The following is a 115,343-nucleotide window of genomic DNA, read 5'->3' as shown; positions in this document are numbered from 1 at the left end:
CACTGGCAAGCGTCGTTTCATTGAGCTGGTCATGTATTGAAATTTCTCTCATTACGTTCGTCATTAGATGTTCTTCCAGTGTTTTTTCGAGCAGATCGTATTTATCCATAAAATGATAGTAAAAGGTGGCACGGTTGATCGTTGCTTCTGATGTAATGTCTTTAATACTGATATTCTTAAAATCCTTTTTCGTTGAGAGGAGAAGAAATGCATCCATAATTAATCTGCGTGTACGTACAAAACGTGGATCGAGCCTGTTTTCCGTCATCTCACCTCCACTTTTTAGACATTTCACTGCATATGTCGTATATCCGATAAAAACGTAATTTTATCGGTTGAACAGTAGCTACCAGTACTTACAATATAACTATACAACAAGTGTTGTAGAAATAATAGATGTATGAAAGACGAGGCTACGTTATGATAATTACAATTTTTGGCGCCAGCGGCGCTATAGGAAAGTTGGTCGTAAAAGAAGCTTTAACACACGGCGACCAGGTAGTGGCTTATGTAAGAAGAGCGGATGCTCTGCCTGAAAATCACCCGAATTTACAAGTGGTTGTCGGTAGCCTGGATGACCACCGCAAAATGAAAGATGCGTTTACAAATTCAGACGCCGTGATCAGCGCGCTTGGACCGGCGCAGGATAAATCCAGAAAAGTGAAGGATTTGTCGATCCCCGGGCTCATGAAACCATCATTCAAACCATGCAGGCTTTAAATAAAAAACGTTTTGTCACACTGGGGACGCCTACCGTGAAAGCAAAAGAAGACCGTTCACAAATCAAACATAGAATGGACTGTCGTACGCATTATCAATCCGAATATCAAACAAGACGGCAAGAGCTATAGAATTTCGTTCGGTGATACGAAGTCAGGCATGAATGTATCTCGGGAAAACGTTGCGAAATGCTTGTACGATTTTGTTTGTAAATCTGCCTATATACAAAAAAATGCCGATTGTTTTTAATAAATAAGGAGAAAAATGACAATTACAATATGGATTATACAAGGATTATTGGCAGCCATGTTTCTGTAGAATTAACAGACGCGGGATTCTGGAAAAGCGGCTTTGCCGCAGCCGGCGCACTCCTTTTGGGTATTACAGTATCATGACTCATATTCGGGTAAAAGACGGCCTTAGAAACGACGACGATTATTATTCTCGGTATCCTGCCTTTCGTACCGCTGTTCCTGCTCTATTAATTAACTAAAAGAAAGGCTGCCCAAAATGTCAAATATGGATGGAAAACATTTATTCGCTGGGCGAATTGATTGCGGAACAGCACAAGCGAAGGATCGAAGCGGCTGAACGGGTTACAGCTATTTTGCAAATGGCCAAAATGCCGGATGAAGCGGGACTCAATTATTATTTAGAAGGTCACAACAACTTTGCCTTGGGAGTGACCCGTCGACACTTTAATCAACGCTTTGTTAATGTCCCCAAACGCATAAGTTGAATCTAAAGAGGGCTTGATATTTTCTTTTTCAACAAGTTTAGTGATATCTTGTAATTGACTTCCATTGGATTGCACAAATAAAAAGCGATATTCATTTTGATTCTTACGTGCTAAAGAATTGTACATTGACAACAAGTTTATCCCCTATTTCACTCAATGACAGCTGGTACTAAGTCGCTATAGAGAAGCTTTGTGTCATTCCCCCTTGAACAGGGTAAACTTTGTGTCATTACATGACTAAGCTTTATTACTTATCCATATTATTAACTGCTTTCCTCATTTCTTCATCAGTTAAATGAGTATAAATCATAGTCGTTTGTATAGAGGAATGTCCTAATTGGTTTTTCAATCTAGGCACATCATTGTTCTCCAAGTGATAACGGATTGCAAATGAATGTCTCAGAGAATGCACGGTTAAAGCCAGCTTTCCAAAAGCTATAGTGTATTTTTCAATCAGTTTTTCAATGGATCTCTGCGTTAAACGTCGGCTTTTTCCTTTGCAACCAACAGGAGCTGCTATAAACAAAAAGCTTTCGTTTCTTTCTGGAATATATCTGGATTCTCTGATCTGAAGATAATTTTCTAAATCCAGTAAAGCTTGCTTGCTGAAATACACATATTGTTCTTTATTACCTTTACGGATAACACTTACTAAAGCTTTATTCATATCCAGATCTTCAAGGTTAATGCCTGCAACCTCAGAGAGCCTAAGACCGGATCCTAAAATGAGGGAAACAATGGCTGTATCTCGTTCACGATTAAATTGATGGAAATTGAAAATATGTTTATTCTCTTTATTAATCTTTCCGTAATCATGGGCTACAAATAACCTAAACGACTCAAAATCGTCTTCTCTGAGAATTTTCCCATCAATACGATTGGCAATCGTCTCTTGGCTTTCTTTAACTACATTTAAATCCATTTTGGCCATAACATTGCGCTGGATATATGGCTCTAGGTCACTTATTTCAGCTTTATTCTGTAAGTAATCAAATAAGGATTTTAGTGAGGACAATTTACGGTTAATGGTTAGCTTAGTATTGTCGAGTTGATACTCCAAAAAAGATAAAAAATTCTCCACTTCACGAATGGTTAGTTTCTCTAAAGTAGCTAAATTCTACCCTGGAACGATTCGAGATTTCGCTTGAATATTTGCTCTCTGGTATAACAGGCATTATTCATTACTGGGTTCAAAAACAGGACCGTTTATCCATAGAAAAAATATCGAGCGTTCTTAGCGATATTCACTTCAAGAACGTTCAAGACTTATTTGCCGACGAACAAAACAGGGCTTAAATCGTCCAAGAACGATTTAAGCCCTACCCCATATCTAATTTACACCGATGACTGGCAGCTTGCCATCTCTCAACGATGCCAATGCTAAACTCGATTCTTGATCAGGTAAGTGTATGTTCTCTTAATCTTACGGCTGGGCCTTCATCCAGCGGCTACTCAAGGCAACAAACAAGGCAACGCAGAGAGAAACGCTGGCAGAAATCCAGAAGATGGCTCTGTAACCGGCGGAGTCTGCCACCAGGCCTAGAACGAGACTACCAATCACGGTTCCAAAATCGGACATGGAGATAAATAACCCCATCCATACTTTTCGACGTTCTTTTCCGAGTGTGATGCTCAGGTAAGCGGCAAGCACAGGATACACATTAGCTATGCCATAGCCGATCATCGCACCGCCCCCGTACAGCATCCATGCATTACCTGTTACTGGGGCAAAAGCTACAAGTGCCAGACCTATCGTGAGCGAAACCAACAGCATGCCGACATATACGGAATGCCAGTTCCCGTCCGAAGGCAGATTCTTACGGAAAGCAAATCTTGCTGTCACGATCACGCCCGATTGAATAGCAAAAAACACCCCCGCATTGCCGATTCCGGTCTGTATCACATACAAGGCAAGAAACGCCGTTACCGCGCCAAACCCAATCGTTGCGCTCATCATCACGATGCTGCTTAGCATGAAGTGACGGTTCCAGAGCGTGGATCGTGCGCTTCTATCTATTTCATGCTTGGTTGTCGTTTGCTCCGCGGGACGCTTTGCCGCTTTGATGTGCTGCGTGGCTCTTCCTGTTCCATAGCCCGAGATGAGCGTCAATGCGCCCAAAACCAAAAGGCCTGCGTAAAATCCGTTCAGTCCAGCTTTTTCCCAGGCGATCCATCCCAGTGCAGGCATCATAACCGAGGGTAGCAAACCAAACAACAAGTATAGAGATAATCCCTGAGCACGGTCACGCTCGGGCAACAGGTCCATAACAGCCATTTGCACGGTCAACGAAAAGAATGCGGCGACAGCGCCTTGCAAACCCCGGACAATAATGTAAGAAACGTTGCCTTGCCATACAAACAATAGCAAAACTAACAGATGCCCCGCCAGAATAAAACGTAGAATGCGGGCAATCCCGAATCGTTCAACGACGATTCCCGCCCATGGTCGCAGCAGCATGCTAACTAGCAAATACATCCCCACGATCATACCGATCTTGTCGTTTCCATAGCCAATGCTTTGCGTATATAGAGGCAATATCATCTGAACGAAGGCGTTAGCACTATAAAACAAAAAAGTGAGGGTATATAGGCGTAGCAACACGGGGGAAAATGCACCGTTGCGAGCGTATGGAAAATCTTTGCTTCGATTCATGCCCAGGCGCCTTTACGCTGCCCTGCGTCAACATAGAAAGGCCTGTCCTCCCGAATTGTACCCAACTCCGGACGTCCGGATAATAAGGCGTCTAACAACTGCTTAACTGCTGGTTCCCTGGATACCTTCATCTCGGCTATCGTCGAGAAGCTACCGCATAAGCTACCCTGAGCTAATACAGTCCATCGGTCACATAGCGCAAAAGCAGCCTTCAGGTTGTGCGTGATGAATACGTAGGACATATCCCGTTGTTCCTTTAAATCGCGTAAAACGTCGATAATATGTACCTGGTTGGCAATATCCAAGCTGCTGACAGCTTCATCGAGCACGATAAAGCTGGGTCTGGAGATCATGGCGCGTGCAATGTTAATGCGTTGTAGTTGTCCACCGCTGAATTGTCTTGGCAGCTTGTTCATGGCACTTACAGGTAGTCCCACGATGTCCAAAGCTTCGCCGATGCGGTAATCCTTTTCCCCATTCGTTAGTCGCTCGAAATTGTCCAGGGGCTCCCCGATGATTTGTGCTGCCGTCATCTTGGGATTTACCGAAGAATAACAATCCTGAAATACGGCCTGTACATGCTTCCGTAATTGTTTTTTCGTTCGATTGTCGCAAGCATACATATCCTTACCATCAATAAGTACTGAGCCCCGTTGAGGGCGCTGCAAGCCAAGCATGATTTTGCCGAGTGTACTCTTGCCTGCACCGCTCCCCCCCAACAAACCGATGCATTGTCCTGCCTCCAGCGTCATGGAGATATCCTTCACGACAGCTCCCTGCAACTTCTGTTTCGATTTCCACCAAGAGTTGTTCGCAGAATCATACGTGTGAGTGACGCCGGAAAGTTCTAGCAGTGCCATTATTCTTCCCTCCGTTCATTCATTCAACCGACTGCGTAGCAATTCTTGTGTATAGGAATGTTGTGGTCGATTGAATATGGATAATACGTCGTTATGTTCCACGATCCGTCCTTCATGCATCACGATGACCTCGTCTGCCATCTCTGCGATGACGTCAAGATCATGCGTAATAAGCAGGATGGCAACGTCCTGGTTCACCCGCAGTCTCTCTAGTTCCTCCAATACATGGTATTGATTAATGGTATCGAGGGCTGTGGTGGGCTCGTCCGCAATGACGATGGAGGGTGACAGACACATCGTTAGCGCAATCAACACGCGTTGCAGCATGCCTCCGCTAAGCTCGAACGGATATCGTTTGAGAAGTTCCGGCGGATCAGGCAGCCTTACACTTTCAAGTGCCTGCACAGCCAGTGTCAACGCATCCTTTTTACTACACCGGGCATGTGTGCGGATCGTTTCGACAAACTGGCTTCCGATGGTATGAACAGAAACCAGTGCATTCATTGGATTTTGAACAATATATCCAATATCATTTCCGCGAATGGTGCGTAACTGCTCTTCAGTCATGCCGTTCAGTTCATCACCTCTCAGTCTGATGCTGCCGTTTATGCGGATGGCAGGATCGAGTAGCTGAAGAATCGATCGACAGGTTAACGTTTTGCCGCTGCCACTCTGTCCTGCAAGACCTACGACGCGTCCAGGCTGCAACGAAAACGAAACATCATCCAGCAATCGTTGAGAAGCGCCGTCTTCGATCACATCGGCACAGACATTATGAAGTGCAAGCAATGGTTCAGGAGTTGCCGATCTGACGTGATGTTCTTCGAACATTGCGGGTGCTCCTCTCCTTCACTTTCTTTACGCCGAGCAGTTGGGAGAGCGACTCCCCCAGTACATTGAACGCGGTGACTACAAGTAAAATACACAATCCCGGATATAGCATTAGGGAAGGGTGTTCGCGCAAATAGCCGCGTCCTTCATTAATCATCGCTCCCCATTCCGCGGTAGGCGGCTGAATGCCGAGTCCCAGGAAGGAAAGAGCTGAAATATCCATGATGGCCCACCCCATCTCTAGCGTACCGATCACCACAATTTGCGGGAAAATATGCGGAAAAACGTGTCTTCTCAGGATCGCTAATCGGCTGGAACCGCAAATGAGGGCAGCCAGCAAATACGGCTCGGAACGCAGATGCAACACCAGACCCCGAGTCATACGTGCATAGTACACCCACTGTACCAGCAGCAGTGCAATAATGACCTGATATATCCCTGGTCCAAGCATACCAACGATGCCAAGCACAAGGACGAGGTTCGGAAATGCAAGCATGCCGTCGCAAATCCGCATTAATAGCTGATCCAGCCAACCGCCTACGTAACCGGATAACATGCCAATCGATACACCAACCAGCACAGATATGGAAAAGACACCCAACACCAGTCCAAACGTAATCCGGACACCATAGATGAGTCTGGACAACACATCCCTGCCCAAATGGTCGGTACCCAGTAAATGCTCAGCCGAGGATGGAACGAGCTTGTCAGCCATTCGTATCTGATTCGGATCATGGGGAGCTATCCATGGAGCAAAGATAGCTGTTACTGCGCAAACACACAAAAAGAACAGGCACAAGCCTACGACCAGCCGCTTGCCAAAAAACAAACTTTTCAATTTCATATTCCTACCTGCTCCTTTCTTGCAAGGAAAGCCTCGGATCAGCAGCCATGTGCAGAAGATCGGTTAGGAGACTTGTACATAAATAAAGACAGGCAGCAAAAAAAACATAGCCCTGAATGACTGGTAAATCGCGGTTGAAAATGGATTCCACGAAAAACCGCCCCAAACCGGGCCAGGAGAATACTCGTTCTACCACAATCGTTCCCGTGATAAGCCTACCTAGATTCATACCGAATCCGGTAATGATGGGGAGGATGGCCAGTCGAACCACATGTCTGAGCATGATGCTGCGCGGCTTTAATCCTCGTGTATGCGCATAGTCCACGTAAGCCTGCTTCATCTGCTCCAGAATACTCTCGCGAAACAGTCGGGCATAGGTTGCCACAAGTGCCAAAGAGAGAGTCAATGATGGTAAAATCAAATGCTGCCATGTGCCCTTTCCTTCCACGGGAAGCAAGTCCCCGTGGAGGGCAAACAGATAGATCAGTAAGTAACCCAGCATGAATTGCGGTAAGGATGCGCCGATGTAGGAAAGAATGCGCACCGCATAATCTACCCACCGCCCGGCGTGTACGGCCGAGAGATACCCTAGTGTGACAACAGTTACGAAAGCGATCAACATACTGCTCCCCGTCAACTGCAACGTTGCGGGCAACCGTTGCCAAATCTCTCCCCAGACAGACTTGGAGGACAGGTACGACGTCCCGAGGTCTAGCTGTAGCATGCGAACAGCAGATTGAACGTACTGAGACATAAAGGGATCGTCCAGCCCCAGTTCTCCCCTCTTCTCCTGTAGCATTTGCTCGTTAGGCTTGATATGAGCTACCGAGAAGTACGCCTCGGCCGGATCAACCGGAGAGAGCCTCATTAGCACAAAAGCTACGAAGGTGGCGAACAGCACGAGTGGAACCAGCGTCAGTGCTCTTCTAAAAATATAACCTGCCATGAGTGGCCCTTCCTTTTCTTTATTTTAGGTGAATGCTATTAAATGGATGATCCCATCTGCTCTCAGGAAATGAAACGTTATCCAGTGTTTTCTGGTATACGTTATATTGACGAATATAGGACAGGGGTATAATAACCGATTCTTCCTGAACTTTTTGTAAAATCTGATCATAAAGCTCTTGTCTCTGTTTCTCGTCAACGGAAGCCAGTACTTGCCTGATCTGTTCGTCAAGCTCTGCCTTGCCTTCAATATTGAGATGTGCCTCTGCAACGCCAAAGGTAGGCTCCGCTACCGCATTGACCAATGTATGTGGATCGTAAGGCACTCCGGAGTTGAACCAGAAGTTCATGTCATAGTCTCCCTCACGGAAACGTTTGGTCTGTTCGGTCAGCTCAAGTCCCGTCAACTGAAGTTTAACGCCAAGTCCAGCCCATTCGGCCTGAAGTGTCTCGCCCATCGCTTTCTGGATGCGGTCAGTTGTATCGTACATCAGCTCAAACGACAGCTTCTCGCCATCCTTTTCCCTGGTACCGCCCGATGCCGGAACCTTCCATCCTGCCTCGTCCAGATAAGCTGCTGCTTTGGAGGCATCGTATGCAAATCCAGGGAACGTCTGACTAACGTAAGGATAATCGGTCGTTAGCACCTGCGTCGCAGGCTGTTCCACGTCAGACGTGATGCCTTTGACCATCGCAGCCTTGTCAAATCCGTGATGCAATGCAAGCCTTACTCGCATATCCGTCAGCTTTTCATTCTGCGTATTCAGGATTAAGTTTCGCGTGCCCAACGGGCCCGATACTTCCGTTTCGAATGCATCGTTCTTTTGCAGGCGCGTGAATTCGTCAAGGCTAATGGAACCCTCTCCGAAAATGAGATCAAGATCGCCTTTCTCGAAGGCTAGTACCCGAGTTTCGGCATCCGGTATGATGCGGACCGTGATCTTGTCCAGTTCAGGCTGTTCGCCCCAATAGTTCGGGTTTTTCACGAATACGCTGTATTCATCCTGCTTGTATTCTTCAAGCATCCATGGCCCCGTGCCGATGGGAGACTGAATGCTTTCCAGCGTATTGTCCCCTTCCGGGAAGCCTGCATCGGCCAAGAAGCGGAATGGACGCACGGTCGTTAAGTCCTGCAAAACCGGATAGTACGGCTCTGACATGACAAGCTTGACGGTGTACTCGTCAACAAGCTCGAGGTGATCCAGCAATTTGGCCGTTCCCAGCCAGCTATGCGTCGTCTTGTTTTGCAGGATCGCGTCTATGTTACGCTTGACGCTAGCGGCGTTGAACGGTGTTCCGTCCGAGTATTGGACGTCCTCCCGAAGATGGAAAGTATATTCTTTGCCGTCCTCGCTAATCTCCCAACTGGTGGCCAAATGAGGCTTGATTTTTCCCCCTTCGCCGTACTCAACCAGCGGTTCGTAAATCATGGATTGTGAGAACAGCTGTGATGGATAGTACGCGTGCGGATTAGATGGACCCAAATCCCTCATCCATGAAACCGTTATTTCTTTAGCTCTTTCCTGTTCCCCGTTAGCTGACGCAGATGGTGCTGCCTCCTCTTTTTTGGAACATGCCGCTGTCACAGCAAGCAGAAGCATAAATAGCATGACAAGTATGCCTTGGAACATTTTTCTCTTTCGCATGGTAAAGCCCCCTAAAACATTAATGAGAATGAAAATCATCTTCAATTTATGTTAAGGAGTTTGGTATGATTGAACAATGGATATATTTCTGATTTTTTATAGCACAAAAAACAGAACCGGGCTTGCGACAATTGACTTGTCTATGCATGTCTTGCTTGGAACCGCGGTTCAAAATACATTTGGTTAAGGAGCACAACATGGAACGTTCAACAATTGACGGAAAAGAAATTTCCTTTTTGCCGAATGAAGGATACGACATATACATCCCTCAAAGCGTGAGCCTTTTCCGCAGGCTGTCCTGCAAACAGCTTATCCCGAGCTCGCCTGGGGCGCATCGCCTCGTCGTGTTTAAGTCGACATCCGGTGTGTTACACTTGAGGAAGCATTTCGTGCAGACCGAAAAAAACGATGTCTTACTGCTTGCACCTGATGCGCAGGCCAGCATTCAATTCGTCGATCCGCACGAAGAAACATTGGGGGCTTCATCGTCCGCCACGCAGCTGAATACCGCGGCGGCCATCGTCATCGTGTTCAGTGTATACCGGCTTGGAGAGTCGAAACCAGCCAATGAATTACTGTCCATGATTCCGTACGAGACGCGCATGAACATTACTGACGAATCAAGGTTACTTGATTTGGCAGGAACGCTCGACCTCTCATTGAAGCGCCCCACTCCCGTCCCCGAAGAGTCGAGATTGAAACAGCAGATTGCGTTGCAGGAACTACTCCTGTTCCTGATGGAAAACATTCGACGGAATACGGAAATATCCGATAACATTCAAGCGGTGAAGCATACAGTCACTTATATCGAATCTCACTATCAGCAAAACATTACGGCCCGCCAGTTGTACAGCATCGCAGGTGTGGCTAAATGGCAATACAGTACCTTATTCAAGTCCATTACAGGAAAAAAACCGTTGGACTACGTGTTGGATATTCGTATGAAACACGCCAAGCGGCTGTTGTTACAGACCGAGGACACGATTGCACAGATTGCCCAAGCCGTGGGATTCAAGGATGAGAGTTACTTTTCGCGCAAGTTTAGACAAACGGAAGGGATCACTCCCCGCCAGTACGAGGAGGCTGCTTCAGTCAGCTCATCTCCCGTGCTCATGCCCGAGGTTCCTTACAAACGGATCGTTGCCGTTGGTTATTCGCTGGGCGATCTATTGTCCTTGGGTATCACGCCGATAGGCGCAGATGTGGAGATCATAGGTAAAAGAGGTCTGTACTGGGATTCCATCAATGGTATTGAGGATATTGGATTACTGGGTGAACCGGGCAAAATACGTAAGCTTCTTCCTGACCTGATCATTCATTCTGGTTTCCGTCAAGATTGGATCGAAGAATTGGCATCCATTGCCCCAACCGTGCTCATCGATCGCTATGAACACGTCTATTCAAGAATCATGCAAACAGCAGAGCTAATGAATCGGCAGAAGCTTGCACAACAATGGATTTATCGGCATCGCGCTGCAAGTAAACAAATGTGGATAGGCCTGGCGAAGCATATGGATGTTAAGCAAACAGCAGCTGTGTTTTCCATCGTTGAGGGCAATCTCTACATCATGAGCATGAAAGGCTTTGCAGTTACTGTATACCACCCTGACGGCATGCAGCCTCCTCCGAAGGTGAAGGAACTAATCCGGGCAGGCATTCCTTTTCAACTGACGCGACCGGAACATGCCTGTAGCTATGAAGCCGATACCCATTTTATTCTCATGGATAACGATCCCCGTACGATCCGGTTATACAGAAGACTGATGCAGTTACCATACTGGAACTCGAAAAGCATCGACCGTATTATTCTTACCGAGAACAAGTACAATTTCGATGATCCGCTCACGATGGACAGATTGTTGCTAGAGCTTCCTCAGATGATTCTGAAGAAAAGTCACTAATGACCACATTGATTTCTCCACGCCAAAAATAGGGATGTAATCAATCGCCTCTTACTACGATTGGTTACATCCCTATCCCCTACAGCGTCATATCCTGCAGCCACTGCAAAACAAGCAATCATACTTCCAATATTACCGACTCCAATAAATCCAATGGTTTTTTTCATATGTCAATGTTCCTCGTCTGATGTTTGTTCACTGTAAGTTTTTTATTGATTATCTTGGCTTGGGACAAGAACTGTACCGATAAAATAAAAAAGCCGATAAAATAGCGACTTTCAATGGGACCTTGTTCTTGTCCCTCGACATCCTTGTAGTATGTATTCAGATAATATTCGCGCAAATCTCGGGGATCTGCGGTGACTAGTGTTTCCTTATTCGATCGCAAAAAACGAGAAAAACGATATGCAGCTCACATTCATGATAATGATATCTAAATATAACTAAAAAATGACGGGATCGTGTGTCAACGCTCCTGTCATTTTATAACATTATTTTTGACATTACATCTCTTTCAATTGAATATTACTTTAACCTTGCAAGGATCTTACTTCGATGATTATATATTTTGAAGCATGTGTGCTCGTTAAACAGTGGATTAGAAGCCTGCCGTCCAACCCGCGTCTGCAGCTATAACAGCCCCGTTCACAAAGCTCGATTCGTCTGATGCCAGGAAAAGGGCTACTTTTGCGATTTCTTCCGCCTGCCCTACGCGAGGAATTACGCCTTGTGTAACCTTCGTTCGGGACGCGCCAAACTCATTTAAGTTATGAATCGTTGAAGTAATGTTTGTGGCTGTCGCTCCTGGCGCAATGGCATTGCATCGGATACCTTTTTGAGCATACATGAACCCCGTGTTTTTCGTAATACCGATTACCGCATGCTTTGAGGCAGTGTAAGCAGCGCCCGCATGCGCGCCGCTGAAGCCGCCCGTAGATGCCGTATTTATAATCACTCCATTCCCTTTATCCAGGAAGATCGGGATAACTTTTCGAATCGAACGCATAACGCTTTTTGTGTTAACATCGAATATAAAATCCCATGTCTCGTCGTCCACATCTCCTACAGGCGCCATGTTATCCATAACGCCCGCATTGTTAACTAAAATATCGAGAGTTCCGAATTCATTAACAGCAGTATCGATCATAGCATGAATATCATTTAAATCAGCAACATTGGTTTTTACTGCGACGGCGGTTCCGCCAGCTGATTTAATTCCTGCTGCAACCGATTCAGCTCCTTCAATGTTCAGGTCTGAAACAATAACACTTGCGCCTTCTTTTGCAAATAATTCTGCAATTGCTTTCCCCATTCCTGATGCTGAGCCTGTAATGACCGCAACTTTTCCTCCCAAACGCATGAAAAATCCCTCCAATGTTTTTTTGAACAACCGTTCATCTGAAGTATGGATCAAATTCTAAATCAAAGTCAATTGTACGAAAGTACACGCCCGAACGGGGGATTCTCAAGAACGAGCACCTCAAAAGGCTGCCTCATGAAAGTCCCTGAAGAACTGTGTAGGTGATTAGTTCACGTATTGGAGCTAGTCTGATGAATCTTTTCGAAGGAGTTTAACGATTAGTGTCAGGTCAATTTTTAGGGATTGATCCAGGTGATGCGGTTAGTTACAGCAACAAAGGATTTATGTTCAGAACCTTATTGCATCTGACTGGTCTTTACATAAGTAAGTAATATTCCAGAGTGATACTTTTTGAAGTTTTCCCAACAACTAAATTATCATTAATGATCTTAGGTCCTATAAACCAAAAGAGTGTGTAAGATGAAAAACTGACGCCGTTTAGACCAGCTCCAACCATGCCTGCTTCAGCAAGCATCTTACCAGCCAAATTCGCTCCCAGCCTTTCAAAAAAAGAATAAGCACTTTATTCGGAATATCAATTACGAGCAGGTCTGGAATAAGATAAATAGTTTTTGTATTTTTTTAATCTTTCAGGCAATTCTCCAGCCTTGGAATTAGGTTTTAATGAAACTTTATATAATTCATCCGCATGCTCGAATTTCCCAGAGATTAGAACATGAGAATGCGCTCTATCTTCCTCCGCGACATTGAATTTAACTTTGCCTTGTTCAACCTCCAAAGTGCCCTTTACACCGCAAATTCCGCATATTGCAGGATAATTATCATCATGATTTCTGATTTCAACGAGTTTGGAATGACAGATTGGACATAAACCAGATTCGCCAATATATTTCGCTTCCGTATTCGGATTCATTAGTGTTTCAGCCACATGACGACCAGATTGCCTAGCTCTGTTCAATTCATTTTCTTTAAAGACTACTGATCCAGGCAAGCCAACCCAATTAACCAGCATTTTGTCTACAACATTGATTTGCATCGGCAGCGTGAAAAGATGGAGCATCGGCAGAGCAAGTGTGTCCCACTCACTCCCACCTACAGCTATAAGAGAAGCCACTCTTTGTTTAAAGCTTCTTTCATCTGGGCCTTTACCAGTAGTTATTCCTCTTTCTTCGCGTTGCTTCTTGGCAATCATTCGGAAGGCAATATCATGGGAAGGGCCCATCCGGTCATTCAGAGTCTTCAACAGTCCACTCGGACTCTTCTCATAAATGGCTGAGCTCACAATTAACCCGTCGCATTCCATTATTTTTTCTTCAATAAATCCATAATCATCGTTCTTTATCACACAATCTCCTGAGCCACACTTTTCAAGCAGGCTGACTACACAAGCATTACAACCGGTGCAAGGTTTAATTTGCAGGTCATTAAGACGTATAAGCTCTACCTCGGCACCTATCTCTTCAGCACCCATCAGAGCTTCCTTCACAAGGATTTCTGAATTACTCATCCTTCTACCGCAACTGATCCCTAAAATTTTCATTAATATCCTCCTGCAATTTGTATTTGTTAGGCATAGATCCTGAAGCAAATCCATGCGAGAGTTTCAGCTTTCTCCACTAATTTCGCATAAATTTGCTCACATAATTCCAAAACTATTCCCTCACAGAGTTTTGATTTTAAACAATATTACTCATTTTTTGATTAAAGTGTTATTTATTGCAGCGCGTAATAATTTCAGTATATATAATGAAAGCGTTATATCCTATGTGCTGGAATTTAAACCAGGGCCGATATAGTGACGATATTTTGTAATATTGCACAAGGATTAAAAAGCTTTTGGAGGCTGCTCTCGTGAAAATTCAAAAAATAATCAGAAAACTTAGCGACTGTTATCTTTCCTTGCCCGAAGAGGCCATGCAAACAAAAGAAATCAGTGAATTTACTATCCTGCGGTTGAGTTCCGTTTTCCAGGCTGACACCGCTTATATAGGCAATCTTTCGGATTTGCCAAAGGACTTTCCTACAGACACTCCTCTTTTCTGCATTCAGGATTGTGATGCACTTGTAGACTCTTATACTTGTCTTACCCTTCTGCCAAATGGACTGGATCTGCTGGATCTTTCGGGAAAGATTTCATCTATACTTGCTCATGAGAATCGGCTCATTGAGCATATGCACACTCTGATATCCGCACTTTACTCAAACAAAGGTTTACAATACTTGACAAACGAGGCCTCCCGCATCTTTGGTAATCCGGTAATCATTGTCGACGCAGGCTATAAGTTACTCGCTATGTGTCAGGCCCCCATCCCCAGCCGACCTGATATCGAACAGCAGCGAAATTTGGGTTATATTCTTGACAGTAATATTGAGAGCATGAAGAAATCCAATCTGTACGAATTAACCCGTATGGCTCTTACTCCTTATTATTCACGCGATCCCGAGACCAACGACTGTTGGATAACAGCTTTTGTGTACGTACATGGTATAGAATTCGCGCAGGTCAGTGTTATGGAACTGGATCGTAAATTTACAGATATTGATTTTGAACTCGTACAATTTCTTTGTGAGTTGGTTTCGGTAGAATTGCAAAAGAACGACTTTTATAATTGCAATCAAGGAATGATGCATAGTTTTTTGCTTTCCGAACTGCTTACAGGCGAGCTCAATGATGCTAATGTCATCGCAATGCGACTGGCTCATCTGGAATGGACGCTTACACCTTACCTGAGAGTGATGACCTTGACAGACCTGAAGAACGGCTTTTTTGACGGGAAAGTTCAGTTGGTTGCACAGCATATGATCCAATTACTTCCGGATAGCCGTTGGATCGTATATCAGGGACGTATTGTATTTCTCATTTCCCTCGTTGATTCATCCTGTAAAATCATTGCTGAAGACAAACGAATTCTGGAATTTCTCCAAGTAAACGGCCTAACTGCTTCGCTGAGTGACTGCTTTAGTCATTTAACCTTTTTGCGAAAATATTATAAGCAATGCCTAACCGCCTTCGAGATTGGTTTCCAACTTAATTCTAACAAGCCAGTGTATATGTATGAGGACTATCTCTGCGAGCATATTGGAAAGATCATATCGGAACAGAACGATCTCGCTGACTTCTACCATCCAGTTATCCAAAAGTTAATTGCTTATGACAATGCCCACAAAACAAGTTTGCTACCTACCCTTGAAGCCTATCTTCAATATGTGGACACTCCAAATATTGCTGCTAAAACACTTTTTATTCATAGAAATACTTTGTTCTATCGAATCAACAGGATGCGTGAGCTTTTCGAGATTGATCTAAGCGATGGTGATATTCGTCTGAAACTTCAAATGACTCTTCATTTTCTAAAACTGAAAACACAACGCGGCGATCCTAAAGATCAGAGTATAGAAGGGTAAGCAAATGCAAAAAAACATGCAGACAAAATTTCTTATCGATACTTTGTCTGCACGCTGGTCTTTTCTTTCTATTTTTAAATTTAATGATAGCCCATAAGCATTCAGATAGTTCGCTGCTGTTCTAAGAAGACCAGTATGTCTAATTCCATCATTAATCAGCTTACCAGCTTTAGGCCAACTGCTGAACCGAGTACCATCGCAATGAACAGAATTCTCGCGGTATTACGCGGTTCACTGTAAAAGATCATGCCCAATATGGCCCCGCCAGAAGCCCCAATACCGGTCCAGACAGCGTAGGCCGTTCCCATGGGTAGTGTTTCCATGGCCAGGGATAGAAACAAGAAGCTCAATCCAAAGCCTGCAAGCAAGTAAAAAGCAGACAGGAAATTCCGATCTTTATGGAGCTTATTAATCATGAGAACTCCCATCATCTCAAATACGCCTGCCAAAATTAGAAATACCCAGTTCATACGTCAGTGCACCTCTTTTCCTTGTTTCTTCTCTTTGCTCTGTATTTTGAGCCCTACAACTCCGAGCAGAAGCACCCCGATTAGCAACAATTTAGATCCCTGTACCTCAGCATCAAACAACAAAATTTCTGCCAATACAGTGCCGGCCGTTCCCAACCCGACAAACACTGCATACACCGTACCAACCGGAAGCGTACGGGAAGCCATAATCATGAGTATGAAACTTACTAAAATTCCAACTAAAGTGCCCCCCCACTCTAACCATCCGCTGGCATGTTTCAGGCCGATGACCCATCCAACTTCAAATAATGCCGCAATTACAACAGATAACCATGTCTTGTTCATTCTGTGCTTCCTCCTTTTTGATAATGCTGCAAATGTAGTATGGATTTATAGCAGCAATAAAAAAAGCCTGAGAGAATACTGCATACAGCAGTTTTTCTCCCAGGCTTTTATCCCTCCGTGGCACAGTACGACGACTGTGAGTTTTCTCTCGGACCAGCCGATATTACATCGCGGAACCCTAGAAAACATTTTTGAATTCAATTATAGTTAACATTATACACATTAGTGAATAAATTACAATATAAAAATTAATAAGAATTCGTATATCACCCTAAACTTATATCATTGTTTTGGTCATTATGAAATCAATTTGTTCTTCATCACCCATATAAAAAGAGTGTGCGCCAGTTTGAACAAACCCCATTTTCTTATAAAAAGCAATGGCGTTTTCATTTTTTTCCCATACACCGAGCCAGATCTTCTTTTTATTATGTTCAATCGCAATTTCCATAGCTTTATTTAGCAGATATTTACCAAGCCCATGTTTTTGAGATTTGTTTTTTATATAAATCCTCTCAATTTCGAGCGACTCATCACCCATTTTTTCGGATTGGGCATCATTCATATTTACCTTTAAGTATCCAGCAAGTTCTTCATTAAAATAGATGAAAAAGATTTCTGAAGAGTCGTTGGACAATTCCTCCTCCAACTGCTTATAGTTAAATGCTCTTTCTAGATAAGCTTTCATATTTTCAGGTGAATTCTGATCTTTAAAAGTATCATTAAATGTTTCAATACTTATTTTTTGGAGTATTTGTAAATCTTCACGGTTGCACTTTATTATTTTTACAGTCACTTAATGTATCGCTCCTTCATGTAAATCAATAATTTCTCTTGTTCCCCTTTTTTACAAATTCCCAGTCTTCCCCTATATTTTCTCTCACTCTTTGAAGAAGATTGAAAATGGTTTCTACTTCTCTTTCCGAAAATCCCTCTAATGCAATGTTATTGGAATAATCATTTTCTCTTTTTATAAAAGGATAAACATTGTTCCCTTTCTCTGTTGGAAAGAGTTTTTTGATTTTTTGGTTATGGTTATCCTCTTTCTTTTCAATAAATCCATTAATTACAAGTTTTTTTATAGCACGAGATGCAGTTGTTCGATCTACTTTTATCATCTCAGCTAACTTTTCTTGAATGATTCCTGGGTTTTCACATATTCGCACAAGGTACAAATACTGCCCTTTTGTAAGGTCATATTCTTTAAATTCTATATTACTTATAGAATCTAATGCCCTTGCGATCATTCCAATTTCACGAAGCACTTCCTTCATAGTTAACTCCTTCGCCCCTATTTTATTGCAAATGCAATAAAAATGATATATTGAATTTACCTTATTTTTATTGCATTTGCAACATAAAATTATGTTAAAGAGGTCGAGTAAAGTGAAATATTTTTTTTTGTATTAGGAATTTTTATATTATCCCTTGGAATTTCGTTCACTATACAATCAGACCTTGGGACTTCGCCTTTTGATGCACTTTTGGTAGGACTGTCCATAAATGTGGGGCTTACTGTGGGAAGTTGGGAAATCATAATAGCTATAATATTGATATGTTGTAATTCGCTTTTGAAAAGACAAAGACCAGAAGTTTTGGGGTTGTTAACAGCATTTATAACGGGTATTGGTATTGATATGTGGCTTTTTTTATTACACAATTTGATAGCACCTGAACTATGGTACAGCAAAGTTGTTTGTTTTGGAATTGGTTTAGTTGTTGTAGGATTAGGAACTGCAACATATTTACAGACAAATTTTGCACCAATTCCAGTTGACCGATTAACATTAATCATACAAGAATTAACTAGAACAAATCTATTTTTTTCGAGAACACTCATCTACCTTATATTCTTGATCATAGCAGTCATTTTAAATGGCCCCATTGGCATTGGAACTTTGTTAACCGTTTGTTTAGGGGGGTTAATACTCAATTACTTTATGCCACTTACTAAAAAAGTACTTGACCGCATATTAACACACTCTGATACATCACTAAATCATGAGAAAGATAAAAAGCATTCTATATAGAATGCTTTTTATCTTTCTCAACTAACCTGATCTGTTAAAAGATGTAATATCCAAGTTGACACTGAAGCTTGATGCTCATATCTCTTTGTTTCGATCTTAAGTTTCTCTAGAAGAATTGGTACTGTTATTTGTCTCTCAATTGGTACTTTAATTGTGTCTAATTCATTTTTATAATGTGTTTGTATTTTGAAGGTCAATTAATAAAGGAGTGTAGCTTTATGTTCTGTGGATTATCTGCTTTTCCACTCACGCCAGTTAACGAGACAGGTATTAACGAAAAAGCATTTGTGACACTAATTCAACGATTAGTTGCAGCTGGTGTAGACTCAATTGGTGCATTGGGTTCAACTGGAAATTATGCATATCTTAATCGAGAAGAACGTTTACGTGTGCTTCGACTTGCTGTCCATTCATCTGAAGGGATTCCCGTGATGACAAGTATAAGTGCGATTCGTACTTCTGAAGTACTTCGATTAGCGGAAGATGCACAAAGAGCAGGAGCAAGCGCAGTGCTGTTAGCTCCTGTTTCTTACCAGGCATTAACAAATGAAGAGGTATATTCGTTGTATGAACAGGTGACAAGCTCGCTCTCTATTCCGCTCTGCGTATATGATAATCCGGGGACTACACATTTTCATTTCAGTGATGAGTTGCACGGTCGGATTGCTGAGCTGTCTAACGTTCGTTCTATCAAGATTCCTGGAGTGCCTTCTGATCCTGAAGCAGCCAAGGCACGCATTAGAAAACTGCGAACGGCCATTCCTCCCCATGTAACTATAGGAGTAAGTGGAGACTCATCCGCAGTCACTGGCTTGGATGCAGGCTGTGAAGTATGGTACTCAGTTCTTGGTGGTTTGTTTCCAAGGGCGTGCCAAAAAATGACCCGTTTGGCCCAGTCCGGTTTTGCTGAAGAAGCGAAACAACTCTCGGCGCTACTTGAACCGCTTTGGTCGTTATTTCGTCAATATGGCAGCCTTCGCGTTATTTCAGCAGCAGCAGAAATAAGTGGCTTGATCTCAAGTCCCAGTCTTCCTTTGCCCTTACAACCATTGAATCAATCAGCTAGAGAACACTTGAAATTCATACTAAAGGATCTTCAGTCTACAGAAACATTCTGTTCACCATTCGGCTAATACCTTTTCGAAGGGGGGACTACTAAGCACGTTTGCAGTAAAATTTTTCGTTATGAGTGTTGGAGGAAGAACAGATGCTGAACTGCCCAAGCATTCGTAATTTCTTAATCCTTTTCTTCGTTAGCAACAGAACTATCTACTAAAAAAAGCCAGCTATAATAGCTATAGCTGGCTGTTATACATTTTTTCAATTTACTTCCAAGATCAAATCCATGCTGTCCTGTGTTAAACCAAATTTGAAGATGAAACGCTAGGTTTTGCAGGAATCACATGTAATAACTGTTTTGAATTTGGATCCTCCAGATTCACATGCACTTGATCATAATTAAATGAATTCGTAACAATAACCATTACCGTAGAATCATAACCCGCAGCCTTAATTTGCTCCAAGTCAAACTCAACTAATTTGTCATCAATGCCAATTCTATCATTTTCCTTAACCAATGGTTTAAAGTGTTGTCCCTTTAATTTCACAGTATTAATACCGATATGAATCAAAAGTTCTATACCGGAATCAGATACAATGCCAATCGCATGCCCGGTTTTGTACACGCTGCTTACCGTTCCGTTTACCGGAGCTGTAACAATTCCGCTAATTGGAACAATCCCTGCTCCTTTACCCATCGCTTCAGAAGCAAACACCTCATCGCTTACACTGCTTAAAGGAACAATTTGGCCATTCACAGGTACCATAACCTCGTTTGGATTTGCTTGATCACTCAAATTCGTCACACTCTTATTCGAAACACCGAAGAAATAAGTTAAAATGACGGCTCCAAAGAATGCAATAATTAATCCGATGACTTCTCCAATGAAACCTTGGCCTAAATAAGTTGGAATAGCCAACAAGCTAGGAAATGTAAATGTGGATGCATGTACTTCAAACGATCCAATAACAGCGCCTCCAATACCAGCAGCGATCATTGCACAGTAGAATGGACGCTTTAATTTAAGGGTTACGCCGTAAATTGCCGGTTCAGTGATACCAAAAATGGCTGTGATTGCTGCAGAACCCGATAGGCCTTTGATTTTGGCATCCTTGGTTTTCAAAAATACGCCTAGAGCAGCACCTGCTTGAGAAAGTACGGCTGCACATACAATTGGCAACCATTGGTCGTATCCTTGATTAGCGACATTGTTTATCATCAGCGTAATCAGCGCCCAATGGACTCCGAAAATGACAATCGACTGATGGAACGCTCCTAAAACCAACCCAGCAAGTAATGGGGAGAAACCAAAGATTGCTAACAATACCATGGCGAACAGGTCACTGATCTTTGTGCCTAGAGGGCCGATAACAGCCAAAGTTAAAGGCAACATAATCACTAGAGAAACCAGAGGGGTTAGCATATTACGAATTGATTCCGGAAAGAATTTGTTCAACAAAGGTTCCAAGTAAGAGAGGCCCCAAATCGACAACAGAATGGGAAACACAGACGCCGTATACGTAATTGGTATGATCGGTATGCCAAAGAAATCAATCGTTTGTGAATTGGATACGATCTCTACTAAAGACGGATGAATGAGTGCACCAGCTAACGAAACGGCTACGAATGGGTTGACTTTAAGCTTCTTGGCCGCAGTAAATGCCAAGAAAATCGGCAAAAAATAGAAAATGGCATCACTTGCTGCATTCCATATTTTATACGCACCACTGTCAGTCGATATCCAGTTCATTGTTGTAAATAAAGCTAGAATGCCTTTCAAAATTCCGGATCCAGCCAAGGCTCCCAGAAATGGCGTAAATACGGCCGAAACAAAATCCATCAACTGACTGACAGGATTAAATTTCTCAGTTCGTTTTTCTGAAGCGCTTTCATTGTTGCTAGAAGCATGTAATGCCATTCCAGGTAATGATGTTAGTGCATCATAGACTTGAGCAACGGAATTACCAACAACCACCTGATACTGTCCGGCACTATTGACGACGGTAATGACCCCATCTGTGTTTTCAATCTTTTTGGTATCTGCAGTACTCACATCATTTAATTTAAATCTCAATCTAGTGGCACAATGCCACACCGCATTTACATTCTCTTTTCCTCCTACGCCATCCAGAATATCCTTTGCCAATTTTTGATAACTCATAGTTGTCCCCCCTATTATAAATGCCCGGACCATTTTCCACATACCGTACTACTGAAACGATACAAAATGATCCGGGGGTGCCTTCATCATTTAGTGATTCTCATCCTAATCGTTGGTGGTTCTATGAAGATCCTCGCCGTTTGTATCAATAACTTGCTTATACCAGTAAAAACTATCTTTATAATGGAATTGCCCATTTCCATTACCTTCATCATCATAGTCCACATAAATAAAGCCATATCTTTTGCTCATTTCAGCAGTACCTGCACTGATGATGTCGAAAGGGGCCCAGGTACAATAGGCAAAAACATCTGCCCCTTCATGTATTGCCTCTTTCAGTGCTGCAATATGCTCCTGGTGGTATTCGATGCGATAATCGTCATGAACTTTATTGTCCGCTGTTAAAACATCTTTAAATCCAAGACCATTTTCAGCCACCATCATGGGAACATGATACCTGTCCCAATACTTAGACATGCAGAGATATAATCCTGAAGCATTTATAGACCAGCCCCAGCGATTCGCTTTCAAATGGGGATTTTTCACAGTAGAGTTAGGGTCCATCGTATTCTCACTAGCTTTAACAGTATTTGACCAGTAATAAGAGACTGCAAGGAAATCGGCTGTATTGTTCCAAAGCAACTCTTTCTCCGATTCCGTAATTTCCAGCTGGATGTCATGGTCTTCGAAATACGTCAATGCATATTCTGGATACTCTCCTCGAATCAGAACATCGCTGTAGAAATATTGCATTCGATTCCGTCTGAAATTCAGTTCGACATCTGCAGGTTCACATGAATAAGGGGCGGTTAACGTATCGGCCAACATCATTCCCATTTGAAGGGATGGATTTAGCTTGTGCCCATACTCAGTAATCTTTGCAGAAGCAACGAATTGGTGATGAACCGCTTGAAACTGAGACTGCTCGTAATGATCAACTTTATCTTTCAGTATGCCAAGGGAGGCAAATGCCTCTTTGTGGACAAGGTTAATTTGATTGATAATGATCCAATATTTAACGGTTTGATGATATCTTTGCAGGACGGTTTCCCCATACTTCACGAAAAAATCAATCAGTTTCGGGTTTGTCCAACCGCCATATTGCTCAACCAAATTTAAAGGCATTTCATAATGGAAAATCGTGACGATTGGCTCAATATTTTTTTCTTTCATGTACTCAAATAATCGATCATAGAAGGCCAAACCCTGCTCGTTTGGAGCGGTATCATCTCCATTCGGAAAAATCCTGCTCCAAGAAATAGACAACCGCAATGTTTTTACATGCATGTCTGCTAACGCATCGATATACTCACGGTATCGTTCGTAGAAATGTACTCCTTGGCGCTTAGGGAAATAGTATGTCCCATGTTTGTATTTTTCGTATGTTTCTGAATCCATGTTATTAAAATGTAGATCAATAGGATCAGCTCCTGGAATAAACGGCTGAATATCAGCGGTACTTAACCCTCTTCCATCCCTGTGATGTGCACCTTCTACTTGATTAGCAGCAATAGCTCCTCCCCACAGAAAGTCTTTTCTTATTTTGCTCATGTACGTTTCCCCCAAATGTATTTAAAATTTTTGTACGATAAAGACTCCTGCAATTACCAAAAGAGCTCCCAATAATCGAGGAATATTCAAAGTGTGCATACTAGCACCAATTAATCCAAAATGATCAATGATCACCGACACGATTATTTGTCCAGCTAAAACGTATCCAACCGTAGCTGCTACTCCTATTCTGGGCATGAGAATGGTTGTCGCCAATACATAGAAAGCACCCAGTAGTCCTCCTGTCCACATCCACCAGGGAGCTTCAAACCATTCTTTTTTGAACAACGATCCTTTTACAAAAAAAGATATGATTATTAATGAGATGGCACCTACTGTAAAAGAAATGGCCGAAGCAACAATAGGTGATCCCACCACTGTCCTTAGCTGCGCATTAACACTAAATTGTGTAGGCAAGGCCATTCCTGCCAATAATGCGAAAATTATGAATATGATAGCCATGTATTTTCCCCTTTCTCTTACTTTGATCAATTAGCCAATCTGAAATTGAACGAAGTGCTTCAATAAATCGTTTATCCGATTTTAGAACCACGAGAAAAGAAAATACCAAAAGAACGGTTTCAAGTGTGTCCATTGCAAAAGTAATCCCGCCTCACAGTATTATCCCCTCTCAAATTCTGAAGATTGAATATCTCCTACAGATGAGTCAATAATATATCTTAAATATGGGAATACTAGATTGATCACCTTCTCAATTTATCGATTAATCATTGACAACCCGAGTATAATTCACGCAGTATAATAAGTAAAATTAATAATAAGTATAGGAGGTATACTAAATACTTATATGGATATTAATTATGAACTCTATAAGATCTTCTATATCACAGTAAAAGCTGGAAGTATGTCTAATGCGGCAAAGGAACTATTTACATCACAATCGGCAGTTAGTCAGTCCATAAAACTGCTTGAAAATAAGCTAGGTGGACAGTTGTTCCATAGAAGGGCACAAGGAGTGTCCCTTACTGCGGAAGGAGAGATATTATATCAATATGTAGAACAAAGCTATGAGTTATTACAGGCGGCTGAAAGAAAATTTTTGGAATTAAGGAATTTAGATGCTGGCCAACTAAGAATAGCCGTAAGCACAACAGCTTGTAGTAACTTCTTGATGCAATACCTAGAGACATTCTCCTTGGCTTACCCTAATATCGAGATTTATATCAAAGATCAATCTACTCATTCTACAATTAAGCAGCTAGAGTCAGGCGAAGTTGACATAGGAATCATCAATCTGAACGGAAGCAGAGATTCTCTGACGGTGATTGGAAAAATAGAAATACAAGATTGTTTTGTAGTAGGTGAGAGATTTAAAGAAATATGTGATAAACCAATATTCTTAAAAGAACTAGTAGTAAATTACCCGATCATTCTCATGCAGAAAGGACTTAATACAAGAAAATATATTGACAACTTTTTCACTTCATATGGCTTAAAAGTAATACCTAAAATAGAACTGAGTACCATGGAACTGTTAATTGAGTTTGCTAAAAAAGGTTTGGGCATATCGTGTGTAATCGAGGATTTTGTTCGCAGCGATTTGGATCAACAACAGCTATTCATAGTGCCCATCCAAGAAATCATACCTAAAAGGTTTTTAAGTATTGCTATCAAAAAAGACTTGCCCCTTTCTTCAGCAGCTCAGAAGTTTATTGAGCTTTTTCAAAGCTGCACAGTATAAATTTATAAATTGGGTTATCTATTAAAGAATTGTCTAAAAAAAGCTCACTAAGGGCTTCTTATTTGACAGTCAACGAACCTCGCTTCAACCGCTCCAGAATGAGGTCGTCTGCTCCTGCGACAACTGGATGGTCGGTATAGTGAGCATTAAATAGGTAGATATCTAATCGGCAATGGAATAATCAAGTTCTTGTCCTTGGCTCGGAGCATGAACTTGATTTCTTAAAACAAAAAAGCCGTCATTTAGGCGGCTCCTAATGCAACATGGCTTTTGTCATCCGACATTTTTTTATTAACTCAAAGCTCAAGTTTACCAACCAATTTTTTTGAATCAATCTCCTCGTTCCGACATGACGTACCAACCGCAGTGCCCTTCGGCTGTTAAAAGTATAAATTTTTAGAAAATTCATAACTTTGGAACTATTTTTTTTCACAAAATTTAATGAACCGAAAACACAAAATAGCAAGTCTCTAAGTTGACAGAGACTTGCTATTTTTAAGTTTTGGCGACTTGACCCTTAAGAATGAAGTGAATACTGCCACAGCGAACGTACCGAAAACATTTGTTGTGTGATGTATACTGTGTACGAATCGAATCGTTTTTGTTGCCGAGCGCATCACAACCGAGTGAGCTTCTACCCTGTGACCAGACAGGAAACGAACCCTTTGAAACCACTCACCAGATATTCTGATAAGCCCTCGTAAATCACGGCTTTTAGATGACAAGGGATTGCCGCACCTGTTCACATAACCGATTTAAAATGGTGTGCGTCATGTAGAAAAATTCTTGGTAATTGGATGGCTGCGTTTATGGATTTTCTAATTTATTGCTAGCAAAACTTTGGATTAGAAGGATCGTAAATTATGATCTGAAGATTGTTGAGAATTAATGATTATATTTTCAACATAATCACCAGCTAGTTTAAGCTGAAGGTCAACAAAGTGCTCAACGCATTCACCTTATGCTTATGCCGTTCTTCTTTAGTCCATTGCTCGATATTCTCTAGGCGCTCTCCTGGTTATTTCCTTGAAGTTACGATGAAAGGTTCTTAAATTGTTATAACCACACTTGATTGCAACTTCACCAATCGCCTGCTGGGAATTTTTCAGCAAATAGCATGCCTGTGAAATCCGATAATGATTTAAGTAGTCCGTGAAGGTCATGTTCATTTGTTGGGCAAACAACTTTGATAGATAAGGATAGTCATACTGCAGATGTTTTGCAATGTCTTTTAATGTGCAATCAGTAGAATAACTTTCCTCTACATAAAGCAGCATCTTATAGAGCACCTTTGTCTGAGGTGATTGCTTAACTAGGGTAAACGATTTCTGATTTATCAGATCAGCACAAACAGCATATAAAAAACTTTTCTGGCTATAGATTGAATTCAGCTTACTAAAATCAATAGCTCTCTCCAAATGCAATGCACTGTCATTTGGAATTAAGCCTTTTAAATTCATAAAAAAGTCGCCGATCAACTCTGGCGAAAAAAGGATGATTGTAATATTAGAGTAATCGATGGTCTTAAATTCATGCATTTGATTTATAAAGATAAAGACCAGATCATTTTCCTTCAAAAGATACTCTTTTTGATCAATGGATACATATAGCTGTCCATCATTAACATAGATCATTTCATATGCGCGGTGAAAATGAAGGGGAAAGCTATAATTCTTCAAAGGAAAAAAATGAAAGAATTCTTCCCCCTCCATTCCATGTTTTTCAAATAAGACCATACAACTCTCCTTTGCCAGAACACTAATATTGTCTTAAAGTGTACTATATTTTGGATAGAATTAACAAATATTATTTCCTATAATAAAATAAATTGAATTTAAAGGAGGATATAAGACTATGGAGTATCACGTAGCAAAAACTGGTTCAGATCACGGCCAGGGGAGTCAGGAAGATCCATTTCTGACAATCAATAAAGCAGCTTCTGCTGCTGTGGCAGGAGACACGGTTATTGTCCATGGAGGGGTATATCGTGAATGGGTAAAACCAAAATTTAAAGGATTAAGCACCAAGAGAAGAATTACTTATCAAGCTGCAAAAGGTGAAAAAGTAATCATTAAAGGCTCTGAGCATATTCAAAGTTGGCAGCATGCAGAAGGGAATGTTTGGAAGGTTGTATTGCCGAATGAGTTTTTTGGTAACTATAACCCATATGCTCTTGAAGTGTCCGGAGATTGGCTCGTAACAATTGAGGAAACCAAGCATTTAGGAGACGTTTATTTAAACGGTATGTCTTTTTATGAAGTCAGCCGCTTTAAACAACTGATCGATCCGAAGGTTACAACAGAAGTATTGGACCACTGGACAAGAAAAATGGTTCCTGTTCATAATCAGGAACAGACAAAATATGTCTGGTTTGCAGAAGTGAATGCTGATAATACAACCATATATGCGAATTTCCAAGGCGCTGATCCGAACAAAGAATTTGTTGAGGTTAACGTTCGCAGATCTTGTTTCTATCCCCAAGATACAGGGATTGATTATATTACAGTAAGAGGCTTTGAAATGGCGCAGGCCGCAACACCATGGGCACCTCCGACAGCGGATCAGCCTGGACTGCTTGGTGCCAATTGGAGCAAGGGTTGGATTATTGAAAACAATATCCTTCACGATGCAAAATGCAGCGCCATCAGTATTGGTAAAGAAGCCTCCACCGGGCATAATTATCGCTCCGTCCGGAAAGACAAACCCGGATACCAGTACCAGCTTGAATCTGTCTTTTCTGCTAAACGTAATGGCTGGTGCAAGGAAAAAATCGGCTCCCATATTATCCGTAATAATACGATTTATGATTGCGGTCAAAATGGAATTGTGGGTCACTTAGGCGGTGTATTTAGTGAAATTCATCACAACCATATATATAATATTGCTCTGAAACGTGAATTCTACGGTCACGAAATTGCAGGAATCAAGCTCCATGCAGCCATAGATGTCCAGATTTATCATAACCGTATCCATGACTGCTCTTTAGGATTATGGTCAGATTGGCAGACACAGGGAACAAGGATTAGTAAGAATTTATTTTATAGCAATAATCGCGATTTGTTTGTTGAAGTAAGCCATGGGCCATATATCGTTGATCACAATATAATGGCTTCTGAATATTCTCTGGACAATGTGTCACAGGGTGGAGCTTACATAAACAACCTAATCTGCGGTAAGATGAATCATTGGAAAGAAATGACACGTTCTACACAGTATCACCTCCCCCACAGCACCAAAATCGCAGGTTTTTCTTTTATTTACGGCGGTGATGACCGTTTTTATAATAATATTTTCATTGGAGCTGATGGATTAGAAGGTGTCGGAACGTCCCATTATAAAAACCACACGGCTTCTTTAGAAGAGTATATTGAAAACGTGCACAAAAATCCCGGAGACGCTGAAATATTTAACTTGGTGGAACAACCTGTTTATATTAATAACAATGCGTATTTGGCCGGAGCAGAACCGTTTGAAAGAGAAAAAGATAAGATAGTTGACAAAAGCTTTCATCCAAACTTCAGAATAGTTGATAAGGGAGAAGAAGTTTATCTTTCCTGTGAATTACCGGAAAATTTCGATGTTTTTCTAGGTGAAGTACATTCAACAGCAACATTAGCACGGGTACGTATCGTTGACGCTGAATTTGAGCGCCCCGATGGTAGTGAAGTGATCCTGAATACTGATTTGTTGGATATGCAGAGAGTAGAAAAGTCTCCAATAGGGCCGATTACACTTTTGAAAAAAGGTAAAAATTATATTAAAGTTTGGTAATCCCTTATTGAAAAAGCTTTACACCTCTATAAATTATGGTGTAAGGCCTCTTTCACTGATATCGCTTGAATATTTTTTCAAATATAAGATTTTTGAATTTAATTTTATTAATGATCTGGCACATTTAGGCTTGCATCACGTTCTAGAGAACATCAACAACGATGTGTCCTACCCTTGAAATCTTAATCTTCTGAACTAATCGTTCAAAATTACGATCTTACCATTCGCATCATTACTCTCCATTAAAAGATGAGCTTCTCGGATTTCTTCTAGCTTGAAAACTTTAGCAATCGGCGGAACAATTCCATGTTCTTTAATATGATTGAACAGGTCGATTAGTACGTTTTCTTTGATAACTTCACTTGTAAATGCCGTAAAATAAACACCTGTCGGTATATCAATTAACGGTTCAAAGGAATCAAGTGTCCATTCATTTCCCAGTATCCCTGACATGCATAAGGTCCCTTGCTCTGAAACCAGTTGCAATGATTCCTTTATTGTGACGGTGCCGACCAACTCCAGGACCTTGTCTACGCCATTTGGAGCGATTTTATAAACTTCTTTTGTAAAATACTCATCATCGAGTAAAGCAAAGTCTGCTCCAGCCTGCTGAAGATATGCTAGCTTTCCGTTGTTCCGAGTGGTTGATATGACTGTGGCGCCTGTACTTTTTGCTAGCTGAAGGGCAGCCAGACCAACAGAACTCGTCCCACCGCGAATGAGAAGCACTTCGTCAGCAGTTAATTGGAGACATTCGAATAAGGACGCATACGCCGTATAATACATTTCTGGAATTGCAGCGAGCTCAGTCCATTTCATTTCAATTGGAATGGAATAAACCTGTTTTGAAGGAATCAAAACATATTCAGCATAACTTCCATCAAATTCTCGGCCTAATCCCCCCATTAATGAAGCAACACGCTCCCCTTTTTGAAATGTGCTGTCAGATGGATCTTCGATCTGCCCTATGCATTCAATACCAATAATCCGTGGGAATTTGACGGATAGGGAATGTCCCTGTCTTGTAAACATTTCAGAGCGGTTTATTCCAAAAGCTTTGATCTTAACAAGTACCCAACCTGGTTTAACTTTGGGGATTGGAACTTCTTTTATCTTTAGTTCTTCAGGTTTACAGGCCCTTTCCAGTACAACAGCCTTCATAAAAGTGATCTCCCCGATCCAATGTAGATTCGTTTTTCAAACTGAATGAATACTGCATTCGTTCCAATAGCGAGACACGCTGACAATACACTTCCCCACAGAATCTTATCTATATTCATGGTTCGTAAGCCATCATTTAATATCGAGCCTAATCCGCCTGCATTTATAAATGCTGCTATAGTCGCCATTCCAACCGTAGATACGGATGCTAGCCTTAATCCTGTAAAAAGAGCTTTGATGGCCAAAGGCACACGAACATGAAGCAATACCTGAATACGGCTCATACCAAGCCCAGTGGCTGCCTCAATAATAGACTGTTCAACATGATTCAAACCTGCAATAAACTGACGTAGTAGGATATATTGGTTATATGCTATGAGCACGGTAATCGCTGTCGTTTTACCCAAACCTGTCACGGGGATCATGATTGCGAACAGGGCCAAGCTGGGAATTGAATAAAGAATCGAAAAGATATAAATGAGTAACCTGGATATCGTTTCTGAAGTCAGGGCTAAAATTGTTAAGAGTACTGTGACGACAATGGAGATCAGCATGATCACAATTAGCATCTCCACATGCTCCAGTAATGCAATTCCTAACTTATCCGGATGCTTAATGGCATATTCGATCACTTTAACCCCTCCCAGAAACGTTCTTGCTCTCTTGAAGATTGAATAAGCGATGCGACAAATTCATCTGCGGGATGAGCAACAATTTCTCTTGGCGTATCAAACTGACAGGCTTTACCTTGATTCATGATTATTACCCTGGTTCCCAGCTTAAATGCTTCATTGATATCATGCGTTACGAATAGGAAGGTTTTCTTAACTCCCCCATGAATCCGCAGAAGTTCATCCTGCAAATTTAGACGAGTCATGGCGTCTATGGCTCCAAAAGGTTCATCCAATAACATTGTATTAGGATTTGTTGCTAAGGCCCTAGCTAGTCCAATTCTCTGTTGCTGACCTCCCGATAGTTGAGAAGGGTAACGATTTAGGTAGTTTACTGGATCTAACCCAACCAAAAGTAACAATTTGTGCACCATTTCATCCACCTTCGTTTTTTCCCATTTCAAAAGCCGGGGCACAGTAGCAATATTTTGTCCAATGGTCATATGAGGAAACAAACCCACTTGCTGAATAACATAGCCAATCCTTCTCCGTAGCGCTACAGGATCAATTTCAGCAATGTCATCACCAAATAGTTTTATCTTCCCTTGGGTAGGTTCAATTAAACGATTTACCATTTTCAATAGTGTGGTTTTTCCTGATCCGGACGAACCCAGTATGGTTATAAATTCGCCTTCCCTAATAGACAGATTGACATGATCAACAGCTAAGTCATTGGAGTTTGCGTATGTTTTGCACACATTTTGGAATTCAATTGCTATAAGACTCATGTTATCCCCCACACTCATTTAATTGAGTCATAAAATTCTTTTGCCACATCTTCATATTCTTTTTTATCCACGTCCACTTTTGCATTCAAGGCGGTTACCGTTTCCGTATCCAGCGCCGCACTCACCTTATTAATAACCTCAGCTATCTCTGGATTTGTATCCAGCACATTATCACGAACAACAGGAGCCAAGTTATACGGAGGCCATACTTGTTTGTCATCTTTCAACAGTGTGAACTGATCTTTATTAACTAGTTGCCCTTCTGTTGTGTAAGCTGGGGCAACATCCGCTTCATTGTTTTTAAGCACTTCATATTTCAAGCTGTTATCATATACTTTAGATGACTTCCAATTGAACTTACCATACACTTTCTCTAGAGCTGGAATTCCGTCTGCACGTTGGTCAATTTCTCCTTGTGAGGCGAATCGAAGCTTACTTACATGTTTTTGTAGATCAGTAATTGTAGTAATTCCTAGATTTTTAGAAACTTCCGAACGAATAACAAGTCCTGCTCCATCATTTGCTTTAGAGTAATCTAGCCAAGTAATTTTAAATTGCTTTTTATATTCTTCCTTAACTTTCTTATAAACCGTGTCAGGATCAGTGAGCATATCTACTTTCAATATGGATAATAAACCGGTACCTGTATATTCTGGATACATATCGATATCGTTGTTAACAATAGATGAATGGATAACGGAGCCCGCAATATTGGGTACTCGCTCTACCTTATATCCCGCACCCTCTAAAGCCAAAGCGTAAAGTTCACCCACAATCAAATTCTCAGTAAAATCTTTCGTACCGATCCGTATCGTTGCTGCTTTATCTTCAGCATTTTCTGTTTTATCACCACATGCACTTAAAATGAGCGACAATACAAGAAAAATTGAAATTGAAAAATACAGTTTTCTCTTGTTTCTAGACATATCTTTTACCTACCTTTTCAAAAATCTATATTTAAACAAAATACGCTCGGACATATCAAGCATTACCCCGACTGTAATTGCTAAAATTCCCACCGAAAACCCACCAATCAAAAGTAAATCCACTCGATTAAGTCCTAAACCAGTAAAGATGATTTCCCCTAATCCACCCGCTCCTATTTTGGCAGCCAGGGTAGCACTCGCAATGACCTCAATGGCAGCTATTTTAATCCCTGTCAGAATCATTGGCGCAGCTAATGGGAATTTGACTCGCCACATTACCTGTTGTTCTGACATACCCACTCCATGAGCAGCTTCAAGCAAAAAAGAGGGAACAGACTCTAAACCGGCTATCATATTCATTAATATAGGAGGAATTCCCAACAGTACCAGGGCAATTAAAGCTGGTTTTGTTCCCGTCCCCATAATAGGGATTAGAAGGAGTAGAACAGCTAAACTAGGCATAATTCTTAGAACTTGGAACAAGGATACGATCCATTTCTCTGTTCGTTTGTACTTACAGGTTACATAACCCAACACAATTCCAATGGAGGCAGAGCAGAGTAAAGCTAGTAAACTTATTATTATATGCTCTTTCCCAGTAGCTAAAAAAACATGCATGTTATTTGAAAAGTAGGCTGTTAATTGCATCCATAAGCTGTCATTCAAGGTTTCTCCACCTTTCGTTTAATTTGCTTTTTCCTCGACCGCTTTATAATATAAGCAATATAATCGTTTTGAAAGTAGGCACCTTTTTATTAGATAGGAACCAAAAAGTAACTATTGGAGGATTAGACCGAATGATTACAAAAAAAGAGTTGCCTCTTTGTCCGGTGGCGACAACGGTTGGACTTATAGGAAACAAATGGAAGTTGCTAATAATGAGAGACCTTTTGAAAGGAACCAAACGTTTTGGTGAACTTCGTAAAAGTATTCCAGAAATCAGTCAAAAAGTTCTAACAGAAAATTTGCGGTCTATGGAAGAGGATGGTATCGTCATTCGAACCGTGTATGCCGAAGTACCACCTAGAGTCGAATACAGCTTGAGTGATTTAGGGAATACTTTAAGACCCATCATTAATGTTATGGAAACGTGGGGTTTGGAATATCATAAGCTCAATGAGGAAATTCCTCGTAACATGAAGGATTCTTAAAAAACTGAGCCCGATTAAGTGTTTTGAGGACGAGAATGACAAGCCTTTGAATATTTTAAAAACAACGGAGGACTAAGGTTAACATTAGTCCTCTTGGGTATTGTTCGTGCAACTGATAGTCACTCCAACTATTTTGTGTAAAGTTTCAATAGCTAACCTGCAACAACGGAGATGATCAACTTTTAGAATATAAATTGGACCAGGAACATATAGAGCAGTGTACCGCCAGCGATGGATATCAGCATGTTTCTTCTCCAGAGATGCAGCATAATAATGACGACAATGGAAATCAATTCGGCCACACCATGAGACCCAGAGAAAAAAGTGACATCCTTAACACTGTAAATGACCAGCAGTCCTAAAGCTGCCGAGGGAAGCACTTTGCCGAGATACTGTACATATTTAGGTGTGGGACGTCCCGAAGGGAACAAAATAAATGGAATAAATCGGGTCATTATCGTTCCCAAGACGACCATTCCTATCGTTGTGATGTTCTCAAACAAAGTCATGGACATCGTGTCTCTCACCTGTCTTTCTATCTAGTGATTTTCTCATGAAGGAGAGCACGATAAGAAGACCTATCATAGATGGAACGATGAAATTTTCGCTATTAAAAATAAGCAGGCAAAGGACCGAAATTCCCAAACCCAACAATGCACTATGATGTGTGCTCTCTTTCATCCATTGTTCAATAAAGATCACAACAAAGAGCGCTGTCATCACAAACTCAAGCCCCTCCATATTAATGCGCACCAGAGATCCGAAAAATCCACCAATGGCAGCGCCAAATACCCAGTAGCTATGATTAAGCAGAGTTACGAAAAACATATACCATCCCTTGTCCACTTCTTTGGGAATGTTTGCAGTGTAATTAATTGAAAACGATTCATCACATAGTCCAAAAATTAGATAGAACTTTTTGAATCCTTTGCCTCTGTATTTTTCAAGCATGGATATGCCATAAAATAAATGCCGGGCGTTCACCATTAAGGTCATTAGCAAGGCACCTAGTGGATTGAACGGACCGAGCAGTAAATGCACTGCAACAAATTCCATGGATCCGGCAAAAATAAATAGGGCCATAAGGATCGCATACCCCGCACCAAAGCCAGATATATTCATAAGAATGCCGTAGGCAATCCCTAGAAACAAGAATCCAGCCAGTATGGGAAGTGTGGAAGGGAAAGCTGATTTAAAGGCCAATTGAAGCTTACTTCTGTGTATCATCGTTGCTACATCTCCTTGACAAGATTACATTTCTTCGTTAGTTTAGCAATGTAAATCCATACAATCAATGATACAATTGTATGCATTACAATATTGTGAGGTGTGCTATGCCATTTAATTCGTTTGAACATTATCCGATGTCGTGGAAACCTGACAGGGATAGATTGCAACGACCGCTTTATCGCTCTCTCGCCCTATTGCTGGAACATGACATCAGACATGGCTTTTTGGCTCCGGGTACAAAACTTCCCCCTCAGCGGGAGCTGGCCGATTTTTTGGATGTGAACTTCACAACGATTACACGCGCATACAAGCTTTGCGAGCTTAAAGGATTAATTCATGGTGTGACCGGAAACGGCACCTTTGTTTCAGCCAACGCGGCTCGGTCGGTCACCATTTCAAAAGATCCATCCTCAAACGTACATATTGACCTTGGTTTTGTTGCCTCATTTGAGCAAACCAATGATCTGGTTACTGAGGCCTTAAAGCACGTGGTAGAGAAAAGTTATCTGGAACAGCTATTGAATTACAATGATCCTGCAGGTATCCCGCATCATAAACTGGCTGCTCTCAATTGGATGAAGGCTTTTGGCATCCAGGCCGATACTGAACATATGGCGATCGTTTCAGGAGCCCAAAATGCATTAGCTATTACACTCTTAGCACTGTTTGAACCCGGGGACCGAATTGCGGTTGACCAGTATACGTATGCCAATTTTATTGAAGTATCCAAAATGTTTCGTATCAAACTAGTTCCCATTTCAGGGGATGAGTATGGTATGTTACCTGAAGCTCTGGAAGACCAATGTTCTCAATCGAATTTACATGGTGTGTTTTTAATGCCTTCCTGCGCTAATCCCACGACCATTGTAATTCCGGAAAAGCGAAAAAAAGAATTAGCTCAGGTCATTCAAAAACATCATTTGATCCTGATTGAGGACGACATTCATGCCTTTTTGTCAGCGGACATTATAGATCATTATGGTCAGCCGATGTATCAGCTGCTCCCTGAACAAACGGTTTATATTTGTAGCACCGCCAAATCCATCTGCTCAGGTCTTCGAGTGGCCTATATCGTGTTTAACGAAGCATTCAAAGACACAATGATGAAGGCCATATACAACGTCAACGTCAAAACATCCTCTTTGGACGCAGAGATCGTAACTGAGCTGATTCTGTCAGGAAAAGCAAATATGATTGTTACGAAGAAAAAACAATTGGCCGAGACAGCCAACCAGTTATTTGCTGAATTCTTCCCAAATACTCTCCACGGGGGACATCCACTGAGTTTTTATCGATGGCTACGTTTACCAAAAGTTATGCACGAAGCTTATTCTGAAGGTTTTTTTCTGGAAAAAGGGGTTCGTGTATTTCATTCCAATCGATTTCTGAGCGGTGGGAATGCAGAAGAAAATTATCTAAGAGTAGCGCTTTCATCCACTAGTTCTTTAGAGGAATTAAGAAGAGGATTAGAGATTTTAAGAGAGAGCCTCGAATGAATTGATGTCTTGATGCGTATAGCTACATTCAAAGGCTCAGGCATTATTTTATTTATATTTCATAACAAAGTACGAATGTTCACAGCACAAACAGTGTATGTCTTTTATTCGTCTAAAATGGAAAGCTTCCCTATGTAGCTTCCATTTTAGACGAACATTTGTCCTACTTAGCTACATATCCATCGAACAAAGAACACCATCAGATGTCGTATTGAAATGAACCTCTACGAACTTGGAACAGCGCCAATTTGTTGAAGTAATCCAAGCATATCGGGTTGACCATATTCTTCTACAATTTGCCCATCAGAGAATCGATAAAAATTCATCGCTTGAACCTCGATGGTTTTCCCTGTTGGAGGAAAACCGAAGAAACTGCCTTGGTGCGTACCTCGCATAATGAATCGCGCAGCCACCTTATCGCCTTCAGCAACCATCTCCTTCAGTGTCCATTGGATATCAGGGAAGCCAGTTCGCATCATTTGGATAATTGCAAGATATCCATCCGGTCCCTTCATCGCATCTTCCCGTGCTGGGACATAGAAAATCGCATTTGGGGCAATAAGTTCTTCTGCTAGCTTTACGCTAGCCGTATTTATGAACTCTGTAAACCGGTGCATCTGTTGTTTATTCGCTTCAATTGTCATTCTCAAATTCCTTTCAAAATTTTTTATCCTTTTCGTTTCGTGCCCATCACCATTGAAGTAAAAGGTTCCTGCTTGATCAGTAAATCTCCCTCACACATCAATATCATAATTGATAACTAAAGACTTCAAAGTTACAATATTAATTTAACCTAGGTTTTCAAATTCATAATAAGTTCGCTCGTGTTTTTTGTGAAGTAGGCACCTTAATGTTCTATAGTAACCATTTGGTAACTAATAATACTTATTTATTCATTCATTTCATCAACGTTATATTCGAAAAAATCAAAATCAGCATATTGTTGATGTTTAACACGATCGGCACAGGTCAAGCCAACAAAACTACCTGTAAACTCACCATACTTGCTATATTCATCAGAGAATATCGTGGTATCTAAGCCAATTCCAATAGCTTCATATTCTTTACCGTCATAACTCCTGAGCGACTGAAAATGTGTTCCTGCATAAAAGCGAAGCGTATACGCAATATTGCTGTAGGACGTAATCGGATTGTTCGCTGCCTGGTCCACATCCTGGGAGTTTACCGTCAACGGTTGTTCGCTAATTTTCCAGCTTGAACTGCCTCCCGTAATGAGAAACAACGAAATATCTCTAACATAGCATACGTCCCCCCTTTCGTTGATCCAGCTGTTAAGTCTCTTAGCATCCAGCCAATGAATATGTATTTTGTGGTTATGGATTGTTCTTACCAGTATATTGACATATCAGGTCTTCCGTCTTCTTCACATCTGCCAATAAGAGGCGATCAGCGGATGAAGTCTACCATTTTGTAGCTTTACTATGTCCACTGCAGTTACGTGGTTAACAAAAATGCTGACATCTATGTAACTCGATGTCAGCAGTCAGAAATCAGCACTGTCCATTGCTGTAAAGATACACTACGAAGTCAATAACCTTCAGCAGAATAAAAATAGTGAGTAGTTCTTCACCCATCCACCACATCTGCTTGCAAATCTGTTGCAATTTCAATCATCTTAGGCACGACAGCCTCATCGGAAATAGCCACATACACATCCCCCATGTAATGGCGAAAAGGTATTTCTACGTCAGCATACTTCCACATGAAAAAATCTCCCTCAATCGACATGGTGCTCTCAGCACCTTGTATAATAAGCACTCGTGAATACGAAAAGTCTGGCTGGGATGCAAAGTAATCTTTGCACTCCTCCAGGGAAATGGATTGCTCCACCGGACTTTCCTGCATGGAACGGGTGATTCGAAAACGCTGGTTCATTGATCTGCCTCCACAATTATGATTAAGAAATTCTGGCTTTCATACCTTATAATGTCCACATGCTGATGTCAATGCTGATGGAACTATATGGATATTTATTATGTTTTCAAGCAGTTACTTTTAGGATGCATGTTCAAACTGACTGTTGTATAGATCAGCATAGAAGCCGCCTTTAGCCAGCAATTCCTCATGGTTACCCATTTCGATAATGTCACCATCCTTCATGACCAGAATCAGATCCGCATTCTTGATCGTCGAAAGTCGGTGAGCAATCACAAAGGAGGTTTTCCCCACAGTCAGCTGGTCCATCGCTTGTTGAATCAGCAATTCCGTACGCGTATCAACCGAGCTTGTGGCCTCATCCAGAATGAGCATGGGTGAATCTTCAATCATCGCTCTTGCAATGGTAATCAATTGCTTTTGACCGGCGGAGAGATTGGCTTTGTCGTCCAGCACTGTATCATAGCCCTGCGGCAGTGTTTTAATGAAGCTGTGCAGCCCCACCGCTCTACTAGCAGCTTCCACCTGCTCATCGGTAACATGATCTTTGGAAAAGACGATATTTTCACGAATCGTTCCTTCGAACAGCCAGGTATCCTGAAGCACCATACAGAATAATTCATGAATATTCTCACGCGTTAATTGGCTAATCGGGGTTCCGTCAATGTAGATTTCTCCATCGTTCAGCTCATAAAACCGCATGAGCAAATTCACGAGCGTGGTCTTACCGGCGCCTGTCGGACCGACAATGGCAATTTTCTGACCAGCTTCAGCTTTCATGGAGAAGTCCTTGATAATCATACGATCTGTATTATAGCCGAAACGGACATGTTTGAATTCGACATCCCCTTTGGCGGTGTCCATCTTTATGGTCTTGTGACGCTCATCTGCCAATTCTTCTTCACCCAGAAATTCGAATACACGTTCACTGGCGGCAGCCGCCGACTGCAGATTGGTTGCGGCCTGTGCCAGCTGCGACAAGGGCTGTGTAAACAGACGAATATACACCATGAAGGCGACAATAGTTCCGATAGTTATAGTCTGTTGGTTGACCAGCAAAGCTCCCACGACACAAACCGCGACATAACCAAAATTTCCAATGAACATCATGACTGGCATCATCAGACCAGACATGAACTGGGACTTCCATGCATTTGTATATAGGCGGCTGTTAATGCCATGAAACACTTCCTTGGCTGCTTGTTCCCCGTTATATACCTTGACTACGTTATGACCAGCATAGGTTTCTTCGATATGACCGTTGATCTGGCCAAGCTCCGCTTGCTGTGCTACAAAGTATTTCTGTGAATGCTTCATAATCACGCTCATCAGGCAAAAGCCGATCAGCGTAGCTACAATTCCGGTAATGGTCATGATCCAGTTTGTATAAAGCATCATAATCAAGGCGCCCACGAAGGTAGCCAGTGCACCGACAAGCGTGCCGAGACTGTTGTTTAACGTTTGTCCGATGGTATCGACATCGTTGGTTACGCGGCTAAGCACATTACCGTAACTCGTAGAGTCAAAATACTTCAAAGGCATATGATCGATTTTTCGAGACAGCTCTGTCCGCATCTTCTTTGTAAGACGCTGTGAGACGGTTGCTGTAATGAAGCCCTGGAAATAGTTAAAGATAAGACCAAATCCATATAGAAGCGCCAATACAAGAACAATCTTCTGAACAGCACTTACATCAATCCCGGTTACGATTCCTTCCTGAATCAGGTTGGCAATATCACTGAGCTTATCCGGGCCAATCACGTTGAGGGTGGAGCCGACCAGGGCCAGTACCATAGCTAGTACAATCATAGGCACATAGGCCTTGCTGTAGGATACAAGCTGGCTGATGGTCTTTTTAAAATTATTCGCTTTTTCACCAGCACCCTTGCCCCCCGCAGGGCCTTTACCCATGGGACCTTCCTGATTCATTTTCATTTGCTGGCTGTCGACGGTGTGTTCATTCTTATCCATGTATGAGTTCCTCCTTCGAAAGCTGCGAATATGCGATCTCCTGATAGGTGCTGCAGTTCGTCATCAGCTCTTCATGCGTGCCGCTCCCTACAATCTCTCCCTGGTCCAGCACGATAATCCGATCAGCGTCTTTGATCGTACCTATGCGCTGACCAACGATAAGTGTCGTAGCGTGGCCGGTTTCTTTTTTGAGAGCGGAGCGCAGAATCCGGTCTGTTCTGTAGTCTAGTGCCGAGAAGGAATCATCGAAAATATAAATCTCCGGCTGACGGTAGATGGCACGCGCAATGGACAGCCGCTGCTTTTGACCACCGGACACATTCGCTCCACCTTGCGAAATTCTACCCTGATATTGACCATCCATTTTTTCGACAAACTCCGTTCCTTGAGCAATACCAACGGCTTCTTTGACAAGTTTCTCCGAAGCTCCTGCTCTTCCGTTATCACCGTACGAAACGTTGGATACGACCGTACCGTTGAACAGTACAGCTCTCTGAGGAACATACCCGATTTTGTTATGGAGTGCCTGCTGATTATAGTTCCTGACATTCACACCGTCCACGAGTACCTCTCCCTCGGTCACATCATAGAAACGGGGAATCAGATTGATCACGCTGGTTTTGCCGCTGCCTGTAGCGCCAATAAAGGCAACCGTCTCGCCTCGTTTCGCCGTGAAGCTGATGTTGCGAAGCACGGCCTCCTCCGCGTCCGGATATTTGAAGCTGACATTACGGAATTCCACTTGCCCCATAACGCTCTCTTCTCCAGTCGTCTCATGCCCATTAACGATGCTGGATTCGGTATTCAAAACCTCCATGATCCGTTTGGCAGAGATCGAGGCGCGAGGCATCAGGATGAATATCATACTTACCATCATAAAGGCCATAACCACCTGCATTGCATAAGAGGAGAATACGACCATATTGGAGAACAGCGTGATGCGGTCTGGTACGGCCGCCCCGTTAATCAGGTAAGCGCCGATCCAATAGATAGAGACACTCAGACCTGACATAATAAAGGTCATACCTGGGCCAATCATCGTCATTAAACGGTTCGCAAACAGGTTTGTATTCGTCAACTCGACGTTAGCCTGCTCGAACTTCTCCTGCTGATACTGATCTGCATTATAAGCGCGTACTACCCGAAGTCCGATCAGATGCTCACGTGTTACCCTGTTCAGATTATCGGTGAGACGCTGGATTCTCTGGAAACTTGGAAGAGCGAAAACAACAATGACACTTAGCATCAGGATCAGAGCAGCCACGGCCGCTCCTGTGGAGGCGGTCCACTGCCAGTTTTTATCTGCAATCTTCACAATGGCCCACACGGCCAGAATCGGTGCCTTGATGATCACCTGCAGCCCCAGCGCAACCACCGTTTGAATCTGCGTAACATCGTTCGTGGAGCGGGTAATGAGGCTTGCCGTCGAAAAGTTGTTCATCTCTTCCATCGAAAAGGATAAGGTCTTGTCAAAGACCATCGCACGCAGACGCATAGCCAGCCCTGCAGCCACCTTTGCCGCGAAATAGCCCACAATAATAGATGCAATCATACTGCCGACGGCACAAAACAACATGTAACTGCCGGGAATCAGCAGTTCGGACACAGGCGTTCCTTCCGTTTGCAGCTTGGTCGTAATTTCCGCCATATAATCAGGTAGCTTCAGATCAAGCCATACCTGCACAACGATGAAGGCTAGGCTGCAAACCACAAGCATCCATTCATTTTTCTTGAGATATTTGAATATCTTTAGCATTCTGTTGCTCTCCTTTTATCTGATAGTCTTTGATGCTTGGTGAAGTATGGTGCATCCTGCTCTGCATAGAAATTCAGCTTCTAGAGACAATAAGCTTAATGAGTCGGATCAGTTCTTTGGCATCTTCTTCGTCTAACTTTCGAAGAACATTCTCGGTCCATGCGATTCCTTCATTATGCCTATCAATCATAAATTGCTTACCTGAATCCGTAATGAATACAATTACCTTACGTTTGTCGCTGACATCAGTACGCCGTACAACTAGTCCTTTCTTCTCCAGGCTCTTCAGTGCCGTTGCTACCCGTCCCGTACTGACGGACAAGTATTCGCTCAAGTGGCCAGAGGTAACCCCGTCCTTATTGAAATTCAGACAAATGAGAATCCCCATTTCGCCACGTGAAAAGTGCCCTCGTTCCTCTAATGCCGGTTTCCGCGATTTGACGATATACTCGAATAGTTCTGTCGCTAATGCTTTATAATCCAATGGTCACAACACCTTCTCGCTAATACCTTATAGTATGAGATAATTAATCTTATAGTATAAGATAATAATAATGTCGGGTTATAAAGTCAATTAGAGAAAATATGGAATACAAAAAATCCTCCGTAACCAGCTTGTATTTTTACCAATTTTTCTACACAAAAGTCCAATGGAAATGACAAAAGAAAACTTGAGGAGCAGTTTGCAGCAGATATGGAGAAATCTCATGAATCTTGAAAAAGACCGCATCAGTACGGCTCAAATAATATTACTTGGGCTTTTCTCACTTATCGGGGATATGTAAGAGACTGCTTCTAAAAGTAAAGCAGCAGCTCACTAGGACTTGAAAAATAAAGTCTTAGACTGCTGCTGCTTTTACCAACATTCACTTCTACTATTAAAATCAAAGATACTACTACTATTTTTAAAAGCATTTCCTGATAGCAGCATTTCGCTGTTCAAGCAACCATCTCCCGCCACTCAACTGTGACCCATGATATCAACAAGATCAAACTATTAGGAACGGAGCGCTTTCCGAGGTACAAAAGGTGAATTTCCTTACAACCTAATAAAACCAGGATGTAAACAGATTGTTAACCGGTTTATAGATCATCATGACCAGAAGCAATGGGCTCGGCACATTGATTTTGTACAAGGAGCAGACCACTACACCAATGCCCGTGATCCAAAACAAGCCCCAGACCAGAAGGTCACGGCGCCTGCTTCCTCGTGTCAGCAAAGGCACATCGATGACCGCACAAACCGCTGCTGTTGCCAGAAAAAGCAGTAACACTATTGCGCTCACTCCTTGATATCTTCAATAAAAGATTTGTCTGTAATACCAATTCGGTTAATCGACACGCTGGCTTTGTAATGGATAGGTAGCGATTTTAGGTAATTGTCCCCTTTTTTCTGTTGTAGCCTAGCCCAAGCTTGGGGGTTGGCACGGTAGATCAACTGTCCAAAGCCCATAATATCCACATTATAGCGCTCATTAATTTGCTTAACTGCAGTTTTCATCCGCAAGATAATTCGTTCTTCCGATTTCCTTTCCAGCCCTGTAATCACGCGCTCTGCTTCCAGATTATCTTTGCTCATTACCTCTTCAACATTACACAAGGCCTTTACATGGATGTAAATATGTGGTTCACCGTCAATAATCTTGACTTTACGTTTGGTGTCTGTATGAAGTGCTTCAATGACGATGGGCCGTCCGTCGTCTCCTATTACAGAACCTGAGCTTTTGACAACGTTATTGGTGATATAATTGTAGCCAATCGTCTCGTTATCGCTTAACCACCCGATCATCTTATCCTTCCGAAATACGGCTATATTACTGTACTGTAATTTGGCTGTGGGCGAGCTATCTTCCACATTGCTCTTCTTTTCGCCCTCACTAACACTGCCGGACATCTTCACTCCGGTTAGCACCGGATTCTTCCCCTCGTACAACAAATCTTCAATAAATTGGTTCAAAGAAACAGCGACTGTTTTGCCCGATGTCTTATAAGATTTGTCCAGGGAATTATATAATTTACTTGCCGGCAATCTCTCTAGCGGGGTAAGGACCTTCAGAACATCTTCGGCAGTGGTGTCTTTGGCGACCATGGCATAGTAATCATTACGCGGCTCTCGGCTCCGCTTCATCATATCAAGTGCCTCGCTAATTCCTGCCCGGGCAAGCTCCTCTCCAATCACCAGTATACGGATATGTCCATAGTAGCCGGCTCTCGCACTTTCCAGACTGTACTTGCGCTGGGCTTCATAAATCGTTGGGACCGTAAAGGTAGATACAATCACTGGCACCCCGGCACCTCCCGTCCCTCCCGCCGCCTGCGAGGCAATTGCTGAAGGAATAACCACCTGCAGTGTAACCTTATAGCCAGATTCAGCCTTATCTAGCCCCATTCCCAGCACAAAGGCCATTTCATTTAACTCCTGTCTTTCCCAGCACCCGCTGAGCAGCATAGGGACCAAAAGGGTAAGCAGCAGTCGCGAAACAGTTTTACGGTTTTTTGGGCTCATCTGCCGACTCCTTTTGCTTGGTTGTGCTTTGACGGTCAAGATTTTGAATCATACTTTCTGCCGGCCTTGTCTTTAAACGCGGCCAGGTAAAGCGGAAGATGGAATCCTTCAGATCATTTGAACGGTATGGACCGATCGGACTCATATAGGGCATGCCAAAAGAACGCAGACTCGCCAAATGCAGCACGATTAAAAAGATACCGAATAGTATTCCGTATAGTCCAATAAAGCCAGCTAGTCCGATAAGAACAAAGCGAATGATTCTTGCAGCGATCGACATGCCCGTCTCTGGTATCACAAAACTGGATATGGCCGTAATGGATACAATGATAACCATTGCTGATGAGATAAAGCCCGCGGCAACCGCCGCCTGTCCTATTACAAGTGTTCCAACAATGGATATCGCCTGCCCTATATTTTTTGGAATCCTCACTCCCGCCTCCCGCAAAATCTCATACGTTAATTCCATGAGTACTGCCTCCACAAATGCAGGAAAAGGAACACTTTCTCTCTGTGCGGCAAGGCTGATAACCAGATTGGTAGGGATCATCTCCTGATGATAAGTCGTAACCGCCACATAAAATGAAGGCGCAAGCAACGTAATGAAAAAGGAAAGAAAACGGATGAACCGTAGCAAGGTGGCAATATCGGCCCGCTGATAATAATCTTCGGCAGATTGAAAAAAAGCGACAAAAAAGGTAGGCACCAACAGGACAAAGGGGGTTCCATCCACAAGAATCGCCACTTTGCCTTCCAGGATTCCCGCTGCGATAGTATCCGGCCGGTCGCTGTTATAGATCGTGGGGAACGGCGTAGCAGCCGTATCTTGAATAAACTCCTCAATATATCCGCTCTCCAGGATACTGTCCGTATCTATTTTGGCCAATCTGCGCTTCACCTCCTGCACCAGGTCAGGATTAGCGATGTTGGCGAGATACATAATGGATACACTGGTTTGAGTCACCTTACCAATTTGGAAGGTTTCTAGCCATAGCTGGCTATCTTTAATTTTCCTTCGAATCAGCGCCGTGTTTGTCCGCATATTTTCCGTGAACCCTTCCATCGGCCCACGTACAACTGATTGTGAGCTTGGTTCGCCTACATTGCGGTCCTCCCATCCAGGCAGTCCGATCCGTAGGGCGCTGGATGTTCCGTCAACCAGCACCATGATATTACCGGATAACAGCTCATGAACAAATTGCCCAAGGTCATGCGTGACGGATAGATCCCCCGCAATCAGCATACGTTTTCGCAAAAGCTCAATCTTCTGATTAGCATCAAGATCTCTCATTTGGTCAGGGGTACAACGTTCCTGAAGCGAAAATAATATGGAATTATGCAGAACCTGTGTATCCACAAGACCATCAATATAAAGCAAAGCGATATGCGTAGACTCATCCAATTCCAGCTTTTTAGTGATCAAATCGGTGCTTGTCCCGAGCAGTTGAACCAACTGCACCAAATTGTCCTCCAAGCGGTGTGATAATGTGCCAGTAATTGTATCCTTCATGTCACAACCTCCGCATTCCGTGAGCAAACTACAAATAGTATGACAGAAGAACTTGATAATTATCCCCTTAACATTCCTTTTCGACTATCAATTAATAATTATGTTATAAAATCACATACTAAAGGAAATGACAAAAGAAAACTTGAGGGGCAGTTTGCAGCAGATTTGGAGGAATCTCATGAATCTTGAAAAAGACCGGATCAGTACGGCTCAAATGATGTTACTTGGACTTTTCTCGCTAATCGGGGAAATGGCACTTGTGTATCCTGCAGCAATGGCAACCGGAGCCCACGAGGATGCGTGGATTGCCGCCTTGATTAGTATTCCGCTAGGACTTGCATGCGTAAAGCTGATGATATCTACATCAAATATTGATCCAACTAAAACGATTATTGAGCTTTCATTACAAGTATTAGGAAAATGGGTGGGTGGAGCTGTAGCGTTGAGTTATTTATTCTTTTTCCTGATTGCAGCCTCCACCTATATCAGAGAAATCGAAGATTTCATGTGCACACAGATTTACGAAGGGACACCCGGCGGGGTCATTCGCTTCATGGCGATTTTTCTGTTGGTGTATGGCTTGCGGCTGGGTCTTGAAACGCTGGGCAGAGCAGCCCAGATTTTTTTTCCTTTCTTTGCGTTTTTTCTGATTTGCCTAATCGTTCTCCTGTTCCCCGATGTCAAGATGGAGCGTATCCATCCTATTTTGAATACATCGTTTCCTGACATGCTGCACACCATTATGTTCGGTGTATTTTATCCCTTTGGAGAAATGTGCGTGTTCTTCATGGTGTATCCCTATGTCCAAAAACAAAGCAATACGAGCCGCAATATATTCATTTCTTTGTTGATCGGAGCTGTTGGACTCAACCTCATTTTGTTTCTCTCCCTAACAGTACTCGGGGCATATTTCTCAGAACACGAATTTTACGCTGCCTATATTCTTGCCCAGAGAATCAACATTGCTAATTTTTTGCAGCGGATTGAGGCTTTAATGGCCACCACGTGGATCATTAGCACCTATTTCAAAACAGCGCTTTTCTTTTACGCATTTGTTTTGGGGACAGCTCAGCTACTAAAGCTAAAATCCTATCGGCCATTGATCTTTCCAGTGGCATTTCTGATTTACGGACTGTCGCATCTGATTGCAAAAAATATTATTTTCTACGTCAAGGAGATCCCCGCCTACTGGGTAGATTGGGATTTCACCCATGCCATCGCTTTCCCGTTAATCCTGCTCGTTGTTTATCATATCAGGAAACGTATCAGTCACAACAACCAGCTAACGTAACTTTCGGGGCATATTCGGCAATCTTACGCACTTCTCCCTCCACAATTGCAAACCTTCTTCCATCTTCCATGCTCTCCGTGATCGCAGAGTTCATTCAATTAGACCTTTTGTAGAGTACCTTGATAGAGTACTTTACAGAAGGTCTAAAGGACGTACTTTTTTCTTAATCGACCAATTCAAAGTCCTTTATCGTGGCATTCGGTCTTAAAATCTTTTCCTGGTCAAATATAGCTAGCAGTTCATCATTTTTAACTTTGACAGGCCAATTATGATTAGCAAGAGCTCCTTTGCCCAAAGTAATAATATCGGCTGTACAATTTTCGACCATCTGACTTGCTTTAGATGGATCTTCCAGGTGTCCATTAGCCATCACTGTAATGTTTCCATACTTCTTGGCAAGCTCAGCAAGAGATTGTCTACTACTGTCTGGAAAGGCTGGTTGCCAAGCCTCATATTCCGTGACATGGATATAATCAAGCCCCGACTGTCCTAACTGTTGGAAAATCACTTTTGCCTCTTCTTCTTTACCAGCCCACTTATGCTCATAATCATTTACTTTCCCTTGGGAGATTCGAATCCCAACTATAAAGTTTTCTCCTACGGCTTGCCGAACTGCACTCGATACCTCAACCAATAAACGAACACGATTACTGAGGGAACCTCCGTATTCATCCGTTCCCTGGTTTGTATAGTCCGTAAGAAACTCATCCAGTAAATAACCATTTGCACCGTGAATTTCTACGCCGTCAAATCCAGCTGATTTGGCACGAACAGCAGCATTCACAAATCCCTGAATTACGTTTTCAATATCTTTCTTCGTTGCTTCCACAGGCATCGAAAAAGCTCCTTCACCGCCATAAAACGCAAGTTGCTCTCCTTGTGGTTGCACTGCTGATGGAGCCAATATATTTGATTCGAATCGGTTACCTTGAGATAAAGCACCCGCGTGTTCTAACTGAACAATAATTGCTCCGCCAGCCTTATGAACAGCTTCCACCACCTTTTCCCACGATTTAGCCTGTTCGTCAGTGGCCATCCCGGGCTGGTTGAAGTAACACTGACTAAACAGCTCATCTGTATAGGTTCCCTCAACAATAATCAAACCAAATCCGCCATGTGCAAATGAAGCATAGTATTGTGCCATTTGATCCGTTGCAAAGCCTTCTGGAGAAGCACTCGTGCGTGTCATAGGTGCAACACCTAATCGATTTTTCAGCACTATTTTTTAGTTCTACAAAATTAAATCGTCCAATCTTCCGTCCCGAATTTTGCTGACCCAAGCAGGATCAACCAATAATGCATACAGTCGGTCTTAGAACCCTGTAGTATACTGTGTAGGGAATGCAGTTTCTTTTTTCAATTTTGATGCGGCTTCCAGTGACCAATAAGGATTTCTCAACATCCCTCTACCCACAGCAACCAGATCGGCCTCTTCATTTCCGATAACTGCATTCGCCAAAATTGGATCTTCTAGTCTTCCAACGGCCATCACCGGAATATCCAGAGCTTCTTTGATTTCTTTTGCCAAGGGGACTTGATACGCTGCGTGAGTTCCTGGTCTGCCCCATGCAGCTATAGGTCCCTCACCGCCAGATGAAATATCAAACATATCTACTCCTGCCTTTTGATATTCCTTGGCAAAAGCAATGCTTTCCTTAATACCATATCCACCTTCTACGTATTCTTTGGCAGAAATACGCATCAAGAGCGGCATATCTTCCGGCATCTCACCCTTCGCTGCCTGAATGATCTCCCGACCAAAAAGGGTAAGATCTTTACCGTATCTATCTTCCCGTTTGTTCGTAAGCGGCGAATGAAATTGATGAATCAAATAGCCATGTGCACCATGAATTTCAATGGTGTCGAATCCAGCCTTGACAGCGCGAGCTACAGCAGCACGAAATTTCTCAACTAGTCCTTTAACCTCTTCTGTTGTAAGCGCGCGAGGTTGTTTTGAATTTTCATCAAATGCAATGGCAGATGGCGCTACAGGAACTTCAGCATCTTCCGCCTTGCGTCCGGCATGCGCGATCTGGATTCCCACTTTGGCACCGTAGCTGTGACAAGCATCTACAATCCGTTTGAGAGCAGGAATCTGCTCATCTGACCATAAACCAAGATCAAAATCGGAGATACGACCATCCGGCTCTACATCTGTCATTTCAATCATGATAAAACCAGCTCCGCCTACCGCTCGGCTAACGTAGTGTATATAATGCCAATCTGTGGCGATCCCATCCTTTTTGTCAACCGAATATTGGCACATTGGAGGCATAACTACGCGATTTTTCAATTCCAAACCTTTAATTGTATAGGGACTAAATAAATCTTTCATGTGAGAAAGACTCCTCTCTGAGTTATATTATGAATACATCAATCAAATGCATGCACAAGCATATATATTAACATGTTTGTTTCATTTGTCAACTTTAGGTATGATTTCAAAACTTCAAAGTAAAATACGCCATTTACTCGTTGGTCCTCATCTTCAGATTTTTTGCAATGCATCAACAACTGAATCGTCACCAGTAATCAGATCAAAAGCTCGCTTGTATGTGTTCTTCACATCTAAAGCTGCCACAATGGCACGGGCTACATCCTTACGAGGGATACTGCCATAGGTGATATTCTCCGCAGCAGCCTGCGCAATTAAATGTATCTGCACGGCCCAAATGGTCTATGGTGAAATTCACCAATGACTGAACTTCTGCATTGACATCTTGTTCTAATTAAATATTAAGTAACCGAATGGTTTAGCACATTACCAAATTAAAAAAACATGCGCATGCATTTAATTTAGTGAAAAAATTACTTGCTGTCAAGTTTTGAATGCAAATATGGATTGCTTATTTTTCAAAAAAATACGTGGATGATTTGAATAAACTTTGCTTTCTCTTTTCATTCTAAGTTCTCATCCTCTTCGGCACGTTAAACTGTGAGCGCTTCTGGTATCCACTAGGAAGCGCTCGTACTGTATATTAATTTTGATGTGGAGGTAAATCTACATTCTCATGCTCTCCATAAAAAAGCTCAATGCATTGGACACCCACTTCTTGGGATGAAGAACAAGCTGAATTTCCAGCTTGAGCTCGGCATGCTCAAAGGGTAACACCTTTAGCTCTTCCCGTTCAATCTCCTCCAGCGCAGCCATTAGAGGTAGAATGGATATACCCTCTCCAGTTTTGATGCTCCGTTTGATCGCTTCCGGATTACCCAGCTCCAGACTCACGCGATAGGTGATTCCATTTGCTCGAAGCACTCTCTCCAGCAGTTGTCTGTAGTTGCACGTATGCTCGGGCATAATCCACTCCGCATCTACCAGATCATCCAGGCCGATTCTCTCTTTAGCGATAAGCGGATGGTTCGGATGGACAATCAGTACAAGCGGTTCTTCTCGAATCGTAATCCACTGCAAGGCCGGATTGCTTGAATCGTCCGCGAGGATCAGCCCGACATCGGCCTCCCCTTCCCTGACCTGGTGCAAAATCATCTCTTCGCGATCCGTATGCAATCGTATGTTCAGATCAGGGTATTCTTTGCGAGTCGCCTGCATATACGGCGGCAGAAAATACGAAGCGATGGAATCCATAGTACCGATCGTCATGGAGCCCCCGCCCTGCTTAGCCAATTTTTCTTTCGATTGCTCAAAAAGCTCCAGCATTTGTCCGGCAAGCTTGAATAGCTCTTCCCCGGCTGAGGTAAGACGAATCTTGTTGTTGCTGTATCGCTCGAACAATTTGACTTGATACGTTTTCTCCAGCTTTTGAATCTGGGTCGTGACGCTGGATTGTGCGTAACCGAGCACTTCTGCTGCTCTTGTAAAGCTTTCACGAATGGCAACTTCCCGAAATGTTTGAAGATAAATGAAATCCAATCTGGCCACCCCATCGGAAATTTTGATTAGAATCATCGTTTATTATAGATAACTCTGATGCTGTCTCCTATGTTACATTAGATTTAATTCAACGGGAAGGGATAACTGATGATGATGAACGAACAACATATTCGTGGGATTTTCATACCGCTGATTACACCTTTTACACGTGACTATAAGTTGGACATCGATTCGTACCGGAAGTATGTTACCTATCTTGCAGGCCATGACATCCAGGGTCTGGTCGTTAACGGTACGACAGGAGAGTCGCCAACCGTATCCTGGGATGAAGTGAAGCAAATGGTACAGGTGACGCAGGATGTTCTGAAGAGCATGAACAAAACCATTCCGATCGTCATTGGCACGGGAACGAACGATACTTATTCAACGGTGCATCGGACGGAAATGGCGGCTGAATTAGGAGCGGATGCAGCCATGGTGGTCACTCCGTATTACAACCGGCCGACGCAGGAAGGAATCTTGGAGCATTTCCGTGTCGTATCTCGTGTAGGCCTGCCTGTGCTTGTATATGAGATTCCTGTTCGCACGGGCAGTCGCATGACAATAGATACAATACGCAAAGTGCTGGACCTGGATGGCGTAATTGGGCTCAAGGACAGCACGGGCGGTCTTGATCTGCTTTTAAAATTGACCCAGTACGAGACCAAGCCTGTCCTCTGCGGAGAGGATGCCTATTTCCATGCCATGCTATGCCAGGGAGCTGCCGGTGGTATGCTTGCATCCGCTCATCTCAATATCCAGGAGTATGTGGATATATACCAACGTTTTGTGGCTGGCGACATGAACGGGTCGCGAGACAGTTTCATGCTACTGGAACCGGTGATCCAGCATGTATTTGCAGAGCCAGCCCCGGCCGCGATCAAGTGGTGGCTTACCCAGAAAGAGATTATTGCCGCCGAGCAATTGCGTCTGCCACTTATGCCACTGTCGGATCAGGTGAAGCAGGGTCTCCTGAATTCAATCGTATCCTGATAAATCAGCTTATCTCAGACTACCCAATCATAACGTAGAAGAAGCATCTCCTGGACAGGAGATGCTTCAATTTTTAGCCGGAACTGACAACCTTCAGAAAAACGAATTTAAGAAGATACTCTCTATGGTAGAACGCTGTATCGGTGTTTTCATCCTAATGAGGTCCGCAATCTGAAAAGCTTACAAGCAATAGCTAGATGGTTGTTAGTAAATCCAGTTGCAGCATTAAGGGAATTCTTTATGTAAGCGAAATTATTGCAAAAAGAAGGCTGCCGGTGAATTTCACCGACAGTCCTTCTTCCAAGCAGTATACTCCTCACTCCTATTCGCTGGACAGCTCCTTGAGCGATTTGACTTTACCATGGGGATGCTGTTCTTGCTTTCGTGACTTCCAGACTGCTTCTTTCCTTTTCTTCTGGTGAGCCATAACAGATATCCTCCTTTGGAAATTGTGATGTATACTACTTTCTTAAGTTGTCATTTCTCAGCTCTGTTCATTCATAAAACTAAATTCGTTGGATTTTTGTAATAATTCAGGGGTTCCAAACCGTTTCAAAGGAATAGCTGGGAGCATGGCTTCATGTATTCTGGGTTTGCTGGAGATTGCATTAATTGAGCAGACGGCGCTACTCAAGCGCTGCACTGGGAACAATTTTTAAAAAACAGCCGATTTCTCCTTAACATACTAGAAATCGGCCTTTGCCTTCCGAAAAGAGGATTTAGTACATATAATACAACACAAATAATTAGAAATATCGGTGATGCGCCCGAAAGATTGGAAGGTGTGTAAGAAGGCTACTTATCGGCTGAACCGCTAGTTTCCGAGAAATAGTTATGTAAGTGATATAAAAAATATTATCATGTTCATACATTAGCTGTTATTGTAACTCCCTAAAGGACATGTTTTTTAAGAGACTATGAAGAACTTGTATTCTTCATAGTCCTGTTTAATGAACTAATGATCAATTATTCAGCAAATGATGCAAGTGAACTGCCTTCCCACATTTCCCCCTTATTCAGTGTCCAACCATCATTATAAAGATTGTAGGCACCTTTATTAGCTGCGGGGCTCCATCCCTCATCCCAAGCTAAGAAATAAATGGTTTTCGGATATTTTTCTTTGATGGCATTGATAAATAAAGAATAATCCATACTACCATTGGTTGCCTGCGGACCGACTTCTGTGAAAGCAAAAGGCTTATCAAGAGCTGTTAACTCGTCATATCCTTGAATCGAATAAGGATCTGAGAAATAAGCGTCTAATCCAACAATATCAACATATGAAGATCCAGGGTAAAAGTCTGTCTTAAAGTTTCGGTTGGCGTCTGGTGCGTATACCCATATCAGGTTGTCCAATCCTCTTGTATCGGTCATATAATGATAGACTTTTTTATAAAGCTGTTGATATAAAGTGATACGTTCGCTATCCTCTTGGTTATAGTCGGTGAGTCCCCACCAGAACCATTCTCCATTCATTTCGTGAAGAGGTCTGAAAAGAACAGGAACACCTTCATCTTCTAACTGCTGAAGGCCATCGGCAATTTTGCTTAACATAGCGTCTAATCGCTGGCCCTCTTCAGTTGATGAGTCTAGGATTCTTTCATACTGACTGTTTGAGATTGGGGTTTTATAATTTCCAGAGTTAAACGCAGGGTTAGCCAGATGCATACTGATCTGAGGTATACCTCCGTTCTTCCAATGAGAGATTGAATCGGTGTTACAACTATAATCGATCGAATCGGCAATATTAGAAGTCTCCATCCATCCTCTTGAATAATCACAGCCATACACGGCAGGGGACTGTCCTGTTGCATTTTCAATTCGATTAGCTTCGGTCATAGAAAATGACGCATTTGTGTACCCGCCGAATGCTCCTGACACTACGCGATTTTCCGATGACAGATTAGCGAGCCAGTTCATCACTTCCTTGGTTGTGGCTTGTCCATTAGGATTCACCGTATGTGCAGATGCTGTCTGTGAGAAAGTCGAAGCGATTAACAGAATCCCCAATATTCTTATGTACCACCTCTTCTCTAAAGGAACGACTGGTCGATTTTTACCATCGTATTCATTTAATTGATTTCACTGTGATATTTCTCCCTATGACACTTCTGATTGCAAGCTACATTATTTTTCATTCTAGCGAGTTGATACCAACTCCTTATAAAAATTTGATTTTTACGAATAAAAGCACCTCAATTATATCGACCTCAAATGAATAGATTAAAATAGTTCTAAAAGAGTAAAAATAGTTCTTATAACAACTATCATTCAACTTCACAAAGAATGTTAGAGATAAGAATATGCTTAAAGTAATATTTTCCTTTTCATTCTTATGAAAATATTCTTTTCAAATTATTGTTATTATGTGCTATATAGAAGACTTTATGCCCGCACATTTGACACGCCATGTTATAAAAATCAAAAGAAATAAATAGCGGCTAACCAACGTCTATCAAAATAAGTTGATTACATCTGAAGGCTTAGCGTAGATTTTCGCTAAAACAAAAAAGCCGCCAAAATGGCGACTTCTTATGCGTATATGTTGTTGTCTCTCCTTGCAGTGCTGAAGTCTGCACCTGTGTTCCACCAACTTATTGTTCCTCGTTAGCTTTTATTCTTCAACTTCAACAATGATGTTAACCATAGATGCATCGTGATTTTTAATGCGAAGTGGTGCTGTGAAAGCAGATAATATCTTTTTACCAATTAATGGTGCAGGATTTATGTCTTCGTAAATGAGCATTGTCGGCTCTTCATATTTTTCATGGTCTAAGAAGGCATGGTGAACAAAATAGCCGTTTCTTTTGGCTTCTTCCAGATTTTCAATGCTCATGGTATCAATGGCCACAGCTTTGCAGTTCGGCAAATTTTTACGGATGAATTCCGCTGCTTTGGGAGAGACGGCTGGGAAATTATTAGCGTATTTCTCAAAATCCGTATCTCGGTGTTTCCAATAGCTTGTATTAAAGATGAGAATATCCGCTTCATGCAGCTCTTCATATTCCTGAAGCATTTCGATAGATGAATTCTTCAATCGGAACAGCATCTATTCCCTTACCGTTATTTAAATGATGCCACGGTGCATCGACATGGGTGCCGACATGAAGATACATACTTAACACACTTCCATTCCAGGCATCCCCTTTGTCCAAACGCTCTCTAGGCTCTAACTTCACTTCTGGCAATCCTGGATAAACAGGCATTCCTTCATATATTGGGTAACCGATTTCAACGTATTTTGACATACTAAGACGCTCCTGTAATTTTAGTTTTAAGAATCCATTATTATAGGGATATTCGCCTAATGTGTAGCTTCCGAAAAGTATAAGCGGAGTACAAACAGACAAACTGATAAAAAGACCATACCCCTACAGGTCAACTCCCTCATTTTAATTTATATTTTATATTCAATCGCCCTATCTTTCCTGAAATCGTACGACCACTTCTCCTTGATTGTCCTTTTAAGAAAGATAATATAAAAATAATAAACGATTATCCTAAGATATTAAAATAGGTATCTCTCCAAGCAGATTCTTTAAGTTAATAGAATCCCACGGCATATGCTCCGTTATACCTAATCCAACTACATCTGTTTCTTCAGATAGTTCTTTAATCAGATTAAGTAGCTGAGGCATTTGCATTGTTCCCGCAGGAGAAAAATTATAAGGTGCTTCAGGGTTGGCGAATAATAAAGAACGAAATGCTTTTGGGTCAAGCACATCTAAATCAAGGTGAATAGCTAGGTGCTTAATGCCACTTTCTTTAATCCACTCTCTTATAGATTCAGTACTATTCGTTAACTCTTTGGTTCCTGCAGTTTTAATTCCTAGTCTTTGAATCATTTCTGTGTCTGATTCTACAGGAGCTATATCTAGTCTTTGAAACGCTTCTGAAATGACTTCTGATTCTTGTTCTGTAGGAGCCGCTAATCCCGCGATAAAGACATTTTCAGGTTTTAGTGGGATTTTCACATGTTTTGCGAACTCCTCATCTCCTTCTCCCAAAAGATTTCCGAGCGGTAATGTATGTCCGTTATCATAGCCTACATATCTAACTAAATCACTGTGAGCATCGATCCAAATTAAACCTAATTTCCCACCGTATCGTTCGTTCAAATAGGCAAATGGAGCTTGTTCCACTAAGCAGTCACCGCCAAACATTACAATGCGATCTGGCTTATGAGCATCAATGATATGCTGAGCAGCCTCTAACTGTTCAAGTAGCTGTTTTCTCCCATTCATACCGTTTTCGTTTTCAAGCGGAGTACCCTTATAAGCTTGAACTGGAACATGAATAAGAGGTTGTTCATTATCCGGAGCTAGCCAAGCAAGCAGTTCGGCTCCAAAAGAGTAATTAGGATTGTTTCCCCCTTGCCATTGTGGCATTAACAGGCGTATTGTTTTTTTAGTCATGTTTTTCTCTCCTTTACTTCAAAAGTAAGGTTAGTATAAACTGAACACAAATAAAAACGTAGTACGCACTATTTTGATAGGTACTACCCGAAAGGATAGTGTAAACATGAGTATGGCTGAATTTAAAGGTAAAGTTAAAAATATTCAAGATACACCTTTTGGTTATACAGTTTCATTGATTGGTGGTAAATGGAAAATGGTTATTATTTATCTCCTAGCCGAAAACCGAACAGTTCGCTTTAATGATCTGAAAAGACAAATAGGGGCTATTACTTATAAAACATTGAGTTCACAACTAAAAGAATTGGAAGCGGATGGTCTGGTGAATCGAAAAGAATATCCTCAAGTCCCCCCTAAAGTCGAGTACAGTCTCACAGATAAAGCAGAAACGCTATTACCTGTTTTGGAAGGATTGTGTGAGTGGGGAACAAAAAACCAAAATAATTAAATCCAGTGTTCTACTAAAAATCCTGTATGCGAAAAGTTGTCCTGTTTTCCAACACTGCTATCCCAAGTTAAACTCTATGGTTAACAGCAGTGACACTTTGTTTATTTAGCTCTAAATACTGAAGATGCCGTATTCATATACTTCCCCTTATTCTCCAACCGAAGAGGAAAGGCGGCCTTCCATAATGGCTCTGATTTGTTCGGTCGGCATCTTCAGGTGTCTATCGTGCGTCAGCAGAACGTTGATTCCCTGTTCCACGTCCGTCAGCTGTGTGTAACAAAAACCTTGTACGACAGGTGAATGCAGCAATGACTGGACATCAGCATGCAGCCGTTCTAGAAATTCTATTATCTTAATTATCGCTTCAAGCCAGATTTATCTCCCGAATCACTTCAAGCGGAACCTTCGGTTTTCGGTCTTCCGTCAACAATCCGTTGACTTCCTGCTGTACATCGGTTACCTGTGTATAGCAATAGCCCGAGAGATAGGGGGTCGCTTTAATTGCTCCGGTGACTGCACGGAAACGTTCGATAAAAGCTTCGACTGAATTCACCTGGTTTCCGTATCCCCAGCCCATGTCCGTCTGGAAGGCAATGCCGCCGAATTCGCTTATGATAATTGGTTGTCCCCGGTAGGCATATCCTTCTGCAAAGGCATATTTCCAATTGTTAAAGGAGATGCTGTTGTTTACAATGCTTTCCTTGTCCTGATATCGTTCCAAAAACTCTTCGCCCGTCTCCACATAATCATGAAGGGTTAAAATATCCGAGACTGTATGCTCCCATCCGTCATTGGTAATCACCGGACGATACGGATCAATCGTCTTCGTCAGATGATAGATGGTTTGCGTGAACTGCTGCTGCCTTACATCATGTCCAATGGTCGATATGCCCCACGATTCATTGAACGGGACCCAAGTTATGATGCTCGGATGATTGTACTGCTGCGGCACGATTTCCAGCCATTCCTTCGTAAAACGGCTAACCGCCTGATCATTGAACTCAAAGGTCGCCGCCATTTCCGACCAGACGAGCATGCCTTTCACATCACACCAATATAAAAAGCGAGGGTCTTCCAACTTCATATGTTTACGAACCCCGTTATATCCCATCGCGGCTATTTTATCGATATCTTCGATAAGAGCTTCTTCAGACGGCGGAGTCAGATGTGTTTCCGGCCAGTAGCCCTGATCCAGAATCAGCCGCTGGTAAAGAGGACCATTATTCAATAGAACCTGTCCGTTTTCAATCGATATTTTCCGCATGCCAAAATAAGAATACACCCTGTCGCACTCTTTCTCATCCTCATACAGAATAAACTCTACATCGAACAAGTTTGGCGATTCCGGTGACCACAAACACTGCTTCCATGGACCACCGGCTTCATGAAATACATGGACCTCTACCGTTATCCAGGGCCTGTCGGCAGATAGGCTGACCTTTTTCACATGCTGTCCTTTCAGCGTAATCCGTGTCTCTAGGCGTAAATTATCTTTACCCTTGATACCCATGAGCTGAAAGTCAAAGCGGATCATATGACGGTCGATATCCGGTGTTATCTTGACCTCATTGATTCTTATCTCATTCACATATTCAATCCACACACTTTTCCAGATTCCGGTGCTCTGTACATAAAAGCATTCAAAGTTTTGATCCACCCAACGCTGCTTTCCCCGGGGCTGCGTGCAGCTCTGACTATCCTCCACTTTAAGCACGATGCTATTCTCCGAGTCGTAAGTGATATAGGGTGTGATGTCGAAAGAAAACGCAGCATAACCTCCTTCATGCTCACCAGCCATAAATCCGTTCACCCAGCATTTCGCTTTATAATCTACACCCTGAAAATGTAGAATTGTCCTTTTCGCTATTGCCTCCTGCGGGACCTTCACGCTCCTGCAGTACCAGACCACCGGATGGAAGGTCTCGACTCTGATCCCGCTTGCCTTGGTTTCATAAGTAAAAGGTACGAGGATTTTGGCTCCCTTCGGAAAATGATGATACCATTGCTCGCTTTCACCCACTTTGCCGTCGTCGAAGGCGAAATCCCACACCCCATTCAAATCCAGCCACTCTTTACGTACAAATTGCGGCCTTGGATAATTTTTGATATAAGCGTTTGTAGTCATACAGTTTCCACCTATCCTTTGATATATAATTAGTCACCTTAGCCTGATGACTTTACAGTGCATTGCTATCATCTGTAGGTCCGATCGTCATCCTTTACCTCCGCTTCGAAATACAAACAATAAAATCGATTTGTTACACTATTATTGTATCTTTAGGGGATTATATAGTGATGCATTTTTAATGTCAACGCTTTCAAGTTAATTTTATGTAACTAATAAACTGAATAAGGCTTTAGCTACAGAGCACCTGCAACTAAAGCCTATCCATTTCACCAATATCTCAATCCATGACATAATTCACAGTCATTTTGATATTCTGATCATAATCTCCAAATTGCTTTCCGAACAGGTTGAGCCCACCTTGATGCACCGCATCTGGCTTAATTCCGATCCGCAAACGCAATTTGTGGCTGTTTTGCAGGTTGAGCTGATCCAGTGTAACCGAGGAAACCTTCTCCATATCCAGCGCAGTCTTCTCTTTATCTACTCGCCAGGTCTTGAGCAACCCATACTGGGTAGACCACTCATACCACCAGGCAGGATTCAGCTTGCCGCGCCTGTCTCCAAAATCACCGGGACACGTCCACATGCCAATCTCCACGCCATTAACCCACAAGGAAATATCAGAAGGCCAATTGTTGTCATAGTTTGGTGCTTCAGAACACATTTCCATCGATAGCTCAAGCGATTCTATTCGCGCTCCTGCCGGTATTTCGAGCGGCATTAAATACTCGACATAGCCCTTGCGGAACCATATCATCTGGGCTCCGATATGCTTCGGGTGGAAAAAACTCGCCGGTTCGTCCTCGCGTATGATCATCCCGTCTGCATTGGCCATACCGCACGTCGGTGAAACCTCACAATCGCTATAATGACCGATCGGCATGTCCACTTCGTAGATCTGTACATCCCCTTTGGGTACTGCTTTTTCAAGATTTAGCGCAATATGAATGTCATCATAATTGCGGCTGCACATCTTCATCGCGCCGCGAGAGGCAGGCAGCAGCTCTGTATTAATCAGTCTAGCAGCCTCCAGAACCTTGATATTGTTGGCTACCGTAGACACCGGAAGTTGAAGAGCTTCCGCTATTTCTACAATATTAAGGTTTTTAGAAATCAAGAGGCGGAGAATATCAACTCGGGAACGGGTGGATAAAGCATGCGTAACCGTTACCAGCTTGTCCGGATCATCAAAACTAAGCTCAAGCATTGCATCACCCATCTCAATTTACTGTGATTATATTACAATAAGTTTACTTGTATGCTTTGAAACAGTCAATAATATTGTATTAAATTATTAATTTTGTATTAAATACCGATCATGTCCGATTTCTCTGGTTCAAGAACCCATAGGAAAGACAGCGATTTTTGAGCGGAACCCTGTATACAAATGCAACACGTTATTCCTTTGCTTTATGCAATAAAAAGCCGCTGATCTTCGGATTAAGATCAGCGGCTGATGCTCTCTTCATTTTAAACTTTCTTTAATACCCATACTCCATACGGTTCCAATGGTACGGTACCAGTAAGCCTCCTACCGGAAAGGAGTTCCTCCGTCTCAACACTCAGTTTAACCTGAGCCGTTTCTCCGCTGTAATTCAGTAGAAATACCAGCTCTTCTTGTACATCCGCACGAATAGCGACTTCTACCGTCGAAGGAGCTTTGCACCACCCCGCAAGCGGAGATGTCACCGGCAGCTGTCTTAGGAGCTCAGCCGCTAATGCTAGGTCAAAAGCTGCACCCCAATAGTAGACCAGTCCCTTGCCGACACGGTTGAGGGTCAAGGCCGGTTTCCCTTCATAGTAGCTTGATGCGTACTCTGCGAGTACTTCTACCGTATCAGCATGAACATTCAATATATCGTTGAAGCCTGGAGCCCAAAAATCAAGAGCTTGATCCTTAAATCGCACCGATACAGGTGATGCCGTCCCATTTATCATCGTAAAGTCCTCTACGTGGACGCCGCTCATTGCGGCTGCAGGGCCTGGGAGTGGCTGCATGCGGCAGTGACCGAACTCGTTCTTATAACCGGTGCGGCAGCCGAAGATCAGGATGCCCCCATCCTCTACATATTTCTGTAACATAGCTGCCGTACTGTCTCGTAGGATCGCCGGATGCGTGTATACCAGCACCTTGTAATTGGCCAGTTCCCGCAGCTGTTCTGATTCCATACCCGGACGGATTGTAACCATATCCGAAGGTATATGTCCATACTGCAGTGCCTTGTACCAGCCGAGCTCACTTTGCTTTGTCAAGGGACCATACCATTTATCCAACTCGCCATCCCACTCGTTATCATAGTCACGAAGTAGAGCAACCTCTGCCACGTAACGTTTGCCAAGAATCCGCCCTCCAACCTTTTGCAGCTCCTTTCCGACGCGGCCTGCTTCTGCGACCCGACGATTCGGCTGATTGTGATAATCATTAATTCCATGCCAGTACATTTCCGTACCAAACGTTGCCGTTCTCCAGCGGAAATACAAAATCATGTCTGCCCCGTGAGCAATGCTTTGGTAGGTCCACAATCGCATCTGCCCCGGGCGCGGAGATGGCATCTCCATCCTGTTCACCCATCCTCCTGGACCGGATTGCTGCTCCATCACGCAGAAATTTGGTGACATCCCTCTGACGTTACTTAAAGTAAGCCCCCACTTGCGATCCAGCAATGGCTTCTCCCCTTGGTCCGGATAAATGGTACTGAATTGAGGGTAAGAATCGTACGAGAAAAAATCAAGCAGTTGATCCGTCATTTTATGGCTATCCAAATGCCCGAATACACCGTTGGTTGTCACCCACTGATTAGGCGCCACTGACCGAATTATGTCCACTTGTAGCTTGGCAAACGAAATGGTGTTATCGGATATAAATCGCTTCTCGTCCAAAGCCTGATGAGGATTCGTTGACCCGGATACGGTCGGACGAGTTAGATGGACCTGATTCCAGCTGTCGTAAGTTTGATTCCAAAATACAGCCCCCCAGGCCTTGTTGAGTTGCTCCAACGTACCGTATTTTGCCTCTAGCCAGCGCCGGAAAGCCTGATGATCTGCCTCGGCATAGAAGACGTTTATCTCGCAGTTCAGCTCATTATCAATTTGCCACCCAATGATGGCCGGATGATCTTTGTAATGTTGTGCCATCTCTCTTGTAATACGTGCGCAAAGCTCCAAATAAACGGGACTGCTGTAGTTATAATGCCGACGCTGACCGTGTTGGAACGTGACCCCTTCCATGGATACGTTCAGCACCTCGGGATACTTATAAGTAAGCCATGCCGGTGGCGTAGCTGTTGGTGTGCCCATGATCACTTGAATCCCGTTCGCGTCTGCCTGCTCCAAGAAACGGTCAAACAGCGTGAATTCGAACTTTCCTTCCTCCGGCTCGAAGATCGACCAAGCAAATTCTCCAATCCGAATGATGCTGAAGCCCAGTTCCTTCATTCTTATGAGATCGTCCGACCACAACGATTCGTCCCAGTGTTCAGGATAATAACAAGCTCCTAAATGAAAGCGATCTAAAGATAAGGATTTCGGCATGCTCCAATTCTCCTTCAGTAGAAGTGATAGTACAAAAATGTGATTCTCTGATAATCGTATCTATTGTAATATAAGAATAAAAGGATTAGAATAACTCGATTTTGCTAATTGAATTACTTTTTTGCTAACTTACTCAAGGAGATGGATACATGATTAAAATAGATTGTTATCTTCCTTCACCCATTCTAAAAGGTATACTGTTTCCCGAATCGTTAGGGCATTACAAGAACTTCCCCACTCATGGGGAGCGAAGGAATGCAGGATTACTGAAAGATTACAATTTACATATCATTTTTGCAGGCAAAGGCGCTATTGTGCATGATGGGAAGGAAATCGAGCTTACCCCTGGCATGGGCTTTCTTTTCGGCAAGCATACGACGCAGCAATATCGAACTAAACCCGAGGATCCCTGGGATGTCCGATGGATTCATTTTGACGGGCAGGATGTAGATTCGCTATTACAAGGTCGAAGCATGCACGAACCGTATCTGTTCTCGCTCCACCGGCCAGAACGTTTAAAACCGCTGATGGAAGAAATGTTGCAACTTGCCCAAACTTACCGTCACGACTATGATGTACAGATCTCTTCCCTGCTTTATGAAGTCCTTCTGGAGATCGTCCATCATTCCCACCAAATTTTCGGCACCTCTCCCGGCGGCACCGTCCATGAGAGGATTCGTCATACGGCGGAATATATTCGTATGCATTGTCGAAACATGCTCGATTTGAAGACAATGGCTGCAACGTCAGGTTATAGCTCCTTTCATTTTAGCCGACTCTTCCATCAGATCATGGGTAGTACTCCAGCTCAATATTTGCTCCAATGCCGAATAACGCTGGCCAAACATTTGCTTGTATCTACGGCACTCACTGTAAAGCAGATTGCACTGGAAACCGGCTTTCATCAAAGCAGCTATTTTATCAAGAGATTTCGGGAGCATACAGGCATCACGCCGGAGCAGTTCCGCCAGCTGAGAAGGATGGGTTAGTACAATCCAAAAACTCCTTCAATAGCTGGGCGTGTGTGTATGGCAGCGTACAAATCGAAATTACAAATTATGCAGTTGAATAAAAGAATAAGCGGCCGCTTAGGACGTTTGGTTAACATGTCCTACGCTACCGCTTTTGTTAATGTTTTTTATTTCGCTTATATTTGGGATTAATTTGTCTGTTTGGATATCGCTCCGAAATATTCTACAACTACCTCACGGAATTCCAGAGCAGCCCGCGAAATATACCGACTCCTGTGCCATAATAAAGCGATCTCCCGTACCAATTCGTGATTTTCTACTTGGAGATATTTAAGATGTTCCCGTGAATTTCTTGCCGTGCTTGGTATGAAGGCTATGCCAATTTCAGCTTCCACAAGCGTACTAAGCCTTGCAGGTTCATCCCCCTCATACACATACTTAGGTATAAAACCTTCCGATTTGCATATAGAGTCCACTAAATCGCGAGTACCGTAGCCTCTCTTTACACCGACAAACCATTCATCCCTTAGATCTGTCAACGTTACACTGCTTCGATCTGCCAGCCGATGTCCCTTTGGAACAGCTACAAGGATTGGGTCGATAAACACGATTTGGCATTCGATGTCATCTCCCTCTATTGGAGGTGAGGACAAGCAAAAATCGACCTCGCCTCTATGAAGAAGCGTTACCATTTCCTGCGTAGTCAGCATTTGCACATGAAATTGAATATAGGGTCGCTTTTTCCGAAACTCTCGAAGGATATTGGGTAATGTGCTAGCGGTGGTCACCGCCAATTCGAGAGTGCCATGTTCCGGGCTGGATAAATCACTAAGCTCCTGCTTCCCCTGCTCCAATTCAAATAAAGCCCTCTCTGCACGGTGAAGGAATCTGCTTCCGAACTCATTCAATCGCAGTTTCCTCCCTGTTCGATCGAATAGAGGAACCCCCAGATCTTCCTCCAGGCGCTGAATCGTTTTGCTCAGCGACGATTGAGTAACATGCAGACTTCGTGCAGCTTCGGTCACATGTTCCAAACGAGCTACCGTCAGAAAATATTGCAGTTGAAGAAGTTCCATTATGATCCCCCATTCATTCCCCCAAGTCAATGAGATTATAACATCAAATGCGTTGGAATAAATAATCGGTTTCAAGTACGATGACATTAATTCGCTATGGGGGGACCAGAAATGAGCGTTCGCAGCTGGTGGTTAATGATTTCAGTTGGTCTAGGGATACTATTGAACCCATTAAATTCTTCGATGGTTTCTGTTGCTATTCCAAGTCTGCAAAAAGTGTTCCAACTTGACTTTACAGGTGTTTCCTGGATTATTTTTTCTTTCTACATTGCAAGTAGCATCGCTCAACCTGTCATGGGAAAAGCCAGCGATTTATTCGGTCGTAGAAAGATATTTCTTACCGGGCTTGTTGTAGCCTTCATTGCATCATTATTGGCTCCATTATCACCAAATTTCGGGTGGCTCATCGTGTTCCGCATTGTGCAATCCATCGGAACAAGCATGATGGTTGGGGTTGGAATGGCTATTGTTCGAATTCATATTACAGAAAAACAAGCAACTGCGTTGTCTGTTTTGTCCATATTCCTATCTGGAGCAGCAGCAATTGGCCCCTTTATTGGCGGAGTCTTGATTCATTGGTGGAATTGGCCTGCTATCTTTTTCATCAATATTCCGTTTGTGGTGGCCAGCTTTGTATTGGCTTGGAGGAATATTCCTAAGGATGAACTGCCAACATCCTTAGCACGCAACATGTCCTTTCGTAAATGGTTTGAATTGATTGATGCATCAGGGATTCTGCTCTTCACAGTGGCTTTGGTTACCCTACTCGTTGGATTACTCTCAGCAAAATCATTTGGACATATCTCATTAGGAAATGTCATTGTCGGGCTGATAGGTCTCGTTGCGCTGGGGATATTCGTACGACATGAGTTAAAAGCGACATCACCCTTTATCCCTTTACGCACATTCGCCAAGTACCCTGCAATGACTTGGGTGAATGTTGAATTCATGCTCGTTAATGTACTATATTACTCGCTCTTTTTCGGGCTTCCGTCCTACTTGCAAATGGTACGTCATGTCAGCGAGTTCCAAACAGGCATTCTCATGCTAAGCTTAGGCTTGTGCTCGCTAATTACTTCTCCAATTGCAGGACAATGGATCGATAAATCAGGACCCAGACCGGCATTGCTGGTGTCCGCAATTCTGATGACATTGGGGTCAGTTTGGCTCGTGACATTGAATCCAACTTCACCGGTTATCAGCGTGTGTTTGGCTTTAGCTGCATTCGGAATTAGCAACGGTTTGAACAATGTAGGTATGCAAGCAGCCCTGTTCCAAAGTTCTCCAAAAGAAATAATCGGTGTAGCATCCGGATTATTTAACACATCCAGATATCTGGGAACCATTATCTCTTCATTATTGATAGCTATCGTAATGGGAGGTACGTTTAGCTTCAAGGGATTTCAAATGCTTGGGATCATCCTTACGGTAATTGCATTGTCTTTGGTATTCATGAGTCGGCGGCACCGGAAGTCAGCGCAATTGCATGAGTCGTAGGTTCACTAAGTTCATATCTCAAACCAGCGCGCGGCACCAATCATCATGCATCAAATGTCATTTATTTGGCGTAAAGATGGTGTTTCCCCTAAACGAACGGTTTTTAAAGCGGGTTGCATGAACCTTTACACACTATTCTAATTAATTCTGATGTTTCTCTCTGTGAAGCAAACTATTAGCTATTTTTTTAATAATGGAAGCTTTTTTTGTGCGATTGAAAATTGGACAATCAAACAGGAAAACTTCCTCAACACATATTTAATGATATTTTATTCGTCGTTTACATTAGTTAATCACAGTACATTACTATAATCTTTTGACTTCTTGGATACGAATCAGTCGTTTTCTGGTATTCTATCGGGCAATATAACGTTTGATTTAATGTTTTTGGCTTAAAGATGGGTACAACAAAAAAACAACAAAATCTCTTGCTTAAAACAAAAAAAGCCGCCAATTCGGCGACTTTTTATACATAGTTGTTGTCCTTCGACAGTAATCGACGGTTAGGCGTCGGCATAGATACGTAACTAAATAAGTAGAAAACTCCAAAGCGGTTTATCTCCTTATGCAGGCAGTCTCCTTGATGGCTACAATACGCAAGCGGCTAGTGTCGATCCTCTACTGACCTCCTTGCTTAACCTTTGCCTAGATGGCGCGGTAGATCGACTCTTTGTCAGCAGATGTGACGTCTAGGAAGAAATAATAGGCGAACTTGTCCAGCCAGTTCCGCACCCCTAAAAAAACCGCTGATCTGAAGAAATCAAATCAGCGGTTTGAAATCTCAATTTTCCCACAAATTCATCAACATACTTTTGGATTTGTTTATTTTCTGAATTCGGCTTATCAAAACCTAACAGCACTACCTTTTGAGGTGTAAATGAAGCCATTTGTTGGATCTTTTTTTGCTTTTGTCGGATCATCATTGATTTATAAAAATTACTTCGTTGTGGCTTCGTACAAACGCTGTAAAAGGGTAACAGCTTCAGCCCGTGTGACTTGCGCTTTGGGGCGAAGGTATCCTTCATTAGCGGTAAGGACCCCCATCTTGGTTAGGGTGTAGAATGCTTCTGCCTTTTGATCCTGGGAATCGCCATCATAGGAGTACTCTTCTCCAGTCTTGTCGATGTACAGCACCGGATAGTAGGCCGAGAAATTGTCATTGTAATTGGCCTGACGAACTTTCATATCCTTGTACTGCGCAGCTGCGGAAATCACTTCCTCAATCTCAGGATGAAGCGTCTGATTGGTATAATCTGTCCGAAGAGAGGCAATCATCATCACATCCCAGCGGGTCAATGGTTTGTCAGGCTTGACATAGAAAAGATAGTTTGGATATTTCCCCCCAACACTTTCAGCATACGGCCAAACATAGTCCCCGTTGAATATTGCTGCAAAATCTTTATTCGCCCAGTGTTTACGCGCATCCACAAAGTCGGAAGATTCGCCGGAAGAATGATCGATTTCTGGAAAAAGCTTGTGAAACATATGTACAAATTCCGCTTTCGTTATAGTTTTGCTTGGCTTGAAGGTCCCATCTGCATAGCCCTTGACAACGCCCTTGTCGACCATGGAACGAATCGATTCGGCAGCCCATTCATATTTTGTTCCTTCCACATCTGAAAACGTGTTTGCCGCGAATGCAGATTGACCGAAAAACAGTGTCGTCGCAACCAACGGGGTGATAAGCCATTTCTTTTTCAACATCTCTTTCCACTTCCTTTAGGTAAAATTTATGTATAAAACAGTTCTCTAGACTCAATTTTATATCGGCATTTCAAAAGAAAATGATGATATTAGAGAGAAAAAAAGTACTGTTAAACAGTATTTTGGAATATCGACAATCAGTGTTTGAAAAATGCCATGGATACAAGTTCTAAAGCTTCTTCATATTCGGGTAGCCCGTCGGGAATTGAGAAAGCTTGTGGAGGCCTTCATGGGCCGATTTCTCCTGTATTACTCTTCCGACCTAAGCCTGTAAGTTCGACCCTGGCATCGATTAACCACTTCATGTAATCTGCCCACTAGTTAAAAAAACAGCCGAGCGCTCGGCTGTTTTTGGTAGAGTTGAACTATCGTTCTCAGTTACTTTAGTGAATTTCAGCCCATAGGACTGGGAACTTTTGTCCCCGGATATCGCTATTTCTTAGTAGCAATAAGCGAGATTAGATTCATATACTTCCCGTCATCTGCATTCAGCAATGCATTATTAGCACGTGCATAATCGTTGTTGCACTGAAGCCATTCATACCAAGCTTTCGAGAAGCATTTCATTTCTCTTACCGATTCAACGTAAATATTTGGCGACGGTTCCCATAATTTCCGCCACCAATCGCATGTATGCCACTGATTATCAACCTCACTAAGTGACAAGAACGGCTGCAGTTCCACGGGTATATCCCCATCAAACTCCATCTTTACCCCTGGCATCGCTATAGCCAATTTACCTCCTTCTTTAACTAGCGGCGTAAGATGGTCATCTAAGTACTGCTCATTCGCTCCAAAATATTGATACGCATCTACGCTTATAACTGCATCAAAGTATTGTTCCGCAAAAGGCAAGTGGCAGGCATCTGCATGGATGGGGATAATTTGGCTTTCCAAACCAAACTCTCTGAATCTTCTATAGTTTTCAGTTGCACTAATCCATAAATCGACAGCAAACACGGTTATGCCAAACTTTTGCGCCAGATAGATAGAAGTAAGTCCGGTCCCACAGCCCAAATCCAGCACTCGCATTCCTTTCTGCAAAGGCAAATTTTTCGATAGCTCCTCGAGCATGATAATCGAACTAGGCCCCATTAAATTTGCTCTTATGAAATCTACGTCATCTAGATCTCGACGGATCATTTCTGCTGACCCCCTCCTACTTTCTTCATTTGATATTTCCAATAAAGCAATTCTTCATCTTTGTGATCAATTTGAAATCCTAACTTCAATAACAAATTCTTAGAGCTGATATTGTCAGGTACGCATCTTGCCGTTACGATTTGGACCTCTTCATGATTTAAGGACCACTCTATTAATTTTTGAGCGGCTTCATAGCAATAGCCTTTGCGGCGATGGCTTTCATTCGTTGCAAAACCGATCTCAATCATACCGTTCTGATCAGGATCTCCTAAAAAACCAATCCCTCCAACAATTTCTTGGGTATCCTTCTCCACAATGATCCAAGAGTCAAAACCTCTAGTGCCATTATTTTTTATCAAAAGTTCTCGAAAATAAGGTAAAGCTTCAAAGAAATCAGGACCCGGCCATTCATCACTGGTTTTATAACCCAAAGCTTCAATAGCACCTATATCACGTCGGGCTGCTGCTTCGATTAAATTAAGATCAAGTGTTTTTAATATGAGCCGATTCGTTTGAAGTTTCATGTATTGTCCACCTTTCTATTTACTTAGATTGAATCTTTCATTCAAGAAGTCTGGATGTATTTGACCAAATTGGAGTAATTCCCTTCTATCCCCCTTTGCTAAAAATTAGAAAAGGGCAGGAATGAACATACGTCATTCCTACCCTCATATCACCTGCTATTTGAGCCATAAAAAAAATCCGCGCTGAACCAGCACGGATTGGACTCATTATAACAGGTATCCCTAAGGATCTGGTAATATCCGTTGTTCTTAACTAATTCCGAAGCTTTCAAATCCCACCCGTAATACAAAAATTGGGCAGACGAATAGTAGGTGCATGAAAACCTCTTTTTATGGAATTGGATTAGTAAAGAACAGCTCCAGACAAAAAAATCTCTCCTTAGTGAATTACCCTTATTATACCAGGGCCAATTTTATCTGCCAACCTTTCACATGTTACAAAAGCGTTTCATTAGGACTATCCTGCTGGTTAGCTTAAAAGCAACCGAGTGATCGGCTGCTGTGGTAGCAGCAATTGCATCATGACCCTACAGGCCTTTTCCCCCTAGAGCACGCAGTTTAATGGGCTCCGCTCCGATAATTAACGGTCGGCCGCGTTGTATCGACGCCAGTACCTCTTCGTTCTTAAGACTGGCTGCATGGGCATCTGCATCTTTCCACAGTTCGGTCACATACACCGCATTCGGGTCGTCGTCTGACACATTGACTATATACAAATAGCAGTCATTATTCGACTTCAACAGATCGGCCGCTTCTAGCAAGATGTCTGCAAGAGCGTCCCTTTGCCCTGGACGTGCCGTCAACTTTCCATACATAGCAAAATGGTTCATGATCCTCATCCTACCCTCGAGTGATGTTTGACTTCATCTTATCATAATGTTCCGCAATGTCAGCGCTAATTTCAGCAAGCTTCTCCACAAGCGCTAAAAAATAGTCGGTACCATTCCTCCATCCATACGGATTGGAGAACCTTTAAATGCAGATGCATAAGGACTACATACAAATGTAGCTAGTCTACCTATTTCAATAGGCTTGATAAATCGCTGTATTTCAGATTGAGGCAGGTTGGTAACCATAAAATCTTTCTCTTTTTCTAAAAAAGTCATATCTTCATGAGGATACATACTCTCAATGATTTGGTGCACATTCTCCGAGAGTGTTGGTCCTGGCATGATCGTATTGACTGTAACTTCTGTTCCTATTGTTAATTTAGATAAGCTTTTTGACAATGATAACAACATAGATTTTGTCATACAATACTGAGGCATTTGTCCTGAAGGCATAATTGCTTCTTCACTCGCAATAAAAATAATGCGGCCATAATCATTTTTCAACATTTTAGGTAAATAAAATTTTGATAATCCATTTGCAGCAAGAACGTTAGTGCGGAAGTATTTTTCCCATACTTCATCGTCTACGTCCTCATATTGCATAATTTCATAAATACCCGTATTGTTAACTAAAATATCAATATTAGGGTATTTTTCGAATAAAGCATCTCTTTGTCCAATATCCACAATATCGGCTGTGGCATTTTGAGGAGAGGTAGCTGGGAAATCTGACTTAATTTCATTTACAGTTCGTTCTACCTCTTCATAATTTCGTCCATTAATTAGTACATTAACACCTTCTTGGGCTAATTCAATGGCAATTGCTTTACCTATACCTTTCGTTGATCCTGTAACTAAAGCTGTTTTATGGTTTAATCCCATATCCATAATACACTTCTCCTTTTTTAAAACAGTCTTGTGCTCCGGATAGTGATTATGTTATCTTGTCTGGATTGTCCAGTAACTAGTATAATGCGCCAAAGTTCTTGTTTAACACGCCAAATGACAAAACTCATTAGGAATTGAATCAATGAATAGTCGGCAGTCCTAGCGTGCTCCTGATATCGAGTTTGTACCTTGATGTTCAGTCCGCCAATTTGAAGGTGTATCACCCTCCCATAGGCGGAAGGCGCGGTAAAACGAGTTCTGGTCTTCATATCCAATCAAGAATGCCACCTCTTTAATATCAAGCGAGGGGTCTGCCAAGTACTTTCGTGCCTGCTCATGTCTAGCTTGTGTCAACAGAAGCTTGAAGCTCGTGTTTTCGTCAGTAAGCCGGCGCTGCAAGGTACGATCGCTCATACCGAGCTCCTTCGCCACAGCCTGAATGTCGGGGCGCCCTCCTGTAAGGCTACGTTTCATGATCCATTTGACCATCTCGCTAATTGAGCGGCTGCGCTGCTGTTCATCCAACGACCGGTCCAAAACAGGAGTCAGGATCTCCAGCAGCTCTTCGTTGTACGAGACAAAGGGGCGGCCCAGATCTCTTCGATGTAGCGTCAATCGGTTACGTTTTGCACCAATCCGGATACGACAGCCGAAGTAAGCTTCAAGCGCCTGTACATCACCCATGGAGTTCGAAAATTCAACAAGCTGCGCGGTCAAAGGTTGACCTGTGCCCCGGCGTCCAATCTCCAGAAGACAAGCCAGCGTGATACCAACCAGCATCCGCGGACCAGATTGCTCGGGAGACAGCCATTCCAAATCAATTGTGCAGTGCTCGCCCTCCTCAGTGATATGTAGGCTTTCCGGGGGACACAGTTGTTTGTACCGAGCCATTCGGTTTAGAGCGTCGCGGTAGTCCCGAGCGTGGTAAGTCGCTAAGACGGTCGGTGGGTACTTCGCTGTATCAAAGACGGTCGCAAGCTTGATGATTCCTTGGGCAGTATCACCAATGAGATCAGAATATGCCTGCCAGATCGCGAAATATTGGGCGGTGGTGACTACTGGTTCAGTAATAATGGTGATCGGCAATCGTGCTTTGCGAGCGACGTCGTGGGCGCCAAACCCTAATTGACATAATCCTGCCCACAATCCTGGCGGGATTTTAATACGGTCAGTGGTATGAGACTTCATACATATGGGCCTCCTTTATATACTTACATATTCATTAGTTTTGGTTGCAATGGGGTCCCTCTTAAGTACACATAAGAATACTCTTAAGTACGTTAAGGTGTCTACATTAACGTACTAAGCTGCGGCAAATGTTACATCTTCTTGGTATCTGTGCTACTTTAACACCAAAAAAACACACCCATATGTTTATGAGTGTGTTTTTAAAACCTCAAACCACCGACACTCCTAGGAATGTCATTCCCTCCATGCTTCTTATATTTAAAAATTAAGGCTTCAAGAAAGGCCCGTTTTCACCGATCTTACCAGGAGCAGGATTACCCGGGAGATCAAGTACATATACCCTTAAGTTTCCTTTGCCCGAAACTGCCAGATTGAGCGTCCCATTCGTGACCTCTTTGACGTCTCCGGTAATAGCATCTTTATAAGTGCCGTTAGGAATATTCCGAAAAACAGCTGATTCACTAACAGTAACTAAAGCATAACTGTCTATGCCTTTTGATGAATCCGTATAACGTCGCTTGTACGCCATTTGTCCGCTTACATCCTTTGTAGAATACTGTCCTTTCTGCAAGGCAGGAATACTTCTTCGAATTTGATTCAGTCGCTGAATGTGCTTTACAAGTGGGTGCTGCAGGGTTTGAGCAACCGAACCTGAAGCAGAAGCTACCTGTCCGAAATCGGAGGCTACTACTGTACCTTCAATATGATCTCCATAGTAAGCACGTCCTGTGGTTGCTAATGGACATGTTGGACCACAGTCGATTGGCTTGCCTGCCTGAAATTCGATTTCTGAGCCGTAATACAATGTTGGAATTCCACGGAAAGTCCACATTAAACTCATATTCTCAGCCCATGCAGCCGTGCCCCCCGTATACCGGGTCGATGATTTGTTAGGTCCATAATCATGGCTATCTACATACACTACGTTATAGGTCGCATCGTTATAACTGTCATCCGAATCCTTGCCATTCCAAAATGCGTTATTCGCATCACTAAAATTCATATGCATCCTCATATCAATTACATTCATCCCGGAGGATTGCGAATGGTCCGGTTCATGATACAAATTCCCTTTGAGGAATGCATTATCGGATAAAGGCTGATTGGCTGTACCAAGATTATTTTCGTGTTGATATTGTTCCAACGCAGCTACTTCATCATTGGTGCTATACTCTTTGCGTTCCTTCCAAGTGAAGAATTGAGCCGAATGATTCACAGAACCTCGGTTCCATTTATCGTTAACGAAAGCACCTACTTCACCGAACATATAGAAATTACGTCCTTTTTCACCAAACTTCTCAATCGCCCGCTCCTGCGCTGCAGGAAGAAAATGACGGTTCCAGGTAACGCGTGGAATGTGCACAGCGGTGTCTATCCTAAACCCGTCTACACCCATATCTATAAATCGATTGTACGCTTCAATTAAATAATCTTGGACAGGCTTCGACTCTGTATTAAAGTCAGCCAGATCCTCATGCAGCCAACAACTCCGTGAATCTTCCCCTTCCCAATTGCCGATCCAGCAACTGTGATAGTACTGTGAAGGAAACATGCCAGAGGTGGGGTTGGGCCATTGGCAATTGTAGGTTTTTGAGTTCATTGGGATTCCCCAATTCCGACAGGTGTTGCCCTCCGGTTCCTTCGTTGACCATAGGTCACCGTTATACGGCTTGCCTGCGTCATTCTGCTGAAGGCCATCGTACTCGATTCCTTCTTGAGGTTCGTCATAGTACCAGCTCCACTGATTATCTCGAATACCGAATACTTTTGGCGTGAATAGACCTTTTGCACCCCAGCGGCTAGAGTGATTGTACACAACATCCTGTATAATTTTAATATCTTTGTCGTGTGCAGCATTAATCAAATCCTGGTATGTTGCACCTGGTGACTCTAACCTGGGATCCACTCGAAAAAAATCGTAACCATGGTAGCCGTGAAAGTCATAATCAGATCGATTCAATACAACCGGTGTAATCCAAATCGCTGAGAAGCCAAGAGCCTTGATATAATCCAGTTTATTGATTAACCCTTGAAAATCGCCCCTAAACATTGGATCACTGTTGGCTGCATTGCCGCTTGAAACATGATTCGCACCACCTCGGTTGTTCGAAGGGTCCCCATCATAGAATCTGGCAGTCATCACAAAGTAAATTGAATCTTCACGCATATCTGTTCCGATCGGACTTCCCTTTGAAGCAGGAGGTGATGAAGTTCCTGTTGTTGCACTCACCTCAATACTACTTTCCGATTTGTTGGCTGGTTCTGCTTTATCGTATGCCTTAACTGTATACGTATATGTCGTTTTCGCCTCCAATAATGAATCTTGGAAGGTAGTACGGGTCGTCGTATAGACCTTTTTGCCTTTAGTTCCTCCTGTGCGAGTGATCTCATACCCGCCGATTCCACTTCCACCAACATTATCAACAGAAGGATCCCATTCTAATTGGATTCGTAGTCCATCGGCATTGGCTATCAATAATTGAGGTATAGAAGGTGCTTCTAAATCAATAACCGGAGGGTTACACGGATTCTTAGCTCCGGTTGTTGTGACGATACCGTCTTTGACGGTACTTAAACCAGCAGCTAAATGATAATCAGCGCCTTTATTATTATCCCAGACAGAGCCGTTGTTAAATGCTGCTTTCATCGATGTTTTGGAGCCAAGATCAATAGTTTTTTTGGCCCAATCCAAGCAAGCGTTTTCATTCATGCTGATACCCGGCGGGGATGTCCAGGATGAACCATCGGGAGCATAGTGGATATTTACATCGCTCCAGCCACGGCTTTTCTTAAAATAGTAAACTATCGCTTGGTTGTCTGGAAGGGCTGTCAAATCAAGGTTCTTCGGCAGATTGGCATATGTTGCATCGGAGATATTCTGCTTGATGAGAGAACCGTTGCGATAGAGATCGTAATCTGATACTCTACTACCATTGGAGATGTCTTCGGAGGCTTTCCATGAAAGTTTTACTGATGTACTTGTAACGTTTTTAGGCGATTCATCAGCATTGATCGGCGTAACAACACTTACTGATGTTAATACAAGTATCCCCGTGATCATGAGTAAAAATAAGCGTTTCCAAGATCTTCGTTTATAACTCCTCATTCTCTACGTCCCTTCATCTATATTCTTCTGGTCGCACAGTACAATAAACGATCTCTCCCTTCCTCTTTCTCATACAAATGATTATTCTAGCACTTTCATGGATTATTTTATGTTTTTATGGAAGAATTTAGAGTGGAATATGTTGATTTATAAGGAGGAAATAGCGGATTTTATGTAAAAACATCTTTTTCTTTTTACGTGTAAATTAAACCTATTCGAAATCTCAGCAACTTAAAAATGATCAAGCAATAGAATTCGGTTGTGGAGCGATACCCGCTTGTGTTTTATGGTGGGCAAAATTATTTTGCTCACCATTTCAAAGGTTTCTGATTACTTAAATGCATCCCAAAATTTCATTAAATAAATCTGTTTGGTTCTCTCCAGGCTCCTATATATCTCTCTTATGACGGATCGAAAATAAAGCAGCAGATCTAAATAGTTCTTCGAATCACGCTTTTGGTTGCCCCCGCCTCAAAAATCGTCTCAATCAGCACCAATACACGGTGTACTTCTTCGCTTTTGATTGCAATCTCCGCTTTTCCTTCGATGGTGGAGACAAAATTTTCATAAAAGCTTTCTGCAGCAGCAGGTATTTTCTCAATCGGGAACTTAAGGGTGGATTCCTCAGATGGCGGCGCCATCGTTTTCGTCAATCCTTGACCTGCTTGAATCGGCTTGGGTTCCACGTGAGCGACATCTGGATTTCGGGTGACGATCTCTCCGCTCAAATCCCAATCCCTAATCACTGCGGTTCCTTCGGTTCCTTTAATATACCAGCGCGGCAGCTTTACGTAATTGGTTGTACCCACTTCAATGACTGCTTTCAGGCCGTCCTTGAACTCAATAAAGCTGGTAAAGCCGTCATCCACTTCAGTCCCCAAAATATAGCTTAGGGTAGCAGCTACGCTTTCTATTTTGCTGTCCGTAATCTGAAGCAGCTGGTCCAATAGATGTACTCCCCAATCCAGCAGCATTCCTCCTCCATACGCCTTTAGTTGCCGCCAGTCACCTGGAATCCCATTAGCCCCCTGAACTCGCGATTCCAGCTGGAAAAGCTCGCCTACGGTCTTATTGCCAATTATATCTTTTATAATTCGGAAGTCTTCATCCCATCGACGGTTTTGATGTACCGTAAACACACGATTTTCTTTCTTCGCCACCTCAACAATATCCAAGAAATCCGCGCTCGTTATCGTAACTGGTTTTTCGCAAATGACATGTTTTCCAGCTTGTAGCGCCTGGATCGCGATTTCCTTATGAACATCATTAGGTGTTGCTATCAAAACAATATCCACGGCCTGATCTGCCAGAACAGCATCCAGGCTAGCGTAGGTTTTATAGCCAGCAGCCGCAGCCAGTTCCATTCGGTAATCAACAATATCATATACACCGCCAACGGCAAGTTGCTGATTAGATTCGATCAATTGAACATGGTAGCTTCCCATGCCTCCATAACCGATAATGACTACATTGTATATACGATTGCCCATTTTCATCTTCCTCCACTTCTGATTTAAGCCTACCGCATATCAAGCGGTTGCTCATGGATCCATAAATTTTAATGTCCTCGTAACTCTCCCTTCACTTCGTCGGATAGCTCTATCATACAAATCTCATGAAAAGCTTTCCTCCTCATTTCTTGCTGTATTATTCCCGAATATTGTCCTGCGGTATTTCAATGGTGATGTTCCTGTCGCTTCCTTAAAGAGATGATGAAACGTCTTTACACTACTGAATCCTGCTGCCTCTGCGACCTCAGTGATCGGATTGTTTTCATTCAACAAAATCCATTTTGCCTTATTCAGTCTGTAATCATTCAAAAATGCTACAAAGGTCATCCCCGTATTCTTCTTAAACAGTCTGGCGAAATAATAGGGACTGAAACCCATATAATCAGCGACATTCTTCAGCGAGATGGTTTCATGATAATGGCATTCCACATACTCAAAAATACGTTCCAGTTTATAAAGGGTGTCCTTTGATTGTGTTAAGGTTCTTTCAGAGATTTCAGGAAGCCTTGGCGTCTTGCTTCTCGGCACTTCACGCATAATAAGAGTCAACATCTCAAACAGCTTGGCTTTGATCATATAAGCATGACCTTCGTGGTGGTTGACGTTCTCATCATAAATGCTTTGAATCAGAGGAAGCATTTTAGCTGCTGTTTCTTCTGGCCAGTTCCAGCTTGATTGCTCCATCTCCGTAAATATATATCTAAGAGGGCGTTTCTGATCACTTAATGTGGAAACCTCTTGAAAAAAGCTCAGATCAAATTGAATAACCACCCGTTCGCTGTCGGGAGAAGCCAAAAAATAATGAACATCACCCCCATTTATAAACTGAACTTCACCTTTTTTCATCCGTATCGAAATATCGTTAATTCCCAGATCCAAGGTTCCCTGAGTCACATAAATAATTTCAATTTCTTTATGCCAATGAGGATAGCAAAGCACGTCACCTTTATTAATAAAGCTCCGGAAAGGAAAATGTCGGTCAAGCTCCGGGATTTCCAAATAAAAATTCATTTTGGTAGACTCCTTTTGTTGTAAAGTTCAAAAAAGCCGTACACATGACTATTGATAATTATGCTGCACTGCATTCCTTCTTCTCCTCTTCATTTTTCTCCTTCTCAACTTTCGAATAAAATTCCCTCTCCCTTTTGAATTGTAAGCGTTTAACATTCTTTTTCCTACCCTATCAATCATAGTTGTATTAAGTAAAACCACTGTTAGGTATCCTTACTAACCTAATTTTGCAAACACAAAGTTATGCCTCAATTATGAGCGGTTTGGCGCCCGAAAACAATTTGGGCTGATCTTATTTCTCCCTTCCGCTTGCAGTTTCTTCAGATAACCAAGTTTCGCCTTAACTAGATTAAGCAAATACGTGTAAAATTGTCGAACGATTATTTTTACATTTTTTATATAAAGAGATATATACATTTCCAATAAAAAGGTATAATCTAGTAAAGCAACAGAATCCATATAAAAAATATAGACTTATGGAGGGACGGACCTTGAAGAGACTATTCGCTTTAAGTTGTGCTTTCTATCTGCTAATCGGCATTACTAGTGTGGTGCTTGGAGCATTACTGCCGGTTCTACTGCCTTACTATGGACGGGGGTACAGCGATGGCGGATTATTGTTGTTCCTTCAGTTTTTCGGATTTCTTGTCGGCGTTCTGTTCTCCCCCTTCATGGCTCTACACATCGGTCGCAAGTCTATGCTGTCCATTGCTCTGGTTAGTATCGTGGCAGGGTATGCCTTCTTGGGTGTACTCCCCTCATGGACCTGGGTTATCGTGATGACCATCTGGGTTGGCTTCGGCTCAGGCATCATTGAGTCGTCCATCGGAGCGTTCACGATTGAGTTCACCGAAGAGCAGAAAGCCGTAGCCATGTCCAAGCTGGATGTCTATTTTGCACTTGGTGCACTGCTCATTCCCGCAGTGGTAAGCCTGTATATCTGGCTTGGAATGTGGTATCTGACCTTCTACACCATCTCCCTTCTGACGTTTATTCTGGGACTGTTCTGGATTACCATGCCTGCTTCCTCCTCTTCCCACCTTATCCAAGCAGATCTCCAAACCTCTGAGCGATCGGTCGAACAAGCCCGGTACTCGGTACAGCACCGTGTGTTACTGGGAATATTCATTGTATTCTTCTTTGTTTACATGGGGCTTGAACTGGGGCTCATGAACTTCCTGCCCTCTATTCTGATCGAGACCCTGCAGATTCGGGAATCCGTAGCCTCGTTGGGTGTTAGCATACTCTGGATTGCGATGATCATCGGCCGCATGTTCTCAGGGAAGATTGCTGAGTCAGCAGGATATATTCCTTTCCTGCTGTGGAGCGGAATCGGAACTTTCTGCTTTCTGGTTGCAATGGCGTTTGTATCCAGTCAGTGGGCTACATACCTTCTGATTTTTGGTGCAGGGTTATTCATGTCCGGTCTCTTCTGTATTGCCCTCGTCTATGCGAACCTGCTGATTCCGGGAATGACCGAGAGAACGACCAGCATTCTGATTGCGTCAGGCGGAATTGGCGGAGCAGTTCTTCAATATGTAACAGGCTGGAGCATGAGCGAATGGTCGGTGACGACTACCCTTTGGATTTTGGCGGCTTTCAGCCTAATTTTACTGCTGGCAGTCATTCTCTCGCATCTGTGGAATGGCAGGAGCAGACGGGTAGTTGACTCCCTTGTCCATCAGGGCAAGGAAGGATGAGATTCTTTATTCTTGAGGGAGGTGAGGCCCGCCGCGTTATGTTGTAGCAGGGCAGTACAATTTTTAAAGAATGTACTTAATGAGAATGTATATTCTGATATGGAGGGAAACATCGTGCATACCTTAACCAAAGAACGCTTCAGATACGGAAAAGGCATTACTCTGATTGACGATTCCGGTAAGGAATATTTGGATGGCGTGTCTGGCACCTTCAATCTATCGCTCGGTTATAATCACCCTCATGTCGTCACCAAGGTACAGGAACAAGTCGCCAATCTTGCCCACATGTCCTCATCCTTTACCGAGCCTTACGTCGAGGAAGTCCTGGATCATCTGATCCAGTATACGCCGAACGGCATCGACGCGGGATGGATGAGAGATATTACCGGCTCCACGGCGAACGAATGCGCTGTGAAGCTAGCCCAGAAATATACAGGAGCGCTCGATATAATCAGCCTGTATTTATCCCATCATGGGCAGACCCAGTTCGCAACAGGCATATCCGGCAACGCCTTCCGGCGGAGGAAATTTCCCAACTCGGCTGCAGCAAATTCCCTGCATGTACCTGCTCCCTACTGCTATCGCTGCCCGTTTAATTCTTCGCCTGACAAGTGTGGTTATCAATGCGTCGAAGCCATATCGGATGCCATTGAGTATGCAAGCTCAGGCTCTGTGGCCTGCATGATTATTGAACCCATCTTGGGCAACGGAGGCAATATCATCCCACCTGCAGGATATTTTAAGCGGCTCCGTCAGCTGTGCAACGAGTATGGGCTGATCCTGATCGCTGATGAGGTGCAGACCGGGATTGGGCGGACAGGCTACATGTTCGCAAGTGAGTTGTTGGATATCCAGCCAGATATCATTACTCTCGCCAAGGGTCTCGGCGGCATTGGTGTACCGGTAGCAGCGGTATTAATGCAGTCTCGGCTTAATGTCCTGGAGAAGCACGAGCACTCCTTCACCTCAGGCAGCAATCTAATCTCGGTTACGGCAGCCAAAGCCACGCTGGAGGTTGTATCTGAGCCCGGTTTTCTGGAAGCCGTTCGGTCCAAAGGAAGCCTGCTCGGAACCCTGCTGACGGAGATGGCCGACAAGCACGATTGCATCATCGGTGAGGCTCGCGGCGTCGGATTGATGTGGGGACTGGAAATTGTCGACGAGGATAATGCCCCAGATGCAGTTAAGAGCAATGCGATTATCGACCGCGCTTTTGCCGAACAGCAGCTAATTCTCAGAGGCTCCCGTTACGGTTATGGCAATGTGGTCAAAGTGAGACCTTCCCTCACGGCTACGGAAGATGAGATTGTCGAAATTGTTAAGCGGCTTGACACTGTTCTGACCACCCTACACTAACCATCTGCCTAACAGGCAAAAGGAGGACTATTTATGCTTGCACTGGTATACAAATCAGCTTGGGATGTCGCACTTGAGGAAAGACCTGTCCCGGAGATTAAAAAAGATAACGATGTACTCGTCCGGATCCGGGCGACAGGCGTATGCGGTACGGATTTAGGCATCATCAGTGGCAAATATCATGCCGTGCCGTCCACGATCTTGGGCCACGAATCAGCGGGGGAAGTGATCGCTGTAGGATCAGCCGTCAGTTCACTGCAGCCTGGGGACCGTGTGGTGATTGATCCAACATATTACTGCGGTCAATGCGAAATGTGCCGGACAGGAAGACAGAATCATTGCACACATAAAGCCGTAACAGAGACCGGAGTCAGCGCCGACGGGACGTTCACCGATTATTATGTGACGGAGGATCGTTTTCTGTACAAGCTGAAGGATCATATCAGCTACGAAGAAGCAACACTGACCGAACCGCTGAGCTGTATGCTGACCGGAATCAACCAGATTCACCTGCTGCCGAACTTCACAACCATCATTCTTGGTGCAGGCCCAATTGGAATTCTGTACAGTTATGCTCTTGCTTCCAAAGGTGTCACAGGCTGCCTCGTTGACATCTCGGAGGAACGGCTCGCCATAGCGGATTCCGTTGCCCCTGATCGGTGGTCCGTGCACGCCACACTGGAATCAGCCATTCATGAGCTGGCACCGTTAAAAAATCAGGTAGACATGATTGTGGATACCACAGGCGTGGTCGGTACACAGGTACTGTCCCAGCTTACAAGCGGCGGATATCTGATGCTGGTGGGGCTGAGAGATGGGACAAGCACGTTCAATCCGAAAGAGGTAGTTGACCGTAGTCTCAAAATCATCGGCTCGATTGATTCCCTAGGAACGTTCTCCACGGCTCATTACCTGATTGAGCAGCAGATCGTTCCCGCCAAAAAAATCATTACCCACTCCTATCCGCTGGAAGACTACCGTGAGGCTTTTCTGACCCTCGGATGCAATATCAACGAGCGGACCCTTCAGCCTTCTTCACAGGCAATCAAGGTTGTGCTGCAATCGAACGGCTCCGGTAACTAATCCAGATACGAACAAGGAGGAGAATGGACATGACAACCATTCATCATGATGCGCAGCCAAATAATGAATGCTTGGGAGGCCCATCAGCGTCCGTTCCGGTCAAGGCAGTCATCTTCGACATGGACGGGGTCCTAGTAGACAGCGAACCGATTTATTTTGAGATCGAGCGTAATTCCTTTGCCCATTTCGGTGCGTCCATGACGGAAGAAGAGCACCATACCTATGTTGGAGTGACACTCGAATCTATGTGGCGTCAGGTACTGGACAGACATCAGCTCACCAATACGGTAGAAGAGGCCCTGTCCTATCACCGAAAAAATGTGATGCAGACGATGATTGCACACGAGGGCCTTGTGGCGATCGACGGACTGGAACGGTGGCTAGACTGGCTTCAAGAGAAGGGGATTCCGGTCGCGGTAGCCTCTTCCTCTCCACGGGCGCTAATTGATCTCATTATGGAAAAGACAGGACTTGGCCGTTACTTCGACATTCGAATCACCGGTGAAGAGGTATTGCAGGGTAAGCCAGCACCGGACATCTTCTTATACGCCGCCGAACAGCTAGGCATTGCACCGGCCCATTGCATCGTTATTGAAGATTCACAGAACGGGGTCCAGGCAGCCAAAAGTGCAGGAATGCACTGCATCGGCTTCCACAACCCCGGCTCCGGCCGGCAGGATCTGTCTAGAGCCGATCGCTGGATTCTCAGCTATGACGACCTGTGGGCGATCAGAGAGAATCTGCCGTTTGATGAGCAGTTGCTTGCTAAGAGCAAGAGCCGAAATGTACCGGAAGGCATACCCCCTTTATAATCATATGGAATCGTCCAATCTTTACTATGATTGAGGGTATTAAATAATGCCCCTTGGAATATACACTGGAGAATGCATTTATCCTTCCCTGTGTGTACTCTAAGGGGCGTGCTTTACATCGAAGTGGTCTAGTTGAAACGAGTAATTTTCCCGGTTCAACACACAATCGTCGTAAAAACTGTCTTTTTGACATTTAACTGATCTCCTGACGGTTTTAAATCCTCTATTCGTATGCAGCAAAACTTATATAGAAAAATGGGGTGCTGTTAACACCCCAAACTGGATTCATCGATATATATCCTGCTTCATCTGAACAGTAATTTTGCCGTATATTCAGCTCTTTCTGTCTTCTTCGGTAATTAGAGAACTGTAAGCCGGAATTGTAACTGTTCCTTTCTTCACCTTTACATTCTTTGAGGTGGAGAAGACCACTTTCCATTTACCCTTATCGAAATCTTTCATCTGCAGGGTAACCGGCTCTCCAGACAGGTTATGATATACATATAGTGCTTCTTTGCCTGAAGTACGTTTAAATGCGGTCACGCTGGCAGAACCTGCTTGTATAGGTTGCAGACTGTCGCTGCGTAAAGCTTCATGTTCTTCCCTCAGACGGATGAGTGTGCGATAGCTTTCCAGCAGGGAATCATCGTCCCTCAGCTGCGCTTCCACTGATACCTCGCCTGTGTTGTATTTGGGTTTCTCCCACGTCGTTTGACCAGGGCCATCTCCCTTGTACCAGCGCATAGGCTCACGAAGATACTCATCAGGCTTCTCTCCCTTCATACCGATTTCTTCCCCATAATAGAGGAACGGCTGACCCGGAAGCGTCAAAAGAATGGAAGCAGCCAGCTTGGCTTTTCGCACATCTCCGCCCACTTCGCTCATGACACGGGTCTGGTCATGGTTGCTCAGGAACGGAGCATCGAGTGCCGCCTTATTATACGATTTGTACAGTTGCAGCGTTTTCTCGGCGAATGCCGCGATACCCTGATCTCGGCCGTTTTTCACGGAGTTCAAAATCGTTCCACCCAGGTCAAAATTAAACAGGGAATGGAGCGGTCCGTAATAAGGAGCTATGGTCTCCGGTTTGTCCCATACCTCTCCTGCCAGATATACATTTGGATTTACCTTCTCCATCTCGGAACGGAATTCATTCCACCATGCGATGTTCTTATCCGCACCATCCTTCGTCTGTCCTCTAAAAATATGCATCGCCGCGTCAAGCCGGAACCCGTCTGCACCCTGCTGCAGCCAATACTTGCCGACTTTGATCATTTCTTTGCGGACTTCGGGATTGTCAAAGTTCAGATCCGGCATGCCCGACCAGAATGTACTGTAGAAATACCCTTCGCCATTCGGGTTCTTATGCCATACCTGCTGACCCCACGAGCCCTTTTCTTCCAGATCTGTGTTCTCATCCGCCCATACGTAATAGTCGTGGTATTTGCTTTGTGGGTTGGCACTGGCCTCCTTAAACCATGGGTGCTCGCTGCTCGAATGATTGATAACAAGGTCCATGATCACCTTGACGCCCTTTCGGTCCGCTTCTTTCATCAAGGTGCGGAAATCATTTAGACTCCCATACTGCGGGTCCACCTGATAGTAATCAGTTACATCATATTTATGGTAGCTTGGAGATGGATTAAGGGGCATAAGCCAGAGGCCGCTGACCTGCAAATCCTTACCCGAATGGGGTTTGCCATCGTTTAAGTAATCAAGTTTTTGTGTGATTCCTTTCAAATCACCGTGTCCGTCTCCATTCGAATCATAAAAAGAATTGATATAAATTTCATAAAATACGCCGCTTCCAGTAGAAACCGGAGGCTTATGTCCGTTCATTTCCTGCTCTGCCATTGCACCTGAAGCGAACATCGTGAGCATAGGCACCGTTAACATGGCGGTGGACAATCTTCTTAAGCGTTTGTTACGTGTCAAAACAAATCAGCTCCTTTGATTGTTATGGGTGCGTTTTCATTATAAATAGAAACAATCCAAAAAAAGGGGATATTTATTATCTATTATGGTGGAAAATATCGATCTTATTGCTTTATCTCTGTATCGAACGAAAGAGGAGCAGACTCTATGTCTACTCCTCTTTCGGAAATTATTCTTTTTCTTAGATTTAGTACTTTCGATTTGCTGAATAAAAGATTGTCTGCTGTCGTCCAAATCAGTTCAGGAAATATATCTTAATTTAATGCGTTTTGAAGCTCTGTGCAGCGAAGACTTTACTGAATTTTCACTCTTGTTTAAGATTCTAGCCGTTTCTTTTATGGAGTATCCTCGGACTAAACGCAATTCAAGTACCGTCCTTTGCTCGGTATTACTTGCCATCAAAAGAATTCGATTGACCTCCTCTTGAATTTCAAAATCGAGGATATCCCAGTGATAGTGGAACAGCTCCTTACGTAAGTTGTATTCATCCATCTTTTTTCGTTTTCTGATTAAATCTATAGCTAAATTTTTAGCAATTCTCAGAAGATAAAATCGAATACGATCTTGAGGCAAGTCAGGTGAAGCTCTTATAAACCGAATAAAGCACTCATGCAACAAATCTTCAGCATCCTGTTTGTTATGCAATATCCTCAATAGATAGCCTAAGAGGTCTGATTTGCAAGATAAATATAGATCCTCCACACCTTTAATATCCATATTATTGCTTGTCCCTTCTGTTTTGTTTGGAATCGGCAAGTCACTTTATTGTCTTAAATTCATATCCCTTCTTTTTTAAATATCTTATGATTTCAGGCAAGGCTTTGGCTGTTTCTTCCTTCCCATAAGTGTCATGCATGAGTACCACTGCTTTTTCTCTAGTCCCCATGTTCCTTATGAATTCGCGAATTAATTGTTCAGCATTCTTAAGTGCACCTTCTGCATCTTTAGGTAACACATTCCAGTCAATCTGATGGTAATCTTTATCATGTAGAGCTTTGTCCAGCACTTCCATACCATTGGGATCATTTCTCTGCCATGTCATATGGCCACCTGGAAAACGAATTACTCTTGTGGAAAAATTCTGCCCCAATATTTGCTTTAAAACTTGATTTGTTTTTTCAATATCCTTCATAAAAATGCTCGAATTCACAGTTTGATTAGGATATAAATAACTGTAGTCATGTGAGTAGGTATGATTTCCGATAGCATGTCCTTCTTTAACTACTCTTTTTGTTATTTTTTTAGCCACTTCATTTTCTTCTACTGCCTTTCCTACCACAAAAAACGTTGCTTTCACATTTTCTTCTTTAAGAACATCCAATATCTTAGGCGTTACGGTGACCGATGGGCCATCATCAAAAGATAAATAGACTACTTTTTTACCGTCTATCCCCTCAGGCCGATGTCCTTGCATTTGCTGATTCAAGTATTTTTCAACAAATGCTGCATCTTCAACACCCGAAACATTTTTTAGAGGTGATTCGCTCCCTTTGGATTCGTTATTTAATTTGTCGGTTGATACTGAGTTTATTTTTTCTGCAAATTCAATCGTTTTTACCGGCTGTTGTTTACTACTAAAGATATCAAAGAGTTTTAAAATAATTAGAACAATACAAATGATAATAATAAACAGTAGTCTTCTTCTATTTCTCTTCATCCGATGAGCTCTGGTTCTATTATGCGTATAGCTTTTTTCCATTAGTATATGTTCCTCCAAAAATCTAGAAGCTGTTTACGTTTCATTTTGCGACCATGTGCCAATTGAAATTATTCGTATCTCAATGCATCTATAGGCTTTAAACTTGCTGCTTTATAAGCCGGGTATACTCCAAATAGGATGCCTGTGCCCGCAGAGCTAAGAAACGAATATATAATAGGCGAGATCGTAAATTCAATGGTCATATGTGTCGTTGCTTCGATTATTTTGGACGCTCCTATGCCTGTTACAACCCCGATTGTACCTCCTAACAGACCAAAGATGACCGCTTCAGATAGAAATTGAATCATAATATCTCTCGGCTTGGCACCAATGGCTTTCCGAATACCGATTTCTCTTGTACGCTCTATAACCGAAACCATCATAATATTCATAATTCCGATTCCCCCTACCACGAGCGATATCGCGGCTACACCACCCAGTAAGCTGGTCATGATATTATCTACACCGGAAGCTGCACCTGCTGCCTCTGACTGACTCATAATTTGAAATTGATCCGGTTCCGAGGGTTTTAGCTGATGCGTCACACGCAAGCTTTCCAATATGTCTAGACGAGCCTGATCCATCAAAGCTGGTGACTTGGCAGACACGTCCAATCCCGTAATGTTTTTCTCACCCAGACGGTTCATCATGGTTGTAGCAGGGATGTAAATTTGTTCATTAGTACTATAGCTTAAGTTCGTAACTGGCTGAGTATTCAATACTCCGATCACCTTGAAAGGAATCTGTTTAATTTGAAACGTTCGTCCCAATACATTTTGGGTATCTCCACCAAAAAGACGTTGAACCGCTTGGCTTTCAAGAATGGCGACATTCATGCGTTTATCCATCTCATCGTTGGTAAATGTTCTGCCCTCAGCAAAGGAAAACTTTTTGACCTTATAGAATGAAGTGGAAGTCCCTACAATAGTAGCGTTATAGTTATATCGCCCCCACGCAGCTTTTGAATTGCTCGATATATTTGGCATCAATGCATCTATAGAATTCTTTTGTTCCAACGCCTCGACATCAGCCCAAGTAAACGAGGGCGTGTTGTCCAAATCTATTTCACCATCGACCATTGTCATAGCTGGAGCAACCATCAATACGTTATTCCCTAATTTATTAATTTCTGCTTTTATGCGGGCTGTAGAGCCGTTTCCGATCGCCATAATGGCAATAACCGCTGCCACCCCGATAATAATACCGAGAATCGTTAAAAAAGAGCGCAGCTTATTGGTCGTTAAACTATTAATTGATACACGGATCGTTTCCATCAAATTCATAGGCTCGCCATCCTTGATGAAATTCTTCTATTGGTAATGCTTTCATCACGCTCAATATCTCCATCCCGAAAGCTGATCAACCGCTTGGCATATTCAGCGATTTCCAGCTCATGAGTAACCAAGACGATGGTTTTCCCCTGCTCATTCAAACCCTGAAATAGCTCCATAATCTCGACGCTCGTCTTCGTATCCAGTGCCCCCGTTGGCTCATCCGCCAGCAGAATAACAGGATTATTCACCAACGCACGCGCAATAGAGACACGTTGCTGCTGACCGCCAGAAAGCTCGTTAGGTTTGTTGTACATCCGTTCTGCAAGGCCTACACTTCGAAGCGCCTCCACGGCTCGTTCCCGGCGTTCCTTGGCAGGTATACCTGCATACATCATAGGTAGCTCTACATTTGCTAATGCTGTAGTTCGGGAAAGTAGATAGAATTTTTGAAACACAAAACCCAGTTTCTGATTTCGAATCTCGGAAAGCTCGTTCTCACGAGCATCCAATATGGAATACCCATCCAGATAATACTTCCCGGTATCAGGATGATCGAGGCAACCAATGACATTCATCATGGTGGACTTACCCGAACCAGAGGGACCCATTATGGCAACAAACTCACCTTCGCTAATAGATAAATTCACACCACGTAGAGCCTGAATCTCCTGTCCGCCTACCTCATATATTTTTTTTAATGCTTTAATTTCAATAACGTTTTTATTTAATTGAACTTCGTTCATTGTGCCTGACCCCCATCAGGGTCCTGGCCCTCTTGACTGCCATTCGAACCAGCACCGGCCTGAGGCGGAATAACAATGGTCTCGCCTTCCTTGACACCGGACTTGATTTCGGCCTGATCCGCTGTATAAACACCCAGCTTCACAGGTCTGAATTCATAATCTGCAGGGTTTGCTGGGTTCTTCGCTACATATACTCCGTCCACTCCACCTTCAGATCTCAGTGCAAACAATGGAACAGACAGCGCATCTTTACGTTCAGCCAAGAGGAGTGATACATCCATGTTCATCCCCGGTTGCAGCCTTATTTTTTGGCTATCCAAAGACAATTCAATTTTGTATGTAGTCACATTAGATTCGGTAACCGGCTCTGGAGAAACAAAGCGTACTTCGCCTTTAAATTGTTTGTCCGGGAATGAATTCGAGTGCATTGTAGCCTGAAGTCCGGTCTTCAATTTAGCAATATCACTTTCGTTAACCTTGGCAAGAACCTTCATAACGCCTGTATTGGAGTTATTCATTACAATAAAAGGTGCAGTAGGACTAGTACCCACATCGCCGTTGACCTTCAAAATGATCCCGTCCCACGGTGCCGTAACCTGTAATTTGCTCAGGACACTTTTCTTCTGCTCTAATGCCGTTTCAGCCTGCTGTAAAGAAGCCTGTGCAGATTGGATGTTGGAAGCTTCAGGCGGGGACTGTGCAGCCTTTAAATTTATTAAAGCTGTTTTAAAGCCCATTTCCGCCTCCTCAATTGCCTCAGTCTGTTTGGTCTGTGCCTTCTTGTACTGCAGCTCCGCATTGCTCATATCCAGTTTTGCCTTATCCAGATTTTGCTTGGCTGTCGCCAGGTCACTTTCTGCTGCCGCATCATTCTGAACCAGATAAGCCTGGTCATCATAATCCTTCTGGGCCTTATCCAAAGTCACCTTGACTGCCACCTTTTGTGCAGCGGCTTCCTCTAACTCCATATCGTTCTTGGCTGTTTTAATCGCCATTTGTGCCTTTAAGACATTGGTTTTCTGGAGCTCGATATCATTGGTTTTGGGTCCGCGCTTGGCTTCCTCCAGCTTGGCCCTTGCAATCGCGACATTGGATTCGGCATCCTTAATTTGCAGCCTGGCATCCGAATCATCTAATCGTGCTAGAACCTGACCTGCTTTGACACTATCTCCTGCTTTGATATTGACAGCGATGAGCTTGGCACCCTCGACATTTGTAAAATTAATATTTACTTCCTTGGAAGCCTGAACGGTCCCAGTCACTTTAAGCGAATCCGTCATGTTTGTTTTCTGTACCTGTACAATCTGGTTCGCAGGACTCTCCACGGGCTTTTCCTGCCCCTTTTTCATATAAACAAAACTTCCAATTCCCGCTATAATGATCAAGACAAGAATACCTATGATCCCTCTCAATCTTTTTTTCCTTCTTAACACTTGCAATGCATCTTTCTTTTCTGTTTCCGACAATGTTATATCCCCTTAAAATGTATTTTTTCTAAAACCTATACGCTCCACGGTTTGTTTAAAGCATGTTGCAGCAGCGTCATTTGAACAATTAGTTCATCCTTATTCCGTTCAATTTGCTTCACTTTTAACTGATTCGTGGCTACCTCCGTACCTGTAGCAAATCCTCGTTCCTTTTTTTTACGAGATATATCTAATACTTTATTGGCGTTCTGTAGATTACTTTGCATTTGTTCGTATTGTTCATAACTCTGCTGTAAGTTAAAGTACATATTCTTCAGTGTTTCTGCTAATTGATCCTTGGTATTTTCCAATCCGCCTTCCGCTGAGTCTACATCAATCTGTTTAATTTCATAATCGTCAGTTCCCGAGTTCCACGTGTAATATTTAATTTCCATCTTTGCCAGCTTGACTGCCTCCTCCTGTCTCCATACCGAAGGACTCGCCGAGATGGCACGCGTCACAAGCGTATCTAAATTCGTGTTATCCATCTTCCGGTAAACAGCTCGATCCACCAGTTCATACACCGTACCTTGAGGTTGGCCCATTTGCGTATTTAGTGAATCCATCGCTTTTTGCAGTGCAGCCTTTGCAATGTCTACATTCTTTTGAGCCTCTATACGAGTCTGAATAATCGTGCTTTGATCACCTGGAGAAATTTTTCCACGGTTGGCCTTCGCTTCAGCAGCTTTTTCTTCCAGTAGTGCGAGCGAAAGTGCATCCTCACTGCTCTTTACTTTGTTTTCAGCTAGAAGTACGTCATAATAATTCTTCATTGCAGAGTAATCCGCCTGATCTTGGGCAAGTTCGATTTGCTTTTTGGATTCCAAATAAGAAACCGTCGATGAGGCATACCCTTTCCAGGCTGAACTACTAGCCGCGTCCTCTTCACCGTTGCCCGCACCTGCTGGGATGAAATCCAGATTCTTACCTGCATTTTTTAGGTTAATCCGGTTACGATCTATCGCTTGCTGAGCCTCCTTCAAGCTAAAGCTATTAGATCGTGCCCATTGCTGTGCTTGACTCAGTGTTATTTTCACACTTGCATTGGAAACCTGCTGCCGCTCTGCATGAACAAAGGACTCTGAAAATGAACTGGCCGATAAGGCCAACAACAATAAAATGAACATACGTTTTTTCATAGAACCCCCCTCTTTCTAAGTTTCATTAAGTCTAATAAATACGTTGTTATATGAATTTTGATTCTTCCTCTTCATTACAATTTCTTTGCACAACTCTCCATCAAGGATGTCATGAATTGAGAACTGCATCTTCTATCATCCGTGCAGATTCCAGAAGGGAGGTATAATCCTGCCCTCCTGCTATTCTTTCACACACGGCTTATCGCTCTTTACAGCATCTTTAAATCCAATTGACGAAGGTACAGGAAACGTACAATAAGAAAGGAAAAGAATTGGATTGCCCAAAAGCAAAGCATAATCTGAATAAGCGTAAGATGAAAGGGTGCTACATTTATTCCAGATGGTTCTGACATAAATAAACAAAGCACTACTCCTACGGATGATACGACTAATGGCAGAAGAAATAGGAAAGCAATTTGTCTGGATGCAGCTCGTCTCATTTCCCTTGAGTTTAATCCGATTTTCGATAAAGCTCGGTATATTTCCTCATCCCGTTGAAGATCTACATACAATCTGAAATACAACAGACTTACAGTGCTTGCCAACATAATAATGGCGATAAATCCGCCAATAAATTCACTAATATTCAGATCCATCTCCGATGTCAAATAATCCACTGCTCTAGAGTTAAGTACCCCTTTATTCACCTTGTTGGCCAACACGGAATACAACCATATCTCCTGTTGAGTTTCAGAAGTTTCTAATGAAAGTTGACCATTCTTCCATTTTGGCACAAAATAATAAACAGATTTGTATGCTAATGGAACATTGAAGTACCGTTGTTCAACTAAATGGTCGTAAGTTCGATCTGAAACAACAAGTAACCTTCCTAGTTCAGAGATGATGTTTTCAACAAACTTTATGCTGTGGTCTATCTTCTGAGTATCCATAATCTGAATATTCATAATCTGAGATTTTCCTTGATTATAAGTTAGCTTTTTTTCAAAAAAGGTTTTCTGTTCTTCTAAAGACATTCCATTAGAATCAAAAATGAAAAAGCCTTGATGATCCCGAAGTGCGGCTGTCTGTTTTAGTTCCTTAAACCTGGAAGTAAGAGCTTCATAGTTGGATTGTTTCATCACAGGTGCGAACTGTTCACGAAAGGGAAAGATCAGTATTTCACTTTTCGAATAATCTACCCCAGCCGTATAAAGATTTTGGTCAATCTCTTTTTCAAGCTCTCTAGAACTTACTACATCAGAAGAAAGTGCAAATGAATAAGATTGCTCCCTTAGAAATCTTTTTTGCTGCTGCATGGAGTCAAAAGTTGACGCTGCTCCTACACAGGAAATGATAGAAATTAAGGTAATCAATGAAAACAGCCCGGCATTATTCCTAATTTTGTATGTGATCTCAGATAACCATAACAAACGTGTTCCGCTCCAAGACCATTTCCTGTTAGCTCTAAGCAGTTGAATGAATAGTACACATAATTGAGTATAAAATAAGTAAGTACCAATAAACCCCATTACAATTGTGTATTTAAATGTGTCTCCAACCGAATAGTGCAATATATAAAAAGAAAGAGTCCCTAAACGATACGGTGCCAGATAAATGTATGGTGGAAAATCAAGCTTCATTAAATATACAGCCGCTCCTATTAACACTATCGCAAGAAAGGAAAGACTCCATGAAGCTTTTAATTCCTTTTTGAGCTGTGGAACCTTGTTAAAAAGCTGCTGTAATTTAAAATGGCGTATGAAGAAAACAGACACAAGTGAGATCAATATAAACAAAAACATAAAGCCAATTCCTGTGAAAGCCAGTGCTTTCCAAGGAAAATAAAACGTTAAATACATTCCTATGACATTGGAGCCCAAAAGCAGAAAGAATTTCGCTGAAATAAATCCTCCGATAATCCCGGTAACCAAGGATAAAAAACCTATAATTAGATTTTCATATGCGACCAAAAAATATATTTGTCTGTGATGTGTCCCTAAAATGGTCAATATACCCAATTCTTTCTTACGTGCAGCTACAAAGATATGGTTTGTGTATAATACGAAAAAAAAGGAAAATACAAAAATCAACAGATCAGCAACTTGTAATCCTTTTTTTACATTAGCTGCTGTGATTGCATTTGAGACATCCGGGTGAAAAATAAATATCGCATATACGAAAAAAATCGAAATCATCAATGAGCTGCTTAAATAATAAGGTACATAAGCACGTACATTGCGTTTGAGATTATTCCATGCTAACAGACGAAAGCTCATGTGCATGTCTACTTCCCCCCAAAAAGGAGAGCATATCTATGATTTCCTGAAAAAATATTTGCTGACTATGACTACGGTGGATTTCATTATATAACTCACCATCTTTTATAAAAATTACCCGATCACAATAACTGGCTTCCATTGCACCGTGTGTTACCAGCACGATTGTGGAATAATCTACACGGTGGATAAGTCCCAGCATTTCCATCACAACACGTGAAGACTTGGAATCGAGATTTCCAGTGGGTTCATCTGCGAGCAGGAGTGAAGGAGAGTGAATAATAGCCCTACCAATGGCTGCCCGTTGCTTTTGTCCCCCTGACACCTCATAAGGCCGTTTATCCAAAACATCAAAAATATCCAGTTTCTTCGCTACCTCTTCCAGTTTAAGCTCCATTTCCTTTAATCCTTTTTTATTCAGCATCAGAGGAAACAGTATGTTCTCTCCCAAAGTGAGGGTTTCCAGCAAATTAAAGTCCTGAAATACAAGTCCCAGCTCTTTGCGACGAAATAAAGCCAGCTTATCCTTCTTGAGCTGATTTAAATTTTCACCTTTAATGCAAACCTCGCCAGAAGTCGGCATATCAATGGTCGAAATCATGTTTAATAATGTGGTCTTCCCACTACCAGACGGCCCCATAATACCAACAAACTCACCTTGTTTGATCGTTAAATGGATGTTGTTAAGGGCTCGGTAGGGAACCTTGCCATAGTATATTTTGGTGACTTGATCCATTCGTACAATCTCCATAATTCATTCCTTTCCTTTTCCTATGTTATGATCATAATCCATCCAGACAAAGTGAAGCGATCGATTAACATTACAAAAACCTTAAATGTGTTGTAAGGTTTCTCATTTGTGAATTGAAAACAGGATTTGAACCGTTGTCCCTTCACCAACCGTCGATTTCAGTTGAATATCATGATTCAGTCTTTTGCAGATTTCAGACACCAAATAGAGTCCCATCCCGGTTGATTCACGATACTTCCGCCCATTTTCACCTGTATAATATGCCTCAAATACCCGTTCTACGTCTTTTTTAGGGATACCAATCCCCTCATCCTGTACTTCCAACACAATGACATGCTCTCTTACGTCAGACATTAGTTTCAGATTGTGGGCATGACCTGAAGAGTATTTCACGGCATTGGTCACCAATTGGTTAATTATGAATCTTAGCCACTTGGCATCGGTAATCACACTCAACTGCTCGTCCACTTCATTGGAAGGATAAATTTCGTTGCGAATCAATAATCTTTTGTTATCATAAATCACATCACTAACCAGTTTTCGTAATACAACAGGCTCCACATGAAAGTCAGGTTCAAAGGATTCCAATCGTGACATATACAAAATCATGTCCAGTCCTTTTCCCATTCGATCAATCTCATCGTGAATCTGATCCGATTCGGGATCTATTTTTCCTTTAAGGATTAAATGAATAACAGAAAGAGGAGTTTTCATCTGGTGAACCCACTGATTGATAAACGTAATATGATCGCGCTGCTGATGCTCTAACTGATGAATTCGGGACTGATACAATCGATAATATTGTAAAAGCAAATGTTGCAAAGAAGAGGCTAACGGATTAAGTACCTTCATCTGAATAAGCTCATCTAAATCTCTAATGTTTGCAGTGGATAATATGCGATATAAACCAGAGTACATGACATACTGGAAGAGCAAATAAACCAGCAATATGGAGGCCCCAAAAAAGACGGAATACAGGGCCGTCGACCAGTTACGGTAACCATCCATCCAATAGATACTTAACACAAGAAAAAGTTGGATGATATTAAAAATCACCAGCGAAAAATGGTCACGCCAAAAAAGCTTCACCGTTCTTCCTCCTCACTCAAGTGAAGCCGATAGCCAGCCCCTCTAACCGTCTCTATGATATCCCCTAGTCCCAGCTCACTCAGCTTTTTGCGGACCCGAGTGACATAAACATTCAGTGTGTTTTCGCCCACATATTGGTGATCATCCCATAAAGCCTCTAAGAGATGAACTCTACCCACAACCTGCTTAGGATACGTCATCAATAGCTCTAGCAGTGCTGCTTCCTTCTGGCTAATTTCTACCTGCTTGTCATGGAATACAAGTTCCATAATATCGGGATATAGCGTCAAATCTGCCACTTTTAAGGAACGTGATTTTGGGGCAACAGCATAAGAGCCATAGGCACGTCGCAGATTGCTTTCTACTTTGGCTAACAGTACTTCGGGATAAAATGGTTTCGTAATGTAATCATCTGCTCCGTTTTGCAAAGCAATGACCTGATCCATTTTATCATCGCGTGCAGAAACAAAAAGGATGGGGCATGTAGACTGAGTCCGTATTTGCCTGCACCAATAAAATCCATCAAAGCGAGGTAGATTCACATCAAGTAGTACCAAATCAGGCTTTACCTCTTGAAAGATAGCCAGAACTTGATCAAAATTTGAAACGTTAATCCCTTGATAACCATATTTCTCAAGATAAGATTGGAGCAAGGAACTGATTTGAGGATCATCCTCTACTATTAATATCTTTTGCATCGTGTTTTCTACCTTCTTAGTGCTTGAATTTTTAACAACTGATTTCTCTATATAATGCCTTTATTCGATCGTTCAAGCAATAACAACAATCTAACCCCCTTGGTTGTAGATTTAGGAGGTTTTCATGGTGGTGTATATTGAATCCCGAATAATATGCATGGTGCCGAGCACCAGAGTGATTAACAATATAATTATAATAACAATAACGGTGACTGTTATAATGGTTCTTTTAGGAATTTTTAATGTTTCATTGAAACTTTGCTTTGGATCTTTCAAAATCTGCTCACTTCTTTCCTTGCCTAGCTGTTTACCAGCATAACAGCTTCTACATAATGAACAACAGTTGAAACTTACAAAAACCTTTATTTTGTTGTAAGGTTTCTGATTAGCCACAAACCATCGTCAGATTAAACTAGCGTATGTACATAACAAAAATGCCCGGCTAGAGAATCTTTTTTCTGATTCTCAAACCTGGGCAGTTTATCCTTTCTATCCTTTTACAGCGGAACCCACCGTCATTGCCCGCTCCACTTGTTCACTCAAGAACAGATAGACTAGTACCATCGGTAGGGAAGCGATAGTCATAACAGCTCCCATGGCCCCCCAATCCGTGCTGTAGGAGCCCTGGAAGAAAAGCAAGCCTAGCGGCAAGGTCTTCATATTCTCATCAGAAATCAGAATATAGGCCAAAGTGAACTCATTCCAGTTGTTCAAGAACTGAAAAATGGCTACAGTCGCAATTGCAGGCACTGCAAGCGGCATAATGATTTTTAGGAACAGTCTATAAATATTAGCTCCATCCATACATGCCGCCTCTTCAATCTCCTTAGGAATTCCTGCCAGGAACCCATAGAAAATCATTGACGAGAAAGGAAGGCCAATTGCGATATAAGGAAGAATAAGAGCTCCATACGTATTCGTAAGATGAAAATCGCGAACCAGAATCGCCAGCGGTATCATAATAACCTGTAGCGGCATAAACATTCCTATGATCATATAAGTTCGGACAGCAGAACGAAACCTCCATCTCATGCGAGCCACTGCAAAGGCAAACATCAGTGCCAATAAAAGGATGAACAGAGTCGAAATCGTTGATACGACCAGACTGTTTAGAAAGTAACGAGGAATATTAAATTGCGTCCAAGCATTGATGTAATTTTCGTAACGAAAATGCGTTGGTAGTCCGAATGGGTTGGTAACAAAGATCTCATCATTGTTCTTCAACGAGTAGGAAACCATCCAGAACAACGGATAAATCGAAACAATCACATACAACCACAGCGGTATCTGCAGGACAGCTTGTCTGAACTTGCTCACAGCGGTTTTACTCATTTCGTTCTCCTTTTCAATACGCACCTCATCAGGCGGTTTGTCCGCGATCGAACAGCTTATTGATAACTAAAGTTGCCAGCAGCGAGATCAGTACAAGCAGCACAGATACAGCACACGCATAGCCATAGTTGCTCTCCATAAAAGCATAGCGGTAAATCATGAATGTCATTGTATAATTTGTAGTACCAGGTCCCCCGTTAGTCATAATCAGCATCTGCACAAAGGCGCCTATCCCAGAGGTAATCGCGATAATAAAGCAGAATTTGTACGTTTCCCTCATCAGAGGAAGTGTAACATGCAGATGCGCTCTCCATTTGCTGCAACCGTCAATCGTGGCGGCTTCAAAATAGTCCTCAGGTACTGACTTAACCCCTGCATATAGCAGCGCGAATTGATACCCCATAAACTGCCAGGCATTAACGAAGGCGATGGCAATAATTGATGCTGTCGGGGAGCTCAGCCAATTTTGCTGATACGGGATATTCAAAAGATCGAACAGCCGGTTGATCAGTCCGTTGGTCGGGTCGTAAATGGCGATCCACAGCTGGCACACCACAGTTACCGACAGAACAACCGGAATAAAATAAGCCGTTTTCAGTATTTTCCGCCCGCGTGTACGCGGGTCTGCACAAATCAGCGCCAATAGCGTTCCCAGTCCAATCTGAAAGACCACCAGTACAATTGCAAATATCAATCCGTTCTTAAGCGAAGTGGAAAGTAAAGGATCGGAAAAGAGCTCCCGGTAATTACTCAATCCCGAAAAGATCGGCGTACTAAGGCCATCCCACTCATAAAAGCTACGAAGAACGGTCTGCAGAACAGGATAAATCAGGATCACACTGTACAGGATCAAAGCAGGGAGCAGAAACAGTGCCAGCGCCGGTTTGTTCCCCAAATATTTATTCATGTGTTGCTTCCACCCCTTATTTTCGGGACGGCTCCCCCCAGCGACTTATGTCGCCAGAGGTTGCTTGTCCCTGGATTATCAGTTTTCTTTCTCCTCAGTTTTCTTTCTCCAATGTACTGTTCAGATTGTTCACAAAACCCTCTACCAAAAAGTTGTCCACCATCAGATTCTGGGTATTGTCATTGATTGTGTTCTGAATTTTGGTATTGCTCAGAAGCTGAGCATATTCCTTGGCGTTTGGCAGCAACTCTTTGGCGACTCGCTGCATCATTGCTGGAACAGTGGAGGCGATTTGCTTATCCACTTTCGGCGAAACGATAGGACTTCCGAGTTGGGTATATTTGTACTCGGCTGACTTTGTCGCAAGGAATGCTGCTACCTTTACGGCAGTTTCCTTGTTCTCGCTACTCGACGATACTGCGTAACCCTGTGGCGAGCCTGCACCGTCGATAAAATATTTGGACTTCTCGTAGGTTGCTTCATCCTTTGCTGGCCAGTACATCCAGTCGACCTGGTCGCCCAGCTTTTCCTGTGAACTGTAAATTTCCCATTGTCCGTTCACAAACATGGCAGCCTTTCCCTGATAGAACAGGGACGATGCCTGATCATAATTGGTGTTCGTGGCATTTGCGTCGAACAATCCGGCTTGCTGCAATTGCTTCATCTGCTGTGCTGCCGTTACAAACGCTTCTGGCAATGCTTTTACACCTTTCTGATCAAGTGCTCCGAATCCTTGCGGCTGCTCTCTTGTGACCAGCCCATTATAAAAAGCAGTCGTAATCCACTTTTCCTTGGCAAAGATCGACATGGGCACATAACCTGCAGCTTTCAACTTTTTAGCTGCTTCGCCCATTTGATCAATCGTCCTAATCGGCGTTTCGATCCCCGCCTTCTCAAAAATCGACTTGTTGTAATAGATAAGCTGGAATTCAATGCCTGTATCCGGATAAGCGTACACATGATTATCTGGAGCTACTAAACGAGATTCAACACCCGGATTAAGATTCTCCTTGAATTTAGCCGTTGTCTCATAGTTGTCCAGCACCTCGACATTTTTGGATTTTGCTAAAGTTTGCAGAGTTGGCCAATCCGTGAAATAAATATCCGGCATGTTTCCTGTCGCTGCATAAGTCTTCAGCTTCTGGTACCCGTCCTGAACGGCAGGATCCAGTTCAATCTCAACGTTTGGCATGTCCTTTTTGAGTTCTTCCACCGCATAATCGAACGGCTTGGTGGTATCGGCGTCAAAATGCTGCGCATATACCTTCAATTTGATCTTTGTGTCTCCCGTCCCGCCCTGGGAGGAAGCTGATTTATCTCCACCACAAGCGACCAATCCAATAGACATGGTGAGCACTAGCAAAGCTGCACCCCAACTTCTGTAAGTTTTTTTCATTTGTTTAATCCCCCTTATGCAGTGTGTTTTATGTTTGCGCTTTCATTTTCATAACTACAGTATACTCCCGCTTCTTTTCTTGATTAAGGAATAAAACGGGCATAATCAGTAAAAAACGGGACAAATAGAGCAGCGGTTCTCCATATAGGAAAACCGCCAGGCTTAAATCGATGTTGTTCTGCCTCGCAGGACAAGAGCTACCTTTTTTGGAGTTGCTCATATTCAGTCGGTGTCATGCCAAAGCGTTTCTTGAAGCATTTGCTGAAATAATTGGGGTCACTGTATCCAACACTTTCAGCGATTTCCGCCAACTTCCGATTTCTGTTCAGTAAGAGCTCCTTAGCCTTCTTCATCCGAATATGTGTAATATGATCCACTATGGAGAAGCCGGACTCCTTGCGGAAGACGCGCCGCAGATAGCTGGGATCGACGAAAACCCCACACGAAACCTGCTCAGCAGACAACTCTGTGTCTGCATAATGCTCCTCGATATAGGTGATCGCCGCAGCAAAAAGATTGGAAGCCTTCGTAGAGTGCATATTCTCCATCAATTGGATCAGCCTGCGGTACAAAGCGAGCATCCATCCTTCAGCAGCCTCCCAGGAATCTAACTCCCGAAGCCGGTCATAAGGAGACTTGTTCAAACCTTCATCCCATAGCCGATCATAAGGAATGCCGCGTTCACTTGCAAAGGAAAGTGCTAGAGATACGATTCCCATAAGCATCGCGTCCGCGTATTCGTCCCCCCACTTATATATACTAAGCTGCTGGATTGCCTTACGGACTTCCTCTAACGTTTCACTGTCTTTCAATCGAAGGTCTAGCACGACTGCATCACGCAGATGGCCCAAATCAGGCATACTTGCTCTGCCGTGCAACGCTTCGCTACCATGACCCCACTCGGTACTTTCGCTCTCCTGCAGAAACACCGGTAGTTTCGGCTTAATACGTTCCAACATCGAGAGCATTTCTTCTGCATTGAACGGCTTCAACAAATAATCCTGCACTCCGGTTCGAACCGCCTTCTGTAGGTATTCAAATTCGTTATGTCCAGATATGAATACAATAACGATGCGTTCGAACTTGACTTTCAACCTCTCGGCTAATTCAATTCCATCAATGAAGGGCATATTGATATCTACGAGGGCGAGATGCGGCTGATGCCGCTCGGCTTCTTGAAGTGCTTCCTGTCCGTTCCTTGCTTCGCAGCAAACCCGAAAGCCATGACTTTCCCAATCTATCTTTATACGCAGAAAGTCTCGGAACAGCGGCTCATCATCGACAATCATCACTTTATACATCTTGGTGTTCACTCCCCTTTGGCAGCATCGGCAACGACAGGTCAACAGTTGTTCCCTCCGCGAGAATACTTTGAACGGATATCCCATACTCCTCGCCAAAATACAGACTCAGTCGTTGCTGAACACTGTAGGTACCGATTGATCGTATTCCTTCTTTCGGTAAATGTCTGGACATAATAGTCTGAACTTGGAATTCATCCATCCCCACACCGTTGTCCTCCACCCGAACGATCACCTTATCACCCTGTTTAAAGGCAAAAATACGGATAAAACCTTTTGTTCCTTTCTTCTTAAGACCATGGTAAATCGAATTCTCGACAAGCGGCTGAAGCGAGAGCTTCGGGATAGGTGTACCTGCAAGCTCGGCAGGGATATCCACTTCATAGCGAAACACATCGGGATAACGGATTTGCAAAATCGTCAGGTAATCATCAGTAATCTGAGCTTCCTTTTCTAAAGTAATTAATTCCCGTCCCTTGTTCAGCACCATTCGATAAAAATCTGCTAGCGCTTTTGTAGTATCTCTAGCCTCATCATTACGATCTAACTCATTGAGTGCATAAATGGTATCCAAAGTGTTGTACAGAAAATGCGGTTTAATTTGGGCGCTTATCAGTGCGAGCTCATATTCACGCTTACGGTTCTGTTCCTGCCTTACCTCATCCAGCAGCTCCCGAACTCTTCTTACCATAAAGTTAAACGCTTCAGCAATCGTACCGATCTCATCCTCTGTGCGGACTGTCGTAACCGCTTGCAGGTCACCAGTTACTACTTTTCGCATGGCCCTAGTCAGATGTTCGAGAGGGCTAACGACCATTTTGGATAGAAAGCTAGCGCCCAGCCAGGAAAAAACAAGGCACAATATGCCGATTAAGAGCGACAATCTAACATTTTGCCGGACATCAGCCGTAAGCAGGCTAAGAGATACGATATTGACCAACTTCCAATCCATCCGGGTATAATCAGTGACCGTTACCAGATTGCCCTCATCCTCGAATGAGCACGTTCCTTGGGATGCATTAGGCGCACAACGTTGGATGGCCTCACCTAGCTGTGGATTCACCGGATTCATCAGCATCTCATTGTCTTCTGCCACCGCCACGCGCATTCCGTTATCTAAAAAATAATAAGATTTGGGCGCATCCGGATCGCTGGAACGGAAGTAATCGGCCAAACCTTCTTCCTTCACTAACAGAAAAAGGGTTCCGTAGGGTTCGCCCGTGTCTATATTAATGACCGTCTTCCCCAACGTCAAAACCGGAGAGTTCGGATCTGGTGTTAGGAAATCCCTCTTCTCCATATCAAACCAGAGTGCCTGTCCATAACTTTCAGATTCCCTTACCCGCTTAAGCATGCTATAGATCTTGCGATCATCCCCGCTTTCGGTATAAGAGGCGAAAATTGTCCCTTCATTATCAATAAATACAGCGGCATCCACCTCACGAAAGATTGACAAATCAATGGATAGGCGGCTCTGCATCAAGTTTCCAAACTGAATAGACTCCATCGCAGTACCAGGTTTGGCACCGTATGAATCATACATCCGGTTAATATTCGTCACCATAATATTGGCCGCTGTTTCCACACTGCTGAATATGTAATCGGTCCGAGACAAGATAAGCTGAGACTCATCGACCACGTTGCTGGTGGTTCGGTCTATCAAAGAACGGCTGAAAAGCTGGTTGGACAACAGTCCAAGAGTAAGCAGAGAAACAATAATTAGCGGAAGAAATACCGTTATAACCTTGCTTTTAAAGCGAAGTCGACCAAACCACTTACGAGCTAGTGACAGAATATTCAACTAGGACCCCTCCGTCATCAAGAGAATATTCATCATGTTAACACAAACAATCTCTACAGTAGTAGATCAAAAATAATGTTAAAAAAATTCAACCGTCCATCTTGAAAGTGCTTTAAAGATGTGTTAGGATAAAGTCGATTTTTAGTAAAATTATTAACTAAAAAGGTGTGAGCTCTTTTGGCAACCATTAAAGACATTGCCCGCGAAGCGGGTGTGTCTGCCGCAACCGTTTCAAGGGTTTTAAATAACGATCTGTCACTGTCCGTAAGCCCAGACACCAAAAGCAGAATTTTTTTGGTTGCCGAGCAACTCGGGTATAAGCCTACCCGGCTGAGGCAATTAAAGCAGAATACGGAACGTGCCGGGAAAACCGTCTCCCTCCTGCTATGGTGTTCTATTGAGGAGGAAAGAGACGATCCGTATTACGCCTCGATCCGCCGTGGAATCGAACTGCGCTGTGAAGAGCTTGGACTGACGTTGGGCCAGACCTTGCGAGGCCGCTCATCCATCGGCACCCTGCAGAAGGCGGACGGTCTGATTGTTGTGGGCGGCGTTGATCCTGAAGAGGTATTCAAACTTCATCCTGACAAGAACACCATTGTCCTTGTCGACCAGTACCATGAACAGCTGGAGTATGATTCTGTACGACTTCATTTCCGGCAAGCTGTTGATCAGGCACTCGGACATCTACTTGAGCTTGGCCACCGACAAATCGGATTTATCGGCGGTAAGAGCGACGGTGAGCGAAGAGCGCATTATTTTGAACGATTCATGCGGGAACAGGGGTTGTACAATCCTCAATTCGTCCGTATAGGTGCCTGGAGTACCGCGGATGGTTATCTCATGATGAACGAGCTTCTAACCCAACAGGAACGACCGACGGCCTGCTTCGCTGCAAGCGATCCGCTCGCTATTGGTGCCCTCCGCGCCCTTCATGGACATGGAGTCAAGGTACCAGAGGATATGGCTGTTGTCGGCTTCGACGACATTGAGATGGCAGCCTTCGTGCAGCCTCCGCTAACCACCGTCCGTGCCTATCCTGAACAGATGGGAAAGGCTGCCGTGCAACTGCTCTCTGAACGGTTTGAGGGGCGTGAACCACCTGCGTATAGCGTGATCGGGACTAAGCTTGTCATTCGGGAGAGTTCATGCAAAAAAGGCTAAAATCAGTACTTGAGAGTCTTATTGTCATTGATCAGTATCCTTACGTAAAACAATAATGATAACCCCCTAAGGAGTGAATATCATGAACATTCATGTTAACGAGGCGCTTGGTTTGTTTCATTTGCAGTCCAAGGATTGCAGCTATATTATCCAGCTTGTAGAAGGATATCCCGCACATGTCTATTGGGGAGCTCAACTTCATCATGACCAAAGTCTCGCAAGTATATTGGAGCTTAGGGAGCGTTGCTCCTTCTCTCCCACTCCCGTTTCTTCCAGCCGTACAATTTCTTTGGACACGCTTCCACAGGAATACCCCCAGTATGGAACAAGCGACTTTCGTCAACCAGCTTACCAGGTTGCACTTGCGGACGGGACTCGGACTACGGAGCTGAAATATAGTGGTTACCGTATTGAACCGGGTAAACCAAAGCTCGAGGGACTTCCTTCCGTCTATACCGAATCGGATGATGAAGCCACAACCCTCTTTTTGATCCTTGAAGATCCATACTCTGGGCTTAAGACTACACTGCTCTATACTGTATTTGCGAATCACAGTGCCATTGCGAGGTCTACTCTTTTTGAACAAAAGGGAAGCGCTACCATGAATATTGAACACGCCATGAGCGCCTCAGTCGACTTCGCCGATTCCAACTACCAAGCTCTCTACTTACCTGGAGCCTGGGTTCGGGAAAGACATATCCAACGACGCGATCTCGGACCCGGCTCCCTTCGACTCGAGAGCCGAAGGGGTTCCAGCAGTCACCAAATGAATCCATTTCTGGCATTGCTTCGTCCTGATGCGACTGAAGACCGTGGGGATGTGTACGGTTTCAGTCTAATCTACAGCAGCAACTTCGTCGCACAGGCGGAAGTAGAGCAGTTCAATCAGACTCGTGTAAGTATCGGAATCAATCCCTTTGACTTCTCCTGGCGGCTTGAGCCGGGTCAGTCATTCCAGACTCCTGAAGCCGTATTGGTCTTTTCCGAAGAAGGTCTTGGGGGCATGTCACGCACCTATCACCGACTCTATCGCACACGCCTGTGCCGGGGGACTTACCGTGACAAAGAGCGTCCTATTCTCGTGAACAATTGGGAAGCCACGTATTTCGACTTCGACGCCGATAAAATCGAAGCAATTGCCAAGGAAGCAGGCCCCCTTGGAATTGAGCTCTTTGTTCTAGATGATGGTTGGTTTGGTAAGCGCGACAACGACGACAATTCGCTTGGGGACTGGTTTGAAGATCGCCGAAAGCTGCCTGGCGGCCTTGCCGACCTGGCCAAACGGGTTAATGAACAAGGATTACAGTTTGGCTTGTGGGTTGAGCCGGAAATGGTATCACCTGATAGTGAATTGTATCGTAACCATCCCGACTGGTGCCTGCATGCGGAAGGTCGGCGGCGGACGGAAGGCCGATCCCAACTGGTGCTCGATCTCTCCCGCAAGGAAGTATGCGACTACTTGTACGAGACGCTTAGCTCCGTATTCTCGATCGCTCCGATTACTTATGTCAAGTGGGACATGAACCGTAATATGACGGAGATTGCTTCGGCTACAGCTCCTAGCGAGCGACAAAAGGAAACTGCGCACCGTTATATGCTCGGACTTTACGATCTTCTGGAACGTCTGACTTCCCAGTTCCCGGACATCTTGTTCGAAAGCTGTTCCGGAGGCGGTGGACGATTCGATCCAGGAATGCTCTACTATATGCCGCAGACATGGACCAGTGACGATACTGATGCCATTGAAAGATTGGCTATCCAGTATGGCACAAGCATCGTGTATCCGGCCAGTACCATGGGCGCACACGTATCGAATGTACCGAATCACCAGGTGGGGCGAATCACCTCCCTCGCTATACGCGGCGACGTGGCAATGAGCGGGAATTTTGGCTACGAACTTGACCTAACTGCCTTTACAAATGAAGAAAAGGAGCTCGCTGCCAAACAAATCGCCCAGTATAAGGAAATTCGTTCCCTTGTACAGCAAGGAGATATGTATCGACTCCTTAGTCCATTTGAGGGCCGAGGCGACACGGCCTGGATGTTCGTTAGCGAGGACCAGTCCGAAGCTTTTGTCGCTTACTTCCGTGTACTAGCTGAACCGAATGGGCCCATCCGGCGACTAACTCTAAAAGGACTTGACCCAGATAAAAAGTATATAATCGAACACGGAGCGACGGGCAACACTGCAGTCCATACGGGTAATACCTTAGTGGAAGATGACGGTTCCCCCTTCCGCGTAGCATTTGATGGAGAAATTTTCGGAGGTGACCGCCTAATGAGAATTGGGCTTGTGGTCTCCGATCTCACTGGAGATTTCGCCAGCTCTACCTTCCGCCTTAAAGCTGTCTCCTGCTAATCATGGACCAGCCAGTGACGATAAAAAAATTAAAACAAGGCAGGCCGATTTTCCGGCCTGCCTTGTTTTATAACTTTGGTCCTTGTAGATTAAAGACACACAAGAGATTGCCAAGCAATTGATCATTTAATAGCATCCTTGACTTTGATTCTCCATATCATATGATCAGAGCCTGCTCCCCAATAATCTTTTAATAAATAATCAGGAGTTCCAAATTTCTTTTTCCATATTTTCTGCGCAATACGATATCTACTATCTGTAGTCAGGGTGAACAAGTACAGTTCCTACCTCGCACAAATTTTTAAATGTAGCATTGGTAGATTTACTTATTAGTTCACTTACTGGTCCATATTCAATAGAACCTATTATATGATTCCCATCTACAGCGATTAAGAAGTATCGTTGTTCACCGTGACTCTCAAAGTCACGTTCCAAATATACCCTCTTAGTCTCAATTTCCTCATCTATGTCTTCCAGCATATGACCAATGCCTTCTTTAGTAAACGTGTCTATAATCACAATTCTAAACAATTCATTTATCTTTTCGATGTCCTTAATTTCCGGCCTTCTGATTTCGACATTATTCATCTAATTTCAGCCGATGTACGTTTCAGTACGAGACGCTTTGAAAGTACACGATTCGATAACTCCATCAGGCTTTTTATTTCATAAGTGGGTTGAATGCCAGACACGTTTGTTTTCCCAGCAGGGTTGAACCAGCAGGTATCGATTCCGTATTGGTTCCCTCCTTGAATATCCGAGGTCAAAGAATCACCGACCATGAGAACCTTACTTTTATCTGAAATGGCTAGCTTAGTAAATGCATAATCGAAAATACCAGCTTGTGGCTTTTGGCAACCCACTTCCTCTGAAATAATTACCTGCTCAAATACATCACGCAGCGGTGAAAGCTGAATTCTGGAGGTTTGCACCTCTTTGATTCCATTCGTAATGATCGCCAAACGACAATCAGACAGCATATCACATAATTCAACCGCTCCGTCCATCAAAAAAGCACCTTCACCCAAATAACGTAAATATGCAGCACTAAAGGCATCTGGATTGAAGTCTAGATCATAAACAGTAAATAATCGCTTAAACCGTTCCACACGCAGTTGCGCTGAGGTAATGTGTCCTTCCTCTGCCTCTCGCCACAACGCGCCGTTGATTTCATCGTAACTGGATTTATACTCCGTGGCCCCTTGCGGCAATCCAAATTGGGTAAACGTATTATGTAGCGCATGACTTTCTGCCTTTTTAAAATCAAACAGCGTATCATCGACATCAAATAAAATAATTTCGTATTTCATAACGACCTCCGTATCATTGCTTTACTAAATTGTTCAGTTCTATGAGTCTTAGAGTTGTTTCTGATAGGGCATAAAAAACGGGAATTAGACTATCAATGTAACATGATCTCCCGGTTATTATACAGATCATAGTTAAGCCGTCAAGTCACAGACAACCAGGATGAAGTAATATTACCCAACAGTTTATTTACATTGTTTGTTTTATCAGATAAATCGAGATCGTATCTTTCTTCTAATATTTTGTCAATCTTGTTTATTGTTTATCATCTTCTATATGTTTTTGATTTTCTGGCTGTCCTAATTGAAATTAAAAGATTACCGTTGGAACCTATGATAACAATATTTCGCTAAAGTTGGATATTGGTGACGAACATGAACTGATTGACGATTTGAGCTAGTGAGAAGCGCATGCGTTTTGCCAAGCCGCTGACATATCGATTTATAAAAAGAGGAGAATGCTTCCTCAAGCTGCCCCTGATGAGACAAGCCTATAGGTAACCATTCTCCTTTTAAAAATTTAGTCTAATTGTTCTCCATTCGTAGCAATAACATTTTTATACCAATAAAATGATTTTTTCTTTATGCGACGTTTTGTACCTCTGCCCATATCGTCCTGATCTACATAAATATATCCATAGCGTTTTGACATTTGATTAGTTCCGGCGCTAATCATATCGATACAGCCCCAGCTCGTGTAGCCAAATACATCTACACCATCTGCAATTGCTTCTTTTACTTGTTTAATATGTTCTTTTAAATAAGAAATACGATAATCATCCTCAATTTTATCGCCCTCCTCTAATACATCTAAAGCGCCATATCCATTTTCAGCAACAAATAATGGTTTTTGATAAAGATCATACAATTGGTTTAAAGCAGTTCGTAGACCTTTAGGGTCAACCTGCCATCCCCAATCACTTGTTGGCAAATAAGGATTTTTAACTCCTCCTGTAAGTAGATTTCCTACCGCTCCTTCGATTCTTTCTGGATGTGCACTGACTGCGCTAGACATATAGTAGCTAAAGGACACGTAATCAACCGGATAATCTCTCATAATTTGTTCATCTTCGGGTTCTGTTTCCAGTACTACATTCTTTTCTGCAAGCATTTTAGCTGTGTAAGCAGGATAATAGCCTCTTGCCTGAACATCTGTAAAGAACAATGAGGTACGCTGTTTATCTACTGTAGCTTGAACATCATCTGGATCACAGCTATAAGGAACAAGCAACTGATAACTAACCATGCATCCTACCATTGCTTTAGGATTACTCTCTTTGCATGCTTTGGTTGCAAGAGCACTTGCTACAAATTGATGATGAGCGCCTTGAAATTTTGCTTGTTCAATATTAGGGTGATTTTCCTCAATAACCCCTAGACTTACATATGGGTGATGGGTCACACAGTTAATTTCATTAAAAGTCATCCAATATTTCACTTTGTTTTTATATCTGTCAAATACAGTTGAAGCAACACGAACAAAGAAATCTATTAGTTTACGATTCACCCAGCCACCATACTTTGTTGAAAGGTGTAGTGGCATTTCATAATGAGATAAAGAAACAACAGGCTCTATTCCATACTTATTCAGTTCATCAAAAACACGATCATAAAACGACAATCCTTCCTCATTGGGTACTAACTCATCACCATTCGGAAAAATACGAGTCCAAGCAATTGACATGCGATAAGCTTTAAAGCCCATTTCTGCAAATAATGCGATATCTTCTTTATAATGATGATAAAAGTCTATCCCATGTCTTTTGGGATAATATTTTTTACTTGCAGGATCTTGAGCTTCTTCTATTTGCTTATGAGTCATTAAATGCCACTGATCTGACCATTGCTCTTTCGGCATCTTTTCATCAAACGTATATACATCAGCCAGAGAAAGTCCCTTGCCGCCAACATCACTTGCTCCTTCTAGTTGATTTGCAGCCGTTGCTCCACCCCACAAAAAATCTTCTGGAAATTTTGTTTTCATTTGAAACATGATAACCCTCCTATTAGTACATAGATCCTATGTCAACAAACTATTATTTTTATGAACAGAAATGCATTAAGAAACTCTAACAGGCTTTAATTGATGATCTCATCTTAGCTTGCAAGCGCCTTCTGTTCTTCTTTATATTTCTGATTGTCCATGATCTTAAAGAACGGGAAGTAAATAACAAAGGATACAGCAAACAAAATAAGCTGTAAGACGATCCCCGAGACACTGCCAGTCATCAGATATCCGCCTATAAGTATTGGCATTGTCCCAGGAGGCAACACACCAATGGGGCTCGCTACCCATCCATAATACATAGATAGATAGGTTATCAACACGCTAATAACTGGTGTTATAAGAAACGGAATCAAAATGATTGGGTTTAATACGATTGGCATACCGAAGATTAACGGTTCATTGATATTAAATAGTCCGGGTCCAATGGCTAGTCGTCCCATTTGCTTCAATTGTTTACTCTTAGAAAAGAAAAACATTGCGAGCACAAGACCAAGTGTTGCACCGGATCCACCGATAAAGATAAGATATCTAAATTCTGCCGTAACAATATTATCGACGGGTAATCCTGCTGCGTAGGCAGCTGCGTTCTCTGATGTCAACTGTAACCAGATAGGTAACATGACAGAACCTACAATTGTAGAACCATGTAACCCAATCGCCCATAACAAATTGATTAATAAGAATACAAAGATTGTACCAACTAGGCTTGTACCAACATTGGTTAAAGGTTGTTGTAGAAGTTTTGCGACGATATTGTGAACGTTTTCAAAATGAGTAAAGTTTTCAACAAGTAAACGTATAACCCATACACTCACGATGACAATAAAACCTGGAATAATTGCTGTAAAGGATTTTGCAACAGTGGGCGGAACTCCATCTGGCATTTTGATAACAATATTCTTTTGAACGACCCTACGGTAAATTTCTGTCGAGAATATTGCAATAAGCAATCCTACGAATAAGCCTTGACTCGAAAAGTAATTAACATTCATTGCTGTTGTGACCACTTTATCTACCGTAAAAGTTGTATTAGGCGTGACAACAAAATACGAACATAATGCTACAGCCCCTGAAGCAAGTGGGTCCACTTTATAACTCTCAGCTAGCCTATATCCGACAGCAAAGGTAGCAATTAATGCGACCAGATTAAATGTACCATTGTAAGGATAAAGTAAGGTTGCTTTGATATCTGGATGAGCTTTTAAGAAGTTTATATAAGCTGGAATTGGCAGATTTGCTAAGATTAGAAACACGGAACCGATAATAATAAATGGGATTGTTAGAACCATTGCATCGCGAAGTACTTGTAAATGCCGTTGACCAGCAATTTTGCCTGCAATTGGCATTACCTTTTCTTCTAAAAACTCAGTTATTTTACCCATAACATCGTGTCCTCTCCCGAAGATGTAATTTCTTGTAGCGATGCCACTTCTATTTGGCTTGAACAATCTCTATTTTGAACGCTTATATAGCTCGATCATTTCTGTAACAAGCAGTGAAATGGTTTCTACACTCATGAGTTGGTCTTCTGCATGCATTAATATCAGTGAGAAATCAAGTTGCTCTCCATTTGCTTCTCTTTTTACTAATGAAGAATGCGCTCTATGTCCTTCTCTAAAAAATTGCTTTGACTCTTCTAACTTTCCTTCTGCTAATTGAAATTCTCCTTCTTTTGCCGCATAAAGTGCCTCAATTACTAAGCTTTTAGCTGTACCTACGTTACTAATAATGTTAAACGCCACCGTATAGTATTCTTCTTTTACCATAACTTCTCCCCTCTTATCTTTTATTGTTTAGTAACAAATTCTTAATTCAAATCCTTTGTTATTTGCTTTTTATTAACTGTAATGCATCTTCTAACACTTTTTCACCGTTCATCATACCGTAATGTTGCATATTAATAGCTTCAATAAAAATATTTTTATCTGCCAATTTAGTTTCTAATTGCTTTTTCAAATATTTCACCTGAGGCCCTAATAATATGACGTCTACATTTCTCTCTTTCAAAGTAAATTCAATTTCAGAAGCCGATTTGGCAAAAATATCTACTTTTATGCCTTTTTCCTCAGCTGTTTTTTGCATTTTCGTTACTAATAAACTTGTACTCATTCCTGCTGCACATACTAACATAATTGTATTCATAATCTTTTCCCCCTTAAATTCCTTCATTTACTGAACAACTTAAGTTTACAATTAAATCGCTTTCTTTTTAACCGAACCTTTTTCCAAAAACAATAGGAAACGTTTGTGGTGTAAAAAACGGCTCCTTGTTGTTTCAGTTTAGTAACTGCATGATTTCTTCCACGGAGTCTTTGGCAAGAATTCGTTGGACGATCTCCTTATTCTCTATACGCGAACCGAGTTTCTTATACATGTTTTCTAAATCGACATTGTTTCCTTCTTTAATGTTTAACAAACAAATCAACTGTACCATTTGCTTATCATTCCATCGAATTGGGCGTTTTAACGTACATATGGTCCAGAAAGTTTCTGTCGTAACGGGAAGAGTCGGATGTGGAATGGCTACTAGATTACCAAAACTTGTTGGAGCCAATGCCTCCCTTTCTAATACTAAAGATACATAATCATCAGGTACAAGACCTTGTTTAACCAACTTACTACTTAAAAAATGAATAACGCTTTCCTTTGTTGTTAATTCTTTTTTCACAAACACCCGGGATGGATCAAGATAAGTATGAGCTTCTCTTTGCTGTTCTGAAGAGGATAAGAGGTTCCTGATTCGATTTAGATCCTTATCATCTAAAAAGGTATTTACTACATAGACGGGTATCCCTATATCCTCTTTGATCGGAACTGTACTGATTATAAAATCTATAGAGGATAAATCGGCTTCTGCTAATTTATAATAACTGATTGTATTTACAATTTGTAACTTATTTTCAAATGAATTAATTAATCGATAATACAGTAATTTTGCGCTTCCGACACCTGAAGCACATACAATAATCACTTTTTTTATCTTGTTGTTTTTATTTTTCATTCTTTCTAAAGCAACTCCAATGTGTAAAGCTATAAAAGCTACCTCATGTTCTCCAACTTCTAAATTCAAAAAATTATTAATACACTTGCTGGCTATAAGAGCTCCTTCAAATGCCGCTGGATAACTTGCTTTAATTTCATTTAATAAGGGGTTTCTAATATTCATTTTGTACCTAAGTCTGTTCATTGCAGGCCTAATGTGAAGTGTGAGTGCTTGAATGAATTCAACGTCATGATTGAAATCCCAATTTAATTCTTTCTGTAATTTATTCAGAATACAACTCACAATGGATCCGACTTCATCCAACTTACTGTACTCTGACAAACTTTCTTTTGGAAGCAATTTAGTACCTACCAAATGGGTAATAACATAATTGATCTCCGAATCAGGAAATAGCAATCCTGTAATGTCTTCTATTTCTTTGACAATTTCATGGGCCACTATTTCTTCGAAAGGGTAGTCTTTTTGTAAATATACCGACAGATTATCAATTAAAAATCCCTCTTCGATTCTCTTACAAGCAATAATTAAATGAATAGCAAGGTTTTCTAAAGAAATATCTGATATTTCAATTTTGTATTTGTTTACTTTTTCGATTATTACTTCTTTAATTTTCTTGTATTCCTTTTTATCAAATAAAGGAAAGTCCTCATGAGATTGATTGAAGTTTTCTTCTCTTTTGTATAAATAATTTGATAAACATGTTCGTTTCATAAATTCATCACCCTCTATATACAAGCCGTAGTGGGGGCGATTTACTAAATTCAGGTTGTACTTTTCCAGTATTTTTCGCACTTCTTTTAAATCGTTTTGTATTGTAGATTTAGATACAAACATTTCTTCTTCAATAGTCACTAATTTTATATATCTATTTTCTAACAAGAAACGGCTCAACAAATAAATAACTCGGTTATCTTGTTCAGAAAAGTCAATTGTAGAATGACTGAGTTTATCATTAGTTAAGTCATTGAAATTTTGATTAAACAAATCTTTATCGGTAATTTTTATGTCGTATCCTTTTCCCCTAATCAATTCTAAATTTAGACCCATTGGAGCAGACTTAATTTGTATATACTTCAAATCATTACGTATGGTTCGATCACTAACATTTAATTCTTTAGAAATCCATGCAGCAGTAACAGGATGATTTGAACTAATTAAGTATAAGAGTATTTCTTTTTGCCGTTTTGAAAACAATCTTATCCCTCTTTCTTTAAACTTACTTATTAAATTTAAGTCATGGAAATGACAGACGGAGTGTCATTTAGAATTCACAGTATTACTAATTTTATTCTCTGTCAAACAAACTCACCGAACATGGCAGTGACATCCGAAGAAAACACTCGATATAAGCTCTGTTTGGGCGCAGCATGAAGTCAATTGCTAATGACCTTATTAAACGTAATTACAAGTTTCGTCAACTCCATGTTATACGCCTTTCCTAAGCTCAGTTATGATCTTTGTTAACATCAAAAAAGTCGACTCCTTATTAAATAGGAATCGACCGTTTAAAATCCTAGTGATCTTCATTAATCCATTTGGCTAATGTTTGATCAAAACAATGAGGTTCTTCAAACATCGGGTTATGCCCACTATATTCAAAAATCACTTTTTTCACGTTCTCGTAGGTGTCATCGACCCTATCCCATAATGAAACAGGTGCAACCAAATAATCATACCTTCCCAAACCAATAAATACGGGTTTATGGATATCCGCCAGGGATTGTATCAAATTCATGTTACCGAAAGCTTCTCCCCATAAATAATCAATGATAGGCATGTTCGTGTACACATCATTCCACGTGTAAGCCGCATCATAGGCATAATCATAAAAGCTTTGGGCTCCCATTCGTATACACATGTGAACAAATCTTCCATCATGGTCTCTTTTGATATCTTCCTCTAATAAAACAATGTCCTTTTCAAAACGTTCCTTTCTTTCTGGACTGGCCGTTTCATAAAAGAATGAAGCGCTTTGCCGCTGTCTTTCCTGGCTGTTCGTAGGTGCTGAATTTAAAAGCACCACTTTTTGAACATAGTCCGGGTATTGTTTAGCATATTCCAAAGCCATAAAGGCATGCCCGGAATGTCCTAATATGATAAATTCGTTTAGGTGAAGGCATTGTCTTGCTGTTTCTATATCATTAATAACTTTATCCAAAGTATAGTCTTCTAGTTTTAAAGCTCGAGTCGGTTTTGCAAATCCTCTATGATCCAGAAAAATAAACTGAAACTTTTTATATAAATGGTCTGAAAATAAGCGAGGATAATATACACTACTGCCGATCACCAATATCGGCCTTCCGTTACCTGTTATAGCATATTTCAGCTCAAATCCATCACTAATAACTGTTTGATAAGTGCTCATTTATAATCTCCTTTTCTTTTTTAAATCACTCCCTTTCCTTTGTGTAATTCCCTTGTATTCTCCATAGAACGTTCCAACACTTCAACTCACCTCAGAAAGTACATTTATTTTTATGAGAAAAGTTTAACATGTTTTTTTCAAAAACAAAACTGGTTTACTCTTGTCTTACTTGTCTTTACTTATGGGATTCATACTTCATTTTTGACAAGCACATCTTTTTGGAAACAAAAAAACCGCGATAATCGCGGTTTTTTATGTAGAGGTCATACTTTTATTTGCTTGGCGACGTCCTACTCTCCCAGGACCCTGCGGTCCAAGTACCATCGGCGCTGGAGGGCTTAACGGTCGTGTT

The 115,343-nt window shown here is 42.6% G+C and carries 102 protein-coding genes, 1 rRNA gene, 2 pseudogenes and 1 riboswitch (1 of these 106 running past the window's edge); of the genes and pseudogenes, 21 read left to right on the top strand and 84 right to left on the bottom strand.

What is annotated here, in order from left to right:
• Positions 1-268, bottom strand: the 5' end (the start) of a protein-coding gene (locus NLX82_RS25130) for a TetR/AcrR family transcriptional regulator (RefSeq protein ID WP_028541261.1). It extends 317 nt beyond the left edge of the window; the window shows 268 of its 585 coding nt (coding positions 1-268); the start codon lies at positions 266-268; the stop codon falls past the left edge of the window.
• A gap of 152 nt (positions 269-420) precedes the next feature.
• Here NLX82_RS25130 and NLX82_RS25125 point away from each other — a divergent pair, with 152 nt between their 5' ends.
• Both NLX82_RS25125 and NLX82_RS25120 read left to right on the top strand, forming a co-directional pair.
• Positions 421-720, top strand: coding sequence for an NAD(P)-dependent oxidoreductase (locus tag NLX82_RS25125; RefSeq protein ID WP_179085403.1), 300 nt, complete (start codon positions 421-423; stop codon positions 718-720).
• 523 nt (positions 721-1,243) lie between these two features.
• Positions 1,244-1,459 carry a hypothetical protein gene (locus NLX82_RS25120; protein WP_254349230.1) on the top strand — a complete coding sequence of 72 codons (216 nt, stop codon included), beginning with the start codon at positions 1,244-1,246 and terminating at the stop codon, positions 1,457-1,459.
• Here the strand turns inward: NLX82_RS25120 and NLX82_RS25115 are convergent.
• From NLX82_RS25115 to nikA, 8 genes and pseudogenes are all read right to left on the bottom strand, one after another.
• Complete coding sequence (locus tag NLX82_RS25115; RefSeq protein WP_254349228.1) at positions 1,373-1,585, bottom strand: zinc-binding dehydrogenase; 213 nt, start codon at positions 1,583-1,585, stop codon at positions 1,373-1,375. The two genes, NLX82_RS25120 and NLX82_RS25115, sit on opposite strands and share 87 nt — an antisense overlap.
• A 121-nt stretch (positions 1,586-1,706) precedes the next feature.
• A pseudogene (gene xerS / locus NLX82_RS25110) lies at positions 1,707-2,573 on the bottom strand (tyrosine recombinase XerS); the annotation flags it as partial.
• Positions 2,574-2,882: 309 nt separating this feature from the next.
• Entirely contained in the window at positions 2,883-4,112 is a 1,230-nt protein-coding gene (gene cntE, locus NLX82_RS25105) for a staphylopine family metallophore export MFS transporter CntE (RefSeq protein WP_069080917.1), read from the bottom strand.
• Positions 4,109-4,972 carry an ATP-binding cassette domain-containing protein gene (locus NLX82_RS25100; RefSeq protein ID WP_254349220.1) on the bottom strand — a complete coding sequence of 288 codons (864 nt, stop codon included), beginning with the start codon at positions 4,970-4,972 and terminating at the stop codon, positions 4,109-4,111. Before NLX82_RS25100 ends, cntE begins: the two co-directional genes overlap by 4 nt.
• 15 nt (positions 4,973-4,987) lie before the next feature.
• Positions 4,988-5,803 carry an ABC transporter ATP-binding protein gene (locus tag NLX82_RS25095; protein WP_254349219.1) on the bottom strand — a complete coding sequence of 272 codons (816 nt, stop codon included), beginning with the start codon at positions 5,801-5,803 and terminating at the stop codon, positions 4,988-4,990.
• On the bottom strand, positions 5,766-6,647 hold the full coding sequence (gene nikC / locus NLX82_RS25090; RefSeq protein ID WP_075154212.1) for a nickel transporter permease: 882 nt from the start codon (positions 6,645-6,647) through the stop codon (positions 5,766-5,768). Before nikC ends, NLX82_RS25095 begins: the two co-directional genes overlap by 38 nt.
• Before the next feature lie 4 nt (positions 6,648-6,651).
• Positions 6,652-7,593 (bottom strand): ABC transporter permease subunit, encoded by a 942-nt coding sequence (locus NLX82_RS25085; protein WP_053325464.1) that lies wholly within the window; start codon positions 7,591-7,593, stop codon positions 6,652-6,654.
• A 19-nt stretch (positions 7,594-7,612) separates the two neighbouring features.
• On the bottom strand, positions 7,613-9,238 hold the full coding sequence (gene nikA / locus NLX82_RS25080; protein ID WP_023988649.1) for a nickel ABC transporter substrate-binding protein: 1,626 nt from the start codon (positions 9,236-9,238) through the stop codon (positions 7,613-7,615).
• 197 nt (positions 9,239-9,435) lie between these two features.
• Between nikA and NLX82_RS25075 the strand changes: the two genes are divergently transcribed.
• The gene (locus NLX82_RS25075; protein WP_053325463.1) at positions 9,436-11,139 is read left to right on the top strand and encodes a helix-turn-helix domain-containing protein; all 1,704 of its coding nucleotides are present in this window, start codon (positions 9,436-9,438) and stop codon (positions 11,137-11,139) included.
• On the opposite strand, the gene NLX82_RS25070 is transcribed toward NLX82_RS25075, so the two are convergent.
• From NLX82_RS25070 to NLX82_RS25055, 4 genes are all read right to left on the bottom strand, one after another.
• Positions 11,136-11,306, bottom strand: a complete 171-nt coding sequence (locus NLX82_RS25070) for a hypothetical protein (RefSeq protein WP_155613676.1) — start codon at positions 11,304-11,306, stop codon at positions 11,136-11,138. The two genes, NLX82_RS25075 and NLX82_RS25070, sit on opposite strands and share 4 nt — an antisense overlap.
• Before the next feature lie 431 nt (positions 11,307-11,737).
• Entirely contained in the window at positions 11,738-12,499 is a 762-nt protein-coding gene (locus NLX82_RS25065; RefSeq protein ID WP_028541265.1) for an SDR family oxidoreductase, read from the bottom strand.
• Between the two features lie 316 nt (positions 12,500-12,815).
• Positions 12,816-12,986: a hypothetical protein gene (locus tag NLX82_RS25060; RefSeq protein WP_023988644.1), complete on the bottom strand. Its 171-nt coding sequence runs from the start codon at positions 12,984-12,986 to the stop codon at positions 12,816-12,818.
• 48 nt (positions 12,987-13,034) lie between these two features.
• Entirely contained in the window at positions 13,035-14,000 is a 966-nt protein-coding gene (locus NLX82_RS25055) for a flavodoxin family protein (protein ID WP_053325461.1), read from the bottom strand.
• Positions 14,001-14,311: 311 nt separating this feature from the next.
• Between NLX82_RS25055 and NLX82_RS27840 the strand changes: the two genes are divergently transcribed.
• Positions 14,312-15,865: a PucR family transcriptional regulator gene (locus NLX82_RS27840; protein WP_254349218.1), complete on the top strand. Its 1,554-nt coding sequence runs from the start codon at positions 14,312-14,314 to the stop codon at positions 15,863-15,865.
• A gap of 155 nt (positions 15,866-16,020) precedes the next feature.
• Here the strand turns inward: NLX82_RS27840 and NLX82_RS25045 are convergent, their stop codons facing one another.
• From NLX82_RS25045 to NLX82_RS25030, 4 genes are all read right to left on the bottom strand, one after another.
• On the bottom strand, positions 16,021-16,335 hold the full coding sequence (locus tag NLX82_RS25045; RefSeq protein ID WP_023988641.1) for a DMT family transporter: 315 nt from the start codon (positions 16,333-16,335) through the stop codon (positions 16,021-16,023).
• 3 nt (positions 16,336-16,338) lie between these two features.
• Positions 16,339-16,680: a DMT family transporter gene (locus tag NLX82_RS25040; protein ID WP_023988640.1), complete on the bottom strand. Its 342-nt coding sequence runs from the start codon at positions 16,678-16,680 to the stop codon at positions 16,339-16,341.
• A 94-nt stretch (positions 16,681-16,774) separates the two neighbouring features.
• Positions 16,775-16,873: riboswitch (guanidine-I (ykkC/yxkD leader) on the bottom strand.
• An 84-nt stretch (positions 16,874-16,957) separates the two neighbouring features.
• Positions 16,958-17,476 (bottom strand): spermidine/spermine N(1)-acetyltransferase, encoded by a 519-nt coding sequence (paiA, locus tag NLX82_RS25035; RefSeq protein WP_069079637.1) that lies wholly within the window; start codon positions 17,474-17,476, stop codon positions 16,958-16,960.
• A gap of 25 nt (positions 17,477-17,501) precedes the next feature.
• Positions 17,502-17,954 carry a MarR family winged helix-turn-helix transcriptional regulator gene (locus NLX82_RS25030; protein ID WP_254349217.1) on the bottom strand — a complete coding sequence of 151 codons (453 nt, stop codon included), beginning with the start codon at positions 17,952-17,954 and terminating at the stop codon, positions 17,502-17,504.
• Positions 17,955-18,071: 117 nt separating this feature from the next.
• Here NLX82_RS25030 and NLX82_RS25025 point away from each other — a divergent pair, with 117 nt between their 5' ends.
• Together NLX82_RS25025 and NLX82_RS25020 are read left to right on the top strand one after the other, a co-directional pair.
• A complete protein-coding gene (locus NLX82_RS25025; protein ID WP_254349227.1) occupies positions 18,072-18,710 on the top strand; it encodes a YczE/YyaS/YitT family protein in 639 nt (212 codons plus the stop codon).
• A 218-nt stretch (positions 18,711-18,928) separates the two neighbouring features.
• Positions 18,929-19,843 (top strand): dihydrodipicolinate synthase family protein, encoded by a 915-nt coding sequence (locus tag NLX82_RS25020; RefSeq protein ID WP_028541271.1) that lies wholly within the window; start codon positions 18,929-18,931, stop codon positions 19,841-19,843.
• A gap of 225 nt (positions 19,844-20,068) precedes the next feature.
• On the opposite strand, the gene NLX82_RS25015 is transcribed toward NLX82_RS25020, so the two are convergent.
• From NLX82_RS25015 to NLX82_RS25005, 3 genes are all read right to left on the bottom strand, one after another.
• Positions 20,069-21,931, bottom strand: a complete 1,863-nt coding sequence (locus NLX82_RS25015; protein WP_254349216.1) for a beta-glucoside-specific PTS transporter subunit IIABC — start codon at positions 21,929-21,931, stop codon at positions 20,069-20,071.
• Between the two features lie 105 nt (positions 21,932-22,036).
• On the bottom strand, positions 22,037-23,482 hold the full coding sequence (locus NLX82_RS25010; RefSeq protein WP_254349215.1) for a glycoside hydrolase family 1 protein: 1,446 nt from the start codon (positions 23,480-23,482) through the stop codon (positions 22,037-22,039).
• A gap of 21 nt (positions 23,483-23,503) precedes the next feature.
• Positions 23,504-23,944 (bottom strand): DMT family transporter, encoded by a 441-nt coding sequence (locus tag NLX82_RS25005; RefSeq protein WP_023988632.1) that lies wholly within the window; start codon positions 23,942-23,944, stop codon positions 23,504-23,506.
• Positions 23,945-24,290: 346 nt separating this feature from the next.
• Here NLX82_RS25005 and NLX82_RS25000 point away from each other — a divergent pair, with 346 nt between their 5' ends.
• Positions 24,291-25,184 carry a LysR family transcriptional regulator gene (locus NLX82_RS25000; protein ID WP_023988631.1) on the top strand — a complete coding sequence of 298 codons (894 nt, stop codon included), beginning with the start codon at positions 24,291-24,293 and terminating at the stop codon, positions 25,182-25,184.
• Positions 25,185-26,164: 980 nt separating this feature from the next.
• Here the strand turns inward: NLX82_RS25000 and NLX82_RS24995 are convergent.
• Positions 26,165-26,920 carry a helix-turn-helix transcriptional regulator gene (locus NLX82_RS24995; RefSeq protein WP_068938422.1) on the bottom strand — a complete coding sequence of 252 codons (756 nt, stop codon included), beginning with the start codon at positions 26,918-26,920 and terminating at the stop codon, positions 26,165-26,167.
• Between the two features lie 118 nt (positions 26,921-27,038).
• Here NLX82_RS24995 and NLX82_RS24990 point away from each other — a divergent pair, with 118 nt between their 5' ends.
• Positions 27,039-28,955 (top strand): right-handed parallel beta-helix repeat-containing protein, encoded by a 1,917-nt coding sequence (locus tag NLX82_RS24990; RefSeq protein WP_023988629.1) that lies wholly within the window; start codon positions 27,039-27,041, stop codon positions 28,953-28,955.
• Positions 28,956-29,150: 195 nt separating this feature from the next.
• Here the strand turns inward: NLX82_RS24990 and NLX82_RS24985 are convergent, their stop codons facing one another.
• The 5 genes from NLX82_RS24985 to NLX82_RS24965 are packed head-to-tail and all read right to left on the bottom strand — an operon-like array spanning position 29,151 to position 33,107.
• A complete protein-coding gene (locus NLX82_RS24985) occupies positions 29,151-30,116 on the bottom strand; it encodes a zinc-binding alcohol dehydrogenase family protein (protein WP_023988628.1) in 966 nt (321 codons plus the stop codon).
• Complete coding sequence (locus NLX82_RS24980; protein ID WP_023988627.1) at positions 30,113-30,748, bottom strand: ABC transporter permease; 636 nt, start codon at positions 30,746-30,748, stop codon at positions 30,113-30,115. Before NLX82_RS24980 ends, NLX82_RS24985 begins: the two co-directional genes overlap by 4 nt.
• A complete protein-coding gene (locus NLX82_RS24975) occupies positions 30,745-31,515 on the bottom strand; it encodes an ABC transporter ATP-binding protein (RefSeq protein ID WP_025723011.1) in 771 nt (256 codons plus the stop codon). The genes NLX82_RS24980 and NLX82_RS24975 overlap by 4 nt, the downstream gene beginning before the upstream one ends.
• A gap of 14 nt (positions 31,516-31,529) precedes the next feature.
• The gene (locus NLX82_RS24970) at positions 31,530-32,441 is read right to left on the bottom strand and encodes a glycine betaine ABC transporter substrate-binding protein (RefSeq protein ID WP_023988625.1); all 912 of its coding nucleotides are present in this window, start codon (positions 32,439-32,441) and stop codon (positions 31,530-31,532) included.
• A gap of 9 nt (positions 32,442-32,450) precedes the next feature.
• The gene (locus tag NLX82_RS24965) at positions 32,451-33,107 is read right to left on the bottom strand and encodes an ABC transporter permease (RefSeq protein ID WP_023988624.1); all 657 of its coding nucleotides are present in this window, start codon (positions 33,105-33,107) and stop codon (positions 32,451-32,453) included.
• 131 nt (positions 33,108-33,238) lie between these two features.
• Here NLX82_RS24965 and NLX82_RS24960 point away from each other — a divergent pair, with 131 nt between their 5' ends.
• Positions 33,239-33,592, top strand: a complete 354-nt coding sequence (locus tag NLX82_RS24960) for a winged helix-turn-helix transcriptional regulator (RefSeq protein ID WP_023988623.1) — start codon at positions 33,239-33,241, stop codon at positions 33,590-33,592.
• A gap of 182 nt (positions 33,593-33,774) precedes the next feature.
• Here NLX82_RS24960 and NLX82_RS24955 read toward each other — a convergent pair whose 3' ends face one another.
• Together NLX82_RS24955 and azlC are read right to left on the bottom strand one after the other, a co-directional pair.
• Positions 33,775-34,107: a branched-chain amino acid transporter permease gene (locus NLX82_RS24955; RefSeq protein WP_023988622.1), complete on the bottom strand. Its 333-nt coding sequence runs from the start codon at positions 34,105-34,107 to the stop codon at positions 33,775-33,777.
• A complete protein-coding gene (gene azlC / locus NLX82_RS24950; RefSeq protein ID WP_254349214.1) occupies positions 34,088-34,819 on the bottom strand; it encodes an azaleucine resistance protein AzlC in 732 nt (243 codons plus the stop codon). Before azlC ends, NLX82_RS24955 begins: the two co-directional genes overlap by 20 nt.
• Positions 34,820-34,926: 107 nt before the next feature.
• Between azlC and NLX82_RS24945 the strand changes: the two genes are divergently transcribed.
• A complete protein-coding gene (locus tag NLX82_RS24945; RefSeq protein WP_028541279.1) occupies positions 34,927-36,318 on the top strand; it encodes an aminotransferase-like domain-containing protein in 1,392 nt (463 codons plus the stop codon).
• Positions 36,319-36,542: 224 nt separating this feature from the next.
• On the opposite strand, the gene NLX82_RS24940 is transcribed toward NLX82_RS24945, so the two are convergent.
• The 9 genes from NLX82_RS24940 to NLX82_RS24900 all read right to left on the bottom strand — a co-directional run bounded on the left by NLX82_RS24940 (position 36,543) and on the right by NLX82_RS24900 (position 45,957).
• The gene (locus tag NLX82_RS24940; RefSeq protein WP_071558739.1) at positions 36,543-36,962 is read right to left on the bottom strand and encodes an ester cyclase; all 420 of its coding nucleotides are present in this window, start codon (positions 36,960-36,962) and stop codon (positions 36,543-36,545) included.
• 245 nt (positions 36,963-37,207) lie between these two features.
• Entirely contained in the window at positions 37,208-37,561 is a 354-nt protein-coding gene (locus NLX82_RS24935; RefSeq protein WP_053325447.1) for a beta-xylosidase family glycoside hydrolase, read from the bottom strand.
• A gap of 344 nt (positions 37,562-37,905) precedes the next feature.
• Positions 37,906-38,214 (bottom strand): hypothetical protein, encoded by a 309-nt coding sequence (locus NLX82_RS24930; RefSeq protein ID WP_025723019.1) that lies wholly within the window; start codon positions 38,212-38,214, stop codon positions 37,906-37,908.
• 120 nt (positions 38,215-38,334) lie between these two features.
• The gene (locus NLX82_RS24925) at positions 38,335-40,185 is read right to left on the bottom strand and encodes an ABC transporter ATP-binding protein (RefSeq protein ID WP_254349213.1); all 1,851 of its coding nucleotides are present in this window, start codon (positions 40,183-40,185) and stop codon (positions 38,335-38,337) included.
• Positions 40,178-41,941, bottom strand: a complete 1,764-nt coding sequence (locus NLX82_RS24920; protein ID WP_023988614.1) for an ABC transporter ATP-binding protein — start codon at positions 41,939-41,941, stop codon at positions 40,178-40,180. The genes NLX82_RS24925 and NLX82_RS24920 overlap by 8 nt, the downstream gene beginning before the upstream one ends.
• Positions 41,942-42,014: 73 nt before the next feature.
• A complete protein-coding gene (locus NLX82_RS24915; protein ID WP_028541283.1) occupies positions 42,015-42,425 on the bottom strand; it encodes a MarR family winged helix-turn-helix transcriptional regulator in 411 nt (136 codons plus the stop codon).
• Positions 42,426-42,987: 562 nt separating this feature from the next.
• Entirely contained in the window at positions 42,988-43,215 is a 228-nt protein-coding gene (locus tag NLX82_RS24910; RefSeq protein ID WP_226887813.1) for a hypothetical protein, read from the bottom strand.
• Between the two features lie 8 nt (positions 43,216-43,223).
• Complete coding sequence (locus NLX82_RS24905) at positions 43,224-44,447, bottom strand: Ger(x)C family spore germination protein (protein ID WP_028541284.1); 1,224 nt, start codon at positions 44,445-44,447, stop codon at positions 43,224-43,226.
• Complete coding sequence (locus NLX82_RS24900) at positions 44,428-45,957, bottom strand: spore germination protein (RefSeq protein WP_028541285.1); 1,530 nt, start codon at positions 45,955-45,957, stop codon at positions 44,428-44,430. Before NLX82_RS24900 ends, NLX82_RS24905 begins: the two co-directional genes overlap by 20 nt.
• A 178-nt stretch (positions 45,958-46,135) precedes the next feature.
• On the opposite strand from NLX82_RS24900, the gene NLX82_RS24895 reads away from it, so the two are divergent.
• Positions 46,136-47,248, top strand: a complete 1,113-nt coding sequence (locus NLX82_RS24895; protein ID WP_023988609.1) for a GerAB/ArcD/ProY family transporter — start codon at positions 46,136-46,138, stop codon at positions 47,246-47,248.
• A 163-nt stretch (positions 47,249-47,411) separates the two neighbouring features.
• Here NLX82_RS24895 and NLX82_RS24890 read toward each other — a convergent pair whose 3' ends face one another.
• From NLX82_RS24890 to NLX82_RS24875, 4 genes are all read right to left on the bottom strand, one after another.
• A complete protein-coding gene (locus NLX82_RS24890) occupies positions 47,412-48,437 on the bottom strand; it encodes an NADH:flavin oxidoreductase (protein WP_028541286.1) in 1,026 nt (341 codons plus the stop codon).
• A 123-nt stretch (positions 48,438-48,560) separates the two neighbouring features.
• Positions 48,561-49,583 carry an NADH:flavin oxidoreductase/NADH oxidase gene (locus NLX82_RS24885; protein WP_023988607.1) on the bottom strand — a complete coding sequence of 341 codons (1,023 nt, stop codon included), beginning with the start codon at positions 49,581-49,583 and terminating at the stop codon, positions 48,561-48,563.
• A 153-nt stretch (positions 49,584-49,736) separates the two neighbouring features.
• The gene (locus NLX82_RS24880; RefSeq protein ID WP_176716866.1) at positions 49,737-49,913 is read right to left on the bottom strand and encodes a hypothetical protein; all 177 of its coding nucleotides are present in this window, start codon (positions 49,911-49,913) and stop codon (positions 49,737-49,739) included.
• A 336-nt stretch (positions 49,914-50,249) separates the two neighbouring features.
• Positions 50,250-51,131 (bottom strand): LysR family transcriptional regulator, encoded by an 882-nt coding sequence (locus NLX82_RS24875; RefSeq protein WP_372238721.1) that lies wholly within the window; start codon positions 51,129-51,131, stop codon positions 50,250-50,252.
• A 102-nt stretch (positions 51,132-51,233) separates the two neighbouring features.
• Here NLX82_RS24875 and dapA point away from each other — a divergent pair, with 102 nt between their 5' ends.
• On the top strand, positions 51,234-52,115 hold the full coding sequence (gene dapA, locus NLX82_RS24870; RefSeq protein ID WP_028541287.1) for a 4-hydroxy-tetrahydrodipicolinate synthase: 882 nt from the start codon (positions 51,234-51,236) through the stop codon (positions 52,113-52,115).
• A gap of 322 nt (positions 52,116-52,437) precedes the next feature.
• Here dapA and NLX82_RS24865 read toward each other — a convergent pair whose 3' ends face one another.
• The 5 genes from NLX82_RS24865 to NLX82_RS24845 all read right to left on the bottom strand — a co-directional run bounded on the left by NLX82_RS24865 (position 52,438) and on the right by NLX82_RS24845 (position 56,530).
• Positions 52,438-52,542: a DUF6254 family protein gene (locus NLX82_RS24865; RefSeq protein WP_254349212.1), complete on the bottom strand. Its 105-nt coding sequence runs from the start codon at positions 52,540-52,542 to the stop codon at positions 52,438-52,440.
• Positions 52,543-53,081: 539 nt separating this feature from the next.
• The gene (locus NLX82_RS24860) at positions 53,082-54,134 is read right to left on the bottom strand and encodes a glycosyl hydrolase (protein ID WP_028541288.1); all 1,053 of its coding nucleotides are present in this window, start codon (positions 54,132-54,134) and stop codon (positions 53,082-53,084) included.
• A gap of 595 nt (positions 54,135-54,729) precedes the next feature.
• Positions 54,730-55,152, bottom strand: a complete 423-nt coding sequence (locus NLX82_RS24855) for a cyclase family protein (protein ID WP_250637742.1) — start codon at positions 55,150-55,152, stop codon at positions 54,730-54,732.
• A complete protein-coding gene (locus NLX82_RS24850) occupies positions 55,115-55,363 on the bottom strand; it encodes a cyclase family protein (protein ID WP_023988601.1) in 249 nt (82 codons plus the stop codon). The genes NLX82_RS24855 and NLX82_RS24850 overlap by 38 nt, the downstream gene beginning before the upstream one ends.
• A 252-nt stretch (positions 55,364-55,615) precedes the next feature.
• Positions 55,616-56,530, bottom strand: a complete 915-nt coding sequence (locus NLX82_RS24845; protein ID WP_023988600.1) for an arginase family protein — start codon at positions 56,528-56,530, stop codon at positions 55,616-55,618.
• A 106-nt stretch (positions 56,531-56,636) separates the two neighbouring features.
• Between NLX82_RS24845 and NLX82_RS24840 the strand changes: the two genes are divergently transcribed.
• Positions 56,637-56,978: a winged helix-turn-helix transcriptional regulator gene (locus NLX82_RS24840; protein ID WP_013310350.1), complete on the top strand. Its 342-nt coding sequence runs from the start codon at positions 56,637-56,639 to the stop codon at positions 56,976-56,978.
• Between the two features lie 364 nt (positions 56,979-57,342).
• Here NLX82_RS24840 and NLX82_RS24835 read toward each other — a convergent pair whose 3' ends face one another.
• The 3 genes from NLX82_RS24835 to NLX82_RS24825 all read right to left on the bottom strand — a co-directional run bounded on the left by NLX82_RS24835 (position 57,343) and on the right by NLX82_RS24825 (position 62,637).
• Positions 57,343-59,103 carry a glycoside hydrolase family 2 protein gene (locus tag NLX82_RS24835; RefSeq protein ID WP_028541289.1) on the bottom strand — a complete coding sequence of 587 codons (1,761 nt, stop codon included), beginning with the start codon at positions 59,101-59,103 and terminating at the stop codon, positions 57,343-57,345.
• A 280-nt stretch (positions 59,104-59,383) separates the two neighbouring features.
• A complete protein-coding gene (locus NLX82_RS24830; RefSeq protein ID WP_023988598.1) occupies positions 59,384-60,313 on the bottom strand; it encodes an ArsR/SmtB family transcription factor in 930 nt (309 codons plus the stop codon).
• Positions 60,314-60,576: 263 nt separating this feature from the next.
• Positions 60,577-62,637, bottom strand: coding sequence for a beta-galactosidase (locus NLX82_RS24825; protein ID WP_028541290.1), 2,061 nt, complete (start codon positions 62,635-62,637; stop codon positions 60,577-60,579).
• 149 nt (positions 62,638-62,786) lie between these two features.
• On the opposite strand from NLX82_RS24825, the gene NLX82_RS24820 reads away from it, so the two are divergent.
• Complete coding sequence (locus NLX82_RS24820; RefSeq protein WP_081376899.1) at positions 62,787-63,626, top strand: AraC family transcriptional regulator; 840 nt, start codon at positions 62,787-62,789, stop codon at positions 63,624-63,626.
• 170 nt (positions 63,627-63,796) lie between these two features.
• Here the strand turns inward: NLX82_RS24820 and NLX82_RS24815 are convergent, their stop codons facing one another.
• Positions 63,797-64,684, bottom strand: a complete 888-nt coding sequence (locus tag NLX82_RS24815) for a LysR family transcriptional regulator (RefSeq protein WP_075154203.1) — start codon at positions 64,682-64,684, stop codon at positions 63,797-63,799.
• Between the two features lie 111 nt (positions 64,685-64,795).
• On the opposite strand from NLX82_RS24815, the gene NLX82_RS24810 reads away from it, so the two are divergent.
• Positions 64,796-66,181 carry an MFS transporter gene (locus NLX82_RS24810; RefSeq protein ID WP_075154202.1) on the top strand — a complete coding sequence of 462 codons (1,386 nt, stop codon included), beginning with the start codon at positions 64,796-64,798 and terminating at the stop codon, positions 66,179-66,181.
• A gap of 936 nt (positions 66,182-67,117) precedes the next feature.
• Here the strand turns inward: NLX82_RS24810 and NLX82_RS24800 are convergent.
• From NLX82_RS24800 to NLX82_RS24760, 9 genes are all read right to left on the bottom strand, one after another.
• A complete protein-coding gene (locus NLX82_RS24800) occupies positions 67,118-67,885 on the bottom strand; it encodes an S-layer homology domain-containing protein (RefSeq protein ID WP_069080504.1) in 768 nt (255 codons plus the stop codon).
• A 432-nt stretch (positions 67,886-68,317) separates the two neighbouring features.
• Positions 68,318-69,028, bottom strand: coding sequence for an SAM-dependent methyltransferase (locus NLX82_RS24795; RefSeq protein WP_069080503.1), 711 nt, complete (start codon positions 69,026-69,028; stop codon positions 68,318-68,320).
• A complete protein-coding gene (locus NLX82_RS24790; RefSeq protein WP_028541297.1) occupies positions 69,025-69,552 on the bottom strand; it encodes a GNAT family N-acetyltransferase in 528 nt (175 codons plus the stop codon). Before NLX82_RS24790 ends, NLX82_RS24795 begins: the two co-directional genes overlap by 4 nt.
• Positions 69,553-70,079: 527 nt before the next feature.
• Positions 70,080-70,382, bottom strand: coding sequence for a putative quinol monooxygenase (locus NLX82_RS24785; RefSeq protein ID WP_028541298.1), 303 nt, complete (start codon positions 70,380-70,382; stop codon positions 70,080-70,082).
• Positions 70,383-70,475: 93 nt separating this feature from the next.
• Entirely contained in the window at positions 70,476-71,270 is a 795-nt protein-coding gene (locus NLX82_RS24780) for an SDR family NAD(P)-dependent oxidoreductase (protein WP_069080502.1), read from the bottom strand.
• Positions 71,271-71,429: 159 nt separating this feature from the next.
• Positions 71,430-72,458, bottom strand: a complete 1,029-nt coding sequence (locus NLX82_RS24775) for a helix-turn-helix transcriptional regulator (RefSeq protein WP_069080501.1) — start codon at positions 72,456-72,458, stop codon at positions 71,430-71,432.
• 265 nt (positions 72,459-72,723) lie between these two features.
• Positions 72,724-75,564 (bottom strand): alpha-amylase family glycosyl hydrolase, encoded by a 2,841-nt coding sequence (locus NLX82_RS24770; RefSeq protein WP_075154200.1) that lies wholly within the window; start codon positions 75,562-75,564, stop codon positions 72,724-72,726.
• A 431-nt stretch (positions 75,565-75,995) separates the two neighbouring features.
• A complete protein-coding gene (locus NLX82_RS24765) occupies positions 75,996-77,060 on the bottom strand; it encodes a Gfo/Idh/MocA family protein (protein ID WP_023988587.1) in 1,065 nt (354 codons plus the stop codon).
• 117 nt (positions 77,061-77,177) lie between these two features.
• Positions 77,178-78,086 carry an AraC family transcriptional regulator gene (locus tag NLX82_RS24760; RefSeq protein ID WP_075154199.1) on the bottom strand — a complete coding sequence of 303 codons (909 nt, stop codon included), beginning with the start codon at positions 78,084-78,086 and terminating at the stop codon, positions 77,178-77,180.
• A gap of 491 nt (positions 78,087-78,577) precedes the next feature.
• Between NLX82_RS24760 and NLX82_RS24755 the strand changes: the two genes are divergently transcribed.
• The 4 genes from NLX82_RS24755 to NLX82_RS24740 all read left to right on the top strand — a co-directional run bounded on the left by NLX82_RS24755 (position 78,578) and on the right by NLX82_RS24740 (position 83,037).
• A complete protein-coding gene (locus tag NLX82_RS24755) occupies positions 78,578-79,786 on the top strand; it encodes an MFS transporter (RefSeq protein WP_028541303.1) in 1,209 nt (402 codons plus the stop codon).
• A gap of 114 nt (positions 79,787-79,900) precedes the next feature.
• Complete coding sequence (locus NLX82_RS24750; protein WP_023988584.1) at positions 79,901-81,142, top strand: aspartate aminotransferase family protein; 1,242 nt, start codon at positions 79,901-79,903, stop codon at positions 81,140-81,142.
• 33 nt (positions 81,143-81,175) lie between these two features.
• Complete coding sequence (locus NLX82_RS24745; protein WP_254349211.1) at positions 81,176-82,225, top strand: zinc-dependent alcohol dehydrogenase; 1,050 nt, start codon at positions 81,176-81,178, stop codon at positions 82,223-82,225.
• Positions 82,226-82,254: 29 nt separating this feature from the next.
• Positions 82,255-83,037 (top strand): HAD family hydrolase, encoded by a 783-nt coding sequence (locus tag NLX82_RS24740; RefSeq protein WP_076160451.1) that lies wholly within the window; start codon positions 82,255-82,257, stop codon positions 83,035-83,037.
• A 333-nt stretch (positions 83,038-83,370) separates the two neighbouring features.
• On the opposite strand, the gene NLX82_RS24735 is transcribed toward NLX82_RS24740, so the two are convergent.
• From NLX82_RS24735 to NLX82_RS24660, 16 genes are all read right to left on the bottom strand, one after another.
• Positions 83,371-84,972: an alpha-amylase family glycosyl hydrolase gene (locus NLX82_RS24735; protein ID WP_076160454.1), complete on the bottom strand. Its 1,602-nt coding sequence runs from the start codon at positions 84,970-84,972 to the stop codon at positions 83,371-83,373.
• Positions 84,973-85,212: 240 nt separating this feature from the next.
• On the bottom strand, positions 85,213-85,689 hold the full coding sequence (locus tag NLX82_RS24730) for an RNA polymerase sigma factor (RefSeq protein WP_076160457.1): 477 nt from the start codon (positions 85,687-85,689) through the stop codon (positions 85,213-85,215).
• 40 nt (positions 85,690-85,729) lie between these two features.
• On the bottom strand, positions 85,730-86,671 hold the full coding sequence (locus NLX82_RS24725; RefSeq protein ID WP_254349210.1) for a polysaccharide deacetylase family protein: 942 nt from the start codon (positions 86,669-86,671) through the stop codon (positions 85,730-85,732).
• A gap of 68 nt (positions 86,672-86,739) precedes the next feature.
• On the bottom strand, positions 86,740-87,954 hold the full coding sequence (locus NLX82_RS24720; RefSeq protein WP_028541307.1) for an ABC transporter permease: 1,215 nt from the start codon (positions 87,952-87,954) through the stop codon (positions 86,740-86,742).
• The gene (locus NLX82_RS24715) at positions 87,951-88,688 is read right to left on the bottom strand and encodes an ABC transporter ATP-binding protein (protein WP_025723380.1); all 738 of its coding nucleotides are present in this window, start codon (positions 88,686-88,688) and stop codon (positions 87,951-87,953) included. Before NLX82_RS24715 ends, NLX82_RS24720 begins: the two co-directional genes overlap by 4 nt.
• Positions 88,685-90,154, bottom strand: a complete 1,470-nt coding sequence (locus tag NLX82_RS24710; RefSeq protein ID WP_071558757.1) for an efflux RND transporter periplasmic adaptor subunit — start codon at positions 90,152-90,154, stop codon at positions 88,685-88,687. The genes NLX82_RS24715 and NLX82_RS24710 overlap by 4 nt, the downstream gene beginning before the upstream one ends.
• 35 nt (positions 90,155-90,189) lie before the next feature.
• A complete protein-coding gene (locus NLX82_RS24705; RefSeq protein WP_076160463.1) occupies positions 90,190-91,293 on the bottom strand; it encodes a TolC family protein in 1,104 nt (367 codons plus the stop codon).
• 209 nt (positions 91,294-91,502) lie between these two features.
• Positions 91,503-93,515, bottom strand: a complete 2,013-nt coding sequence (locus tag NLX82_RS24700; protein WP_068938437.1) for an ABC transporter permease — start codon at positions 93,513-93,515, stop codon at positions 91,503-91,505.
• Positions 93,481-94,260 (bottom strand): ABC transporter ATP-binding protein, encoded by a 780-nt coding sequence (locus NLX82_RS24695; protein WP_023988573.1) that lies wholly within the window; start codon positions 94,258-94,260, stop codon positions 93,481-93,483. Before NLX82_RS24695 ends, NLX82_RS24700 begins: the two co-directional genes overlap by 35 nt.
• A 102-nt stretch (positions 94,261-94,362) precedes the next feature.
• Complete coding sequence (locus NLX82_RS24690) at positions 94,363-95,349, bottom strand: sensor histidine kinase (RefSeq protein ID WP_068938438.1); 987 nt, start codon at positions 95,347-95,349, stop codon at positions 94,363-94,365.
• The gene (locus NLX82_RS24685) at positions 95,346-96,047 is read right to left on the bottom strand and encodes a response regulator transcription factor (protein WP_023988571.1); all 702 of its coding nucleotides are present in this window, start codon (positions 96,045-96,047) and stop codon (positions 95,346-95,348) included. Before NLX82_RS24685 ends, NLX82_RS24690 begins: the two co-directional genes overlap by 4 nt.
• A gap of 489 nt (positions 96,048-96,536) precedes the next feature.
• Positions 96,537-97,379, bottom strand: a complete 843-nt coding sequence (locus tag NLX82_RS24680; protein ID WP_254349208.1) for a carbohydrate ABC transporter permease — start codon at positions 97,377-97,379, stop codon at positions 96,537-96,539.
• Positions 97,380-97,407: 28 nt separating this feature from the next.
• Entirely contained in the window at positions 97,408-98,286 is an 879-nt protein-coding gene (locus NLX82_RS24675; protein WP_053325421.1) for a carbohydrate ABC transporter permease, read from the bottom strand.
• Between the two features lie 94 nt (positions 98,287-98,380).
• The gene (locus NLX82_RS24670; RefSeq protein ID WP_068938439.1) at positions 98,381-99,682 is read right to left on the bottom strand and encodes an ABC transporter substrate-binding protein; all 1,302 of its coding nucleotides are present in this window, start codon (positions 99,680-99,682) and stop codon (positions 98,381-98,383) included.
• A gap of 197 nt (positions 99,683-99,879) precedes the next feature.
• On the bottom strand, positions 99,880-100,983 hold the full coding sequence (locus NLX82_RS24665) for a response regulator transcription factor (RefSeq protein WP_028541314.1): 1,104 nt from the start codon (positions 100,981-100,983) through the stop codon (positions 99,880-99,882).
• Positions 100,976-102,784, bottom strand: a complete 1,809-nt coding sequence (locus NLX82_RS24660) for a cache domain-containing sensor histidine kinase (RefSeq protein WP_028541315.1) — start codon at positions 102,782-102,784, stop codon at positions 100,976-100,978. The genes NLX82_RS24665 and NLX82_RS24660 overlap by 8 nt, the downstream gene beginning before the upstream one ends.
• A 177-nt stretch (positions 102,785-102,961) precedes the next feature.
• On the opposite strand from NLX82_RS24660, the gene NLX82_RS24655 reads away from it, so the two are divergent.
• Positions 102,962-103,948 carry a LacI family DNA-binding transcriptional regulator gene (locus NLX82_RS24655; RefSeq protein ID WP_025723649.1) on the top strand — a complete coding sequence of 329 codons (987 nt, stop codon included), beginning with the start codon at positions 102,962-102,964 and terminating at the stop codon, positions 103,946-103,948.
• An 82-nt stretch (positions 103,949-104,030) separates the two neighbouring features.
• Complete coding sequence (locus NLX82_RS24650; protein WP_068938440.1) at positions 104,031-106,307, top strand: alpha-galactosidase; 2,277 nt, start codon at positions 104,031-104,033, stop codon at positions 106,305-106,307.
• Positions 106,308-106,429: 122 nt separating this feature from the next.
• Here the strand turns inward: NLX82_RS24650 and NLX82_RS24645 are convergent.
• The 9 genes and pseudogenes from NLX82_RS24645 to rrf form a co-directional block, all read right to left on the bottom strand.
• Positions 106,430-106,895 (bottom strand): annotated as a pseudogene (locus tag NLX82_RS24645) (GNAT family N-acetyltransferase).
• Positions 106,892-107,617 carry a YjjG family noncanonical pyrimidine nucleotidase gene (locus NLX82_RS24640; RefSeq protein WP_068938441.1) on the bottom strand — a complete coding sequence of 242 codons (726 nt, stop codon included), beginning with the start codon at positions 107,615-107,617 and terminating at the stop codon, positions 106,892-106,894. Before NLX82_RS24640 ends, NLX82_RS24645 begins: the two are co-directional and overlap by 4 nt.
• A 517-nt stretch (positions 107,618-108,134) precedes the next feature.
• The gene (locus NLX82_RS24635; protein ID WP_196773805.1) at positions 108,135-109,607 is read right to left on the bottom strand and encodes a glycoside hydrolase family 1 protein; all 1,473 of its coding nucleotides are present in this window, start codon (positions 109,605-109,607) and stop codon (positions 108,135-108,137) included.
• Between the two features lie 104 nt (positions 109,608-109,711).
• On the bottom strand, positions 109,712-111,004 hold the full coding sequence (gene celB, locus NLX82_RS24630; RefSeq protein ID WP_075154195.1) for a PTS cellobiose transporter subunit IIC: 1,293 nt from the start codon (positions 111,002-111,004) through the stop codon (positions 109,712-109,714).
• Positions 111,005-111,073: 69 nt separating this feature from the next.
• A complete protein-coding gene (locus NLX82_RS24625; RefSeq protein ID WP_023988561.1) occupies positions 111,074-111,388 on the bottom strand; it encodes a PTS sugar transporter subunit IIA in 315 nt (104 codons plus the stop codon).
• Positions 111,389-111,446: 58 nt separating this feature from the next.
• Positions 111,447-111,764 carry a PTS sugar transporter subunit IIB gene (locus NLX82_RS24620; protein WP_023988560.1) on the bottom strand — a complete coding sequence of 106 codons (318 nt, stop codon included), beginning with the start codon at positions 111,762-111,764 and terminating at the stop codon, positions 111,447-111,449.
• A gap of 133 nt (positions 111,765-111,897) precedes the next feature.
• Entirely contained in the window at positions 111,898-113,820 is a 1,923-nt protein-coding gene (locus NLX82_RS24615) for a BglG family transcription antiterminator (RefSeq protein WP_254349207.1), read from the bottom strand.
• 319 nt (positions 113,821-114,139) lie between these two features.
• Positions 114,140-114,991, bottom strand: a complete 852-nt coding sequence (locus NLX82_RS24610; protein WP_068940542.1) for an alpha/beta fold hydrolase — start codon at positions 114,989-114,991, stop codon at positions 114,140-114,142.
• A gap of 277 nt (positions 114,992-115,268) precedes the next feature.
• Positions 115,269-115,343: ribosomal RNA gene (gene rrf / locus NLX82_RS27975) — 5S ribosomal RNA — on the bottom strand; the annotation flags it as partial.

It is taken from the genome of Paenibacillus sp. A3M_27_13 (assembly GCF_024213315.1).
Taxonomy (GTDB): Bacteria; Bacillota; Bacilli; order Paenibacillales; family Paenibacillaceae; genus Paenibacillus; species Paenibacillus polymyxa_B.
This window is presented reverse-complemented; position numbering and strand designations above follow the sequence as displayed.

Bases quoted from the DNA above. Each gene is read 5' to 3' on its own strand.
- NLX82_RS25010 (WP_254349215.1), bottom strand. From the start codon at position 23,482: ATGAGCAAAATAAGAAAAGACTTTCTGTGGGGAGGAGCTATTGCTGCT.
- NLX82_RS24840 (WP_013310350.1), top strand. From the start codon at position 56,637: ATGAGTATGGCTGAATTTAAAGGTAAAGTTAAAAATATTCAAGATACA.
- NLX82_RS24890 (WP_028541286.1), bottom strand. From the start codon at position 48,437: ATGACACGCACGAGTGCTTCTCCAGAAGGCTTTGCAACGGATCAAATG.
- NLX82_RS24825 (WP_028541290.1), bottom strand. From the start codon at position 62,637: ATGCCGAAATCCTTATCTTTAGATCGCTTTCATTTAGGAGCTTGTTAT.
- NLX82_RS24960 (WP_023988623.1), top strand. From the start codon at position 33,239: ATGATTACAAAAAAAGAGTTGCCTCTTTGTCCGGTGGCGACAACGGTT.
- NLX82_RS24955 (WP_023988622.1), bottom strand. From the start codon at position 34,107: ATGTCCATGACTTTGTTTGAGAACATCACAACGATAGGAATGGTCGTC.
- NLX82_RS24990 (WP_023988629.1), top strand. From the start codon at position 27,039: ATGGAGTATCACGTAGCAAAAACTGGTTCAGATCACGGCCAGGGGAGT.
- NLX82_RS24800 (WP_069080504.1), bottom strand. From the start codon at position 67,885: ATGTTGAAAAAGAAATGGCTTATCACCCCGTTGGTTGCGACGACACTG.
- NLX82_RS24775 (WP_069080501.1), bottom strand. From the start codon at position 72,458: ATGAAGTCTCATACCACTGACCGTATTAAAATCCCGCCAGGATTGTGG.
- NLX82_RS24680 (WP_254349208.1), bottom strand. From the start codon at position 97,379: ATGAGTAAAACCGCTGTGAGCAAGTTCAGACAAGCTGTCCTGCAGATA.
- NLX82_RS24610 (WP_068940542.1), bottom strand. From the start codon at position 114,991: ATGAGCACTTATCAAACAGTTATTAGTGATGGATTTGAGCTGAAATAT.
- azlC (WP_254349214.1), bottom strand. From the start codon at position 34,819: ATGATACACAGAAGTAAGCTTCAATTGGCCTTTAAATCAGCTTTCCCT.
- NLX82_RS25045 (WP_023988641.1), bottom strand. From the start codon at position 16,335: ATGAACTGGGTATTTCTAATTTTGGCAGGCGTATTTGAGATGATGGGA.
- NLX82_RS25040 (WP_023988640.1), bottom strand. From the start codon at position 16,680: ATGAACAAGACATGGTTATCTGTTGTAATTGCGGCATTATTTGAAGTT.
- NLX82_RS25020 (WP_028541271.1), top strand. From the start codon at position 18,929: ATGTTCTGTGGATTATCTGCTTTTCCACTCACGCCAGTTAACGAGACA.
- NLX82_RS24760 (WP_075154199.1), bottom strand. From the start codon at position 78,086: ATGAATTTTTATTTGGAAATCCCGGAGCTTGACCGACATTTTCCTTTC.
- NLX82_RS24740 (WP_076160451.1), top strand. From the start codon at position 82,255: ATGACAACCATTCATCATGATGCGCAGCCAAATAATGAATGCTTGGGA.
- NLX82_RS25005 (WP_023988632.1), bottom strand. From the start codon at position 23,944: ATGGCTATCATATTCATAATTTTCGCATTATTGGCAGGAATGGCCTTG.
- NLX82_RS24895 (WP_023988609.1), top strand. From the start codon at position 46,136: ATGAATCTTGAAAAAGACCGGATCAGTACGGCTCAAATGATGTTACTT.
- NLX82_RS24970 (WP_023988625.1), bottom strand. From the start codon at position 32,441: ATGTCTAGAAACAAGAGAAAACTGTATTTTTCAATTTCAATTTTTCTT.
- NLX82_RS24725 (WP_254349210.1), bottom strand. From the start codon at position 86,671: ATGGAAAAAAGCTATACGCATAATAGAACCAGAGCTCATCGGATGAAG.
- NLX82_RS25120 (WP_254349230.1), top strand. From the start codon at position 1,244: ATGGAAAACATTTATTCGCTGGGCGAATTGATTGCGGAACAGCACAAG.
- NLX82_RS24715 (WP_025723380.1), bottom strand. From the start codon at position 88,688: ATGAACGAAGTTCAATTAAATAAAAACGTTATTGAAATTAAAGCATTA.
- NLX82_RS24940 (WP_071558739.1), bottom strand. From the start codon at position 36,962: ATGACAATTGAAGCGAATAAACAACAGATGCACCGGTTTACAGAGTTC.
- nikA (WP_023988649.1), bottom strand. From the start codon at position 9,238: ATGCGAAAGAGAAAAATGTTCCAAGGCATACTTGTCATGCTATTTATG.
- NLX82_RS25015 (WP_254349216.1), bottom strand. From the start codon at position 21,931: ATGAGTTATCAAAAATTGGCAAAGGATATTCTGGATGGCGTAGGAGGA.
- NLX82_RS24785 (WP_028541298.1), bottom strand. From the start codon at position 70,382: ATGAACCATTTTGCTATGTATGGAAAGTTGACGGCACGTCCAGGGCAA.
- NLX82_RS24930 (WP_025723019.1), bottom strand. From the start codon at position 38,214: ATGAACCAGCGTTTTCGAATCACCCGTTCCATGCAGGAAAGTCCGGTG.
- NLX82_RS24830 (WP_023988598.1), bottom strand. From the start codon at position 60,313: ATGCTTGAGCTTAGTTTTGATGATCCGGACAAGCTGGTAACGGTTACG.
- NLX82_RS25000 (WP_023988631.1), top strand. From the start codon at position 24,291: ATGGATATTAATTATGAACTCTATAAGATCTTCTATATCACAGTAAAA.
- NLX82_RS24745 (WP_254349211.1), top strand. From the start codon at position 81,176: ATGCTTGCACTGGTATACAAATCAGCTTGGGATGTCGCACTTGAGGAA.
- NLX82_RS25055 (WP_053325461.1), bottom strand. From the start codon at position 14,000: ATGAAAATTTTAGGGATCAGTTGCGGTAGAAGGATGAGTAATTCAGAA.
- NLX82_RS24925 (WP_254349213.1), bottom strand. From the start codon at position 40,185: ATGGATAAGAATGAACACACCGTCGACAGCCAGCAAATGAAAATGAAT.
- NLX82_RS24985 (WP_023988628.1), bottom strand. From the start codon at position 30,116: ATGAAGGCTGTTGTACTGGAAAGGGCCTGTAAACCTGAAGAACTAAAG.
- NLX82_RS24795 (WP_069080503.1), bottom strand. From the start codon at position 69,028: ATGATCCGTCGAGATCTAGATGACGTAGATTTCATAAGAGCAAATTTA.
- NLX82_RS24720 (WP_028541307.1), bottom strand. From the start codon at position 87,954: ATGAATTTGATGGAAACGATCCGTGTATCAATTAATAGTTTAACGACC.
- NLX82_RS24625 (WP_023988561.1), bottom strand. From the start codon at position 111,388: ATGGTAAAAGAAGAATACTATACGGTGGCGTTTAACATTATTAGTAAC.
- NLX82_RS25065 (WP_028541265.1), bottom strand. From the start codon at position 12,499: ATGCGTTTGGGAGGAAAAGTTGCGGTCATTACAGGCTCAGCATCAGGA.
- NLX82_RS24670 (WP_068938439.1), bottom strand. From the start codon at position 99,682: ATGAAAAAAACTTACAGAAGTTGGGGTGCAGCTTTGCTAGTGCTCACC.
- NLX82_RS25075 (WP_053325463.1), top strand. From the start codon at position 9,436: ATGGAACGTTCAACAATTGACGGAAAAGAAATTTCCTTTTTGCCGAAT.
- NLX82_RS24770 (WP_075154200.1), bottom strand. From the start codon at position 75,564: ATGAGGAGTTATAAACGAAGATCTTGGAAACGCTTATTTTTACTCATG.
- NLX82_RS24765 (WP_023988587.1), bottom strand. From the start codon at position 77,060: ATGAAAATGGGCAATCGTATATACAATGTAGTCATTATCGGTTATGGA.
- NLX82_RS24815 (WP_075154203.1), bottom strand. From the start codon at position 64,684: ATGGAACTTCTTCAACTGCAATATTTTCTGACGGTAGCTCGTTTGGAA.
- nikC (WP_075154212.1), bottom strand. From the start codon at position 6,647: ATGAAATTGAAAAGTTTGTTTTTTGGCAAGCGGCTGGTCGTAGGCTTG.
- NLX82_RS24865 (WP_254349212.1), bottom strand. From the start codon at position 52,542: ATGGCTCACCAGAAGAAAAGGAAAGAAGCAGTCTGGAAGTCACGAAAG.
- cntE (WP_069080917.1), bottom strand. From the start codon at position 4,112: ATGAATCGAAGCAAAGATTTTCCATACGCTCGCAACGGTGCATTTTCC.
- NLX82_RS25070 (WP_155613676.1), bottom strand. From the start codon at position 11,306: ATGAAAAAAACCATTGGATTTATTGGAGTCGGTAATATTGGAAGTATG.
- dapA (WP_028541287.1), top strand. From the start codon at position 51,234: ATGATGAACGAACAACATATTCGTGGGATTTTCATACCGCTGATTACA.
- NLX82_RS24780 (WP_069080502.1), bottom strand. From the start codon at position 71,270: ATGGATATGGGATTAAACCATAAAACAGCTTTAGTTACAGGATCAACG.
- NLX82_RS25115 (WP_254349228.1), bottom strand. From the start codon at position 1,585: ATGTACAATTCTTTAGCACGTAAGAATCAAAATGAATATCGCTTTTTA.
- NLX82_RS24705 (WP_076160463.1), bottom strand. From the start codon at position 91,293: ATGAAAAAACGTATGTTCATTTTATTGTTGTTGGCCTTATCGGCCAGT.
- NLX82_RS24665 (WP_028541314.1), bottom strand. From the start codon at position 100,983: ATGTATAAAGTGATGATTGTCGATGATGAGCCGCTGTTCCGAGACTTT.
- NLX82_RS24850 (WP_023988601.1), bottom strand. From the start codon at position 55,363: ATGTCAAAATACGTTGAAATCGGTTACCCAATATATGAAGGAATGCCT.
- NLX82_RS24945 (WP_028541279.1), top strand. From the start codon at position 34,927: ATGCCATTTAATTCGTTTGAACATTATCCGATGTCGTGGAAACCTGAC.
- NLX82_RS25030 (WP_254349217.1), bottom strand. From the start codon at position 17,954: ATGAAGGAAGTGCTTCGTGAAATTGGAATGATCGCAAGGGCATTAGAT.
- NLX82_RS24885 (WP_023988607.1), bottom strand. From the start codon at position 49,583: ATGAAAGATTTATTTAGTCCCTATACAATTAAAGGTTTGGAATTGAAA.
- NLX82_RS24700 (WP_068938437.1), bottom strand. From the start codon at position 93,515: ATGCACATGAGCTTTCGTCTGTTAGCATGGAATAATCTCAAACGCAAT.
- NLX82_RS24975 (WP_025723011.1), bottom strand. From the start codon at position 31,515: ATGAGTCTTATAGCAATTGAATTCCAAAATGTGTGCAAAACATACGCA.
- NLX82_RS24995 (WP_068938422.1), bottom strand. From the start codon at position 26,920: ATGGTCTTATTTGAAAAACATGGAATGGAGGGGGAAGAATTCTTTCAT.
- NLX82_RS24635 (WP_196773805.1), bottom strand. From the start codon at position 109,607: ATGTTTCAAATGAAAACAAAATTTCCAGAAGATTTTTTGTGGGGTGGA.
- NLX82_RS24845 (WP_023988600.1), bottom strand. From the start codon at position 56,530: ATGACTAAAAAAACAATACGCCTGTTAATGCCACAATGGCAAGGGGGA.
- NLX82_RS24790 (WP_028541297.1), bottom strand. From the start codon at position 69,552: ATGAAACTTCAAACGAATCGGCTCATATTAAAAACACTTGATCTTAAT.
- NLX82_RS24900 (WP_028541285.1), bottom strand. From the start codon at position 45,957: ATGAAGGATACAATTACTGGCACATTATCACACCGCTTGGAGGACAAT.
- NLX82_RS24695 (WP_023988573.1), bottom strand. From the start codon at position 94,260: ATGGAGATTGTACGAATGGATCAAGTCACCAAAATATACTATGGCAAG.
- NLX82_RS24640 (WP_068938441.1), bottom strand. From the start codon at position 107,617: ATGAAATACGAAATTATTTTATTTGATGTCGATGATACGCTGTTTGAT.
- NLX82_RS24905 (WP_028541284.1), bottom strand. From the start codon at position 44,447: ATGAGCCCAAAAAACCGTAAAACTGTTTCGCGACTGCTGCTTACCCTT.
- NLX82_RS24835 (WP_028541289.1), bottom strand. From the start codon at position 59,103: ATGACTACAAACGCTTATATCAAAAATTATCCAAGGCCGCAATTTGTA.
- NLX82_RS25125 (WP_179085403.1), top strand. From the start codon at position 421: ATGATAATTACAATTTTTGGCGCCAGCGGCGCTATAGGAAAGTTGGTC.
- NLX82_RS25085 (WP_053325464.1), bottom strand. From the start codon at position 7,593: ATGGCAGGTTATATTTTTAGAAGAGCACTGACGCTGGTTCCACTCGTG.
- NLX82_RS24650 (WP_068938440.1), top strand. From the start codon at position 104,031: ATGAACATTCATGTTAACGAGGCGCTTGGTTTGTTTCATTTGCAGTCC.
- NLX82_RS24730 (WP_076160457.1), bottom strand. From the start codon at position 85,689: ATGGATATTAAAGGTGTGGAGGATCTATATTTATCTTGCAAATCAGAC.
- NLX82_RS25100 (WP_254349220.1), bottom strand. From the start codon at position 4,972: ATGGCACTGCTAGAACTTTCCGGCGTCACTCACACGTATGATTCTGCG.
- NLX82_RS24810 (WP_075154202.1), top strand. From the start codon at position 64,796: ATGAGCGTTCGCAGCTGGTGGTTAATGATTTCAGTTGGTCTAGGGATA.
- NLX82_RS24620 (WP_023988560.1), bottom strand. From the start codon at position 111,764: ATGAATACAATTATGTTAGTATGTGCAGCAGGAATGAGTACAAGTTTA.
- NLX82_RS24685 (WP_023988571.1), bottom strand. From the start codon at position 96,047: ATGCAAAAGATATTAATAGTAGAGGATGATCCTCAAATCAGTTCCTTG.
- NLX82_RS24920 (WP_023988614.1), bottom strand. From the start codon at position 41,941: ATGCTAAAGATATTCAAATATCTCAAGAAAAATGAATGGATGCTTGTG.
- NLX82_RS25095 (WP_254349219.1), bottom strand. From the start codon at position 5,803: ATGTTCGAAGAACATCACGTCAGATCGGCAACTCCTGAACCATTGCTT.
- NLX82_RS24675 (WP_053325421.1), bottom strand. From the start codon at position 98,286: ATGAATAAATATTTGGGGAACAAACCGGCGCTGGCACTGTTTCTGCTC.
- NLX82_RS24820 (WP_081376899.1), top strand. From the start codon at position 62,787: ATGATTAAAATAGATTGTTATCTTCCTTCACCCATTCTAAAAGGTATA.
- celB (WP_075154195.1), bottom strand. From the start codon at position 111,004: ATGGGTAAAATAACTGAGTTTTTAGAAGAAAAGGTAATGCCAATTGCA.